The 115,343-nt window shown below is 33.3% G+C and carries 98 protein-coding genes, 1 riboswitch and 1 other annotated feature (1 of these 100 only partly in view); of the genes, 21 read left to right on the top strand and 77 right to left on the bottom strand.

Features of this window, described 5'->3' with window-relative positions; translation table 11 throughout:
- The 22 genes from hemA to MUA37_RS05740 form a co-directional block, all read right to left on the bottom strand.
- On the bottom strand, positions 1-1,301 hold the 5' portion of the coding sequence (gene hemA / locus MUA37_RS05845; RefSeq protein ID WP_002510269.1) for a glutamyl-tRNA reductase. It extends 31 nt beyond the left edge of the window; 1,301 of the gene's 1,332 nt are visible here — the first part of the coding sequence; its start codon is at positions 1,299-1,301; its stop codon lies beyond the left edge, outside the window.
- A 171-nt stretch (positions 1,302-1,472) separates the two neighbouring features.
- Entirely contained in the window at positions 1,473-2,060 is a 588-nt protein-coding gene (yihA, locus tag MUA37_RS05840; RefSeq protein ID WP_002510268.1) for a ribosome biogenesis GTP-binding protein YihA/YsxC, read from the bottom strand.
- Positions 2,061-2,247: 187 nt separating this feature from the next.
- On the bottom strand, positions 2,248-3,510 hold the full coding sequence (gene clpX, locus MUA37_RS05835) for an ATP-dependent Clp protease ATP-binding subunit ClpX (RefSeq protein ID WP_002510267.1): 1,263 nt from the start codon (positions 3,508-3,510) through the stop codon (positions 2,248-2,250).
- Positions 3,511-3,704: 194 nt separating this feature from the next.
- Positions 3,705-5,015 carry a trigger factor gene (gene tig, locus MUA37_RS05830; protein WP_142019598.1) on the bottom strand — a complete coding sequence of 437 codons (1,311 nt, stop codon included), beginning with the start codon at positions 5,013-5,015 and terminating at the stop codon, positions 3,705-3,707.
- Between the two features lie 165 nt (positions 5,016-5,180).
- Positions 5,181-6,104 carry a hypothetical protein gene (locus MUA37_RS05825; protein WP_142019597.1) on the bottom strand — a complete coding sequence of 308 codons (924 nt, stop codon included), beginning with the start codon at positions 6,102-6,104 and terminating at the stop codon, positions 5,181-5,183.
- 11 nt (positions 6,105-6,115) lie between these two features.
- Positions 6,116-6,727, bottom strand: a complete 612-nt coding sequence (locus tag MUA37_RS05820; RefSeq protein ID WP_262624892.1) for an NUDIX domain-containing protein — start codon at positions 6,725-6,727, stop codon at positions 6,116-6,118.
- 105 nt (positions 6,728-6,832) lie between these two features.
- Positions 6,833-7,189 carry a 50S ribosomal protein L20 gene (gene rplT, locus MUA37_RS05815; RefSeq protein ID WP_002510263.1) on the bottom strand — a complete coding sequence of 119 codons (357 nt, stop codon included), beginning with the start codon at positions 7,187-7,189 and terminating at the stop codon, positions 6,833-6,835.
- Between the two features lie 66 nt (positions 7,190-7,255).
- Entirely contained in the window at positions 7,256-7,456 is a 201-nt protein-coding gene (gene rpmI / locus MUA37_RS05810; RefSeq protein ID WP_002510262.1) for a 50S ribosomal protein L35, read from the bottom strand.
- A gap of 28 nt (positions 7,457-7,484) precedes the next feature.
- Positions 7,485-8,012: a translation initiation factor IF-3 gene (gene infC / locus MUA37_RS05805; protein ID WP_002510261.1), complete on the bottom strand. Its 528-nt coding sequence runs from the start codon at positions 8,010-8,012 to the stop codon at positions 7,485-7,487.
- Between the two features lie 25 nt (positions 8,013-8,037).
- Positions 8,038-8,164 (bottom strand) — a sequence feature (ribosomal protein L20 leader region).
- Between the two features lie 58 nt (positions 8,165-8,222).
- Positions 8,223-9,716, bottom strand: a complete 1,494-nt coding sequence (locus tag MUA37_RS05800) for an amino acid permease (protein WP_112369240.1) — start codon at positions 9,714-9,716, stop codon at positions 8,223-8,225.
- A 222-nt stretch (positions 9,717-9,938) separates the two neighbouring features.
- Positions 9,939-10,111, bottom strand: a riboswitch (Lysine riboswitch).
- Between the two features lie 59 nt (positions 10,112-10,170).
- On the bottom strand, positions 10,171-12,108 hold the full coding sequence (gene thrS / locus MUA37_RS05795) for a threonine--tRNA ligase (protein WP_103387825.1): 1,938 nt from the start codon (positions 12,106-12,108) through the stop codon (positions 10,171-10,173).
- Between the two features lie 328 nt (positions 12,109-12,436).
- Positions 12,437-13,357, bottom strand: a complete 921-nt coding sequence (gene dnaI / locus MUA37_RS05790; RefSeq protein ID WP_002510258.1) for a primosomal protein DnaI — start codon at positions 13,355-13,357, stop codon at positions 12,437-12,439.
- Positions 13,354-14,742 carry a replicative helicase loading/DNA remodeling protein DnaB gene (locus tag MUA37_RS05785; protein WP_002510257.1) on the bottom strand — a complete coding sequence of 463 codons (1,389 nt, stop codon included), beginning with the start codon at positions 14,740-14,742 and terminating at the stop codon, positions 13,354-13,356. The genes dnaI and MUA37_RS05785 overlap by 4 nt, the downstream gene beginning before the upstream one ends.
- Positions 14,743-15,213: a transcriptional regulator NrdR gene (gene nrdR, locus MUA37_RS05780; protein ID WP_002510256.1), complete on the bottom strand. Its 471-nt coding sequence runs from the start codon at positions 15,211-15,213 to the stop codon at positions 14,743-14,745.
- 161 nt (positions 15,214-15,374) lie between these two features.
- Positions 15,375-16,400 carry a type I glyceraldehyde-3-phosphate dehydrogenase gene (gene gap, locus MUA37_RS05775; RefSeq protein WP_103387823.1) on the bottom strand — a complete coding sequence of 342 codons (1,026 nt, stop codon included), beginning with the start codon at positions 16,398-16,400 and terminating at the stop codon, positions 15,375-15,377.
- A gap of 134 nt (positions 16,401-16,534) precedes the next feature.
- On the bottom strand, positions 16,535-17,146 hold the full coding sequence (coaE, locus tag MUA37_RS05770; RefSeq protein WP_142019593.1) for a dephospho-CoA kinase: 612 nt from the start codon (positions 17,144-17,146) through the stop codon (positions 16,535-16,537).
- Between the two features lie 16 nt (positions 17,147-17,162).
- On the bottom strand, positions 17,163-18,035 hold the full coding sequence (gene mutM / locus MUA37_RS05765) for a bifunctional DNA-formamidopyrimidine glycosylase/DNA-(apurinic or apyrimidinic site) lyase (RefSeq protein ID WP_002510253.1): 873 nt from the start codon (positions 18,033-18,035) through the stop codon (positions 17,163-17,165).
- A gap of 14 nt (positions 18,036-18,049) precedes the next feature.
- Positions 18,050-20,680 (bottom strand): DNA polymerase I, encoded by a 2,631-nt coding sequence (polA, locus tag MUA37_RS05760; protein ID WP_262624922.1) that lies wholly within the window; start codon positions 20,678-20,680, stop codon positions 18,050-18,052.
- 166 nt (positions 20,681-20,846) lie between these two features.
- A complete protein-coding gene (pnpS, locus tag MUA37_RS05755; protein ID WP_193325311.1) occupies positions 20,847-22,541 on the bottom strand; it encodes a two-component system histidine kinase PnpS in 1,695 nt (564 codons plus the stop codon).
- Positions 22,541-23,251, bottom strand: coding sequence for a response regulator transcription factor (locus tag MUA37_RS05750; RefSeq protein ID WP_002510250.1), 711 nt, complete (start codon positions 23,249-23,251; stop codon positions 22,541-22,543). The genes pnpS and MUA37_RS05750 overlap by 1 nt, the downstream gene beginning before the upstream one ends.
- A 336-nt stretch (positions 23,252-23,587) precedes the next feature.
- The gene (gene icd / locus MUA37_RS05745) at positions 23,588-24,856 is read right to left on the bottom strand and encodes an NADP-dependent isocitrate dehydrogenase (RefSeq protein WP_002510249.1); all 1,269 of its coding nucleotides are present in this window, start codon (positions 24,854-24,856) and stop codon (positions 23,588-23,590) included.
- Positions 24,857-24,897: 41 nt separating this feature from the next.
- Positions 24,898-26,016, bottom strand: a complete 1,119-nt coding sequence (locus tag MUA37_RS05740; protein WP_204171689.1) for a citrate synthase — start codon at positions 26,014-26,016, stop codon at positions 24,898-24,900.
- A gap of 351 nt (positions 26,017-26,367) precedes the next feature.
- Between MUA37_RS05740 and MUA37_RS05735 the strand changes: the two genes are divergently transcribed.
- Positions 26,368-27,729, top strand: coding sequence for an amino acid permease (locus tag MUA37_RS05735; protein ID WP_262624891.1), 1,362 nt, complete (start codon positions 26,368-26,370; stop codon positions 27,727-27,729).
- 221 nt (positions 27,730-27,950) lie between these two features.
- On the opposite strand, the gene pyk is transcribed toward MUA37_RS05735, so the two are convergent.
- The 8 genes from pyk to MUA37_RS05695 form a co-directional block, all read right to left on the bottom strand.
- Positions 27,951-29,711, bottom strand: a complete 1,761-nt coding sequence (gene pyk / locus MUA37_RS05730) for a pyruvate kinase (protein WP_002510246.1) — start codon at positions 29,709-29,711, stop codon at positions 27,951-27,953.
- Positions 29,712-29,731: 20 nt separating this feature from the next.
- Positions 29,732-30,700, bottom strand: a complete 969-nt coding sequence (gene pfkA, locus MUA37_RS05725) for a 6-phosphofructokinase (protein WP_103387820.1) — start codon at positions 30,698-30,700, stop codon at positions 29,732-29,734.
- A 324-nt stretch (positions 30,701-31,024) separates the two neighbouring features.
- Positions 31,025-31,969, bottom strand: a complete 945-nt coding sequence (locus tag MUA37_RS05720) for an acetyl-CoA carboxylase carboxyltransferase subunit alpha (protein ID WP_262624890.1) — start codon at positions 31,967-31,969, stop codon at positions 31,025-31,027.
- On the bottom strand, positions 31,962-32,828 hold the full coding sequence (gene accD / locus MUA37_RS05715) for an acetyl-CoA carboxylase, carboxyltransferase subunit beta (RefSeq protein ID WP_002510243.1): 867 nt from the start codon (positions 32,826-32,828) through the stop codon (positions 31,962-31,964). Before accD ends, MUA37_RS05720 begins: the two co-directional genes overlap by 8 nt.
- A 67-nt stretch (positions 32,829-32,895) precedes the next feature.
- The gene (locus MUA37_RS05710; protein ID WP_142019587.1) at positions 32,896-34,125 is read right to left on the bottom strand and encodes an NADP-dependent malic enzyme; all 1,230 of its coding nucleotides are present in this window, start codon (positions 34,123-34,125) and stop codon (positions 32,896-32,898) included.
- A gap of 227 nt (positions 34,126-34,352) precedes the next feature.
- Positions 34,353-37,544, bottom strand: a complete 3,192-nt coding sequence (locus MUA37_RS05705; protein ID WP_002510241.1) for a DNA polymerase III subunit alpha — start codon at positions 37,542-37,544, stop codon at positions 34,353-34,355.
- Between the two features lie 18 nt (positions 37,545-37,562).
- On the bottom strand, positions 37,563-38,498 hold the full coding sequence (locus MUA37_RS05700) for a DHH family phosphoesterase (RefSeq protein WP_002510240.1): 936 nt from the start codon (positions 38,496-38,498) through the stop codon (positions 37,563-37,565).
- A 45-nt stretch (positions 38,499-38,543) separates the two neighbouring features.
- Entirely contained in the window at positions 38,544-39,836 is a 1,293-nt protein-coding gene (locus tag MUA37_RS05695) for a DRTGG domain-containing protein (protein ID WP_002510239.1), read from the bottom strand.
- A 209-nt stretch (positions 39,837-40,045) separates the two neighbouring features.
- Between MUA37_RS05695 and MUA37_RS05690 the strand changes: the two genes are divergently transcribed.
- Positions 40,046-40,459: a universal stress protein gene (locus MUA37_RS05690; RefSeq protein ID WP_002510238.1), complete on the top strand. Its 414-nt coding sequence runs from the start codon at positions 40,046-40,048 to the stop codon at positions 40,457-40,459.
- Between the two features lie 99 nt (positions 40,460-40,558).
- Here the strand turns inward: MUA37_RS05690 and MUA37_RS05685 are convergent, their stop codons facing one another.
- Positions 40,559-41,248, bottom strand: coding sequence for a metal-dependent hydrolase (locus MUA37_RS05685; RefSeq protein ID WP_021459789.1), 690 nt, complete (start codon positions 41,246-41,248; stop codon positions 40,559-40,561).
- A gap of 202 nt (positions 41,249-41,450) precedes the next feature.
- Between MUA37_RS05685 and MUA37_RS05680 the strand changes: the two genes are divergently transcribed.
- Positions 41,451-42,503 carry a M24 family metallopeptidase gene (locus MUA37_RS05680; RefSeq protein WP_002510236.1) on the top strand — a complete coding sequence of 351 codons (1,053 nt, stop codon included), beginning with the start codon at positions 41,451-41,453 and terminating at the stop codon, positions 42,501-42,503.
- Positions 42,500-43,129: a copper homeostasis protein CutC gene (locus MUA37_RS05675; RefSeq protein ID WP_002510235.1), complete on the top strand. Its 630-nt coding sequence runs from the start codon at positions 42,500-42,502 to the stop codon at positions 43,127-43,129. The genes MUA37_RS05680 and MUA37_RS05675 overlap by 4 nt, the downstream gene beginning before the upstream one ends.
- Positions 43,130-43,180: 51 nt before the next feature.
- On the opposite strand, the gene ald is transcribed toward MUA37_RS05675, so the two are convergent.
- Complete coding sequence (gene ald / locus MUA37_RS05670) at positions 43,181-44,296, bottom strand: alanine dehydrogenase (protein WP_021459791.1); 1,116 nt, start codon at positions 44,294-44,296, stop codon at positions 43,181-43,183.
- Positions 44,297-44,439: 143 nt separating this feature from the next.
- Between ald and MUA37_RS05665 the strand changes: the two genes are divergently transcribed.
- Positions 44,440-44,943: a universal stress protein gene (locus MUA37_RS05665; RefSeq protein WP_002510233.1), complete on the top strand. Its 504-nt coding sequence runs from the start codon at positions 44,440-44,442 to the stop codon at positions 44,941-44,943.
- Positions 44,944-45,156: 213 nt separating this feature from the next.
- Positions 45,157-46,329: an esterase-like activity of phytase family protein gene (locus tag MUA37_RS05660; protein ID WP_107376784.1), complete on the top strand. Its 1,173-nt coding sequence runs from the start codon at positions 45,157-45,159 to the stop codon at positions 46,327-46,329.
- Positions 46,330-46,627: 298 nt separating this feature from the next.
- On the opposite strand, the gene MUA37_RS05655 is transcribed toward MUA37_RS05660, so the two are convergent.
- The 9 genes from MUA37_RS05655 to ezrA form a co-directional block, all read right to left on the bottom strand.
- Positions 46,628-47,827 (bottom strand): acetate kinase, encoded by a 1,200-nt coding sequence (locus MUA37_RS05655; protein WP_262615936.1) that lies wholly within the window; start codon positions 47,825-47,827, stop codon positions 46,628-46,630.
- Between the two features lie 82 nt (positions 47,828-47,909).
- Positions 47,910-48,857 (bottom strand): class I SAM-dependent methyltransferase, encoded by a 948-nt coding sequence (locus MUA37_RS05650; RefSeq protein WP_002510230.1) that lies wholly within the window; start codon positions 48,855-48,857, stop codon positions 47,910-47,912.
- A gap of 155 nt (positions 48,858-49,012) precedes the next feature.
- The gene (gene tpx, locus MUA37_RS05645; protein ID WP_002510229.1) at positions 49,013-49,507 is read right to left on the bottom strand and encodes a thiol peroxidase; all 495 of its coding nucleotides are present in this window, start codon (positions 49,505-49,507) and stop codon (positions 49,013-49,015) included.
- A 90-nt stretch (positions 49,508-49,597) separates the two neighbouring features.
- Complete coding sequence (locus MUA37_RS05640) at positions 49,598-50,170, bottom strand: RDD family protein (RefSeq protein ID WP_002510228.1); 573 nt, start codon at positions 50,168-50,170, stop codon at positions 49,598-49,600.
- Between the two features lie 13 nt (positions 50,171-50,183).
- Positions 50,184-51,173, bottom strand: a complete 990-nt coding sequence (gene sppA / locus MUA37_RS05635) for a signal peptide peptidase SppA (RefSeq protein ID WP_021459794.1) — start codon at positions 51,171-51,173, stop codon at positions 50,184-50,186.
- Positions 51,174-51,334: 161 nt separating this feature from the next.
- Positions 51,335-52,108: a sulfite exporter TauE/SafE family protein gene (locus MUA37_RS05630; protein WP_021459795.1), complete on the bottom strand. Its 774-nt coding sequence runs from the start codon at positions 52,106-52,108 to the stop codon at positions 51,335-51,337.
- Between the two features lie 42 nt (positions 52,109-52,150).
- The gene (thiI, locus tag MUA37_RS05625; protein ID WP_002510225.1) at positions 52,151-53,374 is read right to left on the bottom strand and encodes a tRNA uracil 4-sulfurtransferase ThiI; all 1,224 of its coding nucleotides are present in this window, start codon (positions 53,372-53,374) and stop codon (positions 52,151-52,153) included.
- Complete coding sequence (locus MUA37_RS05620; RefSeq protein ID WP_107399585.1) at positions 53,371-54,507, bottom strand: cysteine desulfurase family protein; 1,137 nt, start codon at positions 54,505-54,507, stop codon at positions 53,371-53,373. The genes thiI and MUA37_RS05620 overlap by 4 nt, the downstream gene beginning before the upstream one ends.
- A gap of 262 nt (positions 54,508-54,769) precedes the next feature.
- Positions 54,770-56,470: a septation ring formation regulator EzrA gene (gene ezrA / locus MUA37_RS05615; RefSeq protein WP_262624889.1), complete on the bottom strand. Its 1,701-nt coding sequence runs from the start codon at positions 56,468-56,470 to the stop codon at positions 54,770-54,772.
- Positions 56,471-56,684: 214 nt separating this feature from the next.
- Between ezrA and MUA37_RS05610 the strand changes: the two genes are divergently transcribed.
- The 3 genes from MUA37_RS05610 to MUA37_RS05600 all read left to right on the top strand — a co-directional run bounded on the left by MUA37_RS05610 (position 56,685) and on the right by MUA37_RS05600 (position 58,596).
- Positions 56,685-57,149 (top strand): GAF domain-containing protein, encoded by a 465-nt coding sequence (locus MUA37_RS05610; protein WP_002510222.1) that lies wholly within the window; start codon positions 56,685-56,687, stop codon positions 57,147-57,149.
- Positions 57,150-57,394: 245 nt separating this feature from the next.
- Positions 57,395-57,997 (top strand): 30S ribosomal protein S4, encoded by a 603-nt coding sequence (gene rpsD / locus MUA37_RS05605; protein ID WP_002510221.1) that lies wholly within the window; start codon positions 57,395-57,397, stop codon positions 57,995-57,997.
- Between the two features lie 101 nt (positions 57,998-58,098).
- Positions 58,099-58,596, top strand: coding sequence for a GNAT family N-acetyltransferase (locus MUA37_RS05600; protein WP_002510220.1), 498 nt, complete (start codon positions 58,099-58,101; stop codon positions 58,594-58,596).
- A gap of 56 nt (positions 58,597-58,652) precedes the next feature.
- Here MUA37_RS05600 and MUA37_RS05595 read toward each other — a convergent pair whose 3' ends face one another.
- Positions 58,653-59,390, bottom strand: a complete 738-nt coding sequence (locus MUA37_RS05595; RefSeq protein ID WP_021459798.1) for a glycerophosphodiester phosphodiesterase — start codon at positions 59,388-59,390, stop codon at positions 58,653-58,655.
- A gap of 81 nt (positions 59,391-59,471) precedes the next feature.
- On the opposite strand from MUA37_RS05595, the gene MUA37_RS05590 reads away from it, so the two are divergent.
- The 3 genes from MUA37_RS05590 to serA all read left to right on the top strand — a co-directional run bounded on the left by MUA37_RS05590 (position 59,472) and on the right by serA (position 62,848).
- Complete coding sequence (locus tag MUA37_RS05590) at positions 59,472-59,912, top strand: SACOL1771 family peroxiredoxin (protein WP_021459799.1); 441 nt, start codon at positions 59,472-59,474, stop codon at positions 59,910-59,912.
- A gap of 166 nt (positions 59,913-60,078) precedes the next feature.
- The gene (locus MUA37_RS05585; RefSeq protein WP_262624888.1) at positions 60,079-61,239 is read left to right on the top strand and encodes a pyridoxal-phosphate-dependent aminotransferase family protein; all 1,161 of its coding nucleotides are present in this window, start codon (positions 60,079-60,081) and stop codon (positions 61,237-61,239) included.
- Positions 61,232-62,848, top strand: coding sequence for a phosphoglycerate dehydrogenase (gene serA / locus MUA37_RS05580; protein ID WP_002510216.1), 1,617 nt, complete (start codon positions 61,232-61,234; stop codon positions 62,846-62,848). Before MUA37_RS05585 ends, serA begins: the two co-directional genes overlap by 8 nt.
- 336 nt (positions 62,849-63,184) lie before the next feature.
- Here the strand turns inward: serA and MUA37_RS05575 are convergent, their stop codons facing one another.
- The 3 genes from MUA37_RS05575 to MUA37_RS05565 form a co-directional block, all read right to left on the bottom strand.
- Positions 63,185-64,306 carry an HAD family hydrolase gene (locus tag MUA37_RS05575; RefSeq protein ID WP_262624887.1) on the bottom strand — a complete coding sequence of 374 codons (1,122 nt, stop codon included), beginning with the start codon at positions 64,304-64,306 and terminating at the stop codon, positions 63,185-63,187.
- A gap of 108 nt (positions 64,307-64,414) precedes the next feature.
- The gene (gene nagE / locus MUA37_RS05570; protein WP_002510214.1) at positions 64,415-65,890 is read right to left on the bottom strand and encodes an N-acetylglucosamine-specific PTS transporter subunit IIBC; all 1,476 of its coding nucleotides are present in this window, start codon (positions 65,888-65,890) and stop codon (positions 64,415-64,417) included.
- Positions 65,891-66,062: 172 nt separating this feature from the next.
- Positions 66,063-66,683, bottom strand: a complete 621-nt coding sequence (locus tag MUA37_RS05565; protein ID WP_262624886.1) for a lysophospholipid acyltransferase family protein — start codon at positions 66,681-66,683, stop codon at positions 66,063-66,065.
- A gap of 168 nt (positions 66,684-66,851) precedes the next feature.
- On the opposite strand from MUA37_RS05565, the gene MUA37_RS05560 reads away from it, so the two are divergent.
- Positions 66,852-68,159: a S1C family serine protease gene (locus tag MUA37_RS05560; protein ID WP_142019582.1), complete on the top strand. Its 1,308-nt coding sequence runs from the start codon at positions 66,852-66,854 to the stop codon at positions 68,157-68,159.
- A gap of 76 nt (positions 68,160-68,235) precedes the next feature.
- Here MUA37_RS05560 and tyrS read toward each other — a convergent pair whose 3' ends face one another.
- Positions 68,236-69,498 carry a tyrosine--tRNA ligase gene (gene tyrS, locus MUA37_RS05555; RefSeq protein ID WP_002510211.1) on the bottom strand — a complete coding sequence of 421 codons (1,263 nt, stop codon included), beginning with the start codon at positions 69,496-69,498 and terminating at the stop codon, positions 68,236-68,238.
- A gap of 357 nt (positions 69,499-69,855) precedes the next feature.
- On the opposite strand from tyrS, the gene MUA37_RS05550 reads away from it, so the two are divergent.
- The gene (locus MUA37_RS05550; protein ID WP_228070288.1) at positions 69,856-70,773 is read left to right on the top strand and encodes a biosynthetic peptidoglycan transglycosylase; all 918 of its coding nucleotides are present in this window, start codon (positions 69,856-69,858) and stop codon (positions 70,771-70,773) included.
- Positions 70,774-70,865: 92 nt separating this feature from the next.
- On the opposite strand, the gene MUA37_RS05545 is transcribed toward MUA37_RS05550, so the two are convergent.
- Entirely contained in the window at positions 70,866-72,530 is a 1,665-nt protein-coding gene (locus MUA37_RS05545) for a formate--tetrahydrofolate ligase (protein ID WP_107399581.1), read from the bottom strand.
- Between the two features lie 243 nt (positions 72,531-72,773).
- Complete coding sequence (gene acsA / locus MUA37_RS05540) at positions 72,774-74,483, bottom strand: acetate--CoA ligase (RefSeq protein WP_107376792.1); 1,710 nt, start codon at positions 74,481-74,483, stop codon at positions 72,774-72,776.
- Positions 74,484-74,665: 182 nt separating this feature from the next.
- Here acsA and MUA37_RS05535 point away from each other — a divergent pair, with 182 nt between their 5' ends.
- Positions 74,666-75,298: a GNAT family N-acetyltransferase gene (locus tag MUA37_RS05535; protein WP_107373993.1), complete on the top strand. Its 633-nt coding sequence runs from the start codon at positions 74,666-74,668 to the stop codon at positions 75,296-75,298.
- Between the two features lie 13 nt (positions 75,299-75,311).
- Positions 75,312-76,466, top strand: coding sequence for an acetoin utilization protein AcuC (locus MUA37_RS05530; protein ID WP_002510206.1), 1,155 nt, complete (start codon positions 75,312-75,314; stop codon positions 76,464-76,466).
- 109 nt (positions 76,467-76,575) lie between these two features.
- Here the strand turns inward: MUA37_RS05530 and ccpA are convergent, their stop codons facing one another.
- The 10 genes from ccpA to MUA37_RS05480 all read right to left on the bottom strand — a co-directional run bounded on the left by ccpA (position 76,576) and on the right by MUA37_RS05480 (position 89,094).
- Positions 76,576-77,565, bottom strand: a complete 990-nt coding sequence (gene ccpA, locus MUA37_RS05525; protein WP_142019580.1) for a catabolite control protein A — start codon at positions 77,563-77,565, stop codon at positions 76,576-76,578.
- Positions 77,566-77,833: 268 nt separating this feature from the next.
- Positions 77,834-78,925: a bifunctional 3-deoxy-7-phosphoheptulonate synthase/chorismate mutase gene (locus tag MUA37_RS05520; protein WP_103387807.1), complete on the bottom strand. Its 1,092-nt coding sequence runs from the start codon at positions 78,923-78,925 to the stop codon at positions 77,834-77,836.
- A gap of 319 nt (positions 78,926-79,244) precedes the next feature.
- Positions 79,245-80,570 (bottom strand): hypothetical protein, encoded by a 1,326-nt coding sequence (locus MUA37_RS05515; RefSeq protein ID WP_142019579.1) that lies wholly within the window; start codon positions 80,568-80,570, stop codon positions 79,245-79,247.
- 80 nt (positions 80,571-80,650) lie between these two features.
- On the bottom strand, positions 80,651-81,145 hold the full coding sequence (locus MUA37_RS05510) for a DUF948 domain-containing protein (RefSeq protein ID WP_002510202.1): 495 nt from the start codon (positions 81,143-81,145) through the stop codon (positions 80,651-80,653).
- 70 nt (positions 81,146-81,215) lie between these two features.
- On the bottom strand, positions 81,216-82,529 hold the full coding sequence (murC, locus tag MUA37_RS05505; RefSeq protein ID WP_107376794.1) for a UDP-N-acetylmuramate--L-alanine ligase: 1,314 nt from the start codon (positions 82,527-82,529) through the stop codon (positions 81,216-81,218).
- 23 nt (positions 82,530-82,552) lie between these two features.
- On the bottom strand, positions 82,553-86,107 hold the full coding sequence (locus MUA37_RS05500; protein WP_262624885.1) for a DNA translocase FtsK: 3,555 nt from the start codon (positions 86,105-86,107) through the stop codon (positions 82,553-82,555).
- A gap of 17 nt (positions 86,108-86,124) precedes the next feature.
- Positions 86,125-86,724: a YtpR family tRNA-binding protein gene (gene ytpR / locus MUA37_RS05495; protein ID WP_103387803.1), complete on the bottom strand. Its 600-nt coding sequence runs from the start codon at positions 86,722-86,724 to the stop codon at positions 86,125-86,127.
- A 12-nt stretch (positions 86,725-86,736) separates the two neighbouring features.
- On the bottom strand, positions 86,737-87,600 hold the full coding sequence (locus MUA37_RS05490; protein ID WP_142019577.1) for a DUF1444 domain-containing protein: 864 nt from the start codon (positions 87,598-87,600) through the stop codon (positions 86,737-86,739).
- A 124-nt stretch (positions 87,601-87,724) separates the two neighbouring features.
- Complete coding sequence (locus MUA37_RS05485) at positions 87,725-88,033, bottom strand: thioredoxin family protein (RefSeq protein ID WP_002510197.1); 309 nt, start codon at positions 88,031-88,033, stop codon at positions 87,725-87,727.
- A 17-nt stretch (positions 88,034-88,050) separates the two neighbouring features.
- Positions 88,051-89,094, bottom strand: a complete 1,044-nt coding sequence (locus MUA37_RS05480) for a M42 family metallopeptidase (protein WP_369946024.1) — start codon at positions 89,092-89,094, stop codon at positions 88,051-88,053.
- 112 nt (positions 89,095-89,206) lie between these two features.
- Between MUA37_RS05480 and MUA37_RS05475 the strand changes: the two genes are divergently transcribed.
- Entirely contained in the window at positions 89,207-89,524 is a 318-nt protein-coding gene (locus MUA37_RS05475) for a hypothetical protein (protein WP_021459808.1), read from the top strand.
- A gap of 316 nt (positions 89,525-89,840) precedes the next feature.
- Here the strand turns inward: MUA37_RS05475 and MUA37_RS05470 are convergent, their stop codons facing one another.
- From MUA37_RS05470 to MUA37_RS05430, 9 genes are all read right to left on the bottom strand, one after another.
- The gene (locus MUA37_RS05470; protein WP_002510194.1) at positions 89,841-90,662 is read right to left on the bottom strand and encodes a YtnP family quorum-quenching lactonase; all 822 of its coding nucleotides are present in this window, start codon (positions 90,660-90,662) and stop codon (positions 89,841-89,843) included.
- A gap of 99 nt (positions 90,663-90,761) precedes the next feature.
- Complete coding sequence (trmB, locus tag MUA37_RS05465; RefSeq protein WP_002510193.1) at positions 90,762-91,403, bottom strand: tRNA (guanosine(46)-N7)-methyltransferase TrmB; 642 nt, start codon at positions 91,401-91,403, stop codon at positions 90,762-90,764.
- 12 nt (positions 91,404-91,415) lie between these two features.
- Positions 91,416-92,207 (bottom strand): phosphotransferase family protein, encoded by a 792-nt coding sequence (locus MUA37_RS05460; RefSeq protein ID WP_002510192.1) that lies wholly within the window; start codon positions 92,205-92,207, stop codon positions 91,416-91,418.
- A 390-nt stretch (positions 92,208-92,597) separates the two neighbouring features.
- On the bottom strand, positions 92,598-93,467 hold the full coding sequence (gene dat / locus MUA37_RS05455; protein ID WP_002510191.1) for a D-amino-acid transaminase: 870 nt from the start codon (positions 93,465-93,467) through the stop codon (positions 92,598-92,600).
- Between the two features lie 2 nt (positions 93,468-93,469).
- A complete protein-coding gene (gene pepV / locus MUA37_RS05450) occupies positions 93,470-94,879 on the bottom strand; it encodes a dipeptidase PepV (RefSeq protein ID WP_262624884.1) in 1,410 nt (469 codons plus the stop codon).
- Between the two features lie 227 nt (positions 94,880-95,106).
- Positions 95,107-95,526 carry a YtxH domain-containing protein gene (locus MUA37_RS05445; protein WP_262624883.1) on the bottom strand — a complete coding sequence of 140 codons (420 nt, stop codon included), beginning with the start codon at positions 95,524-95,526 and terminating at the stop codon, positions 95,107-95,109.
- Between the two features lie 19 nt (positions 95,527-95,545).
- On the bottom strand, positions 95,546-96,244 hold the full coding sequence (locus MUA37_RS05440; protein WP_002510188.1) for a pseudouridine synthase: 699 nt from the start codon (positions 96,242-96,244) through the stop codon (positions 95,546-95,548).
- Positions 96,241-97,878, bottom strand: coding sequence for a putative polysaccharide biosynthesis protein (locus MUA37_RS05435; protein ID WP_103387800.1), 1,638 nt, complete (start codon positions 97,876-97,878; stop codon positions 96,241-96,243). The genes MUA37_RS05440 and MUA37_RS05435 overlap by 4 nt, the downstream gene beginning before the upstream one ends.
- Before the next feature lie 561 nt (positions 97,879-98,439).
- Complete coding sequence (locus tag MUA37_RS05430) at positions 98,440-99,267, bottom strand: helix-turn-helix domain-containing protein (RefSeq protein WP_002510186.1); 828 nt, start codon at positions 99,265-99,267, stop codon at positions 98,440-98,442.
- A gap of 1,501 nt (positions 99,268-100,768) precedes the next feature.
- Between MUA37_RS05430 and MUA37_RS05425 the strand changes: the two genes are divergently transcribed.
- Positions 100,769-102,028 carry a BaiN/RdsA family NAD(P)/FAD-dependent oxidoreductase gene (locus MUA37_RS05425; protein ID WP_262624882.1) on the top strand — a complete coding sequence of 420 codons (1,260 nt, stop codon included), beginning with the start codon at positions 100,769-100,771 and terminating at the stop codon, positions 102,026-102,028.
- Positions 102,029-102,077: 49 nt separating this feature from the next.
- Here MUA37_RS05425 and MUA37_RS05420 read toward each other — a convergent pair whose 3' ends face one another.
- The 3 genes from MUA37_RS05420 to MUA37_RS05410 form a co-directional block, all read right to left on the bottom strand.
- A complete protein-coding gene (locus tag MUA37_RS05420; protein ID WP_002510589.1) occupies positions 102,078-102,389 on the bottom strand; it encodes a rhodanese-like domain-containing protein in 312 nt (103 codons plus the stop codon).
- Between the two features lie 21 nt (positions 102,390-102,410).
- On the bottom strand, positions 102,411-104,828 hold the full coding sequence (leuS, locus tag MUA37_RS05415; protein WP_142019573.1) for a leucine--tRNA ligase: 2,418 nt from the start codon (positions 104,826-104,828) through the stop codon (positions 102,411-102,413).
- Positions 104,829-105,130: 302 nt separating this feature from the next.
- The gene (locus tag MUA37_RS05410) at positions 105,131-106,309 is read right to left on the bottom strand and encodes an MDR family MFS transporter (RefSeq protein WP_142019572.1); all 1,179 of its coding nucleotides are present in this window, start codon (positions 106,307-106,309) and stop codon (positions 105,131-105,133) included.
- A gap of 108 nt (positions 106,310-106,417) precedes the next feature.
- On the opposite strand from MUA37_RS05410, the gene MUA37_RS05405 reads away from it, so the two are divergent.
- Both MUA37_RS05405 and MUA37_RS05400 read left to right on the top strand, forming a co-directional pair.
- A complete protein-coding gene (locus MUA37_RS05405; protein ID WP_002510586.1) occupies positions 106,418-107,371 on the top strand; it encodes a tRNA modification radical SAM protein MnmL/YtqA in 954 nt (317 codons plus the stop codon).
- Positions 107,368-107,928: a tRNA 5-(aminomethyl)-2-thiouridylate-methyltransferase MnmM gene (locus tag MUA37_RS05400; RefSeq protein WP_002510585.1), complete on the top strand. Its 561-nt coding sequence runs from the start codon at positions 107,368-107,370 to the stop codon at positions 107,926-107,928. Before MUA37_RS05405 ends, MUA37_RS05400 begins: the two co-directional genes overlap by 4 nt.
- Before the next feature lie 40 nt (positions 107,929-107,968).
- On the opposite strand, the gene MUA37_RS05395 is transcribed toward MUA37_RS05400, so the two are convergent.
- The 3 genes from MUA37_RS05395 to MUA37_RS05385 all read right to left on the bottom strand — a co-directional run bounded on the left by MUA37_RS05395 (position 107,969) and on the right by MUA37_RS05385 (position 110,483).
- Positions 107,969-108,370 carry a transcriptional regulator, SarA/Rot family gene (locus MUA37_RS05395; protein WP_002510584.1) on the bottom strand — a complete coding sequence of 134 codons (402 nt, stop codon included), beginning with the start codon at positions 108,368-108,370 and terminating at the stop codon, positions 107,969-107,971.
- A 162-nt stretch (positions 108,371-108,532) separates the two neighbouring features.
- Complete coding sequence (locus tag MUA37_RS05390) at positions 108,533-109,483, bottom strand: L-lactate dehydrogenase (protein WP_262624881.1); 951 nt, start codon at positions 109,481-109,483, stop codon at positions 108,533-108,535.
- 175 nt (positions 109,484-109,658) lie between these two features.
- Positions 109,659-110,483, bottom strand: coding sequence for an alpha/beta fold hydrolase (locus tag MUA37_RS05385; protein ID WP_002510582.1), 825 nt, complete (start codon positions 110,481-110,483; stop codon positions 109,659-109,661).
- A 260-nt stretch (positions 110,484-110,743) separates the two neighbouring features.
- On the opposite strand from MUA37_RS05385, the gene MUA37_RS05380 reads away from it, so the two are divergent.
- The gene (locus tag MUA37_RS05380; protein WP_002510581.1) at positions 110,744-111,742 is read left to right on the top strand and encodes a proline dehydrogenase family protein; all 999 of its coding nucleotides are present in this window, start codon (positions 110,744-110,746) and stop codon (positions 111,740-111,742) included.
- A gap of 245 nt (positions 111,743-111,987) precedes the next feature.
- Here MUA37_RS05380 and ribH read toward each other — a convergent pair whose 3' ends face one another.
- From ribH to ribD, 4 genes are read right to left on the bottom strand one after another with little or no spacing between them, the layout of a single operon-like run.
- Positions 111,988-112,452, bottom strand: coding sequence for a 6,7-dimethyl-8-ribityllumazine synthase (gene ribH / locus MUA37_RS05375; protein WP_002510580.1), 465 nt, complete (start codon positions 112,450-112,452; stop codon positions 111,988-111,990).
- Between the two features lie 12 nt (positions 112,453-112,464).
- On the bottom strand, positions 112,465-113,646 hold the full coding sequence (locus tag MUA37_RS05370; RefSeq protein ID WP_002510579.1) for a bifunctional 3,4-dihydroxy-2-butanone-4-phosphate synthase/GTP cyclohydrolase II: 1,182 nt from the start codon (positions 113,644-113,646) through the stop codon (positions 112,465-112,467).
- 14 nt (positions 113,647-113,660) lie between these two features.
- The gene (gene ribE, locus MUA37_RS05365; RefSeq protein ID WP_002510578.1) at positions 113,661-114,293 is read right to left on the bottom strand and encodes a riboflavin synthase; all 633 of its coding nucleotides are present in this window, start codon (positions 114,291-114,293) and stop codon (positions 113,661-113,663) included.
- A gap of 6 nt (positions 114,294-114,299) precedes the next feature.
- Positions 114,300-115,343: a bifunctional diaminohydroxyphosphoribosylaminopyrimidine deaminase/5-amino-6-(5-phosphoribosylamino)uracil reductase RibD gene (gene ribD / locus MUA37_RS05360; protein ID WP_002510577.1), complete on the bottom strand. Its 1,044-nt coding sequence runs from the start codon at positions 115,341-115,343 to the stop codon at positions 114,300-114,302.

Here is a 115,343-nt window from a genome sequence, read left to right as displayed (position 1 = left end):
TCTGCTGATTTTCTTCTTTGCTCTTCGTAAGGATGTTCAGCTTCAATATCAAAAATGTTTTGGAATAGCTCTAATTTTTCATTACTTTTCTTATCAGTACTAATTTCTTTAGCTTGTTTAATAGGATCTTTTAACATTTGATTAATGATACTTTTAGTATGCTTAGATACCACTTTGCGTTCATGTTCAGACAATCCTGGTAATTTGCGATCAATACTATCCATTGTTTCTGATTGAATAGTCATTGCTTTCTCTCTTAAGGCACGAATCACTGGAACTACTCCTAGCATGTTAACCCAGTCATTATGATTAGTAATCTCTTGTGGTATACGTTCGGCAATTGCATCTGCAGCTAATTGACGTTCTCTGAGATTGGCATCAACTAAACCTTTTAGGTCATCCACATCATAATTAAAAACATCTGGTAACGCAGTAATATTCGGTTCAATATCTCTTGGTACAGCAATATCAATAAGCACTAATGAATCCGCTTTTCTTGGGGCTTCAATCTGTTCTAGCATTTGATTAGTAATAACATATGACTCTGCACTTGTAGAGCTAATCACAATATCTGCCGAACTTAAATGTGCAGCTAAATCTGAAATTGGTGCACTCGCAACTTGATGTTTTTCAGCTAAACGTTGTGCTTTACTTTCAGTTCTATTGAAAATTGTAATATCGCTAACATCAGCACCTATTAAATTAAGTAGTGACAATTCACTCATTTCTCCAGCACCAACGATTAGTGCTTTTTTATGAGTTAATTTTCCGAATACTTTTTTTGCTAATTCAACCGCAGCATATGACACACTTACTGCATTGTCAGCAATATCTGTTTCATTGTGTGCTTTTTTAGCAAATGTGATTGCCTGTTTAAATAAATGGTTAAATATTGTTCCTGTTGTATCTTCTTCTTGGGCTTTAAAAAACGCATCTCTTAATTGTCCTAAAATTTGTGTTTCCCCTAATACTATCGAATCTAAGCCAGAAACTACACGCATAAGATGATTCACAGCATCATCCTCGACATGTACCTCTGTCATTGTTTTAATTTCTTCTACATCAAAACCAAAAGCACGTGCTAAAAAACGTTGTATATAATAACGTCCTGTGTGAATTTGGTCGACAATAGCATACACTTCCGTACGATTACAAGTTGATAAGATTACATTTTCTAAAATAGATTTAGTTTCAAATAAATCAACATTTGCTAAACGTATGGCATCTTCTTTAAAAGCAACTTTTTCTCTTAATGCTACATCGGCAGTACGATGATTTACACTAATTGCAATAAAATGCATCTATAACGCCCTCCATACATAATCCAATAATTAAATTATAACACATCTAATTTGTGAGTTAAGTATGTTGCGCCTTTAAATTAGAAGAATTATAAAGTAAATTCAAATATTTGTCATAATTACTGCCCTAACGGCCATTATTTCATAATTTTAAGTATCTTTTAATAATGATTATAAATAAGAAGCAATAGTATTCCAAATAATTTTTTGCTTATTATTTTTCACTGCTGAATAGCTTATTATTTGATCTTCGGGTTCCATCTCTAATTTTTGTTGAATGTTATCTAAATGCTTTTGTACTTTGCCTTTGGCAATTTTGTCTTCTTTCGTAGCAATTACCAACGTTGGCAACTCGTAATATTTTAAAAAGTTATACATTAAAATATCATCTTCAGTAGGATTGTGTCGTAAATCAACAAGTTGAATTACCAGTTTCAAACTATCACGTTCAGTTATATATTGTTCTATCATTTTACCAAAAGCTTCACGTTGCTTTTTACTTACTTTAGCATAACCATACCCTGGTACATCTACAAAAACCAATTGATTATCAATATTATAAAAGTTGAGTGTTTGTGTTTTACCAGGTTGTTGTGATGTGCGTGCCATATTTTTGCGACCAATCATACTGTTAATAAATGATGATTTTCCAACATTAGAGCGTCCACTTAATGCTACTTCACTTAGTCCTGTTTCAGGATATTGCTCTGATTTTACTGCACTAATCAGTATTTCTATTTCATTTGGATTAATATTCATAATTGACCCACTTTCATCTAATTTAACCATTTAATTATAGTATAGAACATCTCAGAATGCGATGGCTTATCACAATTAATCATAACATGTTCACAAAATAAAAAAGAAGTGAGACAGGAATCAAATAAAAATCATTTGATTTCCTATTCTCACTTCTATATAACATCATCATTAGACTATATAGCGCTTATGCTGATGTTTGTTCATTATTAATTAAATTGCCTTCTTTGTCGTACAATTCAGGCTCTTTTTCTTCATTGATAGTCTCTTCAGTAATTTTAACCTTAACAACGCCGTCAGTAGATGGCACATCATACATGATGTCTATCAATGCTTCTTCAATAATAGAGCGTAAACCACGAGCACCTGTTTTACGTTCTATAGCTTTGTTACTAATCGCAGCTAATGCTTCGTCGGTAAATTCTAACTCAACATCATCCAATTCAAGCATTTTAACATATTGTTTTACTAATGCATTTTTTGGTTGAGTTAAGATATTTTTCAACGCTTCAACATCTAATGTTTCTAAGTTAGCTACAATTGGGACACGACCAATGAATTCTGGAATTAAACCATAAGCTTGTAAATCTTCTGGTCTAATTTGTTCAAGAATTGCATCTTCATCATATTTAGAAGCTTCACTACTTGCAAAGCCAATAACCTTTTCACCTAATCTACGTTTAATAACTTCATCAATACCATCGAATGCACCACCAAGTACAAACAAAATATTAGAAGTATCAATTTGGATTAATTCTTGGTTTGGATGTTTACGGCCACCTTGTGGCGGAACACTAGCAGTAGTACCTTCAAGTATTTTCAACAATGCTTGTTGAACGCCTTCACCTGACACATCTCTTGTAATCGATGTATTTTCTGATTTACGCGCGATTTTATCGATTTCATCGACATAGATAATTCCTTTTTCAGCTTTATCAATATCGAAATCTGCTGCTTGGATTAAACGTAATAAGATGTTTTCTACATCATCACCAACATACCCTGCTTCTGTTAAACTTGTTGCATCTGCAATCGCAAAAGGTACATTTAATGTTTTTGCTAAAGTTTGTGCTAATAGTGTTTTACCACTACCTGTAGGTCCGATTAAAGCAACATTACTTTTTTGTAACTCTACTTCATCTTCGTTAGGACCTAACTGTTGGATACGTTTATAGTGATTATATACAGCCACCGCTAATGATTTTTTAGCTTTTTCTTGACCAATTACATAATCATTTAATTGATCCATAATTTCTTTTGGAGTTGGTAATTCAGTTAAACCTTCTGGTTCAGCTTGAGCTAATTCTTCTTGAACTATTTCTGAACATAATTCAATACACTCATTACAAATATATACGCCACTTCCTGCAACTAATTTCTTCACTTGATCTTGATCTTTGCCACAGAAAGAACATTTTAAATTTTCTTCATCTTCATTGAACTTGAACATTCTGTTTACACCCCTATTCCCTAAAGACTATACTAGATAGCATTTTAATATGCAAACAGTTAAAACTACAAGTTATTTGCACATAATAGTGAAGCAGATACATCATAATTAATGCATCTGCTACTCAACAATTTTGTATTATACAGCTTTACATATTATACAACTAATAATCTGCTCAACTTATTAAACTTGTATTATGCTTCTTCGTCTTCTTTAGTTGGTTCTACTAATTTAGCTTCGTCAACTAGTAAGTCAATAACTTTTTGGATACGTACATCATTTTTCACGATATCTGTATTGCCAAGTGTTTGTTTAATATCTTCAACTGAAATATTAAATTGTTCACTCATTTTTTCTAATTCTTTATCGATATCTTCATCTGAAACTTCTACATTTTCAGCTTCAGCGATAGCAGTAAGTGTTAAGTTTGTTTTAACACGTTCTTCAGCATCGTCTTTCATTTGTTCTCTTAATTGAGTTTCGTCTTGGCCAGAAATTTGGAAGTAAGTTTCAAGATTTAGACCTTGTTGTTGCATACGTTGACCGAATTCTTGAACCATACGATCTAGCTCTGTATTAACCATAGCTTCTGGAATATCTACTGTTGTATTATTCGCAGCTTTGTTAATTGCTTCTTCTTTTTGAGCATTTTCAGCATCAGTTTCTTTTTGTTCAGCTAAACGTTTACGAGTGTTTTCTTTGTATTCTGCAACTGTGTTAGCTTCTGAGTCTAATTCATTTGCAATTTCATCAGTTAATTCTGGAACTTCTTTGTATTTCACTTCGTTAACTTTAGTTTTGAAAGTTGCTTCTTTACCAGCTAACTCTTCAGCATGATATTCTTCTGGGAATGTAACGGTAACGTCTTTTTCTTCTCCAGCTTTCACACCAACTAATTGTTCTTCAAATCCTGGAATAAACATTCCTGAACCAATTTCTAAGTCATAGCCGTCAGCTTGGCCACCTTCGAATTGCTCACCATCAACATAACCATCAAAATCGATGTTTACAGTATCGCCATTTTCAATAGCTGCATCTTCTTTAACAACCATTTCTGATAAATGACCTAATTGATGGTCAATTGATTCTTGAATTTCTTCTTCAGTTAATTCAGTAGATTGTTTTTCAATTTCTAGACCTTTATAGTCTCCTAATTGAACTTCTGGTTCTACAACAACTGTTGCATCGAATTTGAAGTCGCTACCTTTTTCAATTTGTGTTACATCAATTTCAGGTTGATCTACTGGTTTAATACCAGTTTCGTCAATTGCTTCACCGTATGCTTCTGGTAATAAAATATCAGCTGCATCTTGATATAAAGCTTCTACGCCAAAACGTTGTTCAAAAATTTGACGAGGTACTTTTCCTTTACGGAAACCAGGTACGTTGATTTGTTTTACTACCTTTTTAAAAGCTTGATCTAAAGCTTTGTCTAATTTTTCTGCTGGAACGGTAACTGATAATACACCTTCGTTACCTTCTTTTTTTTCCCAAGTTGCTGTCATGTATAAAAACCTCCATGATTATCCTATTTTATTTTTTCAACTACATTAGTATATCACACGTGTTGTGCCTACACAAATGTTGAACTTCGTTCTTTGCATTTTATTTTAATTATATAATTTAGCATAAATATGTTAACGGTTATTGTCTACCCGAATTCTATTAAATTACTCTAGTTGATCTAACCGTTGAATAAATTCACTTACCTCATCTATTGATTGCGGTTGTACAATACCTAACATGGATTTAAAGTAGTTTTCATATGCCTTAATCCACTGTGGAACAGAACCAATTGTTTGGATGTCAATTGGGTAGAGTAATATTGCATGATTATTCATAACATGTAATGCCTCTTCAAGTAATTGTGTACCTTCATCATCTAAACACTTTACAACTTCAGGTATTACTTGTTGTTTCATGGTTGTGTGTTCTAAGCCTGGTAAGTCTTTAGGAACTAGTGATAAATTTTGATTGAATTTGCTAATATGCACTACTTCTTCATATTGTGCAAAACGTAAATATTCTAACATTATAGAAATAACATTATTCCGAATATCAGTGTTGTTCAATAAACTGGCTACTGTATCTTTATAACAATATTGACTATTGTCTATCAATGTTAAAATAGTGTTAATTTGGTCACGTATCTCTAAAGTATCAAATTGTTGTAATTGTGAAGCTACTTGCGCATTATGTTGCTCTAATTGGCTTAGTGCATAAGACTTGAGAGGTAATAATTCCATGCGTGTTTTATGATTTTGTACTTCATCTATGATTTGGTCAATGACCTCGATGGCTTCAAAATATTGACCTAAGCCATTTAAACTTTCCACATAATATATGACTAATTCATCATAATTCGTAAAACCTTGCTTTAATAATATAATTGCTTCTTCTCTTAATTCTAAAAAATGATTCATACGATATAACATTGAACACTTCAATAATGACAATGTTTCGTCTAATTCAAAATGCTCCTCATAATTATCAAACAAAGAATACATTTCCTCTAAATCATCTTGATTATAAGCTATTTTAATATCACGAATTAATTTATCTTTTGACCGAGGAAAAGGAATGATATCAGACATGTAATCCACCTCTACTGTAATGCTTCTAAAATCAATGCACTCCAAGTTTCAAAATCATCATAATTTTCAATACTACCTTGTTCTACCCACTTGATTTTTAATGTATCCGTCTCCTTAACTTCAACATCTTTTGAATCTACGGTTATTTTAAACACGACTCCTAAATGAACTTCTCCCACTTCATTTGTATCGTCATTAATAAAACCTATGTATTGTAAATTTTGTGTTTTTTGTTCAGATAAACCAATTTCTTCTTCTAACTCACGTTGTGCATTGATACGTAAAACTTCATTTATTGATGCAGCTCCTACGATATCATTCATATGACCACCGACACCTATAGAAGATTGTCCATGCAACCGTGATTCGCCTCCACCGCTCAAGCGATCATAAACCAAAATTTGACCCTCTTCATTTTGCAACAAACAATACGATATTAACTGTTTGTACGTTGGATCTTCTTCCATATCTCTACGACGTTTCACTTCATATTGTGACAATGTCTCAAAAATTTCTGAGCCTTTTTGACCATTGTTAGACAGAAAACCATTAAATTGATTTTTTTCATTATTAAATAATATAGTTCTTGGTACTACTGTAATCATTTCATCAAACTTTGACATGATAATCTCCTTCAGATACGACTTCACAGTTATTTTATCAAAACTCTGATACATCTCAAAATAAAAAAGAGATGCAGTCATACCACATCTCTTTTTTAGTAAATATTATTTTAAAGCTTCTTTTGCTTTAGCAACTAATTCACCGAAAGCTTTATCGTCTGAAATTGCGATTTCAGATAACATTTTACGGTTCACGTCGATTTCAGCTTTTTTCAAGCCGTTCATTAATTTTGAATAACTAATGTCGTGTTGACGTGCAGCAGCGTTAATACGTGTAATCCATAATTTACGGAAATCACGTTTTCTTTGACGACGGTCACGGAATGCATATTGTCCTGATTTCATTACTTGTTGTTTAGCTACTTTGTATAACGTACGTTTTGAACCAAAGTAACCTTTTGCTAATTTGATCGTCTTTTTACGACGAGCTCTTGTTACTGTTCCACCTTTTACTCGTGGCATAATAAATTCCTCCTCAAAATTGTGTTAGATCTTTTTAATGTCAAATTTCACTCTAAAATCGCTCGATTATTTTTTATACGCTAATAATTGTTTTACACGTTTCATATCTGATTTGTGTACTAATCTAGCTTTACGTAATTGGCGTTTTTGTTTTGTATTTTTGTTTGCAAATAAGTGAGATGTGAAAGCTCTTGAACGTTTTAATTGACCTGAACCAGTTCTTTTAACACGTTTAGCAGCTCCACGGTGTGTTTTCATTTTAGGCATGATACAATTCCTCCTGTGTTTTCAAAAATTATTTTTCAGCAATTGGCGTTAACATGATAAACATTTGACGCCCTTCCATTTTAGGTCTTTGCTCAACAGTAGCAATATCTTTACATTCTTCTGCAAATTTTTCTAATTGACGTTGACCAATTTCTTTATGCGTAATTGCACGACCTCTAAAACGAATAGAAACTTTACATTTGTCGCCTTTTGATAAGAACTTACGACCATTCTTTAATTTAGTTTGAAAGTCATGTTCTTCAATAGTTGGGCTTAAACGAATTTCTTTTACATTAATCGTTTTTTGTTTCTTTTTCATTTCTTTTTCTTTTTTCTGTTGTTCGAATTTATACTTTCCGTAATCCATAATTCTTGCAACAGGTGGTTTAGCGTTAGGAGCAACTACGACTACATCTAAACCAACTCTATCAGCCATTTCAAGTGCTTCATTTTTGGCTTTAACACCAATTTGTTCACCATCTTGACCGATTAATCGTAATTCTTTTGCGCGAATCTTTTCATTAACTTGAGTCTGATCTTTAGCTATGGTTGACACCTCCAAGATTTTTACGAAATTATCCCAAGCAAAAACAGAGCGAGTATACAAGATACCCGCTCTGCTTCACACATGTCTTTGCATGTATTATTGACCTGCCAACAGCTTATTGCGTCGCTACAGGTGAGAAGCGGGAGCTTCTTCTTGGTACGTTTCGTATTCAACGTTACTAATAATACCAGTAACCACGACAATAGTCAATAGTTTTTATTATTTATTTTCAGTTGATTTCATATCAACATCTTGATTTAAGTTTACTTTATCTAATGGAATCATTTTTGTTTTATAGCGTAATTTGTGATAAATAAAGAATGCTAAAAATACTGGAATACCCATGTATGTGATGACAAAACGATTTAAATTAAAATCACCTGTTTTAATGAAATCAACATCCTGTCCAACAATAACAAGCACACATAAAACACCTGCGAATATTGGCCCAAATGGGAAGAGTTTCGCTTTATATTTTAATTTAGATTTATCATAATTTTGTTTATCAAACGCTTTTCTAAAGCGATAATGACTGACTGCTATTCCAACCCAAGCTATAAATCCAGTCATACCACTCGCTGCCACGATATATTCATAAGCATCGCCACTAATATGTTGTAATAAGAAGATAGCAATAACTATAAGTGCTGTTACTAACAATGACATGTATGGCACACCATATTTATTTGTTTTGCCAAAAATAGGAAATGCTAGCTTATCTTTACTCATAGAATATAACATACGTGTTGAAGCGTACATACCGGAATTACCGGCAGATAATACAGATGTTAATATAACTGCATTCATAAATGATGCCGCAAATGCTAACCCTGCATTTTGGAATACAAGTGTAAACGGAGAAGTCGCAACACTAGTATCGCCACCCATTAATGCATCACTGTTGTATGGAATCAACATTCCAATTACAAAAATAGCTAAAATGTAAAACAATAAAATTCTCCAAAAGACTTGTTTAATCGCTTTTGGTACTGCACGTTCAGGATTTTCTGATTCACCTGCTGTTATCCCAATTAATTCTGTTCCTTGGAATGAGAATCCAGCAACTAAAAACACACCTAAAATGGTCAACAAGCTACCGCTGAAACCATCACCTAAAATTGGTCCTTCTCCAGCTGTGAATGTTTCGAATCCTACAAATTTGCCGCCCATAATACCAACTATTGTTAACAGTCCTATGACAATAAAAATAATTACAGTTACTACTTTTATTAAAGCAAACCAATATTCACTTTCACCATATACTCTAACAGATAATGCATTAAGTCCAAAAATTATAATTAGGAATAGACAACTCCATCCCCATGCTGGCAGCCCTTGTAATGGTGACCAATATTGAACAACTTGTGCCGCGATTGTCACATCTGCTGCAACGGTAATAACCCAGTTAAACCAATAATTCCAACCTAATGCAAATCCTAAAGATGGATCTACAAAGCGAGTAGCATAGGTACTAAATGAACCTGACACTGGTAAATATGTAGCCATCTCTCCCAATGATGTCATTAAGAAGAACACCATTGCACCGATAATTGCAAATGCTAATAACGCTCCAAGTGCACCAGCATCATGAATTGCACCACCAGAAGTCATAAACAATCCAGTACCGATACAACCACCGATTGCAATCATTGAAATATGACGATCTTTAAGTCCTCTTTGTACACCGCCATTTTGATTCGTATTATTTCCCATATAAGCTTCCTTTCTGAAATGCTTAGAGGTTTACACTGATATGACTTTATAATTACTCCTTCATTACATCTAAGCTTCCTTTCTGAAATGCTTAGAGGTTTACACTGATATGACTTTATAATTACTCCTTCATTACATCCAGTTCATTCCCCATTGTAACTGTTGAATCATGTAATATAAAAAGGTTACATACCCATTTGATATGCAACCTTTTTTATCATATATATAGGTAGCACTTCACATGTGTGACAGTCCAGTTCCTTTCGATAACTGGCCCAATAAATAATACTAATGGTTATTATTTATTTCGGCATTTTTACCTTTCACTTGCTCAACAATTGTTCCATCAAACACTTGAACAGTTACTAATTAAAAACGCAACCTCTAACTCAATTTTTTTATTCATTTATTTCACTAACACTCAATATACATGATTTCTCATACTGTTTCAATACTATCTTGCTTTTTTAAGTCTGATTTCATCAATTAAGCTCCAAATGAAGTCATCACGTTCAATAGTTTCTTGATCTTGTGATCCGTATTTACGTACATTCACTTCGTTGTTCTCTACTTCTTTGTCTCCAACTACGAGTTGATATGGAATTTTTTGCATTTGTGCTTCTCTAATTTTGTAACCCATTTTTTCATTTCGATCATCAATCTCTACTCTTACACCTTGTGATTTTAGCTCATCTTGTAAGCTTCGTGCATAATCATAATGTAAGTCTACATTGACTGGAATGATTTCAACTTGCTTAGGTGCTAACCATGTTGGGAATGCGCCTTTTGTTTCTTCAGTTAGGAAAGCAACAAAGCGTTCCATTGTTGATACTACACCTCTATGAATAACTACTGGTCTATGTTGTTCACCGTCATTACCAATATATGTTAAATCAAATTTTTGTGGTAGTAAGAAGTCTAATTGTGCAGTTGATAGAGTTTCTTCTTTGCCCATTGCAGTTTGAACTTGAACGTCTAATTTAGGACCGTAGAATGCAGCTTCACCTATAGCTTCAACATAATCTAATCCTAATTCATCCACCGCTTCTTTCAACATATTTTCCGCAGTATTCCACATTTCATCATCGTCAAAATACTTTTCTTTATCGGCTGGATCTCTATAGCTTAATCTAAAGTTATAATTTTCAAAGCCGAAATCTTCATAAACTTCCATAATTAAATTTACTACTCGTTTAAATTCTTCTTTGATTTGGTCAGGTCTCACAAAGATATGTGCATCATTTAAAGTCATACCACGCACACGTTGTAAACCTGAAACCGCACCACTAGATTCATAACGATGCATTGTACCTAATTCTGCAATACGTATAGGTAATTCACGATAAGAATGCGGTTTGTTGGCATAAATCATCATATGGTGTGGACAGTTCATTGGTCTTAAAACCATTTCTTCTTGCTCATCTAATTTCATCGTTGGGAACATATCTTCTTGATAGTGGTCCCAGTGGCCAGATGTTTTATATAAGTCAACATTCGCCATCACTGGTGTATAGACATGGTCATAACCCATACTTACTTCTTTGTCGACAATATAACGTTCAATTTCACGACGAATAGTTGCGCCATTTGGTAACCATAATGGTAAACCAGCACCTACTAATGGATTGTTTGAGAAAAGTTCTAAATCCTTACCAATTCGACGATGGTCACGTTCTTTACGCTCTTCTAGCATTTGTAAATGTGCTTTTAAATCTTTTTTATCGAAAAAGGCTGTACCATAAATACGTTGCAACATTTTGTTGTTGCTGTCACCACGCCAATACGCACCAGCAGTTGATAGCAATTTGAATTCTTTAATTTTTGCTGTTGATGGTACATGTACACCACGACATAAATCAGTAAATTCACCTTGACTATATAATGTTACTGATTCATCTTCTGGAATCGCATCAATTAATTCTAGTTTATATGGATCATCTGCGAAAAACGTTTGAGCTTCTTGGCGTGAAACGACTTTACGTTCAATCGGGAAGTTTTCATTAACAATTTGTTTCATTGTTTTTTCAATTTGTTCGAAGTCATCCGAAGATATAGATTGTTCCATATCAAAATCGTAATAGAATCCACCATCTATTACAGGACCTACACCAAATTTCACATCTCCGTATAGTCGTTTAAGTGCTTGTGCCATTAAGTGAGCTGTTGAATGGCGTAGCACTTCTAACGCTTCTTCACTACCAGGTGTCACTATTTCAATGTCACCATCAGTTTCTAACGGACGCGTTAAATCCACTAATGTATTATTGAATTTACCCGCTACAGCTTTTTTTCTAAGTCCTGGACTAATTGATTGTGCGATGTCTTCAGTTGTTGTTCCTTTATCAAACGCTTTATTATTACCATCTGGAAATTGAATATTTATTTGATCCATGTTTATTTACCCTCCATTAAAAATTCAAGTTCTTAATCAAAATAAAACAATAGAAAAAGACCCCATCCCAATAAGGGACGAGGTCTTCGTGGTACCACCCTAATTCAACATATATGTCTGACAACAATATGTTAACTCTACATAAGATAACGGTCTTGAGCCGAGTGTTCATTACAAACACTATCTAGGAGGGAGTAATAACTAAATATAATAGTCATATTCTCATCAACTAATGACTTGCTGTATATTAGTGATTTAATTATCATGTCCTCATTTTGTATTATTTTGATTTAGATTTACTTACATTATACAACATTTACTGTAAATTTCAAACATCTCTATAATTCTCGCCATCTAAATAGTAAGGTGTAGCTAATGTCTTAATTCGCTCCATGATACGAGCAGCTTTTGTAAGTTCTGTACCATCACGGGTCACTGATAAATGATGTTGTAATTCTTTGAAGTTATAGTTAGAACTAAAGAACGTTGGTAACTCTTGGACCATACGATAATGTAAAATCGGTCCAATAATTTCATCACGTACCCACGGTGTAATTTCTTCAGCACCTATGTCGTCTAACATTAAAATATTAGCTTCTCGCACTTTAGCTAGCTTTGTTTCAAATGTGCCATCTTTAAAACCACTTTTCAGAGTGCGAATAAATTCAGGCAAATAAATAATAGTTGATGGTATTTTTTTCGTTTTAAGTTGGTTGGCAATTGCCCCCAAAATAAATGATTTACCTGTCCCAAATTCACCATGTAAATACATGCCCTTGATATTAGCATCTTGATTTGCAATCGCGTTACAAATATCATCTGCTGCACGTGCGACTTCTAATCGTTTACCTTTTAAATAAATATCTTTTAATTTTGCATTTAATGTATCACGTTGCATATGATGTGAAGTAATTAACTGAGCGTTGTATTTTTCTTCGTCATGTTTAACTTTACAAGGACAAGGCAAATAACGAATTTTAATATGTTGATTGTCTATATACAATTCTGGAACGTGACCTTTAACGAAGTTCGGGCAGTCGTTAAAACTATGACCATCATAGTGCTTTTGTTGGTCCTTATATTCTTGTAGCACATTTAAATCCTCATCAATCATCGCATTGGTTAATTCAGCCTGATGTTGTTCTAAAAATTGTTTAACATCATGATCATTTACTACATCATGTTTAATTTTTGCAATACGTTTAAACAACTGATTAGAGTCACCCATTATTTGATCGAAACGTTTCATTCGTCATCTTCCCCCCATCTCTCTTTTAAATGTTGTAAGAAAGCAGCTCTTTCTTGATCTTCCTCTTCATTATTATCATTATCTACCTTTTTATTATTATCATCACTTTCAGTCGATGCTTGTTGTTCTCGCTCCAACAACCATTTTGGAGTCATTTCTTTAGAAGCTAATTGGTGCTTTTTGTATCGTGATTGTGATGAGGCAACGCGTGTCTCTGGTTTAGGTTGATTTACTTTTAGTGCATGTTGATATGCTTGTTCTGCAGTACTAATTCCTAATTTTTTCCAATTTGAAGCTATCTCCAATATATATGCTTTAGGTAATTTCATATCTTCTTTTAACATAACAAATTGTAATAAGATGTTAATTACTCCAAATGACATTTTTTCTCGTTCTACCAACTCTTCCACCATTACTTTTTGTTGTGTAGTTGGTTCAGAACTAGACCAAGATGCTAACATTTCTATTGGACTCGTATTTTCTAATTGTTGTAACCAATTTTTATCATCATCATTTTGTTCTGCTGATGGTTTCGGCGCTGTAATTTGATCTTTTTGTTGTAGCGAAGGTAAATGTTGTTCATGTTCCATTAAATAATACGTGCGCGCATATTTTCTTATATCTTCGAATGATAACTGTTGTGCACTTGTAATTGACTTTAAGATAATACGTTTCATAGCTTCAGGTGTTAAACCATATAATGTAGCTAATTGAATAATTAAATGTTTAGCTTCTTGAGTTATTATTTCTTCGCTAATGAAATGTGTTTGAAGAAGGTCGTACAACGTTTCAAAATCAAAATTCACTGCCGATAAATCCAGACCTTTATATGTAGATTCTTGTGGCATTTGACTTACATCTTCTACTAAATTACCTTTAGGCAATTTGAACACATCAGTATACTTGCGTGTGATTTCTTGGAATTCAGTTAAATCTATAGCAGTAGATGTTTCAAAATCTGATTTTAGTTGATGGTAACGTTGCTTACTGACTTCATTATACAAAAAGATAGATAACATTGGATCACTGAAAAATTGACGGGCAGTAGGTGGTTGCACTAATTTATAAACAAATGATGAAGTGTTATCTTCATGTTTTACAAAGCTTTTTACTAAACCAATGCCCTCTAAAATATCCATTTGTTGTCTAAACTCTTTTAAATTAATTTTCAATTCACTCATAATAATGTAATGTGTGTTTACTTGATTAGATGTTGACTCAACAAATTGGTTTAAATAATGCAAAAGCCCAATTGCACTTGAGCCAACTAATGGCGTAAATAAACGATTTAAAATAGCTAAATTATGGTTTGTTAGCTGAAAGTCTCGTTTAACTTGAAAATCATCTTGTGGTCTCAGCCCAAATTTAGCAGATTGTAACCCCATTTATGAATCACTCCGTTTATTTTCAGATAAGATACCTTGCATAGATTGCAATAATTGATCGACATCTTTAAACTCTTTATATACTGATGCAAATCTAACATAGGAAACTTGATCTACATGCATCAATAAATTCATCACATATTCACCGATTTCTCTCGACGAAACTTCAGCTTGTCCTATATCACGTAATTGCCATTCAACACTATTTGTTATCTCTTCTAATTGTTCGTATCGCACTGGTCTTTTTTCGCACGACCGTACTAAACCATTTAAAATTTTTTCACGTAGAAACTGTTCACGTGTGCCATCTTTTTTCACCACTATAAGTGGACGTTTTTCTATATGTTCAAATGTGGTATATCTTGTACCACATTGTTCACATTCTCTTCTTCGGCGAATCGCATTTACTTCATCCGCATGTCTAGAATCAACAACACGGGAATGCGTCGCGCTACATTTCGGACATTTCATGGTACTTTCACCCTCTTTTGTAGATTACGCCTTATTATACTATAAAATAATATGATACAAAAGAATCCTTATTATTATCTAGTTTATACTAGCAAATAAAAATAAATGCCAATCCCTTCTGGGTTTGGCATTTATTTTTATCTTTATCTAATATTTACGAATTAACTTGAAACTACCTTCGAATTTTCTTTCAATGATTCACCAATTTGAGCTGCTATTTCAACGACACGATTTGAATAACCCCACTCATTGTCGTACCAAGCAATCACCTTAACTTTTTTATCACCCATTACTAAAGTGCTTTGAGTATCGATAACAGCTGAATGTGGATTTGTATTAAAATCAACTGACACTAATGGTGCATCTTCTGTAGCTAATACACCTTGCAAGTCGTTTTCTTTAAATGCTTGATTTATGTCATCTACTGTAACATCAGTTTCTAAATCAACGACCAAATCTACTAACGATACATTTTTAGTTGGTACTCTTAAAGCCATACCATGCAATTTACCATCTAATTCTGGCATTACTTCTTTTAATGCTTTGGCAGCGCCAGTTGATGTAGGTATTATGCTTTCATTACAGGAACGTGCTCTTCTTAAATCTTTATGTGGGTTATCAATATTATTTTGATCATTAGTAATTGCATGTACAGTTGTCATTAGACCATTTACAATACCAAATTTATCATTAAGTACTTTCGCCACAGGGCCAATGCAATTCGTTGTACAAGAAGCATTACTGAAAATATCATATTGTTCAATATCAAGATCGTTATTATTCACGCCTTTAACGATCATTTGAACATCTCCACCTTTTGATGGACCTGTCAATAACACCTTTTTAGCCCCAGCAGTTAAATGTGCACTTGCTTTATCACCGTGATTAAATTTACCAGTAGCTTCAATAACAATATCGATATCTAACAACTTCCATGGTAGATTTTCAGGATTACGGTCAGCAAGTAATTTAATTTCATGCTCATCTACTTTAATGCCGTGATCCGTTGGTTCTACTTTTAAATCATATGTACCATGAGTTGTATCATAATTAATTAAATGCGCTATTGTTTCAGGTGGATAGCTCGCATTAATTGCTACCACATTTAAATTTTTATTTTTCAAAGCAATTCTTAAGGCCATTCGACCTATTCTGCCCATTCCATTAATTGCAATATTCGTTGTCATAAGAAGCACTCCTCACTTATGTGTTATACTTTATGAGATTAGTATAACATAAACATCGCTAATTGAAAGCGTTTTCTAAACAAAAAATAAAAAATCACTACAGAAATAACATTTTCCCATAGTGATTTTTTAATTTATGACTCACTGCTATCTAAATAACCTTCTTCAATTAATAACTGCTCTAAATTTTGTTTAAGTTCGAGCTTAGAATCTCGATTATCTATGACCTGATCAGCCATACGTCGTTTTTTATCAATGGAAATTTGACTTAGCACACGTGCTTTAGCATCTTCTAGTGACATATCATTTCTTTCCATTAATCGATCTATTTGGATACTTTCTGATGTATAAACTAACCATACTTCATCAACAGTTTCTTGTAAGTCATTTTCATAAAGTAAAGGAATATCCATAATGACATTGTACCCTTCTGCTAAAAATTGATCTTTTTCTTCATCCATAATTGTTCTAACAATAGGATGTACAATTTCGTTGAGTTCCAATCTTTTTTCAGGGTAATTAAACACAATATCGCCAACATACTGTCTATCCATTTCCCCGTTCTCAGCAATAGCCTCATCACCAAATGCTGCTTTAACTTGGGCTAAACCTTCACTACCTTTAGCAACAGCTTTTCGAGAGGCAACATCTGCATCAACGATTTTAAAACCATGGATTTCTAATAATTCAGCTACAGTTGATTTTCCGGTTGCAATCCCACCTGTTAGTCCTATAACTTTCGGCATCTTTCTCACGCTTCCTTTATTTTTGACATGTTGGACAGAAATGACTATTTCTCGTCGCAATAACTTGGGTAGCAATCATCGAATTACACACCTTACATGTCTTTTGTTTATATACATTTAAATGTAGTTGCATTGTACCAGTATTACCATCAGCATGACGATAATCTGAAATGCTTGTTCCACCATTTTTAATACCCTCTTCAAGTACTTCTCGAACATATAAAAATAGCATTTCTCGTTCTTGATGATTTAAATCTTGAGTCTTTCTAGCTGGATGAATACCTGCACGAAATAGCGCTTCACAAGCATATATATTACCACAACCAGAGATGACACGGTGATCTAAAATCATTTGTTTAATAGGTTTATCATAATAACGTTTGTGATCAAAACACGCTAAATAATAATTTAACGCGTCATGATCAAAAGGCTCTGGCGCAATTTGTAAAAATGACGGGTACGCTTCGAAGGATGGAACATTACGTATTTCTCCAAATCGTCGAATATCCGAATAAACTAATTGTTTCCCATTACTCAATTCAAAGATTACGTGCCAATGCTTACGATAATTTTCGACTGGTATATCATCTACATGATTTACAATAAAGAATCCACCAGCCATACCTAAATGACTAATCAAAATACGCGTCGCGCCATCTTTTTCTAAATGAAATACAATGTATTTACTGCGTCGTTCGATAGCATCGATGACATAACCTTCCGTAAAGGTTTGGAACGTATCTAAAGCCATACCTTTAATAATTGTTTCACGCTGTTGCTTTTTACCTTCGATAACTTTAGATGAAAATATGACGCGGTTTATCTTTTCACCTACGACATAGGGTTGTATGCCACGTTTGACGTGTTCAACTTCTGGAAGTTCTGGCATATTATTCCTTCTTTCTATTTTGCATCATACCATGTATCACCGTAACTTGTTTCTACTAAAAGTGGTACATCAAGTGATAATGCATTATCCATAATATCTTCTATAAATTTACTAAATTCTTCTACTTCATCACGTGGTAGTTCAAATATTAATTCATCGTGAACTTGTAATAATAATGTTGCGTTAAATGTTTGATCTTGAATGGCTTGATCATAATTCACCATAGCTAATTTAATAATATCAGCTGCACTGCCTTGAATTGGTGTATTCATTGCCGTTCTTTCCGCAAAACTACGCAAGTTAAAGTTACGGCTAGTAATATCTGGAATGTAACGTCTACGATGCAATAGTGTTTCTACATATCCTTGAGCTTTAGCATCTTTTACTATATCTTGCATATATTGTTTAACTCCAGGAAAACTATCTAAATAATCATCTATAAATTGTTTTGCTTGTTTTCTAGTAATACCGAGACTTTGACTTAGACCGTAATCACTAATGCCGTACACAATACCAAAATTTACTGCTTTTGCTTGTCGGCGCATCAAACTATCAACTTCATCTGGTGAAACATCAAAAACTTTAACCGCTGTTGCAGTATGAATATCTTCATTATTTTTAAAAGCTTGAATCATACTATCATCTTGCGTGATATGCGCTAACACTCTTAATTCAATTTGTGAATAATCCGCAGACAAAATTACGTTATCTTTTGATGTAGGTCTAAACGCTTTTCTAATACGTCGCCCTTCTTCTAATCGTACTGGAATATTTTGTAAGTTTGGATCTACTGAGGACAAACGACCTGTTTGTGCTAATGTTTGATTGAATCTAGAGTGAATACGATTATCTTCGCTAATAACTTTTTGCAAGCCTTCAACATACGTCGATTGTAATTTAGATAACTGACGATACTCTAAAATATAATCTATGATAGGATGTTCACCTTGTAATTGTTCCAAGACATCAACAGCAGTTGAATAACCTGTTTTAGTTTTTTTAATGACAGGTAATTCTAATGTTTCAAATAACACAACTCCAAGTTGTTTAGGTGAGTTAATATTAAATGACTCTCCTGCCGCATCATGTATATTGGCAATAAATGTATCTAATTTCTGTTGTATTTCTATTTCCATTTCTTTTAATGCTTGTCCATCTGTGTATATACCTGTTTCTTCCATGTTACTTAAGATGCGTGCTAATGGTAATTCCATATCTTGTAATAACGCAACTTGATTAAATTCTTCTAATTGTGCTTGCATGTGTGACGTTGCTTGATAAACAGCATGTAAAATAGCTGCGACATAATCATTTAACGTTTCACTTTCTGGCACTTGGCGTTTTTTGCCTTTTCCATAAATCGATACACTTGATGGTACAAAGTGTTGATTGTAATGTGACACTACTGATTGAACATCATCTATCGCTCTTGATGGGTCAATAATATAAGATGCTAACATCGCATCGAACACAATGTTTTTAATATTTATGTCTAATCTATGGGCAGCAACGTATGTTTTTTTAGCATCGTAAACTATTTTTTTAGTTTCTTCATTTTCGAGCCATGCTACTAACTCACTGTGCTGACTTAGTGTTGTAGCATCTATCACAACATGATTTACGCCATCATACAAACCGAATTTCAAAATAGCATCTTTTAAATAATTGCTATCTTCCAATTCAAAATGAATTGTCGCCTCTGATAATTGAGAAAAATTAACTGCTGAAAAATCTGTCATTACCTCTAACTCTAATTGCTCTTCTTGGCTCTGACCGCTATCAACATCTAATTGTTCTAGTAATTGTTTAAATTCAAGTTTTTTAAACAATTCTATTTTTTCACTTTCATCTTGTTCTTGTGGCATAGCTGTATCATTCAGTGAGACTTCGAGAGGACTGTTACAATTTATCGTTGCCAGTTTCTTACTCATTAACGCATCGTCTTTACTTAGTTCCAGCTTTTCTTTTAACTTTTTACCAGAAACATCATCTATATGGTCATATAAGTTTTCGACAGTTGTAAATTGCGATAATAATTTTATCGCTGTTTTCTCACCTACACCTGCAACACCAGGAATATTATCTGATGTATCGCCCATTAAACCTTTCATATCAACAATTTGCTCAGGTGATAAACCATTATATTTCTCAGCTATAAATTCTGGAGTATAATGATCAACATCAGTTATCCCTTTTTTAGTATAATAAATTGTTACCTTATCTGTTGCCAATTGTGTTAAATCTCTATCACCAGTAACAATAATAGTTTCGAAATCTGCATCATTTGCTTCCTTACTCAACGTACCGATAATATCATCAGCTTCATAGTTGTCTAATTCATAACGTGTTATACCATATGCATCTAAAAGTTGTCTAACATAAGGAAATTGTTCACTTAATTCTGGTGGTGTTTTTTGTCTACCACCTTTATATTCTCCATAAGTTTCATGTCTGAAAGTTGTTTTACCTGCATCAAAAGCCACTAAAAAGTGTGTAGGTGCTTCATCTTTTATGATTTTCTCTAATAACATTGCAAAGCCATACACTGCATTTGTATGGATGCCAGCTTTATTTTGTAATAATGGTAATGCATAAAAAGCACGGAAGCTTAAACTATTACCATCTATTAAAATTAACTTTTTCACCATATTAACCTCCAGAACTGTTTTGATATACATTTTATCATACTCTTAATTGATACCGTACTGATTCGTTATATGAATTTATATAAAAAGCAGGAGTAAGACAGAAACCAAAGTCACAATTTGATTTCACGTTTTACTCCCACATTTTAATAACTTTCTTATTTAATTATTGCACATCAAAAAACACTACTTTAAACGTCGATCCTTCATTCAATTGACTATTCACACTAATACGTCCATTATGTGCTTCTATAATATGTTTCGTAATTGATAGTCCTAGACCTGTACCACCAGAATCTCTACTTCGTGCTTTGTCGACACGATAGAACCGCTCAAATATATGTTTTTGATCTTCTTCACTAATGCCCATACCAAAGTCTTCTACTTCTAATATACTCTTATGTCCATCTTTATAGACGCGTACTATAATATCACTATCTACTGTAGAATAGCTAATTGCATTAGATAACAAGTTTAATACTACTTGGGCAATTTTTCCTTCATTCGCATCAATTATAATATCAGGTGTAATTTCTCTGATTATATTAATGTTTTTCTGCTCGGCAATAGTATAAACATTTTCAATCGTTGTTTCTACAATGTCAGTCAAACTAATATATTCAGTTTCCAATTCAGTTTGTTGCTCAACATGTGACAAATCCAACAGATCAAAAACTAATGTTTCAATTCGATCTGATTCTTTCAAAATAATTTTCAAGAAATCATCTAATGATTGCGGATCATTTTTCGCACCGTCCAATAACGTCTCAGCAAATCCTTTAATAGAAGTAATAGGTGTTTTCAATTCGTGAGACACATTAGCTACAAATTCTCGTCGTAAATTTTCTAATTTCTTCAAATTTGTAATGTCATGTAATACGATAACCATGCCATATAAATTCTTTTTAGTCCGAGATAAAATTGGAACACACGCTGCATCGAAATATTTTTCATGCACTTGTCCTATATTTAACTTCACTTGTTCGTAAATTGGTTTTTCAACTTTAAAAGCTTCAGTAAGCAGCTCATGTATTGCTGGATCAATAAACTCTACATAACTTTTATGTTCTGCAGTTTCTTCAGGTGTAAATACCTCATAATACGTTTTATTAGCAACAACGATTTCACCATATTTATCAATCATTAAAATAGAGCTTGGAATATTTTCTACTGTAGTTTTTAAACGATTGGACTGTAATTTTTGCTTATGATTTAAACGCTGCAACTTACGTGCTAATTCATTTGTAGTAACAAATAATTCTCGCGTTTCTTTCACATTACTTTCTGGTACACGGACATGGTAATAACCATCTGCAAGCAGATTAGTAGCATACGTCACTTCATTAATTGGTCTAATATAAGTTCGATCAATACTGCGCACGACTAGAAATATAATAATTAATACAAACAAGCCAATGAGCGATATATACTTCCACAATTGAATTTGCAATTCAATAATTTCGTTATTGACGCCACTAATTAATACACGGTAATCATCCACATCACTCTTAAAAGTAAATCTTCGGTCACTATTTACTTCGTCATAAATTAAATTTGTTGGGTTGGCTTCATTTAAAATTGCTTGATTAATTTTGACGTCATCTTGATACGAAAATAATGACTTTTTACTATTCATAATTTTAATAGTCAAATTTTCGTTTTCAGCAAGTGCTTCTAATTCATGTTGTTTATCGTTTTTATACAAATGTACAAAGTGACGTGCTTTCTTTTCCATATCTCCTTCTTGTCCTACTGCAACAGTAGAATAAATCACATGAGAAATAATTGCTCCTAAAGCAATAAAACTCACAATTGTAATCGTACATAATAATAACAATAGCCGTTGGTGAAATTTAAGCATTAAACCTTAGGTCTTTCCATTTTATAACCTAAACCACGCACTGTTTTGATTAACTTTGGTTGTTTAGGGTTCTCTTCTAACTTATCTCTTAAGTGGCTAATATGTACATCTACAATTCTTGAATCTCCAGCAAATTCGTAATTCCAAACAGAATTCAACATATGCTCACGTGTAATTACTCTGCCTTGACGTTCAATTAAATATAAGAGTAATTCAAATTCTTTTGGTGTTAATTCAAGTAATTCATCATTTCGATAAACTTCAAAATATTCTGGTTTTATTCTAATAGACCCAATAATTATGTCATCCTCATCAATACCAGCCGGTTCAGCTTCGGCAATCATTGCAGAACGACGTAAGATTGCTTTCACTCTAGCAACAACTTCTCTAGGTGAAAATGGCTTTGTCATATAATCATCTGCACCGAGCTCTAAACCTAATACACGATCAAATTCATCATCTTTTGCTGTTAACATTAAAATAGGTACTAAATTTTTGTCAGTTCGTATTGATTTACACACTTCAATACCATCTTTTTTAGGTAGCATAACATCTAAGACAATTAAATCTGGATTGGTGTTGCTAACTTTTTCTAATGCTTCTTCTCCATCATATGCTACTTCTACTATGTATCCTGCTTGTTCTAAATTATATTTCAGTAACGTTACGATTGATTGTTCATCATCTACTACAAGTACTTTTTGTGACATAGTGTACCTCCATATTTATGTTTACAATTTAATTATAACTTAAAATTTAATAAAAATAACACACATTATAATATTTTTACACAAATTTTACAAAATATATGATTCGCAATATATATACAATAATCGTGATTTCCATGCAACACTCACAGTATGTGCTTTATTACTATTTTCATAATTCCCTAGAAGTAGTAGCTCAAACAATTCTTAATAATATCTTAACATTATTTTAAATTTTTTAAACTGATATGGTTATTCATCACCTAACTACATAAAGAAAGTCATTAAAAAGCCCAACTAAATAATAACTACTTAGTTGGGCTTGTAAATAAAATTATATTAATCTAAATTACTAATCAATTCATCAGCAAAAGCAGAAGTTGATACTTCTTTAGCTCCGTCCATTAAACGTGCAAAGTCGTATGTTACAACTTTAGATGCAATTGTTTTTTCAATTGAATCTGTAATCTTATCTGCTGCTTCTTGCCATCCTAAATGTTCTAACATTAATACTGCACTTAATAATTCAGATGATGGATTTACTTTATTTAAATCTGCATATTTTGGTGCTGTACCGTGTGTTGCTTCGAAAATAGCATGTCCAGTTTCATAGTTAATGTTTGCACCAGGTGCAATACCAATTCCGCCTACTTGTGCAGCTAATGCATCTGATACATAATCACCATTAAGGTTCATTGTAGCTACTACGTCATGATCTGCAGGACGTGTAAGGATTTGTTGTAAGAAAATATCAGCAATTGAATCTTTAATAATAATCTTACCAGCTTTTTCAGCTTCTTCTTGAGCAGCATTTGCTTTATCTTTACCTTCATCTTCAACGATTTGGTCATATTGTTGCCAAGTAAATACTTTATCAGCAAATTCATTATGTGCAACATCATAACCCCATTGTTTGAAAGCACCTTCTGTAAATTTCATAATATTACCTTTATGAACTAAAGTAACTGATTTACGGTTATTGTCTAAAGCATACTGAATAGCAGCTCTAACTAAACGTTCTGTACCTTCTTTTGAAACTGGTTTAACACCAAGACCTGATGTTTCTGGGAAACGAATATTAGTAGCACCCATTTCATTTTGTAAGAAATCTACAAGTTTTTTAACTTCAGGAGTACCTTCTTTAAATTCAATACCAGCATAAATATCTTCAGTATTTTCACGGAAAATAACCATATCTGTATCTTCAGGACGTTTAACAGGTGATGGTACACCTTTAAACCAACGTACTGGACGTAAACAAGTAAATAGATCTAATTCTTGACGTAATGCTACATTAAGAGAGCGAATCCCACCACCAATTGGTGTAGTTAATGGCCCTTTAATAGCAATTAAGTATTCGTTAATAGTATCTAACGTTTCTTTAGGTAACCATTCACCTGTTTCATCATAAGCTTTTTGACCAGCTAATACTTCTTTCCATTCGATTTGTTTTTCGCCATTGTATGCTTTCTCAACGGCTGCATCAATAACACGACTTGCCGCTTTCCAAATGTCTGGTCCAATACCGTCACCTATGATATATGGAATGATTGGTTGGTTAGGTACTGATAACCCGTCGTTATTTTTTACAATTTTGTCTCCTGCCATGTCAAAAAACCTCCAAATTTAGTGTGTATAATTTATTTTTATTATCGTTCTTCTATCGGTAAGTATGTTCTGTTTGTTTCTCCAATATATTGTGCACGTGGACGCATGATTCTATTATCTTGATACTGTTCAAGAATGTGTGCAATCCAGCCTGATGTTCTGCTTACCGCAAATATTGGTGTAAATAAATCATGATCGATATTTAAACTGTGGTACACTGTCGCACTATAAAAATCAACATTAGCAATTAAGTTCTTTTCTTGTTTCATTTTATCGGCGATTTTCACAGAAATATCAAACAATTCACTTTGGCCTATTTCAGAAGTGATTTTTTTACTCATTTCTTTAAGGAATTTCGCTCTTGGGTCGCCATCTTTATATACACGATGACCGAAGCCCATTATTTTTTCTTTGTTTTGAATCTTTTTATCAATATATGAATCAACATCATCCACTGATTTTACTTCAGATAACATACTCATTACACGTTCATTTGCCCCACCGTGTAATGGTCCTTTTAATGATCCTACTGCAGCAACGATACCAGAATACATATCTGATAATGATGATACAGCACATCTTGCTGTAAATGTAGAAGCATTAAATTCATGATCCGCGTGTAAAACTAACGCTTTGTTAAATGCTTCAACTTCGATATCAGTTGGAAGTTCTCCTCTTAACATGTATAGGAAATTGCCCGCATAATTTAAGTCTTCACTTGGTTTTACAGGTTCTTTTCCTTCTCGTACTCTTGCAAAAGCTGTGACTAAAGAAGCAATTTTTGCTTGAATTCGAATCGCACGCTCCATTGTTTGGCTTTCATCTTCATCTTCAGCATGCTCATCAAAATGCGCAATATATGAAACAGAAGTTCTTAAAGCTGTCATAGGATGTACATCATCAGTCGCGTACTCTTGGAAATGATTATACACTCTAGGATTTAATCTCATATATTCAAATAATTTAGATTTTAGTTCACTAAGCTCTTCTTTATTTGGTAACCTATAGTGCCATAATAAGAATACAACTTCTTCAAATTCGGCATGATTAGCTAAATCATCGATGTCATAGCCCGCATATGTTAATTGACTATCAATGATTGAACTTACTTTTGTTTCGGCAGCAAGTACCCCTTCCAAGCCTCTTTGTATGTTTGCCATATTAAAATTCCCCTTTTCTATTTCATTATGAAATGGCTTACAAACATTATTATATCCAATCAAATACAATTTGTGAATACCCATGTTTGTATACTTGAGTAATTTCATAAGAAATTAGTTTTACATACTTACATCTTCAACTTTCCACAAAATAGTAGATTGCTATATCTCCATTTTAATAGTAATTACTGTTTTCTTCAATTTTTATAGGTTTTTAAATAGTTATCATCTTTGATAACAATAAAAAATGATTTACTAAAATGTAATTGCTACATACTTATAAAAACAGTTGTATTATTCGCTTTTGAGTAGCATAATTATAAACACAAATAAACTAAGGGAGTTTAAACTATGGCACAACAACTAAATAGAGAATTAAATAGCCGACATGTCCAACTTATTGCTATCGGGGGAGCGATAGGTACAGGCTTGTTTCTTGGCGCAGGTCAAACCATAGCATTAACCGGTCCATCAATTTTATTGACTTATATTATTATTGGTTTCATGCTTTTCATGTTTATGAGAGGCTTAGGCGAAATTTTAGTTTCAAATACCGGCTTTAAATCTTTTGCTGATGTTACGAATGAATACATAGGACCTTTTGCTGGGTTCGTCACTGGATGGACATATTGGCTATGCTGGATTATTACTGGAATGGCTGAAGTTACTGCAGTTGCTCAATATGTAAGTTTCTGGTTTCCTGAAATACCGAACTGGGTGAGTGCTTTATTCTGTGTCCTTGTGTTAATGGTTTTCAACTTATTAAGCGCTCGTTTATTCGGTGAACTTGAATTTTGGTTTGCCATTATCAAAATTGTGACCATTATTGCATTAATTATTGTTGGTATAGTGATGATTGTTATGGCTTATAAAACAGAATTCGGACATGCATCGCTGACAAACCTTTATAATAACGGGATTTTCCCTAAAGGTATTAGCGGTTTTATGATGTCTTTCCAAATGGCGGTATTCTCATTTGTTGGAATAGAGTTAATTGGTGTGACTGCAGGTGAAACAAAGGATCCAACTAAAACAATACCCAAAGCGATCAACAGTGTTCCATTACGAATTTTAGTCTTTTATGTAGGAGCATTAGCTGTCATCATGTCAATTATTCCTTGGGCGCAAGTTAATCCTGAAGAAAGTCCATTCGTTAGATTATTTGCTATCCTAGGTATTCCTTTCGCAGCGGGTATTATTAATTTTGTTGTCTTAACAGCTGCAGCTTCATCTTGTAATAGTGGAATATTTTCAAATAGTCGTATGTTATTCGGTCTATCTAATCAAGAACAAGCACCACCTATTTTCACTAAGACGAATAAAAACGGTGTTCCACACATCGCAATTATTGTTTCTTCAGCGTTATTACTAATTGCAGCGTTATTGAATTATATTGTTCCAAATGCAACAACAGTATTTACTTATGTAACAACCGTTTCAACCGTACTATTTATTGTTGTATGGGCATTGATTACTATCGCTTATATTAATTATCATCGTCACAACCCAGAACAACATAAAACAGCACAATATAAATTAAAAGGTGGTAAATATATGGGCTATGCAATATTACTGTTCTTTTTCCTTGTATTTTGCCTATTATTTGTCAATGTTGATACTAGAATAGCTGTATTCTTAACACCAATTTGGTTTATCATACTTGCATTAATGTATTTACGTTACAAACGAATGCTAAATCAATCTGCAAAATAAATTATAATTTGTCCCCTATACTTAGATCTTATGTTTGGTCTAAGTATAGGGGGTTTTTGTACAGTCCCTACTTTAATTAATAAGTCTATGTACATGTGCAACAAGACAATTTTCAACATAAATATAATATTTAATAAAAAAACGACTAATCCGCATTTAAACGGATTAGTCGTTTTTCAGTATGAGCTTTCAACTCAATTTTTCTCTTAATTAATTGTTAATTATAGTACGTTTGCGTAACCTTCAAAAAGTTTACCTTGGTTCGCATCTACAGTAACAAATGCATCATCTTGAATTTCAGTAGTTGCATTGTCAACACCTACAATTGTTGGGATTCCTTTTTCTAAACCAATAATCGCACTAGGTGAAGTAATACCATTTTCTTCTGTAATTAAACCAATAGCATTCTCTATATAAGGTACTAATGTTTCATCTACAGATTTCGTTACAATGATTTTATCAGACAAATCTTTACCTTCTAAATCACTTGCACTATTAACTACCAATGTATGTCCAACTACTGAGTTTCTACCAATACCTTGACCACTTGCAATTTCATCGCCTATTAAGTGTAATTTCATCATATTAGTAGTACCTTGTTCACCAGTTGGTACACCTGCAGTAATAATAATTAAGTCACCATTATTTACGCGTTCAGTTTCAACTGCAGTAGCAACTGCATTATTTAATAATGCATCAGTTGTTTTACGTCCTTCTTTAACTACAGGATAAACGCCCCATACTAAAGCACACTGACGAGCTGTAGATCCTTTTGGAGTTACAGCAATAATGTCTGATTTAGGACGATATTTAGAAATTGTACGTGCTGTTGAACCACTTTCAGTTGCAGCAACAATTGCTTTTACATTTAAGTTTAAAGCAGTGTGTGCCACAGAAACACCGATAGCATTAACTAATGACGTTTGTACTAATTTTGTACGGTCAGAAAGTAATTTTTTGTAGTCTTGTGCTGCTTCAGCTGAAACCGCAATATTTCTCATTGTTTTAACAGCTTCTTCTGGATAAGAACCAGCTGCAGTTTCTCCAGATAACATTACTGCATCTGTACCATCATAGATAGCGTTTGCTACGTCACTAGCTTCTGCTCTTGTAGCACGTGGGTTACGTTGCATTGAATCTAACATTTGAGTTGCAGTAATAACTGGTTTACCTAATTTATTACATTTTCTAATTAAGTCTTTTTGCACCATTGGTACTGATTCAGGTGGAATTTCAACACCCATATCACCACGTGCAACCATTAAACCATCAGAAACTTCAAGAATCGCTTCGATATTATCGATACCTTCTTGGTTTTCAATTTTTGGAATAATGCTGATTGTTTCATTGTTATTATCTTCAAGTAATTTACGGATATCTAATACATCACTTGGTCGGCGCACAAAACTTGCAGCGATAAAGTCAACTTCTTGTTGGATACCGAATACAATGTCTTCTGCATCTTTGTCTGTAATACCTGGTAAATTAACTTTAACACCTGGTAAGTTAACGCCTTTTTTATTTTTAAGTTCGCCAGTGTTTAACACATCACAAACTACTTCATTTTGATCTTTATTAATTTGTTTTACCTGTAATTCAATTAAACCATCATCTAATAGAATATATGAACCTTCGTCGACATCATTAATAAGATTATCATACGTTACTGAGAATTTTTCTGGTGTACCTTCTACTTCAGTCATACTAACAATAACTTCAGTACCTTTTTCTAATTCGATGCCACCATTCTTCATGTTGTGTGTACGGATTTCAGGACCTTTTGTGTCTAATAAAATTGCTACAGTTTTACCTAAACGTTTTGATACTCTGCGAATTGAATCGATTCTAGCTTGATGCTCTGCGTGATCACCATGTGAAAAGTTCAGTCTTGCAACGTTCATTCCTGCTTTCATTAGTTTTTCTAACATCTCTTCTGATTCAGATGCTGGTCCAATAGTACAAACAATTTTTGTTTTTCTCATTGTAAATGCCTCCCAAATAGTTAAATAGATAATTCTTTTGTTAGTTCATAAATATTATAGTCAAATTGATGTTCGTCCGCTCTGAAAATCTCATCAAACGGAGTACTTCTTAGTACGTTATCTCTAATACCTACGCCTCTTGCTGTTTCTCCTTGCATAAGTAAATCAATTGCATGACCACCTAAACGTGATGCCAATACTCTATCTTGCCCAGTTGGGCTTCCACCACGTTGGATATGTCCTAATACGGAAACACGTGCATCCACATTAACATATTTAGATAATTCTTGCGCACATGCTTCACCAGTCATACAACCTTCCGCAACCATAACAATGGAATGCTTTTTACCACGTTTTATACCATGGTCGATACGTTCTGCTACTTCTTTAATATCTGTTTCAACTTCTGGCACGATAATTGTTTCTGCACCAACTGACAAACCTGCCCACAGTGCTAGATCTCCACAATCTCGTCCCATAACTTCAATAATAAATGTTCGCGCGTGACTAGATGCTGTATCACGAATTTTATCTACTGATTCAATAATTGTGTTTAACGCTGTATCAAAACCAATAGTAAAATCTGTGCCATTGATATCATTGTCAATTGTACCTGGAATTCCTACTGTTTGAATTTCAGTGCATTCCTCACTTATACGTTGTGCACCTCGGTAACTTCCGTCTCCACCAATTACTACTAGACCTTCAATACCGTGTTTACGTAAATTAGCAATACCCTTTTGACGTACTTCAGGTTCTTTAAATTCTGGACAGCGGGCTGAGTACAAGAAAGTGCCTCCGCGCTGGATTGTATCCCCGACTGAACCTAATTCTAGTTTATGAATATCATCGTTAATTAAACCTTGATAACCTTGGTAAACTCCATAAACTTCGATGTTATTATATATCGCTTTACGCACAACAGCTCTAACTGCCGCGTTCATCCCGGGTGAATCTCCACCACTTGTTAAAACCGCAATTTTTTTCATGACGACATACCTTTCTAACTTAATTTCTTACTTTAAAAATACCATAATTTCACATAAGTCGCCATTAAAATAAGGTGTATCAATCAATGTAAACGTTTTAGTTACAATACCGTTGTCCAAAACAGAAGGAAGCGTTTTAAAAACAAATATAAAATTCATTTTTAAATTAATCAAATTGACCCTTATACACTTTACCATTAATTTAAAATTTTGAAACAATAAATTTAAAATTTTTACAATTAAAGCGCTATCTTTTTAATAAAACGCTTTCTTCGCACTAAAACGCTCTATGACAGTGCATAGAGCGTTTTAGTATACAATATTCTATTCATTAAACGAACCAATATTTCTAAATTTTTCATAGCGGTCTTGCACTAAAGCTTGTTCATCTAAGTTACTTAATGCAGCTAAATGATTTTCAAATTTAGCTTTAATATTTGCTGCTTGCGTTGATACATCATGATGTGCACCACCAAGTGGTTCTGTCACAACATCATCAGCAATATTTAACTCTTGTAAATCTTTGGCAGTAATTTTCATTGTCTCTGCTGCAATTTTAGCTAAGTTGCTATCTTTCCATAATAATGCTGAAGCACCCTCTGGTGAAATAACGGAATACGTACTGTTTTCAAGCATGAGCACTCGATTAGAAATACCTAATCCTAAAGCACCTCCACTACCACCTTCACCAATGACAATTGATATAACTGGAACTGTTAATGCTGCCATTTCAACTAAATTTTTAGCAATAGATTCACTTTGACCACGTTCTTCTGCAGCTTTACCAGGATAAGCTCCTTTTGTATCGATAAAAGTTATAATTGGTCTATTGAACTTTTCTGCTTGCTTCATTAAGCGTAATGCTTTTCGATAACCTTCTGGATGAGCCATGCCAAAGTTGCGATAAATATTATCTTTTGTATCTTTCCCACGTTGTTGACCAACAATTGTTACTGCTTGCCCGTTTAAATAACCTATACCACCTATCATGGCTGGGTCATCTCTAAAATTACGATCACCATGTAACTCGATAAATGAATCAAAGATTAAAGGTATATAATCTAAAGATGTCGGGCGTTCTTGTAAACGTGCTAACTGCACACGATCCCAAGGCTTCAAATTTGTATATACTTTTTCTGTTTCTCGCTCAAGTGATGCTTCCAACATTTCGATTTCTTCAGATAAGTCGACATCGTTTTTCTCTTGCGATTCCTTTAATGAATCTATCTTATTTCTAATTTCAAAAAGTGGCTTTTCAAAATCAAGCATTCGTTTTCACCTCTTGATGCATTTTTAATATCGTGGTAAGTGTATCTTTCATTTCTTTTCGATGCACCACTTTATCTAATTGACCGTGCTCTAATAAAAATTCTGCTGTTTGGAAATCATCCGGTAATTTTTCATTAATCGTTTGTTCAATTACTCGTCTACCTGCGAATCCAATGAGTGCTTTAGGTTCTCCTATATTAATGTCACCAACAGATGCAAAACTCGCCGACACACCACCAGTTGTTGGATTAGTAATATAAGAAATGTATAACAATCCAGCTTCTGAATGACGTTTTAAGGATACACTTGTTTTACCCATTTGCATTAAAGAAATGATACCTTCTTGCATTCTTGCTCCGCCGCTTGCAGAGAACAAAATAAATGGCATACGATGTTCAGTACAATATTCAATAATTCGGCATATTTTTTCACCAACTACTGATCCCATACTGCCCATTCTAAATCTTGCGTCCATCACTGCAACGCCAAATGGCATACCATCTAATTCAGCTGTTCCGGTAACAACTGCTTCATTTAATTCTGTTTTTTGCTGGTCTTTTTGCAATTTTTCTTCATAGCTTGGAAAATCAAGCGGATTTGCAGAGGTCATACCTTTGTCAAATTCCGTAAATGTGCCTTCATCCGAAATTGCATCTATTCTTTTATATGCAGTTAGTGCAATATGATGGTCACAATTAAAACATACATTTAAATTTTCTGATAGTTCTTTTGTATACATGATTTTTTTACATTGCGGGCACTTAGTCATAATACCTGCAGGCACATCATTTTGTTTAGAATCAGATACTGTTACATACTTTTTCTTTTTACTACTTCTATTGAAAAAATCCTTAAACATTGGTAAACCTCCACTTAACCAGTGTTAATTACACTCCATTTATACTTCAATTTATGTCTACTTTGATTTAATTTAAATCCGTTAGCGACATTGTTTTGTTATATATATCGTCTGGGTCAACTTCAGTTCTAGCAACGCCAGATTCCATAGCAGCAACTGCAACTTCTCTTGCCACTGATGGCGCAACACGCTTATCAAATGGGCTAGGAATACAATAATCTGGGTTTAATTCATTTGGTTGAATTAAGTTCGCAATCGCCTCAACAGCAGCTTGCTTCATTTTTTCGTTGATATGTGTTGCTTCGACATCTAAAGCACCTCTAAATATACCTGGGAACGCTAATACATTATTAATTTGATTTGGGAAATCAGAACGGCCTGTACCTATAACTTTGGCACCAGCTGCTTTGGCATCATCAGGGTTGATTTCAGGATTTGGATTCGCCATAGCAAAAATAATAGGATCTTTTGCCATAGATTCAACCATCTCTTTAGATAATAAATCTGCTACTGATACACCAATAAAGACGTCTGCATCTTCTATTACATCTTCTAATTTACCGTCAGTTTTATCTCTATTTGTCCATTTAGCGACATATTCTTTCGTATCATTCATGCCATATGTTCTACCTTCATATATAGCACCTCTTGAATCACACATTACCATATTATGCACGCCATAAGAGTATAATAATTTTACTATTGCAATACCTGCTGCACCAGCACCATTTAATACTACTTTAATATCTGAAAGATCTTTTTCAACAATGCGTAAAGCATTAATTAATCCTGCAACTGTTACTATCGCAGTACCATGTTGGTCATCGTGAAATACTGGAATCTTCGTTTCTTTTTTTAAACGTTCTTCAATTTCAAAGCAACGTGGCGCTGAAATATCTTCTAAGTTAATACCTCCATAGTTTGGCTCTAATAACTTTACAGTGTTAATAATTTCTTCAGTATCGGTAGTATTTAAAGCAATTGGAACGCCATCTACACCAGAAAAACTTTTAAACAATACAGCTTTTCCTTCCATAACTGGAATGCTAGCTTCAGCGCCGATATCACCTAAACCTAACACTGCTGTACCATCAGTCACCACCGCTACGGTGTTACTTTTCATTGTATAATCAAATACTTTGCGTGGATCCTCGTGTATTTCTTTACAAGGTTCAGCAACACCAGGTGAATATGCTAAACTAAGTTCTTCTTTATTAGTAACTTTGACTTTAGATTTAACTTCTAATTTCCCTTTATTACGCTTGTGCATTTCTAATGCTTCATCTCTTAATGTCATGTAATATCGTCCCCTTACATTTATGTAATTTATAAAGATATTATATATATTTTTATTATACTATATACTATATTACAACTAATTACTCTTTAAAAAAACAGTTTATTTGCAAATGCTCAAATTTGGACATGCTTTAACATTACCTTTTACGTTCTTATAGCAAAAACTGATGATAACATTCCATATATCATCAGTTCACTATACCATAATTCAAGGTTGTATAAAAGCTATATAATACGGACATCATTTGGCGAAAAACTATCTATGAATGTTTCTATACTTTGTTTATCAATATAACCAAGGTTATTCATGCTTGATTGGGCTTCATTATAGTAGTTCACTGGTAGCATATTATTCGACTCATGTAATTTTAATTGTGCTTTGAGTTCGTCAATATCATACTGACCTCTTATCACGATTTGAGTAGCTTGAGCGATAACCGTTTGTTCATAGTTCACTACATCTAGCACTTCATTAACAATCAATTGTTGCTTATTGTTTCTTGTATCAAATTTACCATTGACGATAAACATTTGGTCTTCTACTAAATCAAATTCATACTTTTTAAATGTATCGGGAAACATTACACCATCAATAGTTGTAACACCATCATTTAATGTTAGAAATGCCATATTTTGACCATTTTTTGTACGTATTTTTTTAATAGTATCTACTTGAATTAAAATTGGTGATCTATTGCTCGCATTTCTCAATTTATAAATACCTAAATATTGCTTTTGCTCAAAGTATTTTTCAACTGGATGTTGCGACACATAGAAACCTAAATATTCTTTTTCATAATCACTTAATACCTTATCAGCAAGTTCTTCCGTTTCTTCATATGATGTTTTAGGTGTAAGTACATCAAAAATAAAATCGTCTTGTTCTATACTAGAAGAGCTATCAATCACATGATCAATCGTTTGTAGCAACGTCGCTCTATTTTTACCAAATTCATCAAATGCGCCTACTAATATAAGTGCTTCAAGTAGTTTGCGTGATTTAATTCTTTGCGGTATGCGTCGAGCAAAATCTATGAAGTCTTTAAAATTACCACGCTGTTTTCTTTCTTCAACAATCAACTTAACACTCTGATAACCCACGCCTTTAATAGCGCCAAGTGATAAATAAATACCTTCAGAAGTAGCTTTATAAAACCAGTGACTCAAATTAATGTGTGGTGGCTTAATGTTCAAACGTTGGTGTTTTGCTTCATCAATAATTGAGGCGGTCTTATTTTCACTGCCAATTGTATTACTTAAAATATTAGCATAAAAATAAGTAGGATAATGGGCTTTTAAATAAGTCATAATATAGGCAATTTTTGAGTAACTGACTGCGTGCGCACGAGCAAATCCATAATCTGCAAACTTTAATATTAAATCAAATATTTGTGTACTAAGTTCTTGTGGGTAACCTTTTTGCAGTGCCCCTTCGATAAAATGCTGTCTCTCATTTTCCAGTACTGCACGATTCTTTTTACTCATAGCACGTCGTAAAATGTCCGCTTCACCATAATTAAACCCAGCGAATTTACTAGCTATTTGCATAATCTGTTCCTGATATATTATAACACCATAAGTATTTTGTAATATGAGCTGTAAGTCCGGATGTAAATATTGTACCTTGGCAGGATTATGCCGACGTGAGATATATGTTGGTATTTCTTCCATTGGTCCTGGACGATATAATGATGTCACTGCAACTATATCTTCAAAATGCTCCGGTTGTAATTTTTTTAATACATTACGAATACCATCTGACTCTAGTTGGAAAATCCCTGTTGTATCCCCACTTGAAAGCAATTTAAATACAGCACTATCATTAAAAGGAAGTGCTTCAATATTAATATCAATATTTAAATCATACTTAACTTGCTTTGTAATTTGGTGAATAATAGACAAGTTTCTTAACCCTAAAAAGTCAATTTTAAGTAAACCTATACGTTCGACTTCGGTCATTGTCCATTGGGTCAATACTCCAGTATCCCCGATAGTCAAAGGTGCAAAATCATAAAGGGGTTGATCATTAATAATAATACCAGCAGCATGTGTTGAAGTATGGCGAGGTAAACCTTCTAGTTTTTTACAAATGTCAAACCATTGTTCATGTCTATGATTTCTATGGACAAATGATTTAAAATCACTATTCTGATACGCCTCATCCAATGTAATGCCTAATTTATGGGGTATTAATTTAGATACTTCATTTAATGTGACATCTTCAAAGCCCATTATTCTACCAACATCTCTAGCCACTGCCCGAGCTAATAAATGACCGAACGTAACTATACCTGCAACGTGCATTTCTCCATACTTTTCTTGAACATATTGTATAACACGTTCACGTTTAGTATCTTCAAAATCAATATCAATATCAGGCATAGTCACACGTTCAGGATTTAAAAATCGTTCGAATAATAAATTATACTTAATCGGATCAATGGTAGTAATTCCTAACAAATAACTAACTAAAGAGCCCGCTGCAGAACCACGACCTGGTCCTACTAAGACATCATTATTTTTCGCAAATTGTATCAAATCACTCACAATTAAAAAATAATCTTCAAATCCCATATTGGTAATAATGTCGTATTCATAGTGCAATCGTTCAACATAAGCGGTTTGATGTGTTAAGTCATACGCAGCTAAATTTTCTTGTAATTGTTGCAGTAAATATGCTTTAGAATCCATACCATTTGGCGTTTTAAATTTGGGCAACAATGATTGATGATACGATAGATTAGCTGTACATTGCTGGGCGATTTCTTCAGTTCTTTCTAATTGTTCAGTTGTCACATCAAGCTCAAGATGTTCAGAAGTACTAAACAAATGTGAGTGATAATTTGGCGCTTCATTTACTAAGTCTAACTTTGTATTATCACGAATTGCGTGTAAGGCACGAATAGTTGAAGCGTCTTCTTCGTTTAAGTAATTAGCACTTTGTATCCATACTGCAGGGATATCAGTAACCTGTTCACTTTGATGATCAACATAAACCATATCATGGTCAGCAAAAGCTTCCAACAACACCTGATGCTCATCGGTAATGCTTTTAAAAATAATAACTAAATCAGCTGCATATTTTTGTAGCCATTCAATTGTAGTTTCAGTTCTTTCTTTCATCTTAACAGCAGATGACAGTTTTAATAAGTCAGTTAGCCCTTGGTTATTGCGTGCTAACAATACCGTTTCCGTAGTAGTTAATCCATCAGTTAACCAAATGGTCATACCAAATATAGGTTTAATGTTTGCTTTTACACAGGCATCGTAAAATTGAGGGTACGCATACAATACATTCGTATCAGTAATTGCTAAAGCCGAATACCCTTCTTTAGTTGCCTTTGATACGGCATCGGATATTTTTAAACTCGAATTTAATAAATCATATGCCGAATGAATATTTAAATGCGCAACCATTTGATTTCACCTCTACTCCTACAGTTTTTTATTTAGCGCATTTGCCAAGTGTTCGAATGTCTCCCAACTATCTACAGATACTCCAGATGCATTGGGATGGCCGCCACCGCCAAAATCATTAGCGACATCATTAATCACAATGCCTTTCGAACGAATGCGACATCTTATTTCTTCACCTTCATCTACCGCAAACAACCAAATTTTTAAACCTTTTATATCTGCAATAGTATTAACAAATAAAGAGGCTTCATTCGGTGCAATGTCGAATGTTTCTAACACGTCACTAGTAATGATTACCTTACAAAATCCTTTATCATTCAACTGAAAATTTTGTAAGACATAACCTTGGAATGGTAATAAGCTTGGTTCTTTTTCTGCAAGTTGATTTAATTCATCATTATGATTAAATGGGAATTTCAATAATTCACTAGCAATCTCAAGCGTATGAGGCGTCGTATTATTGAATAAAAAGCGCCCCGTGTCTCCAACAATTCCAATGTATAATAGTCTTGCTACAGTCTCATCTATAATGGTTAAATCGTTAAAATGTATAATAAAATCAGTAATAATTTCACTCGTTGATGATGCTTGCTCATTAACGAAATTAATATCACCATATTGGTCAATTGCTGGATGGTGATCAATTTTGATGAGTTTTTCACCTAAACTGAAACGTGAATCACTAATGCGTGGTGAATTTGCTGTATCACATACTATAACTAGCGCACCTTCATATGTACTATCATTAATGTCATCAAATGTACCGATAAAGTCTAATGATGGCTCGCTTTCACCAACGGCATAAATTTGTTTAGTTGGAAACTTAGCTTGTAAATATCCTTTTAATCCTAACTGGGAACCATAAGCATCTGGATCTGGTCTTACATGTCGATGTATGATAACTGTTTCATATTTCTCTATTTCATTCATAATTTCGTTTTTAATTGCTTCCATATGCTATCTATTCCTTTCATTTTCAAACGTCGTAATAGTTATATATTAATCTATAATTTGGCACATAATCATTGCTTTAGCGACATTTTGAGCGCCGTTTTTCATAGTTACTTCTAATTTTGCAAAATTTCTACCCACATCTAACATATCATAATGCACGTCAATTTCAGATTCAATTTGAACAGTTTTGATATAAAAAATATTCAAGCTCTCTATCATTACTTCAATTTTTTTATACTTACGCATTTCATAACGCACAGTTTCTTCTATTATTGCAACGAATACAGCTTTACTTAACATGCCAAATTGATCAGTCAGTAAAGGTGTTGTTGTTACTTGTATAATATCATTTGAAATCGTTATATGTTTGGCAATTTGATCGTTAATGGTTTCCCCGACTTGTGGTTGTCTTCCAATTAATTGCATTGATTTTAGTACATCTTCTCTTGTTATAACACCAATAAGCTTTTTACTTATTGTCGTTACTGGTAATAATTCAATACCTTCCCAGATCATGATATGTGCACAGTTAGCGATTGTAGTTGATAATTGCACATTAATTGGGGACTTTGTCATAAATGTTGCTAGCGTATCTTCATCCTGCATATTGATGATTTCTTTGCTTGTTACAATGCCTACAAGTTTCCATTCTTCATCAATTATCGGAAATCTTGAATGTCCAGTAGCTTGCGCTTTGATTTTATATTCAGTCAATGTCATATCATCAAAAAGTACAGTAGTATCATCGATAGGTTTAACAATGTCATCTACTACTAAGATCTCTTTACGTATCATTTGGTTGTACATTGCCCTATTAATAATATTAGCAACTAAATATGAGTCATAATTTGAAGAAATAATTGGTAAATCATGCTCATCTGCATATTTAATAATGTCATTAGTAGTAGTAAAGCCGCCTGTAATTAATACAGCACTACCTCGTTTTAATGCTTCTAATTGTACATCTTTACGGTTACCTACTATAAGTAAAGTGTGGGGACTCAAATATTTCACAACATCATTTAACTCCATAGCGCCTATAGCAAATTTAGTTAACGTTTTAATTAAGCCATTTCTCCCACCTAATACTTGTCCATCTATAATTTTAACAATCTCACTAAATGTAAGTTGTTCAATTTCTTCTCTATTCTTTTTTTCAATTCTTACAGTGCCTACACGGTCAATTGTAGCTACCAATCCAATTTGACCAGCATCTTTAATCGCTCTATAGGCTGTGCCTTCAGAAACTTCTAGATCTTTAGCAATTTTACGTACAGATATTTTTTGGCCCACAGATAAAGATTCAATATATGATAAAATTTGTTCATGTTTTGTCATACTACTGCCCTCATTTATTTGATAGTTTCTTAAATATTATAACTTTTTATGCGACAAAATGCGATGCAACAAATTCATTACTTTCTATAAATATTAGTTTTACTATACTTACTTAAGTAAATAATATTAAAATTTTTTCATTAAACATTTAGATATCATTGCAAAATGCGCATATTATTGATTAAAATAGGAATGAAGGAGGGTGTAAAATGTATAAAAATATTTTACTAGGTGTGGATACAACACTTGAAAACGAAAAAGCTTTGGAGCAAGTTTCAAAAATAGCAGGTGAAGGTACTGTAGTTACAATTTTCAACGCAATCAATGAACAAGATGCACAAGCTTCTATTAAATCGGGCGTTCATTTAGACAAATTGATTGAAAAAAGAAGTAAGGGTTTAGCCAGTACACGCGAAGCTTTAGATGGTTATGGTATTAAATATGATGAAATTATTGTACGAGGAAACGCTAAAGTTGAATTAGTCAAACAAGCTAACAGTGGTAAATTCGACATTATCGTCTTAAGTAACCGTAAAGCTTCTGATAAGAAAAAAATTGTGCTTGGTAGCGTGAGCCATAAAATCGCTAAAAGAGCTGAGATACCAGTCCTAATTGTTAAGTAATTTCAAATTAGCGCTGGTATTAATAATGTATGTCTTAATATTTTTATTTACGTTCATAATAAAAAGTCTGGAACAACAATGTGTCCAGACTTTTGTTAACTAAAGTGATACTTCCTCACCCGGTTTTAATATTTGTACTTCCCCTACACTAACAGCTTCCTTGAAATCGTTCGGATCTTGTTCGATATATGGGAAAGTATCGTAGTGGATAGGTATACTAATTTGTGGTTTTATAAATTGGTTAATGGCGTAACTTGCATCATCAATCCCCATCGTAAAGTTATCGCCAATCGGTACGAAACAAATATCTACTGGGTGTCTATCAGCAATTAATTTCATATCGCTGAATAATCCTGTATCTCCTGTATGATAAATTGTTTTTCCTTCCAATTCTAAAATTGCTCCCATTGGCATACCTAAATAAACTGGAATACCATTATCATCTGTAAGACTTGAACTGTGGAATGCTTGTACAAATTTCAACGTTCCAAAATCAAAACTTACTTTTCCACCTATATTCATTGGTCGCACATTATCATAGCCTACATGAGTTGTTAAATAATCTGCTAATTCAGCTGTACCTATTACTGTTGCATTATTTTTTTGTGCGATTTCCACAGTATCACCAAAGTGATCACCATGTCCATGTGTTAAAATAATATAATCTACTTCCAAATTTGATACATCTAAATCAGACAATTCATTACCAGTAATAAAAGGATCGATTATCCCTTTTTTACCATTTGCTTCAAAATAAACTGTTGATTGTCCATGAAATGATAGTTTCATTAATAGTGCCTCCCATTTGCTATGTTTACTGTTATATATACCACATCTTTCTTTATCTATAACACTTATTCATTAAGAAATCCAAGTTTTCCACTAAAAAAGCGCATTAAATTCCAACATTAAAGTAGTTTATTTTTGAATATTAGAGTTAACTAACCTAAAATTAATATAAATGTATTTACTTACTAGGAGGCAATAACAAATGAAAACAGAGCAAATAATTACTGAAATTAAACATCAACAAGCTGATGCAGCTTGGATTACAACACCACTTAATATATTTTATTTTACGGGTTATTTAAGTGATCCACACGAACGTTTACTTGCATTATTAATCAAAGCTGATGGTACACAAGTTTTATTTTGTCCTCAACTAGAAGTTGAGGAAGTAAAAGCATCACCTTTTACAGGGGAAATTATCGGCTATTTAGATACTGAAAATGCTTTGGATAAATATCAATTCAGTGCAAATAATTTATTAGTTGAAGCGGAACACCTCACTTTGAAACGTCAACGTGAATTAACTGCGGCATTTGGAGTCCAACAATTTAATGACATTGATGCAACAGTTAAGTCCTTACGTAACATTAAATCTGCAGACGAAATTGCTACTATTCAAAAAGCATGTGAATTGGCAGATAAATGTATTGAAATTGGTGTTTCATACTTATCAGAAGGTGTAACCGAACGCCAAGTAGTTAATCATATTGAAAATGAAATCAAAGCTTATGGTGTACATGAAATGAGTTTTGATACTATGGTTCTATTTGGAGATCATGCTGCATCACCTCACGGTACACCAGGCGACCGAAAATTACAAAATAATGAATTTGTCCTATTCGACTTAGGCGTTATTTATAATAACTATTGCAGTGATATGACTCGAACGGTGAAATTTGGTACACCAAATGCTAAGGCACAAGAAATTTACGATGTTGTGTTAAAAGCTGAAACAGAAGCTATTGCAGCAATTAAACCTGGCGTGACAATTAGCGACGTTGATCACATTGCCAGAAACATTATCGCTGAAGCGGGTTACGGTGAATACTTCCCGCATCGCCTCGGCCATGGTTTAGGTTTAGAAGAACATGAATATCAAGATGTTTCTAGCAGTAATCACAATCAATTTGAAGCAGGTATGGTCATAACCATTGAACCTGGGATATACGTACCGGAAGTAGCAGGTGTACGTATAGAAGATGATATTGTAGTTACTGAAGATGGACATAAAATAATGACAGGATATGACAAATGATTAAAGAAGCAGTTGTAGAAACGATCGAAGAAGTAGAAAGCGCCATCGCAAATGGTGCGGACCGTCTTGAATTATGTGATAACTTAGCTGTCGGTGGTACTACACCTAGTTACGGTATGGTCGAAATTACCGCAGAAATCTGTAAAGCCCATAAAGTTGAACTTGCTGTTATGATTCGTCCTCGTGGTGGGGATTTTGTTTACAATTTATATGATTTTGAAATTATGCAACGTGACATTAAACACTTTAAAGCGCTTCAAGTGGACTATTTTGTCTTTGGTTGTTTAACAGTGGACCATGTGTTGAATGAATGGCAAATGAAAACGTTGCGCAATCTCTCAGCACCTATACCTGTCGTATGTCACATGGCATTTGACCTTATTCATCAACATGGTCAAATTAAAGCTTTGCATCAATTGATTGATCTTGGCTTCACTCGTTTATTAACACATGGCGGCCCTAAAGAAAGTAATCTTTTTAATAATCTCAATCACCTAGGTAAATTAGTTGTCAATTCAGGTGGCAAAATTGAAATTATGCCGGGCGGCGGTTTAACTCAAGATAATTTGCCAGAACTATTGGAAGCTTTCCCTTTTCAAGAAGTACATGGCACAAAAATTGTTTAATATAGTTTACATTAAAACAGGACGATGCTTAAGCATCGTCCTGTTTATTATTTATTTTAATTGCTCTGCAATTGATGTATAAGGTATATTTAATGATTCTCCTACACCTTTATTAGTCAATTTACCATTAACTGTATTCAAACCTAGTGATAAAGGTTCATTATCTTGTAACGCTTTTAAATATCCTTTATTGGCGATTTGAATCGCATATGGTAACGTTGCATTGTTTAGTGCAATAGTTGAAGTTCTTGGAACTGCACCCGGCATATTGGCAACAGCATAATGCACAACACCATGCTTCGTATAAGTCGGGTTATCATGAGTAGTAATTTGATCGGTTGTCTCAAAGATACCACCTTGATCTATCGCAATGTCTACTATTACTGAGCCATCTTTCATTTGTTTGATCATTGCTTCACTTACAAGGTTTGGCGCTTTTGCACCAGGGATAAGTACTGCCCCTATAACTAAATCACTTTCTTTGACTGTACTTTCGATGTTCAATGGATTTGACATAATAGTATGTACGCGTCCTCCAAATTGATCATCTAATTGCTGTAAACGTTTTGGATTAACATCTAATATGGTAACATCTGCCCCTAAACCTAAAGCTATTTTAGCAGCATTTGTACCAGCTTGCCCGCCTCCAATAATTGCAACACGGCCTTTGGCAACACCAGGTACACCACCTAATAGTATACCCATTCCTCCTTTATATTTTTGAAGAAATTCTGCGCCAATTTGTGTAGACATTCGACCTGCCACTTCACTCATTGGAGTTAATAAAGGTAATGAACGGTCAGGCATCTGCACTGTTTCATAGGCAATACTCACTACATTTTTCTCTAATAAAGCCTCTGTTAATTTTTGTTCATTAGCCAAATGTAGATATGTAAATAATATTAGACCTTCTTTGAAGAATTTAAATTCTTCTTCTAATGGTTCTTTAACTTTCATTACCATATCCACATTCCATACTTCTTGTTGTGTTTTAACAATTTGTGCCCCAGCTTCTTGGTAATCAACATCTTCAAAATAAGAACCATATCCTGCAGCTGTTTCTACCAAAACAGTATGCCCTTGCTCGACCAAAGCGTGTACCCCACTTGGTGATAAACTTACTCTGTTTTCATTATTTTTAATCTCTTTTGGAATACCAATATTCATTCCATCCACCTCCATAAACATCGTAACGCGAAAGCAATGAAAGCGCAATCACAAAATTTACATATTTGTAGATAGTTAAATTGTACAAATATTCTGTTAATAATGGTATAATAAAATTAATTAAAAGTAAGGAGGTAATTGCGATGCTAACATATAAAAATATTTTAATCGCAGTTGACGGATCACATGAAGCAGAATGGGCTTTTAACAAAGCTGTAGATGTTGCAAAACGTAATGATGCACAATTAACAGTGGTAAATGTAATTGATTCTAGAACTTACTCATCTTATGAAGTATACGATGCACAATTCACTGAGAAATCTAAAAATTTCTCTGAAGATTTACTAAATGGTTATAAAGAAGTGGCAGCAAATGCAGGTGTTAAAGATGTTGTTACTCGCTTAGAATTTGGTTCTCCAAAAGCAATTATTCCTAAAAAATTAGCCACTGATGTTGGCGCTGATTTAATTATGTGTGGTACTTCTGGTCTTAATGCTGTAGAAAGATTTATTGTAGGTTCTGTATCAGAAGCTATTGTACGTCACTCACCATGTGATGTTCTAGTTGTTCGTACTGAAGAACTTCCAGAAGACTTCCAACCACAAGTTGCTACAGAAAAATTAAGATCACACTATAGTGCTCGCTAATCAGATAACGTGAAGCACGAAATTAAAAATACTTTATTAGTATAATATTTGATGAGAGATAGCATACCATAATATATGTATGCTATCTCTTTAAATACATAAAAGTTTAATCTCCATACCCACCCATTTACAAAAAATATAGCTCTAATTTAAACTCAATTCATATCTAACCTTTATCCTTAATATAGCATTTTAAAAAGGAGAAGATGACTCATGAACAAGCTTAAACAAACTGGCATCACATGCATAATTGCATTTAGTTTAACTACTTTCACCACTCTACATACAAACAATACTGACGCTGCCAACAATCAGTCAGACAAGCCTAAAACTGTAAATAATATCAAACTCATCGACAGCGAAACCATTCCACACAATACAAAATATAAAAATACTGTTGTCGGTGGATTGTCGGGAATTAGTTACAATCCTCAGAATAATAAGTGGTTACTTATTAGTGATGATCGTTCAGAACATAGTCCCTCTCGTTATTACGAAGCCAACATTAATTACAATCAACAAGGTTTTAACAACATTAACTTCAAAGACGTCAACACATTAAAACAACCAAATGGTTCAACTTATACTAATAAAAAGCAATATGATAAATCTTCAAAGAATATTGTGGCAGATCCAGAATCAATACGCTTCGATCCACTGAGCAACCATCTATGGTACACGAGTGAAGGTGATCGAACTCTAGGTTTAAACCCATTTATTCGCCAAGCTACATCTAACGGCACATTTATATCAGAATTACCTATACATAAACCGTTTAAAATGTCTGCCAATGACAAGCAAGGCTTTCGCAATAATATGGCACTAGAAGGCAGTACATTTTCTGCTGACGGTCAATCTTATTGGACTGCTATGGAAGGCCCATTATTACAAGATGATACTGTACCTACAATTAATTCTGGGTCAACTTCACGTATTACGCAGTATGATAGACAAGGTAATGTGTTAGCAGAATATGCTTATCCACTTGATGCCATACCTGAAAAACCAGGCAAAAATAAAGACGCCAATAACGGAATTACAGAAATTTTAGCAATTAATGATCACGAATTTTTAGCACTAGAACGTGCCAGCGTTCAAGCAGAAGATAATTCCTATACTAACCATGTTAAAGTCTATAAATATAGTACAGAGAATGCCACAAATATTAAAAATATGTCATCTTTAAAAAATCACAAAGTTCAACCATTAAAAAAGCAATTAGTGACTTCTCTCAATAAAACTGATCTTAAGCATATAGATAATATTGAAGGTATTACATTCGGCAAAAAGTTGCCAAATGGTCATGACACACTTGTTCTTGTTGCAGATAATAACTTTAACAAAGAACAACAAACACAAATTATTGCTTTTGAAGTATTGCCATAAAATAGACAATATACTTACTATAACTAGCATTTATTTTGTTATGTTGTACATCAATGTAAAAAAGTGTCATAGTCGTAAAATAGCATTGACTATAAAAGATAATTGTCCCGATTTTGTAAGGTGCTGACGCCCGTGGACTAGTATGAGTGAGAGACTACAGGCTCGAACCATACCCCAGGCAAGCATGCACGGTCAAAATCGAATACTTTTAAATATAAAGAGGACTAATCCTTATTAAAGATTAGCCCTCTTTTTTGAGTATAGGGAGTTATATCCCTATCTCTTTTAATTATTTTTATTAATCAACATTACCAAATTCAATAACATCACGTGCAATCATTACTTCTTCGTTCGTTGGAATAACAATTACTTTAACTGGTGAATGTGGATAGTTTATAAATCCTTCTTCGCCATGGATAGATTCATTTTTCTTAGCATCCCAATAAACACCCATAAATTCTAATCCTTCAAGTACTTTAGCGCGTACTGGATCAGAGTTCTCACCGACACCTGCAGTGAAGACGATAACATCAACGCCATGCATACGTGTAGCATAAGAACCAATATATTTGTGAATACGTGACGCAAAGACATCTAATGCAAGTTGCGCACGTTCTTTATTTTCTTTACTGTCTTCTATAATATCTCTTAAATCACTTGATGTACCTGAGATACCTAGTAAACCAGATTCTTTATTTAATGTATTTAATACTTCTTCTGCTGTTTTGCTTGTTTTTTCCATTAAAAATGGTATTAATGCTGGATCAATATTACCTGAACGTGTGCCCATTGTTACACCTGCTAAAGGTGTGAAGCCCATTGATGTATCAACAGATTCTCCTCCATCAATTGCTGCTATAGATGCACCATTACCAATATGACAAGAAATAATACGTAATTCTTCTATTGGCTTACCTAAGATTTCAGCTGCACGTTGAGAAACATATTTATGACTTGTTCCATGGAAACCATACTTACGGATTCCATAATCTTCATAATATTGATAAGGCAAACTATACAGATATGATTTTTCTGGCATCGTTTGATGGAATGAAGTATCAAACACTGCTACGTGTGGAATTTCAGGTAATAATTTACGGAAAGCACGAATCCCCATTAAGTTTGCAGGGTTGTGTAGTGGTGCTAATTCACTTAATGCTTCTATTTGTGATTCAACTTCATCCGTAACATATACTGATGTTGGGAACGTCTCGCCACCATGTACAACACGGTGTCCAGTTCCTTGTATATCATAAATACTATCAATAATACCGTGATGTTTAAAACTATCTAACATAATATTTACTGCATCTTCATGGTTTGCAATATCCGTTACTTCTTTAATTTTCTCGCCATTTACTTCTATAGTAAAGACTGAGTCTTTTAATCCTATTCTTTCGATTAAACCTTTAGTAATTATTTTTTCTTCAGGCATTTCAATAAGTTGAAATTTCAAAGATGAACTACCAGCGTTAATCGCCAAAATTAATTTTGACATAAGCTTTGGCCTCCATTTTCAATATAAGTTTATCCTTATCTATTTAACCATTAATACAGTTTAAATTCAAGAGTAATACAGTTTAAATTTCTGGGTGATTCTCTGTCATCCAAGTATTTAAGTCAGCTAAAAACCCTTGGAATTGCTGTGGATTTTTAAAGTCAGGAATATTTGCTAGCAAGACTTCTACAGGTTTTGTTACATTCACTTCTTTTTTCTGCACAATTAATATAGATTTTCTAGCTTTTTCATTTTTAAATAACGTTGCGGGTAAATTTAAAAATGCTTGCATTTCGGTTTCTGTAGCAATATAGTTTTGTAACTGTTTTACATTATCCCCTTCGAACAGATTACTTGGCACAATTAAAAATGCATAGCCTGATGGTTTTAATGCTGTAATCGCTTGTTCTATTAATAAATGATGAGAATAACTATGGCCTTCTTCAAACCCTAAACTCATTTCATGACTACGTTCATCAACAGGATAATAACCTATTGGTAAATCTCCAATTATGACATCCGCTTCTTCAAATGCTAGTGGCATTATGGCATCTTGTGGATATACATCAAAAGGAATCTCTAAAAAGTTTGCTAAATGTACGCTCACTCTTGATAGTACTGGGTCAACTTCTACTAAGTGATGCATGAGTGTAACATCAGTCATTACTTCATGTACTGAAGCACTTAAATGGCCTGCGCCACTAGCAATATCAGCAATATGCAATTCTGTTTGATTGGCCATAAATTGTTTCACTAAAAAACCTAATATTAAGCCTATTGAATCTGGTGTAATTTGATGATTTGCTTGAATTTCTTCATTTTGCAAAAGACTTAAATATGCAAATTGAAATGCTTTTCTTCTATCTTGTAAAGTCGCTTGCTCTAATAATTCTCGCTCATTTTTATATACATGCTCCATTGCTAGACCCAAGTTTTCAATAAAACTTTGCCCATTCTCTTCATTGAAAGCTTTTGCTTTTTCATCTAGCGTTTGGAATAAACGTTCCATAACTGTTTTTTCTTGAGTCATGATAATAATCCTTTCTAAAAAAACTGTTCATAATTTTTTTCAATAAGATACATTTTTATCTTAAATCACCAAATTATTATGAACAGTTTCATTTACAATGTCAACGATACTGTTTGTAGTATGATGACATTACCAATATATTTATTTTACTAAAATTAAATACTTCTATATGCTTCTAAGGCTTTTTCAAAATCTGGGAAATCAGTGCCTTCTGATACTATTTCTGTATATATTACTTTATCATTTTTATCTAAAACAAAAACTGAACGTGCTAATAAACGTAAACCTTCCATAACAACACCATAGTTTTTACCAAATGATAAATCTTTATGGTCACTTAGTGTAATAACATTATCTAAACCATTTGAAGCGCACCATCTTTTTTGTGCAAATGGTAAGTCTGCTGAGATAGTTAACACAACGCCGTCTTCTTGACTTGCTTCTTCATTAAATTTACGTGTTTGTTGATCGCACACGCCAGTATCAATTGATGGTACAACACTTATTAATTTCTTTTGACCTTCATATGTTGATAATGTAACTTCAGCCGTTGAATTATCTAACACTGTAAAGTCTGGTGCTTCTTGTCCTTCTTTAACTTGTTCGCCTAGTAATGTCACTGGCTCTTGTTTAAAAGTTATTTGTGTCATTGTTGACCCTCCTAAATATATGTTTCCATAGAAATTATAACGGTTTAGCTGTTAGAAATAAAATATTACATCTTAGCAAAATCACTATATTTACTTTTTGTAATATAAATATGCATATTTATTACGTATAACAACAGTATCTGCAAAGTAATCGTGTATTCCTTTATGCTTCACTGTGAACAAGGTAACTAAATAAGGTAAGTTACCGAAAGTACCACTAATGATGCGACCTATCCATTCACGAAATAGCACATCTTTCCATGTTAACGCTAATCTATCATCACGTTCTACCCGAATATTACAAATCATTTTACCCAACGTTTGTCTGAAGAATTTCGTCATTAATACAAAGTATAAATAAAATATTAAGGCGTCCAATAAATGAGCTACACTAAAATAATCAATCCATAATTTCTGTTTATCAATTTGTGTAAAGGCAAATATAGGTTTTAATAATAAACTATGAATACCAAATAAGATAAGTAAATCAATTATAAAGCTGACAAAACGTATGCCAAATCCCGCATATATCACCTTCATTATTTGTTTATGCACTAAATCATCAGTCATTGGTGTATTGTCATTGTTTTCATTATTCATAGTTGGGCGAGCTGTTGTTTCATCCTCATTATATTGTCTGTTGTAGTTTGAGTCGTCATTCATCATTACTTATCACCTACCCTTCATACAAGTACATTGGACGAGCATCTGTATTATTCGTAAATATAGCTTTAACATCTTCGAGTTGATTACTTAATTGTGATGCTGCTGTCTTAGCACTATATAAAGAACCAAAGACACCTGACTGTCCATTATATTTAAATACTTCTGCATCTTTAGCTTTGATATCCTTTTTCAATGCTTTAATCGTTTCATCTTCGTACGCTATGTCGTCAATCAAACCATTTTTTTCTGCTTGTTGTGCACTATATAAACGTCCATCTGCAAGTTTACGGACTTTCTCCTCTGACATGTTTCTACCGTCTTTTACTATATTGACAAAACGATCGAAACTATCATCTAACATGGATTGCATAATATCTTTCTCTTCGTCCGTCATCTCACGAGAACCACTCATAATATCTTTGTGTGCACCTGATTTAATAACATTTTCTTTAATGCCTAAATTCTCTTGTAACTCAGAATAATCAATATTAGACATTATAACACCTATAGATCCCGTCATCGTTTGAGGTCCAGCATATATTTTGTCAGCTGGTGCCGAGATATAGTAGCCCCCTGAAGCAGCCATACTTTCCATATGTACGTATACCTTTTTACCACTTTGCTTTAGTTGTTGAATTTTTTTATAAATTTCATCACTAGGATATGTGCCACCACCCGGTGTATTCACAGTTAATAATACACCTTTAACCGTATTATCCTCTTTTACTGAATCTAGCTCTTTTAAAAACAAATCATGATTATAGCCCTCTTCACCAGAAAACAGGCCACCACCTGAACCTTCCATAATTTGACCATTCAATGTTAAATGAGCAATACGTTTAGCACTATCACCTTCTGATTCTACTTCTTCAGACATTAAGTTCATGTCTGCTGAATCAGATACAAATGATCCAACTACAGCTGCTATTGAGCTCATCACAATACCGCCTATAACGATAACTGCTGCTAAAATTATCGCAACTATTCTTTTTTTGGACATCTTCCACACTCCATTCCATTTAAAATTTATTGCTATAAATACTTTCTTGTTATCAATACTATAATAAATAAAACACAAAAAATAGAGGTAGTGTTAAATTTACAGTATTTGCCAGATAGAATAATGTAAATTTATACTACAACCTCTATATTACTTGATTGTTATAAAATATTTTGAAAATAGTCATAAGCACTTTTCACAATTAAAATAGCAGTGACACTAACAAATAACACCTTAACATACCCAACACCTTTTTTAATCGCAAACATAGCACCAATATAAGAACCAACAATCATACTAGCTGCCATGATAAAACCATAAAAATAATCTACATGACCTAAGCTAATAAATAATACTAACGCACCTAAATTAGAACCAAAATTTAATACTTTAGCATTGCCAGCTGCGCTTAAAAAATCAAAACCAAACATCAATAATACAAATAGCATAAACGAGCCAGTTCCGCCACCTAAAAAGCCATCATAAAAACCGATTAAACTCATAAAGGCTGTAAATATAATCGCTTTCGGCACTGTTAATTTACTATACGTGCGTATACTACCCCAATCTTTTTTTATCAAAGTATAAATCATAACTATTGTTAAAACTACAATCACAATAGGCTTCAATAATTCAGCAGGCAAAAATGTAGCGAGGCTAGCGCCAATAATCGAAAAGATAAAAACAAATGGAAATAGCTTTGCAACTACTGCCAAATCTACTTTACCTGAACGCAAAAATCTAAAAGCACTTGTTGCTGAACCAAAAACACTCGCTAATTTATTCGTTCCTAAAGCAACAGCTGGAGGCATACCAATTGCTAATAAAGCTGGAATTGATATTAAACCTCCTCCCCCAACTACTGCGTCAATAAATGCCGCTAAAAATCCTAATAAAATAATTATCAGTATAAGTGATATATCCCATTCCACCATTGTTTTAACCCCTTTATATCTAGTCGTATTTCAGTGTATTATTTAAAACAATTCATCTGCTAATTCACTCGTAGCTTTATCTTTTTCACTTTGATAATCTTTAGTAATTGTCAACGTTTCAATATTATCAACAGCGCGATCTATCATATCAGTGAAATCATATGCACTTTCATAATTCACAACTTTTTCTAAATCCGGTTCGGTAATTGGATTTTTGGGTGTGAAAATAGTACAGCAATCTTCAAATGGTTGAATTGAAATATCAAATGTACCGATTGTTTTAGCTTTTGTTACAATTTCTTCTTTATCTAATGTTAATAATGGTCTTAGTATCGGAGTAGAAGTTACATGGTTGATAGCATACATACTTTTTAGCGTCTGACTTGCCACTTGTCCTAGATTTTCACCATTAACAATAGCATGCGCTCCAATTTTATGCGCTAATTTATCCCCAACTTGCATCATCATTCTACGTGTTGATGTCATTGTATAGCGTTCATTTACTACTTTATTTACTTGTTTTTGTAATTCCGTAAATGGCACGATATGCAATTTAATTGGACCAACATGTTGTGACAAAATACGCGTTAATTCAATAACTTTTTCTTTTGCTTTTTCACTCGTGAATGGTGGACTATGAAAATGAATAGCTTCGATAGTTACGCCACGGCGCATAACTTCCATTCCTGCAACAGGTGAATCAATCCCACCAGATAACATAAGTAGCGTTTTACCACCTGTTCCAACTGGCAAACCACCTGCACCATATATTGTACGATCATAAACATATACTGCATCTAATCGCACTTCTACTTTAATAACATGATCAGGATTTTTAACATTTACTACAACCTGTTCATTATTTTTAAGTACAGCTCCGCCTACTTCCTTTTGTAATTGATACGTATCATACGGAAATTGTTTATCCGAACGTTTTACGTCAATTTTAAATGTTTCACCGGCATTATAACTTTGGGCAAATTGAATCGCTTGCGCATTAATAGCTTCTATTGTTTTATCTATTTTCAGTACTGGACTTATTGAATGGATGCCAAACACATGGCTCAATCGTTCCATAATTTCTTCTATCTCAGCATTGTCATCTAATTCAATATACATTCTATCTCTATTTGCTTTGACTTTATAACCCTGTAACGGCATTAAGGCACGTTTCACATTACTGCGTAATTGACTTACAAATACTTTGCGGTTGGCACCCTTTAACGTTAACTCACCATACCTTACTAAAATATGATCGTATATCATTTTAACAACTCCTTAATTTCTTCATACACTTTTATAAATTGCGCTTTAAAATCTTCAATATCTTCAACTGTCGTATGACTGCCTAATGAAAGACGGATACTACCTTCAATCCGTTTTTCAGTTATTCCCATAGCTAATAATACTTCATTTAAGCTCGCTTTTTTGGACGAACATGCACTCGTCGTCGACAGCATAACATCATACTTGGAAAAGGCATTAACCAATACTTCTCCTTTAACTCCCGGGAAAGCAATATTAATTATGTGAGGAGAACTACCTTCCGGAGAATTCAAATAAACACCTTGAAACTCTTCTATAAATGAAATCAATTGTGTTTTTAATGTTTGTAGCATATTAAATGTCGATGCTTGATTTAATACAGCTGATTTCATTGCTTTTACTATGGCAATATTCGTTGGTAGATTGACTGTACCACTACGAATACCGAATTCTTGTCCGCCACCATACATTATTGGAGCGAGTTGATGTATATTTCTAACAAATAGTACTCCTTGGCCTTTCAAACCATTAAATTTATGACCACTCAGGCTCATACTATCTACTTGATTAAAATATAATGGTATTTTACCAATTGCTTGCACTGCATCAACATGAAAATGTGCCTTTGGATACTGTGACACTATTTCTGCAATTTCTGGGATGGGTTGTATTTGTCCCATGATATTATTTACGTGCATACATGTAACCAAACCAACCCTATCAGACATCATTGAAGCTAAATGGTTTACATCTACTTGCCCTTCAGCAGTAATGTTTACATACTTCACACAAAAACCTTCGTCTGCTAAAGCTCTGACAACTTCTAATACTGATGGATGTTCAAGTACTGAGGTAATAATTTCTGGAGCAAACGCTTTTTTCTTACGTGCAATACCTTGTAATGCAATATTATTTGATTCTGTCGCACCACTAGTAAACAACACTTCAAAAGCATTATTTAACTGCAATAACTCCTTTATTTCACGTTTCGTTTGTTGTAATAGTTGTTCTGCTTGTAATCCTGCTTTATGAGGACTATTAGGGTTAAAATATAAGCTTTGATTCACCTTCACAAATGTATCTAACACATCTTGGTTAGGTTTAGTAGTCGCCGCGTTATCTAGGTAAATCATTTTGACACTCCTTTAGTTTCCTTCATATTTCATATACATGTTAGATATATCAATGACTTAATTATTAATAGTGCATTTCGTATTATAATCTACTAAAGCATTATACTATTTTTTGACAAAAATGAAAGATGAGAGTAAGAATGACCTCAAATAATTTTAATTTGAGGTCATATCTCACTCTCACCTTAGTTCTATACAATATCAAATAGCATATTTTTTGGCGGTTTTACAACTAAATTGTTAGCTAATGTTTAACTAACGATTAAACACTTTCTTTAGTAACATTATCTTCAATTTGTTGTGTAATTCCCGGCTCAACACTTTCTAGTGCTTGCTCAGCAATTTCGATTGAGCGTTTATATCTATTGTTTTTAAATAAACGTTCTGCTTCATTTAAGCTTTTATCAACGTTAGAATAATCTTTTCTATAACGATTACCATATTGAATAAGTCTTTCTGCATATACTGCGTTTACGAGCACATCAGTAGCTTCATCTTCAAATTTGTTCATTTGTAATACTACTTTAGACACTTTGTCTTTCAAGTGTTTGACGTGAATTGGTCGTGATTCAAATTTATCATTTACTTCACGAACTTCATTGTCAATTTCATTTTTCATAATAATGAAGCGTTCTGGTACACTTGGCAAGTTGGAAGCTAATAATTTTCTATAAACTTCTTCTTTTTTGCTTTGTATACGAAGGATATTATCTTCTGCTTCCGCTTCATCTTCTCGTAGTTGAATTAAATGATTTTGTAGTTTCTCTTGTTTGTCATTAATAACAGTTACGTGTTCTTCAATATATTTCAAATTGTCTTCAACTTCACTATATCGAACTGCTGATTTTGAAGTTTCACGTAAAATATCATCATATACTGTAATTAAATTTTGGATTTCATTTTCAAATTGTCTTATGTTTTGAACATCACTTTCATTGATATAGTAGTTTTCACGCACATAATCAATTTCAGTTTGAATCGTATAGTTCATATCTTTCGCTCTGAATAAATTATCAGTAATCGTTTCTTTTGTTTCTTCAACTGTATTTTTTGCTTTCACTTCATGTTCAATCAAATCATACATTTCATCTAAACGATCGTTAATACTGATTAATTTTTCATTAGCTTCATCTAGCTCTAAACGACTAATCATTGGCTCAACAAAACTTAATTCCGTTTTCAACGTTTGTAAAGAACTATCGATTTTAACATGATCTAAATCATAACCTTCAACTTTTAAATCTCTACAACCATATTTCAAATCTTGGAATTGTCCCGGTAATTCTTTTTGTGCTTCACGAATTAAATCAGGAATTTCTGACATATCCTTTTTCAAGAAGTTCATATCTTCATGTAATGTATTGATATGTTGATATGCTTGGTTATAATTACCTTCTTCTTTCATCGTCTCATACGTTTGCATTTCAGGTTCAAACGACTCGATTTCATTTTCTAAAGGTGTTGCAGCCTCGCCAAATTGATGTCTATTCGCAAGTACATCTCGATTCATTTCACGATAATCATTCTTGCATTCTTCATACAATTTATCACTTTTCTTATGTATGTTTACAATTTCATCTACTTGCGTATTAGTTTTTTCATAATTTTGCTCATATTGATCCATTAACTCATGTGCCTCATCAATTTCTGATTGAGCTTGAGCAAATTTAAATTTGCCAAGTAAGCCTTCAGCATTATGAATTTTCTCATCTACTGGTGCGAGGTATTGGTTATTACTTTGTTGTGATGATGCCTTTAAGTCGTCATATGTACTTTTTGTTTCACCTGTTAATTTTAAATCTGATAGTTTTGATAAACTCTCATTATAAGGTAATTGCTCTACTTTTAATTTTCGTTCTTCAGCTTTTTCAATGATGTGGCTTTTATTTGAACGCATATAGAATAATACACCGATTATTATCAGTATAATGACAATAATTGCTAAAATAATATATAGTGCCATATATTTTCTCCTCCTATTTTATCATTTCAATTATAACGTAATTTGGTTTGACATTAAAATAGAAATCAGTTAAATTTGCAGATTAATTTTACATTTTTCAACTTACCTACCAAAAAACACATTATTCCAAGTTCAAGCACTTGAATCTTTTAATTACTTACTATACCATTTGTCATTATATTATTCACAATATTTGAAGCGAGGTTTATAAAATATGGTAGAAATAAAACAAACAAATTACAATATGGCTCAAAAACAACTTAAATCGTTAATTGAAGATGAGCATAACTTAATTGCTATCTTAAGCAATGCCTCTGCATTAATCAATGATAATTTAGATCAAGTCAATTGGGTAGGTTTTTACTTAATGGAGCAAGGTGAATTGATTTTAGGACCATTTCAAGGCCATCCGGCATGTGTACATATAGCGGTTGGAAGTGGTGTTTGTGGTACAGCCGTTGCTGAAAATCAAACACAAGTAGTAGCAGATGTAAATGCCTTCCCAGGTCATATTGCCTGTGATGCAAACAGTAAATCTGAAATCGTTGTACCTATACATCAAAACGGGAAAGTTATTGGTGTGCTTGATATAGATGCACCAATTCATAATCGTTTTACTGCTGATGATAAAATCGGACTTGAAGAAATGGTTAAAATTATAGAAGAACAACTAAACTAATCAATTACTTTCAATTTCTGAGAAGAAAGTATTGACACTTCGTAATATGATGTTACAATGAACTTTGTGTGAATAAACGAAAGTAGCAGTTACATATTAGTTGGCTCTATGTTATTCCCAACGAGGACGTGTCGCGTAACCAGCGCTATGAGGTGAAGACACATAAAATAATATATCCAAATAAGCATGTAACACTCTTTTTTGTTTTTTCATAACTACAAAAAAGAAAAAGGAGGAGTCTTATTATGGCTCGATTCAGAGGTTCAAACTGGAAAAAATCTCGTCGTTTAGGTATCTCTTTAAGTGGTACTGGTAAAGAATTAGAAAAACGTCCTTACGCACCAGGACAACATGGTCCTAACCAACGTAAAAAATTATCAGAATATGGTTTACAATTACGTGAGAAACAAAAATTACGTTACTTATATGGCATGACTGAAAGACAATTCCGTAATACTTTCGAAATTGCTGGTAACCAACACGGTGTACACGGTGAAAACTTCATGCAATTATTAGCAGCTCGTTTAGATGCTGTTGTTTATAGCTTAGGTTTAGCTCGTACTCGTCGTCAAGCACGTCAATTAGTTAACCACGGTCACGTTGAAGTAGATGGCAAACGTGTTGACATCCCTTCATACACTTTAAAACCTGGTCAAGAAATTTCAATTCGTGAAAAATCTCAAAAATTAGATATTATCGCTGAATCTGTAGAAATTAATAACTTCGTACCAGATTATTTAGAATTCGACGCTGATAACTTACAAGGTAAATTTGTTCGTATCCCTGAGCGTAGTGAATTACCAGCTGAAATCAATGAACAACTTATCGTTGAGTACTACTCAAGATAATAGCTTTATTGTTACTAAACCAAGAAGATCTCTTAGTAGACTTCTTGGTTTTTTTTACTTTATTTCCAATTTTATATAAAATATAGGAAAGGAGTGGGAAAATGATTATCCGAGCATTAGAAGCTACTGATTTAAAATTTGTCCATCATTTAAACAATGAATATTCTATTATGTCTTATTGGTTTGAAGAACCCTATCAATCTTTAAGTGAATTACAATCTTTGTATCAAAAACATATTTTAGATGAATCCGAACGTCGTTTCATTATCGAAGAAGATTCTAAACGCATCGGGGTTGTCGAACTTGTAGAAATTAACTTTATACATCGTACATGCGAGATTCAAATCATAGTAGATCCACAATACAATGGTAAAGGTTATGCAAAATCCGCGTTTAAGATGGCTATTGATTATGCATTTTTAGTATTAAACTTAAACAAAATATATTTATTCGTTGATACTACCAATGATAAAGCGGTACATATCTATAGCAGTCAAAATTTTGAAATTGAAGGTACTTTAAAAGAACATTTTTATACTCGCGGTCAATATAGTGACTGTTACGTTATGGGGTTACTTAAACGAAATTGGTTACACTAGAATAATAATGATGTAACTAACATTAATATCACAAAAATATGCTATTCAATATCAAATTACTCGATATTGAATAGCATATTTGGTGCGTCAGAAATAATACCGTCAACACCTGCAGTTAATAGTTGGTCTTTAGTTGTTAAGTCATTCACAGTGTATGGAGCAACTAAAAGCTTATGTGCTTGTGCTTGTTGCACAAATTCTGCAGTTGCCAACTTAAAGTCTGGGTTTGCAAAAGTAGCATATTCGGCCAGTGCCTTGAAGTCAGGTTTTTGATACCAGTATCTTTTTCTGCTTAACAACACACCTAATTGATGTCCTATTGTAAGTGAGGCAATATACTTCATACTTTTTTTATCGAAAGACTGAATTACTACATCTTCTGTAGCTATTTTGTGTTCTGTTAACATTGATATTAACAAATCCTCTATGCCGGGATATTGTTTAGGCTTTTTCACTTCAATAAGTAACTTTTGATTATATTGCACAACCATATCTAAAACTTCCGTCAACGTTGGAATAGTTAAACCTGCAAATTCCTCACCTTTCCAACTTCCAAAATCATACTTTTTTAATTCCGCTAATGTATAATCTTGTATTCGACCACTACCATTAGAAGTACGATCAATTGTATCATCATGGATCACAACCAACTCATTGTCTTTCGTTTTATGTACATCTATTTCTAAAAAATCGATATTTAATTGCAACGCTGCTTCAATGCCTTTTAAAGTGTTTTCAGGATAAGTTGCCGCCAAACCACGATGGGCAATTACTAAACATTCATTAGAACCCATGTTTCAAGTCACTCCTCTTTCTTTCTATTCATTTATCGCCTACACTAAAAATATCATATCTTTTATGGAGGTAACATCAATATGGTTAAACATGATTTTAAAGTCACTACTACTTGGGAAGGCGGAAGAGAATCAGTTGGTAATACTGAGGGAGATGTCATCAATGCCCCTATCTCTATTCCAGCTGGATTAGGTGGTAATGGTACAGGTACTAATCCTGACGAATTACTAGTTTCTGCAGCTTCATCTTGTTATATCATTTCTTTGGCTGCTGTATTAGAACGTTCCGGTTTTCATCAAATCGCCATAACTCAAGAATCAATAGGCACTGCCATTTTCGATCAAGGAAAATTCAAAATGGATACAATTACACATTATCCTATTATTGATATTGATGATTCAGAAAAAGAAATGTTGAACAACAAATTATCGAAATTACTAAAGATTGCAGACAATAATTGTATGATTTCAAACTCAATACGAGGGAACGTTGCTGTGAAAATAGAATGTTCCGTCAAATAAAATAAAAAAATATTTTTAATTTCACAAACGTGTAAACCATCACAATGTAACCCCTTTCAAAGCCTCTTTTTTAGGGGTTCTTTTCTATTAATGTTCACTTTTGCACTTTTATATTGTCTGAAAATTTGCTAAACTTGAAAAATCTTGAGTATTGGGGGAATTTGAAATGAAACAATATCATCCATTGTTACTAACACCAGGTCCTACACCTGTACCTGATGAAATACTACATGCAACACAAGAACCAATGGTCGGTCACCGATCAAGCGATTTCGAAGCAATTGCACAAGAAGCATTTCAAGCAATCAAACCTGTTTTTGGCACAGAGAACGAAGTGATGATTTTAACATCAAGCGGAACGAGTTCATTAGAGGCAAGTATGTTAAATATTGCTAATCCTGATGATCACATCGTTATTATTGTTTCTGGTGCATTTGGCAACCGCTTTAAACAAATTGCCGAAACATATTACCAAAACGTACATATCTTTGATGTTGAATGGGGACAAGCTGTTGATGTTCCTGCATTCATCGATTTCATAACAGAACTAAACGTCGATATTACTGCTGTTTATTGTCAATACTGTGAAACATCTACCGCGGTATTACATCCAGTCCGTGAACTGGGCGCAGCACTTAAATCATTTGACGAGAACATTTATTACATTGTTGATGGTGTCAGTTGTATTGGTGCTGTTGATGCTAATATTGCTCGTGACAATATCGACGTCTTAATATCAGGTAGTCAAAAAGCCATAATGTTACCTCCGGGACTAGCATTTGTTGCATATAATAACAGAGCAAAACAACGATTCAGTGAAGTGACAACACCTAGATTTTATTTAGACTTTAATAAGTATTTGAATTCTTTGGCCGACAACTCCACACCTTTCACACCTAATGTTGCATTATTCAGAGGCGTTAACGCATATGCACAACTTGTTGAACAAGAAGGCTTTGATAATGTAATTGCTCGTCATTATGGCATTAGAGACGGTTTAAGAAGTGCGCTTAAGGCATTAGATTTAGACTTACTAGTAGAAGATCAATATGCTTCCCCTACTGTCACAGCTTTTGTACCACAAGGCAAAGATGAATTAGCATATATTAAAAATGAATTGAAATCTCGTTTCTCAATTACTATTGCAGGCGGACAAGGCCATTTAAAAGGACAAATATTACGTATCGGTCACATGGGTAAAATTTCACCTTTCGATATTTTACAAGTTGTCTCTGCATTAGAAATTATCATTTCTGAATATAGAAATACATCATTAATTGGTAAAGCATTAACACAATATATGGAGGTAGTAAAAGCATATGTATAAAATTTTAGTATCTGATCCAATCTCACCAGAAGGTTTAGCTAGTTTACATGAACACTCTAATTTTGATTTAACTACTGCAACAGATTTAACTGAAGCACAGTTAATAGATGAAATTGGAAATTATGAAGCTTTAATTGTACGTAGTCAGACTCAAGTCAATGCACAAGTAATTGAAGCTGCCAAAAATTTAAAAGTTATTGCACGTGCAGGTGTCGGTGTAGATAACATAGATATTGATGCTGCAACAAAAAATGGGATTATTGTAATCAATGCTCCTGATGGTAATACTATCTCAGCTACTGAACATTCCATGGCAATGATTTTATCAATGGCTAGAAATATCCCTCAAGCTCATAAATCATTGCAAGAAGGTAAATGGGATCGTAAAGCGTATCGCGGTACAGAATTATACACAAAAACTTTAGGTGTTATAGGTGCTGGTAGAATAGGAATAGGTGTGGCCAAACGTGCTCAAAGCTTTGGTATGAAAATTTTAGCTTTTGATCCATACTTATCTGAAGAAAAAGCTAAAGAGTTAGAAGTTACGCGTGCTTCTGTTGATGAAATAGCCGAACAAGCCGATTTTGTTACGGTGCATACTCCACTTACGCCTAAAACAAAAGGTATCGTTGGTAAAGCATTCTTTGATAAAGCTAAGCCGAATTTACAAATTATCAATGTTGCTCGTGGTGGTATCATTGATGAAGCAGCTTTATTAGATGCACTAAATAATGATCAAATTCAAAGTGCAGCACTAGACGTATTTGAAACAGAACCTGCTACAGAGTCACCTTTCGCAAATCATGATAAAGTTATTGTTACACCTCATTTAGGTGCTTCAACAGTCGAAGCGCAAGAAAAAGTTGCAGTATCAGTAGCTAATGAAATTATTGATATTTTTGAAAATGGTAATGTCTTACATGCTGTAAATGCACCACGCATGACATTTGATGAAACACATGAAGAAGTAAAACCATTTATTGAATTAAGTAAATTAACTGGAGAAGTTGGTATTCAATTATTAGATAAAGCTCCACGTGAATTACACATTAAATATGAAGGTGATATAGCTTTAGATGATACTAGTTTAATCACGCGTACTTTAGTAAGTTCAGTATTAAGTCAAGACTTAGCAGAACGTGTTAACTTAATCAATGCTCTTGTTTTATTAAATGAACAAGGTGTCTCATATAATATAGAAAAAAATACCAAACGTCATGGCTTTAGTAACTATATAGAATTAACTTTAACTAATAATGATACTCAAATAAAAATTGGTGCCACAGTGTTAAATGGTTATGGCCCACGCATAGTTAGAATTAACGACTATCCTGTCGACTTTAAACCTGAAAAAAATCAATTAATTGTTAATCACACAGACCGTCCAGGTATTGTCGGTAAAACTGGTCAAATTCTAGGTGAATATGGCATAAATATTGCTTCAATGCATTTAGGCCGTACAAACCAAGGTGGAAATGCTTTAATGATTTTATCAGTAGACCATCCAGTCAATGAAGAAATAATTAATGATTTATACCAAATTGAAGGATTTAATTTAATCCGTAATGTACAATTAGATTTGCAACACAGCACTAATTATTCTATTTAATCATTATATTTCGGTAATCAAAAAACTATTTAAATAAGTTATTCCACTAAAAAGACTGTGACATAAATACGCATTCTCAAAATAAGAGGACTAATCCTTAATCTGGATTGGTCCTCTTTATATTTGAATGCTAAAGATTTAGACTTTGCATACTTGTCTGATGTATAGTTCCAGACTGTAGACCCTTACATTTACTATTCCCCTGGGCGACAGCACATTACAAAATCAGTATACTTTTGAAAGTAAAATAAGACCCTTCATATAATTAATGAAGGGTCATTTTTCTTGAGTTTATATTCACACTATCACTATAAAGTTCGTACTTATATTTACACTTTATAATAAAATATTTCTAACTTCACCTACATGGTTAATAATATAATCCGCTTCATAAGCTTCTAACTCTTCACGTGCATTTTGGCCTTTCAACCCTGTAAGTGGCCCAATAAATGTCGCGCCAATTTTTTTAGCACTCAGTAAATCTGCCAAGGAATCCCCTACTATATAAACATCATCTTTATTTACGCGATTCTCTTGATTAGAAGCATAATGTTGATATTTAGATTGATCGTTACCTTCTAGTGTTGCTAAATAACTAAATGGATTGGGTTTACCTAATGGTTTTAATTCTGGATATAAATCTTCTGCGATTAGTACTTCACTCGCAGTTACAATATGTTCATCATCAAATAATTCCTTTATGTGAATTGTTTCAAAGGGAACGATAGTTTCAGTGCGTGGACGTCCTGTAGCAATTGCAATTTGATAGCCCGCCGTTTTTAAATCCTCTAATAATGTTTTAATCTCATCGAGAGGGCGTAAAACGACTTCATTATAAATATACCCTTGCTTGTAGTCCGTACGATTAGTTTTTTGTTCAACTTCAGCAAATAACTTATAACCGAGATACCATTCTTGATAGACTTCTTGTGCTAATGTCCAAAACGCACTTTTTAATTCAAATAAAGCAGTTTTAGACGTATGTAAAGTAGTAGCAGCATGTTCTATTAATGCTTGATAAATAAAATCTTTTCCTGGTTGCACTTTATCTAAAAATGCGAGTGGTGCTGAATAATCTAGTGTGACGTCAGAAACAGCAGAACCAATACTTTGTAATGTAGTTTGGTTAAATTTTTGGTCATCTAGAACTTCTGCTAATTGTATACTTGTTAACTGTTTGCAGACATCAATAAAATGTAATGCAGTTACAACAAAAAGCATATCCCAATTTGAATTAAGTCCTAATGATTTCAACTTTTCTAGAATCTTGTCGTTATCAAATATTTCACTTCTTATGTCTTGAATATCATCGTCAGTTAATGTCTTAAAATCAACTGATGGATCAAGACCTAAAAACGCGTCACCCATTAATATTTCATATACAGTTAACGCTGAAACATCAAAGCACCTTTCTTCACTTAGAAAGACGCCATCAACATCAAACAATACTGATTTCATCTTACTCACTCTCCTAATTCAGAAAATTCTGATACCACACAATTTTACTATTTTATACATAGAAGAGCAAATGAATTTAATCATTTGCTCTTCTTTATATTATGCTATTTATTGTTCCATCTTCATTTCAATTTCATCTGCGACTTGCTGCACATGAGTACCGATAATGACTTGTACATTATGCTTTCCACTTTTTGTAACACCTACTGCACCTGCAGCTTTAATTTTAGATTCATCAAGTACATCATTATCATTTAGTTCCATACGTAAACGTGTTGCACAGTTTGTTAAAGAAGTAATATTTTCTTTACCACCAAGTCCTTCAATTATTTGTATAGCTGTTTGACTATATTTACGGTCATTTGAGTTTGTGTTTTCATCTGCTTGCTTTGCATCTGTTTCACTCGTTGGATCTGCTAAAAGATTATCTCCTCTACCAGGTGTATTAAGTTTCAATACTTTAATTGCTACTCTAAAGACAACATAATAAATAACAAAAAATACAATACCTTGTACTAACAACATCCATGGTTGATTAGCATTCGGATTAATTAACGATAAAACATAGTCTATTAATCCTGCACTAAAGGTGAAGCCGGCAGTCCATTGGAATAATGCTGCAATAAATAATGACAGTCCTGTTAAAAAGGCATGTATAACAAATAATATCGGAGCAACAAACATAAATGAAAATTCAATTGGTTCTGTCACACCTACAAAAAACGCTGATATGGCCCCTGCGAACATCAAGCCATACACACGCTTTTTCTGCTTACTTTCAGCAGTATGGTACATAGCTAATGCAGCGGCAGGCACACCGAACATCATAACTGGGAAGAAACCAGCCATATATCGTCCTGTTTCACCTTTTACTGCACCTTCACCCGTTTGGAACTTAGCCATATCATTGATACCTGCTAGATCAAACCAAAATACTGAATTTAAAGCATGATGTAGTCCTGTAGGTATTAATAATCTATTAAAGAAGCCGTAAATAAATGCACCAGTAGGACCAAAGCCCATAATCCACATACCAAATGCTACGATTGCATTATAAATATATGGCCATGCAAACAACAACACTACAGCTAAAATAATACTAAAGAAAGCTGTCATAATTGGCACCAAACGTTTACCACTAAAGAACGATAAAGCTGTAGGTAATTCTGTTTGGCTAAATTTATTATAAGCATATGCTGCAACTAGTCCTACAATTAATCCTATAAAAACATTCGCATTATTCATTTGCTCAAACGCTTTATCAACGCCCGTTTCTTTAACACCTAATAATGGTGCCAATTTGGCAGGACTTAATACGACTGTCGTTAAAAAGAAACCTACGACAGCTGCTAAAGCTACTGCTCCATCATTTTTCTTAGCCATTCCTAATGCTACACCGACCGCAAATAAAATACCCAATTGTTCAAGTATCGTCGACCCTGCATTCGTAAAAAATGTGGCAACATGTGGTAAGATGCCAATTGCCGCTAGCGCATTCCCTATACCTGTTATTATTGCAGCTGCCGGTAACACAGCAACAGGTAACATTAACGACCTACCTAAACGCTGGAAGAAATTGTACATAAAATCCCCTCATTCCTCTATAATTATCTTTTCCCCAAAAAAGACCACGTGTACAAATTTAACACGTGGTCATGATGCATTTAATACATAATTGTACATTTTCATAATAACACAATTAAATTCAAAATCGCACCATCTTCATAATTTTAATTTTATTAATGAAAATTATAACTTACTTTTGGTTTACATATTCATTTAATTTATTTTGTAATTGTCTTGTTCTATTTTCTAATTCTTTTGTTAAATATTCTAATTTTTCATTACGTTTCATTGATTTAGGTAAATTTTTCGTTTCAATAGGTTCACCAAATTTAATATATGCTGTATCCGTAATCAGCCCTTTAATTTCTTTAGGTCCAACATAGGCAGCTGGTAAAATAGGTGCTCCACCCATCATAGCAATTGTCACTGCACCTCGCTTTAAGGGAGCGTCTTCAGTAAACTCGGCACGTTGGCCTGTTGGAAAAATACCTACTGTTTTATTTTCTTTTAATAGTTTAATCGGTCGTTTTAACGTACTTGGTCCTGGATTTTCTCTATCTACAGGAAATGCATTTAGTGATTTTAAAAACTTTCCAAACCATTTATTTATAAATAATTCTTTTTTTGCCATATAATGAATTTGATTTGGGTAAATAGACATACCTAACATAATTACTTCATTATAGCTTTCATGCGTACAAGTGACTACATATCTATGTAATTGTGGTATATGTTCTTTACCTTGTACAACAAGTGATTTACTAACTTTTACTATAATCCAATATAAAATTGAACTAATAAATTTATACATGCTTTCACCTACTCTTTTTGCCTTATACTTCCTTATAGATTCTATCACTTAGTTATGTTTCAAACAAGAAAATATCTAAATCAGTCTAAAGTACGATAGCAATATACTAGAAAAAAAGCGATAAACCTTTCATAATATAGTTATAGTGTATGATTCAGGAGGTAAAATATGTCAGATTTTTATAACAGTCATGAGCAAAATAATAATAATCAAACTAATTCATCAGCAGAACATAATAACTATAATTATCAACAAATACAGCCAAGAAAACCAAAATTCCCATGGTTCAAAACAATTATAGTAGCATTAATCGCTGGTGTTTTAGGCGCTTTATTAGTCCTTGGTATTGGAAAGATTTTTAATGGGACAATTACTAATCATGATGGTGCAACTGTAGAAGAAACATCTAACAGTAAAGGTGGCAATACCTTAGATGGTAAAAGCGATAAATATAATTCTGTTAATCAAATGATTAATAATGTGTCGCCAGCAATCGTAGGTGTAATCAATATGCAGAAAGCACAAAACCTCAATGATTTGTTACAAGGTAAATCATCTAAATCACAAGAAGCTGGTGTAGGTTCTGGGGTTATTTATCAAAAAAGTAATGGTTCTGCATATATAGTAACTAATAATCACGTTATTGATGGTGCCAGTGATATCAAAGTCCAACTACATAATTCCAAACAAGTTAATGCGAAATTAGTAGGTAAAGATGCACTTACAGATATCGCAGTGTTAAAAATCAATGACACTGAAGGCACAAAAGCAATAAAATTCGCTAATTCCTCAAAAGTAAAAACAGGTGATAGTGTATTCGCAATGGGTAACCCACTTGGCCTAGAATTTGCTAATTCGGTTACGTCAGGTATCATTTCTGCAAGCGAACGCACAATTGATACACAAACTTCTGCTGGTAATAACAAAGTAAATGTACTACAAACAGACGCCGCTATTAATCCAGGTAATTCAGGTGGTGCCTTAGTCGATATCAACGGTAATCTTGTAGGAATTAACTCAATGAAGATTGCTAGCGAACAAGTTGAAGGTATTGGCTTTGCTATACCAAGTAATGAAGTCAAAGTAACAATTAAAGAGTTAGTCGAAAAAGGAGAAGTTGAACGCCCATCAATTGGTATTGGCTTGCTCAATTTAAGTGATATTCCAGAAGAATACAAAAAAGAATTAGAAACCAATCGTAAAGATGGTGTCTATGTTGCAAAAGTCGATGGAGATAACGGTCTAAAAGAAGGCGATATTATTACTAAAATCGATGATCAAGACGTCAAAGAAGATACTGATTTAAAATCTTACTTATATCAACATAAAAAACCTGGAGACGAAGTAACAATTACCATCGAACGTAAAGGTAAGACACAAACTGTAGATATTACATTAAAAGAACTTAACACTTCTAAAGATTCTTCAAAAGAGTCCAATTCAAGTCAAAGTGACGACAGTAGTTTAATGCCATAAATATAAACAGGCTCAAACCTATATATAGGTTTGAGCCTTATTTAATGTCTATAAAATAATATGTTAGAGAGAAATTTTATTTGTAATTTACCATAAAGTATTTCTTTTTGCCTCGACGAATAATAGTGAATTCATTATCAATTTTATCTGCTGCTGTAAATGTATATCCTACATCTTGTTGACGTTCCCCATTTATATAAATGGCACCATTCGTAACATCTTCACGAGCTTGACGTTTTGAAGATGAAATACCACTTTCTACAATAGCTTCTACGATATTTGTTGTATCATGGCTCAATGTTACTTGTGGCACATCTTTAAAGCCTTCTTTTAATTCTTGTGATGATAAAGCTTTTAAATCGCCACTGAATAATGCTTGTGAAATACGAATGGCATCATTTAATGCATCTTCACCGTGAATAAATGCTGTCACATTTTCAGCTAAGGCTTTTTGTGCTTCTCTTAAATGCGGTGCTTCTTGCAATGATTGCTCCAGACGTTCGATTTCAGAGTGCTCTAAAAATGTAAAGTATTTTAAGAACTTAATGACATCATCATCTGAAGTATTGATCCAAAATTGGTAAAACTCGTAAGGACTTGTTTTAGCTGAGTCTAACCAAATAGCTCCTCCTTCAGATTTACCAAACTTTTTACCATCAGATTTAACAACTAATGGAATTGTTAAACCATATGCTTCTGTTTGACCATACATACGTCTCATTAATTCGATACCACTAGTTATATTGCCCCATTGATCAGATCCCCCTACTTGCACTTTACAGTTGTAAGTTTGATTTAAATGACCAAAATCAATGGCTTGTAATATAGTATATGTGAATTCGGTAAATGATATACCATTTTCTAAGCGTGATTGAATTGAATCTTTTGCTAACATATAATTGACGCCGACATGTTTACCGTAGTCTCTTAAAAAGTCGATTAAAGAAATCTTTCCTAACCAATCTTTGTTATTTACGAGTTGCGCACCTTTTTCTGTCTCAAATTCAAATAATTTGTGCATTTGTTGTGCAATGCCAGCAACGTTTTGCTCCACCTGTTCTTCTGTTTGTAAAACACGTTCTTCGGATTTACCTGACGGGTCTCCAATCATTCCAGTACCACCACCAAGTAAAACTATTGGTCGATGACCATGATTTTGGAAACGGCGTAACGTTAAAAATGGTAATAAATGACCAATGTGTAGACTATCAGCCGTTGGGTCAGCGCCACAATATAATGATACTTGCTCTTTATTTAATAACGCTTCTAAATTTGATTCATCAGTCTGTTGGTATATTAGACCTCGCCATTGTAAATCTTCAATTAATGCATTTGCCATGATAAACCCTCCTATTAATATCTTATTATTTTTGAATTAAGTTTTATAACCAAAAAAATACGCCCTTACGAAATGTAAGGGCGCATATGCACGGTACCACCAAACTTTAAGTCCATCAACTTTATTAATGATACGTTCATTAACTCAAACGTTGGATTATGTTTGTAAACAAGCAAGGTGTATTCACTCAATAACAAACGATAGTTCACAGCGACCACTATCTCTCTGAAGATTATTAATCAGCTACTTCTCCTTTAATCCAAAAATAATATCGAATTGAATCTTATTATAAGTAACTCAATTTTAAAAGTCAATAATATTCTATGTTATAATGTATACAATATAAGGAGGTAGCTAATGAAACAGAGTCACATAGATCATAAAGTAAATACACATAATGATCATGTTCATAAAATGGAACAGTTCGAAAAACTTTATAAAAAACTCAAGTATTTGTTTATAGGTACTTTTATTATCATGGCTTCAATTTCAATCATTTTATTAGCTGCCTCAGTCATTTATTTTGATCATATTACCAAAGAAGCATCACATATGACGGACCATGAATTAAAAACACAATTACTTGATTTTCCTGGTAGTGAAGCACTAGATTTTAAGAATGATTCTGTGTTAGCTGCATATAATAATACAACTAATACTTTGATCGTTGGCCCAGCTCATGTCAATGAAAATGTCATTAAAGCATTAACATCATCAGAAGATAGTTTATATTTTAAACATAATGGTATTTTACCTAAAGCATTATTACGTGCGGTGGGTCAAGATATTTTCAATACAGAAATATCATCTGGTGGAAGTACCATTACCCAACAATTAGTAAAAAATCAAATCTTATCCAATCAAAAAACTTACAATAGAAAAGCGAATGAGTTAGTACTGGCAATGCGCACAGAACAACTATTAAGTAAACAAGAAATCTTGTATACCTATCTTAATATCGTTCCATTTGGCAGAGATAGCCACGGTGCTAATATAACTGGTATAGCGTCTGCGTCTTTTAGTTTATTTGGTAAATCTTCAAATAATTTAACTGTGGCAGAATCAGCTTACATTGTAGGTTTGTTACAAAGTCCATACTTATACACTCCCTATCAAGAAAATGGCCAGTTAAAGTCGAATGACGAATTACAGATAGGTTTAGATCGTCAACACTATGTGTTAAAACGAATGCTTGTTGAAGACAAAATTTCAAAAGCAACGTTTAATAAAGCAGAACAAGAGAATTTAAAACAGAAATTACAAAGCTGTGAATAAGAATTAAAGTAAAAGGTAGAACTGAACCTACATTCTGTAGTGTTCAGTTCTACCTTTATTATGAATAACATATAACAAGTTATAGCTTATCGTTAGAATAAGCCTTGGGCATGTCCATCGTCTGTAACATCCATATTTAATGCTGCTGGTTTTTTAGGTAAACCTGGCATAGTCATAATTGCACCAGTTAGTGCAACAACAAATCCAGCACCAGTTTTGGCTTCTAATTCACGAATCGTAATTTCAAAGTCAGATGGTGCACCTAATTGTGTTTGATCATCTGTAAATGAATATTGTGTTTTTGCCATACAAATTGGATAATTATCCCAACCATTATCTTTAAATGATTGTAATTGTTTTTGGGCTTTAGATGTAAATGTCACTTTACTACCACCATAAATTTCTTTCACAATTGTTTCAACTTTTTCTTCTAATGGTAAGTCTAAATCATACAAATGTTTAAATGATTGAGGCTCTTCGATAACCTCTAAGACATTTTGTGCTAAGTCAATTCCACCTTGACCGCCTTTTTCCCATACCTCTGTTAATGATAAGCGTACGCCTTTCTCTTTCGCCCAGTTAATAACAAACTCTGTTTCAGCTTCGGTATCATGAACAAATGCATTTAATGCAATAACAGGTTCCAGACCATATTTTTTCACATTATCTACATGTCGTTCTAAATTGACAATACCGTCTTGAAGCGCTGATACATTTTCATTTTTCAACTGATCTTTAGCTACACCACCATGCATTTTTAACGCTCTTATTGTAGCTACTACTACTACTGCTGACGGTTCGAAACCTGCTTCGCGTGCTTTAATATCGATAAATTTCTCTGCACCTAAGTCTGAACCAAATCCAGCTTCAGTTACTACAATATCCGCTAAATCTCGAGCTGTTTCTGTTGCTAAGATTGAATTACATCCATGTGCAATATTAGCAAATGGTCCACCATGTACAAGTGCTGGTGTACCTTCAATTGTTTGTACTAAGTTTGGTTTAATGGCATCTTTAAGAATCATAGCTAAGGCACCTTCAACTTTTAAATCAGCTACTGATACAGGTTTACGGTCTTTAGTATAGCCTATTGTAATTTTGCTAATTTTTTCTTTAAGATCCTTAATGCCAGTCGCTAAACATAATATTGCCATAATTTCAGATGCAACAGTTATATTAAAGCCATCTTCACGTGGTACACCTTGTGTTGGTCCACCTAGACCGACGATAATTTGACGTAGTGCTCGATCATTCATGTCTAAGACACGTTTCCATTCGATTCTACGTTGGTCAATATCTAATTCATTTCCCTGATGGATATGATTGTCTATAAATGCAGATAATGCATTATTTGCTGTTGTAATTGCGTGAAAATCACCATTAAAGTGTAAGTTAATATCTTCCATAGGTAAGACTTGAGCATATCCGCCGCCAGTAGCGCCACCCTTAATACCAAATGTTGGACCTAACGCTGGCTCTCTTAATGCCACCATTACATTCTTTTTCAATTGGTTAAATGCATCTGATAGACCAACAGTCACTGTTGATTTACCTTCTCCTGCAGGTGTTGGGCTCATCGCTGTAACTAGTACAACTTTGCCTTTGTCTTTTTTATCAATCTTGTTAATATCAACTTTCGCTTTGTAATGACCATATTGCTCTAAAGCGTCAGCAGGTATACCTGCCTTTTCAGCAATATCACCAATTGGTTTTAATGTTGATTGATTTGCAATTTCTAAATCAGATAAATGTGCCAACTAAATTCGCCCCTTGTAATAAATTAATTCGATGGTATCACAAATGAGTATCATCTAAAAAGTTCTTCCATATTTATATTAACGAACTTAAGCAATATTGTCGACAATTTAAGATAGCGCTTACATTAATTTTCTTTTTATCACCTAATGTACAACATGACAAAAGACTAGAACAGCAATGCCATTCTAGTCTTTTTTATTAAAAATAATTGCCACTTTTTTATTTAAAAAGCGATGTCAATTTTAATCTTCCATTGTGCTTAAATCACCAGCTGGTAAATCTAATTCCCAAGCTTTTAATACACGTCTCATAATTTTACCAGAACGTGTTTTTGGTAATTTATCTTTAAATTCAATTTCTCTAGGCGCCGCATGTGCTGCTAATCCTTCTTTGACAAATACGCGAATATCTTCTTTTAGTTCATCTGAAGGTTCTTGACCTGGAATTAATGCAACAAATGCTTTAATAATTTCGCCTCTTACAGGATCAGGTTTGCCGATTACACCAGCTTCTGCTACAGCTTCATGTTCTACTAATTTTGATTCAACTTCAAATGGTCCGACACGTTCACCTGCTGTCATAATTACATCATCAACACGACCTTGGAACCAAAAGTAACCATCTTCATCCATATAAGCTGAGTCACCAGATACATACCAATCTCCAATGAAATAAGATTCATATTTTTCCGGATTCTTCCAGACAGCCGTCATCATTGATGGCCAGCCTTTTTTAATCGCTAAATTTCCCATTCTGTTCACAGGCAATTCATTACCTTGATCATCAATAATAGATGCTTCAATTCCTGGCAATGGTTTTCCCATAGAACCTAATTTAATATCCATTGATGGGTAATTTACAATCATATGGCCACCTGTTTCAGTCATCCACCATGTATCTAATACACGTTTACCAAATACATCATATGCCCATTTAATAACTTCAGGGTTTAATGGTTCACCGACTGATAAAATAGTTTTTAGCGATGATAAATCGTATTTTTTAATAACATCATCACCAGCACTCATTAACATACGCAATGCTGTTGGTGCGGTATACCAAATTGTGACATTAAATTCATCAATCATGTTATACCATGCTTCAGGAGAAAAACGTCCCCCTGCAATACAGTTTGTAACACCATTTAGCCATGGACTAAAGATACCATAAGATGTACCCGTCACCCAGCCAGGGTCAGCTGTACACCAATATACATCATCTTCTTGCATATCTAATACGTATTTACCTGAAATATAATGTACTAGCATAGCTCTTTGTACGTGTAACACGCCTTTAGGCTGACCAGTTGAACCAGATGTGTAGTGTAAAATAAGACCATCATCTAAGTTTAACCACTCTGTTTCTATTTGATCACTTGCTACTTTTAATTCCTTATTAAAGTCAACATAACCATTTTCTACTTCTTCATCCACAACAATAATAGTTTCAAGATTAGGTAACTTTTCTTGCGGGATTCTAGGTAACAACGCATTCGTGGTTACAATTACTTTGGCATCACTATTATCTAAACGATCAGCCACTGCCTTTTCCATAAATGCTTCGAATAATGGACCAACAATGGCACCTAATTTTAAAATACCAAACAATGCAAAGTATAACTCAGGTGTTCTAGGCATAAAGATAAACACTCTGTCCCCTTTTTCTACATTAGCTTTATCTTTAAGCACATTAGCTGCCTTATTTACATTTGATTTCATTTCGTTAAAAGTATAACTTTCTTTTCTCTTATCGTCCTTATAATGTAGAGCAATTTTGTCGCCCTTGCCATTATCAACATGGCGGTCTATACATTCATGCGCCATATTTACTTTACCAGAGTCATACCAAGAAAACTCTTTTTCAACATCTTTCCAGTCAAAATTGTTGTACACTTTGTCATAGTCTGTAAGGTTAAAGTTTCCTTGATCCCCTTTATATACTTCTACTTTCATTGTAAATCCCCCTCTAAATGAAATCGCTTTCTAATACTGTAGTGTAATTATATCTAATATAGACACAATTTTCAAAAATATCTGACATAAAAATAATTACTGTGTTAATTTATGTTATTTTCAATTATAATCAATATAAATAATGCCTTAAATCTATTTTAAGTTTGAAGGTGGAGTGAGTTATGGAACACAAAAAAACTTATATCTCAAAACAGTACTCAATTGATGATGTTGAATATATCATTGAAGGTCCTGTCTCGAAAGCACAACTGGATTTAATGAGTTTTGACCAAGGTTTAACTGCTTTCCGATATTCAGATGAACAATTTGAAGCTATCAAGGAAATAAGCACACTAGATGAAGGCCGCATCTTTATCTTAAAGCAGCAGTCACATATTATTGGTTATGTCACTTTTCACTATCCAGATCCATTGGAACGTTGGTCTACAGGGGAGCTAGAATATTTAATCGAATTAGGGGCGATTGAAATTAGTTTACCTTATCGCAAACTGCATTTAGGTAAGGAGCTTATTCAAACTAGTCTTGCGAGCGATGAAATTGAAGATTATATCATACTCACAACAGAATATTATTGGCACTGGGATTTGAAAAATTCTGGTCTCGATGTATACGAGTACAAAAAACTCATGCAAAAATTGATGGGATACGGGAACTTAGAAATTTTCGCAACAGATGATCCTGAAATTACTAGTCATCCAGCTAACTGCTTAATGGCAAGAATTGGCAGTAGAATTACTATCGATCAATTACAAGCTTTTGATGACATACGTTTTATGAATCGCTTTTTCTTTTAAAGGGGAGAATTTTATGATTACTGAAAACAAAACGGGATATGTGTATGCACATGAATTATTACAATATCGTTTTAAAAATGACCATCCATTCAATCAAATGCGTTTAAAATTAACAACAGAATTACTCGTTGATTTAAACGCATTACATAACCATCATCTTATACAACCGAGACTTGCATCAGACGAAGAAATTGCCCTAATACATAGTTATGATTATATACAAGCTATGCACCATGCATCACATGGTATTTTAAGCGATGTTGAAGCCCGAAAATATGGTTTAGATGGTGAAGATACTATGCAGTTTAAGCATATGCATCAACACAGTGCTCGTATTGTGGGAGGAGCTTTGAATTTAGCTGATGCAATTATGACTAATAAAGTTACTAATGGATGCCATTTAGGTGGAGGCTTACATCATGCTCTGCCTGGTAGAGCAAATGGATTTTGTGTATATAACGATGTGGCAATTACTATTGCTCATCTAATACAAAAATATAATAGTAGAGTATTATGTATCGATACAGATGCGCATCACGGAGACGGTACACAATGGAGTTTTTATACGAATGATCATGTGTTAAATTATTCAATACATGAAACTGGTAAATTTCTCTTTCCGGGTTCTGGACACTATACAGAACGAGGTAGTGAACAAGGATTCGGCTACACCGTTAATTTGCCTTTAGAACCATTTACGGAAAACGATTCATACTTAGAATCTTTTAAACAAACGATTGAACCGGTAATTAAAACATTTAAACCTGATATTATTATTAGCGTCCATGGGGTCGATATTCATTATTTAGACCCACTGACACATATGAGTTGTACACTTGATGCGCTATATGAAATCCCATACTATATTAAAATGCTAGCGGATAAGTATACAGATGGGAAAGTACTGATGTTTGGTGGCGGAGGATATAATATATGGAAAGTTGTACCTCTTGCTTGGTCACACGTATTTTTAGCACTTATTGGTGAGCCAAAACAACAAGGTCCTTTACCACAAAAATGGCTTACTAAATGGCAACAATATGCACCCTGTTCCTTACCAAAAACTTGGTCCGATGAATGTACAGATTATCCTTATATTCCTAGAACAAAAGAAATATCAGCACTAAATACGAAACATGCAAAACAAGTAGCTTCATGGTTTGAATAACAATTAAAGTATAATTTGACTCAAGACCGTCATTTACAATGCTTTGAATTCTACTTATATATAATAAAAAAGCTGTCACATGTTGAATGTGTCAGCTTTTTATAGTGTCTTATTTTGTTGTACCACGATATTCAATTCTATGAGGTAAAATAACATTCGGTTCTTCGATTTCTTCCTCATTCATGTATTTTGTAAGCAATCTCATGCCTACTGCACCAATATCATATAATGGTTGAATTACACTTGATAATTGTGGTCTTACCATTTCCACTAGACGTGTGTTATTAAAACTAACTATTTGCAAGTCATCAGGAATACTCACACCTTTGTCTTGTGCACTGTGCACTAAACCAATGGCTTGTTCATCACTGATTGATAGAATTGCATCTGGTTTTGTTTTATTTAATGCTTCAAAAGCACGTACCCCATCTTTATACGTTTCATTACCATTAAAGATGTTGTCTTCATTTAAATTTAATTGGTGTTTTGCCAATACTGTTTTTAAACCAGCTAATACGTCATCTTGTGCTTTTTTAGAATAATTACCACCAACAAAAGCGAATTCTTTTGCACCATTTAAAATTAACTGCTCTGTAATTTCTTGTGCAGCTGTTTCAAAATCAATATTAACTGAAGCGATACCTGCATCTTTACCGTTTGTACCTGAAACTACAACCGGCACAGACGACTTAGTAATTAAATCTTTAATTTCTTCAGAGATAGTACCTCCTAAGAAAATAATTCCATCTACTTGCTTACTTAATAAATTATTAAAGATTTCTTTTTCTTTGACTGGATCATTGTCAGAATTTGAAATAATTGAATGATATTTGTACATTGTCGCAATATCTTCTAATCCACGTGCAAGTTGCGAATAATAAACGTTAGAAATATCTGGTATGATTACTCCTACTGTTGTTGTTCGTTTACTTGCTAAACCTCGTGCTACTGCATTCGGTCTATAGTTTAATTTCTTGATTACTTCGTTAACTTTATCTCGCGTTTCTGGTTTCACGTTTTGGTTGCCATTCACAACACGTGATACTGTTGCCATTGATACTCTAGCCTCACGCGCTACGTCATAAATTGTAACAGTCATAGTTTCCTCCTTGTAAGCGGTTTATTTGTCATTATAACCCGTTTTCATTACATTTTCAAAGTTTATCATATTTTATTGTCTAGGAAAATAATTTTGTTTCAATGTCACAATTATGTCATATATCACAACCGTAGCGAGCTATGTTATTGCTTTAAAAATCATAAAAAACCTCTTATGTTCACTACTATAGATATCGATATCCCATGGATAATACAATATCTAATTTCTGTAGTTAAAAACACAAGAGGTTTTTATCATATAACTATTATTATTTTATTTTTTTGCTATTGTACATTTGTGCTAAAGGATTTATTTCATTGTAGAACTTATCAAATTCGTTTAAATCCATTTGTTGTCCACTATCACTTAATGCTACAGATGGATCTGGATGTACTTCAGCCATAATACCGTCAGCGCCTACTGCTAAACCAGCTTTTGCTGTTGGTAACATAATATCTTTACGTCCAGTACTGTGTGTAACATCAACCATGACTGGTAAATGTGTACCTTGTTTTAAGATTGGTACTGCTGAAATATCTAAAGTATTACGTGTAGCTTTTTCATAAGTACGAATACCGCGTTCACATAAAATGATATTATTATTACCTTGTGAAGCAATGTATTCTGCTGCATAAATGAATTCTTCAATTGTTGCAGATAAACCACGTTTTAATAATACTGGTTTGTTAGAACGTCCTGCTTCTTTTAATAATTCAAAGTTTTGCATGTTACGTGCACCAATTTGGAATACGTCTAAGTATTCATCAGCTACTTCAAAGTCTGCTGGATTAACGATTTCACTAACAACGTTTAAGTTGTATTTATCTTTAGTATTTTTTAATATTTTTAAGCCTTCAACACCCAATCCTTGGAAATCATATGGAGATGTACGTGGTTTGAATGCACCACCACGAATAAATTTTTCACCTTTGGCATGTAAATCAGCAGCAACTGCATCTACTTGTTCTTGAGACTCTACAGAACATGGGCCAAACACGAATGATTTATTGCCATCACCAATTATGCCACCGTTATCAAATTGTACAATTGTATCTTCAGGTTTTAATTTTCTAGACACATATAAATGTTTTTCATTTTCTGATTTTTGTAAATCGGTAGAGGCTTTAAAAATTTCTTTGAATAATTGCTTAATGACATTATCATTAAACGGTCCCTCATTTTTATCTAAAAGAATGTTGATCATTTCTTTTTCACGTTGTGGATCATAAACCGTAGTACCTTGTTTACTTTTTTCTTCTCCAATTTGTTGTGCTAATTCGCCTCTTTTAGATAATAATTTTAAAATTTCATCATTAATTTCAACTATTTCATCTCTGTACGCTTGTAATTTATCCGTCATTTTATTCACCTCTATGAAGATTTTAAAAACTTATATTTTATTCTGCTTTAAAGCGATAAAATATTTGTTAAAAGTAATTCTAACAATAACTGACGTTAAGTTCAAGTCATGAATGTAAATTTATCTTGTTTAAAATAGAATAACTCTAATACTAACTGAATTTTCTGTCATTTGCTAGGGTAAATTTCACACTATTCTAAAATTAAAGTTAATTAAAAATTAAACAGGATAGAAATCAAGACGTTAGTTTGACTTCTATCCTGCGCTTAACATATGTGACTAGTTTTAACTTTAAACAATTAATTTTTTATTTTAAGTTTTACTTGTCGAAGGTTCTTTTTTCAATTTTACTTTTAGCTTTTTCTTCACTTGTTCTTTGTGAAGTTCTATTTTTTTTATAGTTCACTGTTGAAGTTGAATCTTCTGTGTTTTGATCATTAGTTAAATTATTCGTAGCTTTATCATGAACAATGTGACCATTTTCAAATGATACTGATTCATGAGTTTGCGTAACTCTCTTTTCAGCTGATGGCTGTTCAGTTGAAGTTGATTGCTCTGAAGTTGATTTGTTTTCTGTATGTGCTTTCTCATTCTCACTAGTACTTGCAACTGCTCCACCAGCTAATACAGTACCTCCTGTCACTGCGCCTGCAATGTTCGCATTGTCTTTATCACTTTGCTTAGTAACAAGGTTAGGTACAGTGTTAAATTTTTGAGTAGTTTGGGGTGCTTCTGGTTCAAGCAAGTTAGCTGTGTTTTGTGCGCGTGTGTCGTCGTTTTGTAAAGCATGGTTTTTATTCTGTGCAGCTTGTGCTAAACCTTCAGCAGTTACTTTGTTAGAAGTATCTTTAGTATTTTGTTCTTCTGCTGATGCTTCTTCTGATGAGCTAGCATTAGCCTCATCATTATTTGTAGCCGCTGCACCCGTTGCCGCTGCTGCACCCGCTCCAGCTACACCTGCAGCTCCAACTGCTGCTTTACCATTTTGGGAACCATTTTCATTTGATTGCCCAGGTTCCGCTAAATTATTTTCTGAAGCCTCTTCTTTAATTGCTTCTTGTTGTGCTGCTCTTTCTTTTTGAGTAGGCTCTACATCATTACTAGATGAAGTGCTTTGCTCTGTGTCAGCATTATTGTTTTCGTCTTGTGCAAAAGATGCTGCTCCTGCTGCTCCTGTTACTGCACCTACGCCAGCTGCACCAGCAACACCTGCTGTATTACTCTTATTCGCATCGTCATTATCTGTTTGATCTGACGTATTATTCTCTAATGATGTATCTGCTTCTTGAGCTTTTGGAGACGTATTTGCTAAATCATGAGACGCAGACTCTTGTTGGATAGCGACTTTTTGTGCATCACGCTCAGATTGACTCACAGTAGATTTAATATTATTTACTTCTGTGTCTGCTTGTTGTTTAGCATTTTGGGATTGTGACGTAATACTGGATTTAAAATCACTAGTTGTTTCTTTTTTAGTGTTTTTAGATTTAGATTTAGTAGTAACTAGGCCGACTGCTGTACCAATTACTGCTCCAACAACAAAACCATAGACAAAATTATTTCTTTCTTCATTATTGTTATACTCTTCAGGAACTTCATAACTTTCTAAGTTTTTTTCATAGTTATCACGATTATAATACGCCATAATATTTGCCTCCTATAGCAAATGCACTTAAATAAAGTAACAACCCCATTTAAGTGCATTTGTGTAAGTATATTTATTAATTATTTATTATCTACACGTGTAGTATAGCTATGATTTGTGTCACCAGCTACACTGCTCGTTTTGTAGTTTGCACTTTCTCTACGACCTCTTCTATTTTGCCATTTGTCAGCAATTTCCATTGCCACATTTGACCATTGTACAACTTGAGAAATTTTGTCTTCATTTTGAGAAATATTGTGCGTAATTGAATTAGTCACGCGGTCAACTGAACCGTTTAATGTTTGTACTGAATCACCAATACCTTTAACAGCATCAACCACTGAATTCAATCGATCAGATTTACCTTGAATATCTTCAGTTAAGCGGTTTGCTTTATGAAGTAAATCTGTTGATTCACGTGTAATACCTTGAATTTGTCCTTCAACACCATCAAGAGTTTTAGCTACGTGATCTAAATTTTTCTTCACTGAAATTAAAACCACAACGATTCCAATAACTAAGATAAGAAAAGCTATCGCTGCAATAATCCCAGCAATGGGTAAAATCCATTCCATTAAAAACGCCTCCTAATAAACATATGTTGTTATTTTATTTAAATACCCAACTCATTTTAACATAAACATACTAAAATTCGTTAACAACGCCAAGATTATCCATATATGCACGTTGAACTTTTTGAATATCACCTGCACCCATGAATAAAATAACTGCATCGCTATGTTTTTCTAATATGTCTACACTTTCTTCATCTATCAGTGTAGCACCATTTATTCTTTGAAGTAAATCTTGAATTGTTAAATTTCCAGTATTTTCTCTAATTGAGCCAAAGATTTCACATAAATACGTGTGGTCTGCTTTATTTAAACAATCTGCAAATTCTTCAAGAAAGGCTTTTGTTCTACTAAATGTATGTGGTTGAAATACAGCAATAACCTCTTTGTTCGGGTATTTTTTTCTTGCTGTTTCAATCGTAGCACTAATTTCTCTTGGATGATGTGCATAATCATCGACTAACACTTGATTGGCTACTTTAGTTTCATTAAAACGACGTTTAACGCCACCAAATGTTTCTAATGCTTCTTTAATATTGTCGACATTAAGAGATTCTAAATAGCTTATAGTAATTACTGCTAAGCTATTTAAAATATTATGGTCGCCATATTGTGGTGATAAGAATGTGTCATAGTACGTGTTATTGATATACACATCAAATGTAGTGCCATTTTCATTGAATTGTACATTAGCTGCATATACATCATCATCTTGTGAAAAACCATAATAATAAACAGGTACATCTGCTTTAATATTACGTAAATGTTCATCATCACCCCAAGCGATGATTGCTTTTTTGACATTGCGAGACATTTCTTGGAATGCATCAAAAACATCATTGATGTCTTTGAAATAGTCTGGATGATCAAAATCAATGTTAGTCATAATAGCATAATCTGGATGATAACTTAAAAAGTGTCTTCGGTATTCACACGCTTCAAAAGCAAAATATTCACTAGCTGGTATACCTAAACCAGTACCATCACCAATTAAAAATGACGTTTTTTTATCGCCGTTCATTACATGTGATAATAATCCAGTAGTTGACGTTTTACCATGAGCTCCTGTTACTGCTACAGAAGTATACTGATTAATGACATGCCCTAAAAAGTCATGGTAACGAATTACTTCTAAATTTAAATCATGCGCTTTTGTAACTTCTTCATGTGTATCTGGAAAGGCATTGCCTTGAATTACTACCATATCTTTCTTGATATTATTGGCATCAAACGGAAGTATTTTTATACCTTTATTTTTTAATGCAACCTCTGTAAAAACATAACTTTCGATATCAGAACCTTGTACTTCATGGCCAAGATCATGCATGATTTGTGCTAGTGAACTCATACCAGCGCCTTTTATACCGACAAAATGATAATGTGTCATACGAACACTCCCTTTTATATATATTAAATTTCATTTAAATCAGTTTCTGTTAAATAAACATCTCTAGGTTTAGAACCATTAGCTTCTGATATATAACCAAGTTGTTCTAATTGGTCAACTATTCGAGCGGCACGATTATAACCTATTTGGAAATGTCTTTGTATTAATGATGTTGAAATATGGCCTTCTTGCACCATAAATTGACATACATCATCAAATAAATCATCTTGTGGTGGACTTTCTGTTTTTTTCAATAATTCTTTTTCTTCAAATAAATATTCTGGTGGACGTTGTTGTTTAATATAATCTACAACATCATCGATTTCTTCGTCTGAAACAAAGCTACCTTGTACTCGGATAGGTTTATTCATACCGCTACCAAGATACAACATGTCGCCGTAGCCTAATAATCTCTCAGCACCACCGCTATCAAGAATAGTTCTTGAATCAACGCTTGAAGATACCATAAAGGCAATTCTTGTCGGTATATTCGCTTTAATTAAACCTGTAATTACGTTAACTGATGGTCGCTGTGTTGCTACTAACATATGAATACCACAAGCACGTGCTTTTTGAGCAATACGCGCTATAGATTGTTCTACATCTTGTGGTGCCATCATCATTAAATCGGCTAACTCATCAATAACTATAACAATTTTAGGTAACCTATCTTCATATGCTGCTTTCTTGTTAAAAGCAGTAATGTTTCTAACGTGATATTGTGCAAATAATTTATATCTGCGCTCCATCTCTTCAACAGCCCATTTAAGACTTTGTGTTGCTGCTTTGACATCGGTAATAACTGGCGACACTAAATGAGGTAAATCATTATATGGTGCTAATTCTACCATTTTTGGATCAATTAAGAGTAATTTTAGCTCTTCCGGATGATTTTTATATAAAAGTGATAACAATATGCTATTTATGCATACCGATTTTCCTGAACCAGTTGCCCCTGCAATTAGCGCATGTGGTGTTTTAGCTATATCCATTAATAATGGTTGATTATTAATTCTGTAACCCATAGCTACAGTTAATTTTGATTCGGCATCATTAAACTGCTCACTGTCAATTATTGATTTTATATTCACTTTAGTTGGAGATTGGTTTGGTACTTCAATTCCAACCAAGCTGGTACCCGGAATTGGTGCTTCAATTCGAATATCTTTAGCTGCAAGTGCCATTTTAATATCATCTTGTAATGCTGTAATTCTAGAAACCTTGACTCCTTTTTCAACAGAAAGTTCAAAACGAGTTACACTTGGTCCTTCAGTAACAGTTTGTACTTCGGCAGGTACGTTAAAGTAGTAAAAAGCATCGTTTAATTCTTGCTTTTTCTCCTCGATCCATGCATCATCTACTTCTTGTTCCTCTGGTGATTCTAGTAAAGCCACATCAGGTAATTTTACGCTTGGCCCTCTACGAATTGTACGTGTTGCTTGTGGTTGCTCTTTACTTTCATGTTGTTCTGTATCTTGTGTCGTTTCAGTTACATCATTTTGTTGAGTGCTATGCTCTATTGTTTGGTCATGTGTTGCACCCTGCTTAGTATGATGTTCACTCGTCGAATCTACCGCACTTGCAATATTATTTGTTTCATTTGTAACTGTGGCACTATCTGAATTTTCCTTCGTCTGATTAGATTGGTCAGATGTAGGTTTAAGTTCAGGTACATTTACTGATTTTGAAGAAGTTGTTGTACTAGTACTTACTTTTTTTGCTTTATTAGCATCCATCATACGTTTTTTATCAGAAGGTGTCATAACTACATTAAATGGTTTACTACCTTTAGCAATAGGACGTTTTACTGTAGATTGCGATTGCTGAACAGTTTTCGTTTGTTGTTCCGCCTTTTCATCCACATTGTTTTCTATTGCTGTGTTACTAGCCGTATTTTGTGCTTCAGATGAATTATTGTGTACTGAATCATCTGTTTCGGCATCTTCTTCTGTATTTAACGTAGCAGCTTCATACTGTACATTTTCCTGATTAATTGTCGTGTCCTCATCGTTAACGTGTTCAGTAGCATCATTCGAGTCTAAATCATTATGTTGATTTTCATTAAATTCTGTAGTTGCATCATCGTGATCGTCAGAGCTATCTTCAACATTTGTAGTTACATTAGCTGTAGCAGCGTCTTCTGACAATTCTTCTTGTTCATTTTCATTAATGGCTTCCGTTGTTTCTTCAACTTCCGCTTCTTCATTTAGAATATCTTGGTCAAAATTTTGCTTATGTGATGTTTCTTCGAGGTCATTCGTAGACGCTTCCGATATTTCTCTATAAGTTGCATCTGCTATTGCTTCATCAGCTGCTGATTGCTCTACTGAATCTTCATATGTACTTTCTGTAGTACTTGGTTCTATAGTAGATGCTTGTTGTTCTGTATCTTCAATAGACGTTTGGTCATCATCTACATATTGTACATCACTAATATTATCTAAATTTACTTCTTCATACATAAAGTTTTCTGATTCAGTAATATCAGTAGCGCTACTCTCATTATCAAATGCATGCTCTGTGTCTCGTTGATGCTGTTGTTCGGTATTTGATTGGTCTTTTGACAAATCATCACTATCTACTTCATCTAGCGAACTTTCTCCAACATATTGTTGTGCTTGTTTGGCATACATTTCATCGATAGCTTTTTGGATATTATCTTTAGGACTATCTTCATGTGATTGGCGTTTTTGTTGTAAAGCTTTTTTAAATTGTTTCTTTTGTAAAACTTTACGTTCTCTTTCACGTCGAATCTCTTCGACGATTTGTGATGCATAAAAGTTTTCAATATTAACAGTGTTATCCTTTTTCACTTGCTTTTGCTCAGCTGTGTTTTGTTGGTCTTGGCGCTTATTACCTTTTCTAAGCAAATCATCATTGGAATAACTTTCATTTTCTTTAACATTGTTTTCAATTGAAGTTTGATGTTGCGCAGAATCTGACTGCTTCACTTCATGAGCATTCATCATTGTTTGGTTTGAATTTGATAACTCATTTGTATCTGTATCAGATGTTAGTTCTTTATTTGTGATAACACCATTTTCTAATTTGTGTCTCTTTTGAGTACCAAAAATTGCCGAAGGTACTTCACTCGCTTTAAAATCGCTTTTATGATAATGCCGTTTTTCTGAAGATGGTGTTGAATATTGTGCTCTCAAGACCTCTGTTTGAATACGAATTCTCTTATTATTTTGCTTATTATCTGGTCTTTCTACTTGCTTATATGAATGAGTCGTTGATGTTGATTCTGGTTGTCTATCAATATTTTGTTCATAGGCAGAATTTCTGTGTCTTCGAGAACGCTGTCTCCCATCATTTGTAACTTCATTAAATTGTTGCTCATTAGAAGATGACTTGTGCTCATTGCTAGTTGAATGATTGGCGTCGGTATCTTCTATACCACTCATTGGAAACCTAAATTTACCTCTAGGTCGCTCGTATACATCATTATTTTGAGGAAGTAATGAGTCTTTATCATTTTGATTTTGTTTGGCTTTGTGACGACGTTGATTTCTTTTAGCTAAATAATCGTCTTGTGAGTCGTTCTCTTCACCAAATAATTTATCGAACCAGCTCATACGCTCATCCTCCTTTTTTATTCTTCAAAAAATGCTTGTCCAACCGTATAACTATCATCTAACACCATGATACCTTTTTCGGCTGGCGCGTTCGGTAAGTCTAATTCTTTCATTGAGCACACCATTCCACTAGAAGCTACTCCACGCAGTTCCGCATCTTTTATTACCATTCCGCTAGGCATAACCGCACCAACTTTTGCAATCACTACTTTTTGACCTGCTTCTACGTTTGGTGCTCCGCACACAATTTGTAATTTTTCAGTAGCTACATCTACAGTTAATACACTCAATTTGTCCGCATCAGGATGTTTATCTTTACTTTCAACGTAACCTACAACGAATTTTGGAGACAAGTCCGCGTTCAACTGTTGAGTGAACCCTGCCTCAACAATAGCGTTTTGTAACGCATCGATAATAGATTCAGTCAATTTAACATGACCATTATCTGTAATTGTTACTTTATCTGCTATTTTGAAAACATTGTATCCTACTACTTTATTATCCGCAGTAATTTCTACAACATTCCCCTTTGTTTCATAAGAGAACGGCCCTTCATGTGGCTCGATTTGTAAAAATGCTACATCTCCAACTTTTTCTTTATTGTAAAAAAGGTTCATACTTAAAACTCCTTATTTTTTATCTTTATTTTCATATTGCTTTCTTGTTGCTTCTAATCTTTGAATAACGTTTGGATCACGTTTTTGTTTATTATTTTTACCCAAAATGAATATTGGTTCAAAGTGACCACTTTCGTAACCGAAGGATAATGAAGTAATTGGCACTAGTCCTTTAGTAAAAAACTCCATAGTTAAATGGGCCATTACATCATAACCCGTTTTGTTTCTTATATCTGCGACAATCAACACATCCTGATGTGGAATTGCTACTAGCATTTCGCCTTCACATTGTTTTTCAAATTCATTTAAAAATGAAGTGTTTAAAATTCTACTAGCATCATAACCATCATTGGAATTAATAAAGTAAAATAAATTACCTTTTACTTCATCTGTTGTATATTTGTTTTCTAATTTTCGGACATTAAATAATGCCATTTCTTTTAATTGTTGTTTAGATATATTTAGTTGTTGAAACAGTTTTTCATCTATTAAGCGATATGATTTTCCCAAATCAACTGCATAATAAATATAAGTTTCAGCTGTATGCTCATCTATCACAAATGGTACGCCATCTTTGTTTTCTTTTGCAAAACTTGGTGCACGTAACACCGGCATAACATTAACTTGCTCTAAATCTGCTAATGAGTCATCCTTCATTTGGCCGATTGCTTCTTCAACATAATAAACGATTTCATCTACAATTTTTTCTTGTTGTTGTTTGTATTTTGCAACAATCGCGTTCAATTTAATTGTTACGCCTTTTCCATTATCAACTCTATATATACGTAACGTTTCATCGTCACGATTAAAACTAAATTTTACATCTAATTGCTTTAAACGTTCTTTTAATTTATCTCTCATTTGAAAGACATTCATTGATTAACACTCCTATATTCGTGCCTTTATACAGTTTACAATAAATATACCCTTTAGAACAGAAAAAATATACGTTCAAAGGGTATAGTTTTATCATTTTACAATACTCGTTCTCACTATCTATTTATAGTGAAGCAATAAAGTCATCAATTTGTTCAATTGATTTACGTTCTTTTCCAATATAACTACCCAATAATTCACCGTCGTTATAAACTAAAAAACTTGGAATACCCATAATACCATGGTCAACACAAATATCCATAAATTGATCTCTATCAACAGAAATAAAATTAAAATCATTATATTTTTCTTCTAACTGTGGCAAATCAGGTTCGATGACTTTGCAATCAGGACACCAATCTGCGGTAAATAAAAATACAGTTTTGGCTTGTTTTAATTCTTCAAATTGTTTTTCACTTTCTAAACTTTTCATGTTTATATGCTCCTTAATTAACTATATTGTAAATGTTCGATTTGTGAACTAGTCAAATCCTTAATTGAAGTAAATAACAACGCTCTGGCAGCTGTATAATCTCGAATATCAAATACAGCATTGGTACTATGAATGTAACGTGCACAAACACCGATAACAGCAGTTGGTACACCTTGGTTAGCTTTATGAATTTCTCCTCCATCTGTGCCACCGGGTGAAATGTAATATTGATGTTTAATATTATGTTCTTGAGCTTTATTTAATAAAAAATCTCTAAATGTAGGTTTGAGAATCATAGTACCATCTTTAATACGAATTAGAGTCCCCTCCCCTAGTTCGCCTGAAAGGTTTTGTTTACCTTTCATATCGTTAGCTGGTGAGCAATCGACGACAAAAGCTACATCTGGCTCAATTAATTCAGCTGCTGATCTTGCACCACGTAATCCAACTTCTTCTTGAACATTTGCGCCAACATATAAATCCACATCTAACTCCATATCTTGTACTAATTCTAATAACTCTATGCCAATAAGACAACCATAACGATTATCCCATGCTTTACTCACAAAACGATGTTCAGATAATTGTGTAAATGGCGTTTCTGGTACGATAGTATCACCAATTTCTATCCCTCTTGACGATACTTGCTCAGAATTTTCACAACCAATATCTAGCAGCAAGTCTTCAATTTTAGGGGCACCTTCATTACCAGTGCGAAAATGTTTCGGTATATTTGCAACAATGCCTAATATTTCTTCACCATTTCGTGTTTTAACTTTTAAACGTTGGCCTTGCCAAATGTCATTAGCTATTCCGCCTAGATTAGTAAATTGGAGTAAACCGTTTGAAGTAATATTGGTAATCATAAAACCAACTTCATCCATATGTGCTGCAACCATCACTCTTTTGGCATCAGCTGATTTTGAACGTTTCACACCGTATATTGCTCCCATGCGATCTTGTACAAATTCGTCGACAAATGGTGCCATCTCTTCTTTAAGATAATTTCGTACATCACTTTCAAATCCTGGAGCACCGTGTAACTCCGTTAATATTTTCATTCGTTCTAAAGTCTTATTTTGATCTAAATTCAAGTTTACTCACTCCTTAATAGTTATTATATCATCATCATTATGGTAAACTAATAATATGAATTCGTTGGGGGTAGATGATATGATGTTTAACAAAAAAAATTGGTGTATTATTGCAGCAATATCATTTATTGTAAGTATTGGGATGTTTTATTTAATTAAACGACTCTATAATAAGCGCACTGTAAATCCAGATAAAATACTTAGTGAAGTAAAAACGTATTTCATGCACGTTGCTGGTTCATATATTGTTCAGCAACCATTACAGTATAATAAAGCTGGTCATGAATATATTGTTTATCAAGGTGGTATCACTACAATTAAAAATGATACATGTACATATTATGATTTTTATGCAGATGCACGTACTGGTGAAATTTTAGATATAATTGAGAATTAAATAACATCAAAGAGGCTGGGACAATATAGATTGTCCTAGTCTTTTTTCATATGGGCAGTAGCTGACTGCATTGAAAATGCGCTTTAAACCAAGCTTGTTTCAACGCTAGTCATCCTTGCCGGGGTAGGACGACGAAATCTTTTTTTCAAAATCAGATTTCTGTCCCACTTCATGTTTTAGTCGAAACTTTTTTCATATGGGCAGTAGCTGACTGCATTGAAAATGCGCTTCAAACCAAGCTTGTTTCAACGCTAGTCATCCTTGCCGGGGTGGGACGACGAAATCTTTTTTCAAAATCAGATTTCTGTCCCACTCCCTATTTTCTCGATACAGAATCGACAATATTCTTTTTGTTATCATATTTTACCGCGAAGTAATTTTCATCATGATAAAATAAAAACCAATAATTTTGATGAATAAAATACGGAAATAAGCGCTCTTTTTCTCTAATAGACTGCATAGGATAGTCATCATAAGCTGTCACCCAAAGTGGATTCGTATGTGCCGTCGTTGGGAAAATATCTCCTAAATGCACCGCTTTTTCCCCTTCACTTTCTATAATTATAATGGAATGTCCAAAACTATGACCTCCAGTATGTTGCATACGTATGCCTGGACATATTGCTATTTCTCCATCAAACAAAATAAGTTGGTCTTTAAATGTTCCATTATTCTTTTCCCAGTAGGTTGATTTACTTCTAATATTTGGACTTTGAAATTCATGCCATTCATCTTGTTGTATATAATGTACAGCATTACTAAAAATTGCATTTCCTGCATTGTCAGTTAAACCAGAAGCGTGATCAAAATGCATATGAGTCATCAAGACGATATCGATATCTGTCAGTTGTAAATTCAATTTGTTCAATTCTACTTCGATTTGACTTTCATAATCCACACCAAAATTACGTCGCTCTTTTTCCGTCAATTTACTATTTCCGATACCCGTATCTATTAAAATATGTTGATTATTTGTTTGAATTAAAATTGGATGCGTAGGTAAGGCAATTTGATTTTTATCATTTACATTATAACGTTTTGTCCATAATGCTTTTGGTACAACACCAAACATTGCGCCACCATCGATATTAGTAATGCCTCCATTGAGTTGATGAATCGTAAATTGTCCTAATTGCATAATATTCCTCCTTGATATGGAACTCTTATTATCATTATAAACATTTTACAAATAAATATAAATTTTCACAAAAAAACGTTGCTCAGTATATGAACAACGTTAGTTTGAATGAAATTGTGCTTCCATGCGATAAATTCTCGAACCTTTATCCGAAAATTTTCTTTCATATTCTGTTTCAATATTATCTTCATCGTCTTCTTGATGAAGATTTAAATTTATTTTTGTAAAATACATACCGAATTGCGACATACTTTCAAGACTATAAGCAAACAAGCCTCTATTATCAGTTTTGAAATGAATTGCGCCATCATCTTTTAAGATTTCTTTATACAACTTTAAAAATGATGCATATGTTAATCTGCGCTTTGTATGTCTACGCTTTGGCCACGGATCTGAGAAATTCAAATAAATTCGTGATACCTCATTTGGCATGAAATATTCGGTTAGCTCACCCGCTTCGTTACATATTAGCTTGATGTTAGTTAAATTGTGTTCTAAAACTTTATCTAAAACTTTGACCATGACATTTTTTTCTCGTTCTATAGAGATAAAATTAATGTCAGGATTTTGTATAGCTAATGTTGTAATAAATTGCCCCATGCCAGATCCAATTTCGATATGAATGGGTGCATCATTATCGAACCACGCTTGCATTTTACCATTATGCGTACCATCAACATCTACAATACTTGGGTGAGATTTCAAATAATCTTCTGCCCAAGGTTTATATCGCATTCTCATTACTTATACTCCTTAAATAAATGCATTATTCGTCATAACTTCATTTAAAAATTTCAACCACGTATTCATATCTTTATAACGCTTTTGTTCTTCGTACCATTGTACCATACCGATTGATTGAATGACTGTATACCACTTCATTCGCTTCTGCAATTCGATAGTGTCATTCGCACCATAAATATTTAGCCACTCTGACCATTGTTGCTCAGGAACGTAGTTATATAGGAGCATACCTATGTCAATCGCAGGGTCGGCAATCATAGCACCTTCCCAATCAACTAAATAAAGTTCATCCCGATCTGACAATAACCAATTATTGTGATTTACATCGCCGTGAACAACAGTAAAAAACCGAGAATCTAGTATTGGTAAATGCTCTTCTAAATACGTTAACGCTTTTCGTACAACATGATGTGTTAGAACTTCTCGAGATAATGAGGCATTGATTTTGCGTAACATAATTGTAGGAGTTATAGGTTCCATTTCCATACGCTTCAACATATTAAGTAGCGTTTTAGAATTATGAATTTTCTTCAATAGCTGTGCAACTCTTTTTTGATGCATTTCCTTGAATGACAATTCACGACCATTTTTCCAATGCTGAGCTGTTACCACTTCACCAGTTTCAATGCGTTTCGTCCAAACTAGTTTAGGCACAATACCTTCTGCAGATAATGCAGCTATAAAAGGATTCGAATTACGCTTTAAAAATAATTTTTGGCCATCTTGTTCAGCCATATATGCTTCACCTGAAGCACCGCCTGCAGAATCTAGCGTCCACCCTAATTGATAAAATTGCTCCACCACGTTCACCTCACTTTCAATAGAAAATGGCTCTAGAAAGTTATTTTCAAGAGCCATATATAACAATTGTTAACAAAAAATGTACGAAACCTCGTAATTAAACGTAATTATTTACGTATTTGTCCCATTACGTTTTAAGTTCATACTATGTACTTATTAGCTTTTTTATATAATCGTCCACGTCTCTCTTGCTAATAAGAATATCGTTTCTGTTTTATGAAATTGCTTGTTCAATTTCAAGACTCATAAAAGATTTTATAATGTTTGGGTATTTATTTCAACCAAAAATGAGAAACAAAAAGTCACTTTTTACTTCCTATGTAAGATATGATTCATAAAATAGCGTCAGTTGAAATTATACCACATTTCAACTGACATAAATATGTTAAATTATCTTTCAGCTTCTAAAGGAACTGCACTTTCATTCTCAATATAATGTGTAAAACCTTCTTGTAATTTTCGTGTAATTGGGCCAACTTTACCGTTTCCAATAGCTTCACCATTTAAATTAACAACTGGCATAACCTCAATTGAAGTACTTGAAACAATAACTTCATCCGCATTTTTCAAGAAATCTACGGTAAATGCTTCCTCTTTAAAAGGAATATTATTTTGTTCAGCAATTTCTTTAATTACTTGTCTTGTAATACCATTCAAAATCAAATTATTAATTGGATGCGTATAAATTGCACCGTCTTTTATAGCGTATGCATTACTAGATGATCCTTCAGTAACTTGTTCGCCTCGGTGTTGAATCGCTTCTTGTGCATTATATTTAACTGCGTATTCTTTAGCCAAAACATTACCTAATAAATTCAAACTTTTAATATCACAACGTAACCAACGAATATCTTCAGTTGTAATTGCATTAATACCTTCATCTAAGGATTTATATGGTCGGTCATAACTTTTTGTGAATCCCATAATATTTGCTTTTACAGAAGGTGTCGGAAAGGCATGATCACGAGGAGCAGCACCACGTGTCACTTGTATGTACACGCCACCATTAATAATTTTGTTTGCGACAATTAATTCTTGTACTAAATCAATAAGACCGTTAACTGTGTAGTTAAGTTCTAAACCAATTTCTTTGGCACTTCTTAATAAACGTTCAAAATGTGGTTTCGCAGTAAATAATTTATTATTATACACACGTACATATTCATAAATACCGTCTCCAAAAGTATACCCTCTGTCGTTATATGGTACGTTTGCGTCATGTTCTTCAACTAACTGTTCATTAATTAAAACTTTAGTCATAGTTATCCCTCCACACATAATTTATATAATGCCTCTAAGTAAATACTAGTTGCATCAAGTAATTGCTTTTTAGTCATATATTCATTTTTTTGGTGCATTAAGTCTTCAGTGTCTTTGAACATAGCACCAAATGCTACGCCTTTATCTAAGTTGCGCGCATAAGTGCCACCACCAATAACATATGGTTCACTATGATCACCTGTTTGGTTTCTATAAGTTTCCACTAAACTTTGCACAAATGGGTCATTTTTATCTACATAATGCGGTGACTGATTTTTACCTAATTCGATATCAAATCCAAGTGCATTAATTTCTTCTTCAAAACGTGTCAGTGCTTTAGTAAATTCAAACCCTTCAGGATAACGAAAATTAATACCGAAACTACCACCTTCTTGGTTATTATAATTAATAACACCAATATTAGTAGTGACGTCTCCCATCACATCCGTATGGAATTTCATACCCATTTTTTCTCCAAAGTCTGATTTAAACAAATAGCGTTCGCTAAATGCTACAAAGTTAGATGCTGTTTTATCTAATTTTAAGTTTGCTAAAAAGTTTAATAAATATAACCCTGCATTCGTACCTTTTGATGGATCCATACCATGAACTGCTTTACCAAAAACTTTTAATTCTAAAACACCACTATCAACTGTGCTTGTACCATCTAGTTGATTTTGTTGTAAGTAATTTTCAAAGTTTTGAATGACATCAGTCATATTTTCTTTCACTAAAACTTTGGCAATTGCCTCATCTGGTACCATATTATATCGCTGACCTGATACAAAGCTATACAATTCATAATCAGGTTCATCAATGTCTTCAGCTTTTGCTGTTTGGATGACATCAAACGTACTTATACCTTTTTCACCGTGTATCGCTGGAAACTCTGCATCAGGTGCAAATCCTAATGTTGGCATTTCTTCTGTTTCAAAATAACGATCAGTACATTTCCAATCAGATTCTTCGTCGGTTCCAATAATGATATGTATACGTTTTTTCCAGTCAACGTTCATTTCATTTAAAATTTTAACTGCATAATAAGCAGCAATTGTTGGTCCTTTATCGTCTAATGTGCCACGTGCTATTATTTTATCGCTCGTTACAACTGGATCAAAAGGATCTGTGTCCCAGCCATCACCAGCTGGAACGACATCAACGTGACATAAGATGCCAAACACATCTTCGCCAGCACCTGCTTCTATTCTTCCAGCAATATGATCAACATCATGTGTCCCAAAACCATCACGTTCAGCAATTTCATACATATAATCTAATGCCTTGCGTGGCCCAGGGCCAACAGGATATGCATCTGATGCTTTACTATCATCTCTAACACTCTCTATTGCTAATAAGCCTTTTAAATCATCAATAATTTGTGATTCATAAGCTAGAACTTTGTCTTTCCACATTTACGATCCACTTCTTTCTTAAATACTAGTTTAAAATATATTTTACATGATGTTACACATAAACTACAGCGAGATGACAATATTATTTTGATTTTTTTACTGTAACATTAATACAAAAACAGTTGAGTCTTGTTATAGCAAGTAATATCGCAACTGTTATATTTTAATTAATATATTAGAAAAACCTAACTCATTTATACGTGAGTTAGGCTTTTAGTTAATAACTGTTATTTTTCATCGTTGTCAAATTTATTTTTGTTGTTTTTTAATTCTTCTTCAGTGACAACTCTTAAGTTGTTAGATGGATCAGCTGCACCTTCATCCGTGAAACGAGCTTCATCAATTTGATCTTCATCTGAAGATTTTACATTTTTAAAACGATTTTTTTGGTCATTGATATAGCCTTTAGGATCTTGTTTCACTTTGTTGACATATCCTTTAGGGTCTTGTTTTACTTCATTAACAGTTTCACCTGCTTTACTGCTAATTTGACTTGCTATATCTTTAGCATTTTGTTTGTAAGATTCTGGGTTTGACTTATATTTGTCGTATTCACCTTTCAACTTATCTCTATTTTCTTTTTTAGAAAGTACGACAGCTGCTGCTGTGCCCCCAATACCTACAACTGCTTTTAATAATCTTGACATAAAATTACACCTTCTTTAATTATTTTATTCCTAATTGTTCAAAATCTTGCTCTTTTAAATGACGATATTCGCCGACAGCTAACTGTTCATCAAGTTGTAAATCTCCTATTGAGATTCTCTTTAACGCAAGTACTTCATTGTTTATAGCATGAAACATGCGCTTAACTTGATGATACCTTCCTTCGGTAATAGTTACAAATGATTTCCTTTCTTCTTGTGCTTTTACCAAAGTAGCAGGCTTAGCTAATCCATCATGTAACTCAATACCCGTTTTAAATAATTCTATATCATTATTTGTAATACTTTTTTCTGATAAGACTTCATAAGTTTTGGACACATGTTTATTAGGACTCATTAACTGGTGGCTAAAATCACCATCGTTTGTAATAAGAAGTAGACCTTCAGTATCTTTATCTAATCTTCCTACTGGAAAAATATGAAAATCTTTATAGTCTTTAAATAAATCTATTACAGTTTGATGTTGATTATCTTCAGTAGCGCACACATAACCTTGTGGTTTATTTAACATCAAATAAAGCTTGTCAATATAAACAATATGGTTATTATCAACAGCAATGTAGTCTTCTAACGCATTGACATTCGTTTTTGCTGACTTTTCAACAGTACCATTCAATGTCACTCTACCTTTTTTCAATAATTGTTTAACTTCAGTACGTGTTCCGACACCCATATTAGCTAAAAATTTATCTATTCTCATTTAATCACACCTAGTTTACGACGTATTTTATTTGGTATTTCACCTAAAAATTGGTCTGCTAAATGTGTTTTCATCGTAATTATGCCATAAACTAAAATACCTACTATTACACCTACTACAACTATTATCAATGCTCCCATTTTACTTTCTGGAGAAACTATAAATTGTAAAATGAAGTAAGTTAATTCAACAGCTAACATCATGATAAAACCGAATAAAAAGATTTTTGCAAAATGTAACCAAGTTTCACTGAAGTTGAATTTCGCATATTTTTTAAGAATTACAAAGTTACAAATATTAGCAAAAAGCAACGCGATCGCTGTACTTAAAATAGCACCTGATGTATGGAACATATATATTAGCGGTGTATTTAATACAATCTTAATCACTACAGCAGCTAGAATGACAAATACCGTAAGTTTTTGCTTATCAATACCTTGTAACATTGATGCTGTAACACTTAATAATGCTATTAATATTGCTACAGGTGCATAGTAGAAGAGTAAGTGGCTACCTTCAACATTGTAACTATAAAAGACATTATATAACGGCAATGCTAATGCCATAATACCTAGACTAGCTGGCACCGTAATGTACATTAAAACACCTAATGACGTTCTGATTTGTCTATGCATATTGTCTAATTGTCCAGTAGCATATGTTTTCGTAATAAATGGTATTAAGCTGACAGCAAAACCAGATGCTAGTGACGTAGGAATCATAACTATTTTATTTGTCGTCATATTTAACATAGTAAAGAATTGGTCATGTAATTCTTGTGGTACGCCTGCCAAACCTAAGGCATTGTTATGTGTAAATTGGTCGACTATATTAAATAATGGAAAATTCAAACTAACAATAACAAATGGAATACTGTACGAAATTATTTCTTTGTACATTTTGCCATAAGATACCGTGATACCCGTATCATCAGTGGCTACCATTTTCTCAATATTTGGTTTACGTTTACGCCAGTAATACCATAGCGTAAAGATACCCATAATGGCACCAATTGCTGCAGCAAAAGTTGCCACACCATTTGCAAGTAATACTGAACCATTCATAATGTTTAACACTACATAACTACCAATTAGAATAAATAATATTCTCGCAATTTGTTCTGTTACTTCTGACACTGCAGTAGGCCCCATAGACTTATAGCCTTGGAACACACCACGCCATGTAGCTAATAATGGAATAAAGATAACTACAACACTAATTATTCTTATAATCCAAGTGATATCAGCAACAGACCAACCACCTGAGTCTTTTGAATCTTGTGCTAATGTGATAGAAGCAATTGTCGGTGCTAAAAAGTATAGTACGGCAAAACCTACTATTCCAGTTACGGTCATCACTATAAAACTGGATTTATACAATTTTTGACTGACTTTATATGCACCTAACGCATTATATTTTGATACATATTTTGAAGCTGCTAACGGAACACCTGCAGTTGCTACAGCAATTGCAATATTATAAGGTGCGTAAGCATAGTTAAATGGCGCAAGGTTTTCTTCTCCTCCAACTATTGCATAGAATGGAATGATAAAAAGGACACCTAAAACTTTAGTAATTAAAATACTTAATGTTATGAGAAAGGTCCCTCGAACCAATTCTTTACTTTCACTCATTTATATCTTCCTATCTCAATTTAATTTTAAAATCATAACTTCAATGATAACGTTATACACACTTTTTTTCAAAGTTATACATATATAAAAATAACACAGATAAATATATAAGTGTTCATTACTTTGACTAGTTATAACTATTTTTTAAAAGCGTGTTTACAAATTCAACTTTCCCTTATGTTGCAATTCATACAAACGTTTGATGTTATATTGAAAAATCTATATTATCATGTTTTTAAACATAAAATAAGTCATATTATGTAGTAATACAAACATATTAATAATAAGGAAATATAAATATGAAAAAGGAGTGGGACAGAAAGATTTCGTCGTCGCACCCCGGCAGAGATGACTAGCATTGTAAAAGATTGATTTGAAGTGTATTTTCAATACAGTCAGCTCTTATCAATGTGAAATGAGACTAGGACAAATTAATATTATCCTAGCCTCCTAAATTTATATGAATAATGCATGTTTTATTAGCGATAATTTTAACAACATAATAAAATCAGCAGTTATGTATTATTATGATAATATCTTAATGAAGAAATTACCACGACATTAAGATTGTATAGCATTATCAATCTTTTGAGATAATTGCTTGAGGTAATCAAAATTCAACTTAAAGTCATAGCTTTCTTTAACATCAGGCGTTTTATAATCTTCCAAAAATTGTTCCGGTGATTTCATAAATACACTTTTAAAATTTTTTGAGAATGTAGAATATGATTTATAACCATAATTTCTCCACAAATCTTTAGTTGTATCCATTGTTAACATTTCTACGGCTAAGCGATAAATTTTAACTTTAATAATGTACTTAGTGATAGAAATATTCATTTCTTCAGAAAAAACACGCGATAAGTAACTCGGATTAACATAAAAAACCTTAGAAATTTTAGATAATGTTATATTTTCTTTGTGATGTTCAAAAATATATTTCAAAATCGTTTTGATCAAATTATTATTAATCCCTAAGTTATCTTGTGAATAGTATTGCGCAGCCCTAATATAGTTAATAAGTTTAACTACATTAATATCGGCATTAAAGAAATCCTCTTCATACAAATAAATAACTGTGTCTAAAAATTGTTTCTTTATTGCTAAATCTAATTGTTGACTTTCGACATCCAACTGCCTCATTTTATACAACGAAAAACGGTTAAAACTAAATTTATTAATGCTTATTTCCATCACAATGCCAGTAGTAACTAAAAGTTTCGGAGAGGTATAAGGCTCAATAATCAAAAATTCATTCTCTTCAAAATGTTCAACTGAAATTTTATCATGTAGTTCTGCCTTACCTGATAATATATATATCACTTTAACTTCATCTAAATTTTCATTAATTTCAACATTTTTTTCATGAATTTTATAGCTATAATCCATAATATCCCTCTTTTATTTTTAAAATTTCTATAAATATATTCAACTAATTAATAAGCTCTTAATATTAAAGTACAATTTAAATTATTTAATATTATAACTTCTAATACTATGTAATAACAGTAAATTTCTAATAAATATATATAAATATTATCTTACTGTATCGATTGCTTAACTGTTCAATCTCTTTGCCAGTAATTGTGTTTATATACATTAAATCTACCTCAAAAAAATTAATAAATCATTAAGATTTATATATATGTTGTCAAACTCACTTTATAAATATAATATTAGAATAATTTTATATAATATTACTAGGCAATTTCACTACTTAGTAAATATTCAGCTTCAAAAAGTAAAAAATTTAAAACGAATTTAACTTCATTAAATTAATTACACATAATCATTCAATACACTCATTGTGATTATTTCGATTCATCGCTCTTTTTTTACTTTAATTAATCTATTTTTTTTCTGCTTTTTTAAATTAGCTACATTAGCGATTAATATTTGATAATATAAAGAAAGTTCTCCAATAGCGAAATATAATACATTTTGCGAAATAACTATATTTAATGACTGAAAGCCACCTATAACTAGGTGGCTTTGTTGTGTTGCTATTAATAATATACGGTTAACTTAAAATAAAAATGCCCTATTTAAAGGACTATAACAATGTTTATAAGAAACTCCTTCAGAGATAGCAATCATTTCATATTAATCTTTTTATCAATTGCTTTATTTAACATAATAAACAGCAACAGTGTTGAATTTATATAATATTGGCAGTGCTTTGGGCCGATTCCTGCGGGAATCGCACTCGCCGAAGACTACAGGCTGAGACAGTGCCCGCTGAAAGCGTGCACAACAAAACTGCCAACAAAGTCAGAAGATTTGTTGATAGTCTCTTATTATATTGTCAGTAAATAGACTTTAGATATTAGTCCTCCTAAGGTCTTTTCTATAATATTGGCAGTGACTTGGGCCGACTCCTGCGGGAATCGCACTCGCCGAAGACTACAGGCTGAAGCAGTGCCCGCTGAAAGCGTGCACAACAAAACTGCCAACAAAGTAAAAACTTTGCCGACAGTTTGAAAGACACTATTTAAAGGCCTTTTTATTATGTTAGAAATTGGTCAAAACATAATTAGACAATTAGAAAAATATGTAATGATATAATCACCTATCATTACGTTATAACAGTACGACACTTTAATATAAATGTATATAGCATACAATTACTGTGTAAAATAAATCAATACTTAAGTAAAATTAAACTTAAATTAGTAAAGTACGTAAACCATTGTAACAATTATTATCTTCTAAATATAATTCTATTAGTTCATTTAACATATAAAATAATAAGAAATCAAAATTCATTGTGTTTAACATAGCTAAGTTTATATACCTAATTGCTGACAAAGCAAGTAAACATTATTAGTTCACTAGCTTCCAAACATATATTGCTTTAAAATAAACGTATATTCTAATTGGAGGCTAACTAATGTATCAAACAATAATTATAGGCGGTGGCCCTAGTGGCTTAATGGCAGCTGCTGCAGCTAGCCAAAACCATGACAAAGTACTATTAATAGAAAAAAAGAAAGGGTTGGGTCGAAAATTAAAAATTTCTGGTGGTGGCCGTTGTAATGTTACAAATAGACTGCCCTACGAAGAAATAATTAAAAACATTCCCGGCAACGGAAAGTTTTTATATAGTCCCTTTTCAATTTTTGATAATGAATCGATTATCGAATTTTTTGAAAGTCGTGGCGTCAAATTAAAAGAAGAAGATCATGGACGTATGTTCCCAGTATCTAATAAAGCACAAGATGTTGTTGATACACTCGTTAATACATTACATCGCAATAATGTTGAAATTCTAGAGGAAAGTGTTGTTACAGAAATTACAAAAAATGCTAATGATCTATTTACAGTTCAACTTAATGACAACAAATCATTTACGAGTCATACAGTTATTATTGCTACTGGCGGGACAAGCGTACCTCTAACAGGGTCTACAGGCGATGGTTACAAATTTGCCAAAGCATTAGGTCATCAAATTACAACACTGTTCCCAACCGAAGTACCAATAACGTCACCTGAGCCATTTATTAAAAGTAAACAGCTAAAAGGTTTAAGTTTAAAAAATGTAGGCTTAAGCGTGTTAAAAAAGAATGGTAAGCAACGTATTACGCATCAAATGGATATGATTTTTACTCACTTTGGTGTAAGCGGACCAGCAGCATTACGTTGTAGTCAGTTTGTCTATAAAGAACAACAAAATCAAAAGAAAACTGATGTTGCTATGGAACTTGATGTTTTTCCTAATTTGTCAATTAACGCAGTAACAGAAAAAATACAATCACTATTAGCTGATGAACCTGATAAACAGATAAAAAATAGTTTACATGGAATTATTGAAGAACGCTATTTGTTATTTATGTTGGAACAAGCAGAAATTCCATCTGATATTACCGCTCATCACCTTTCCAATAAACAACTGCTGACATTAGCAAATTTATTTAAAGGGTTCACGTTTACCGTAAACGGCACACTTCCTATAGATAAAGCCTTTGTGACAGGTGGTGGTGTTTCATTAAAAGAAATACACCCGAAATCTATGATGTCCAAATTGAATTCAGGTTTATTCTTGTGTGGTGAAGTGTTAGATATTCATGGTTATACAGGTGGTTATAATATCACGAGTGCATTAGTTACTGGCCATGTTGCCGGTTCAAATGCTGCCCAATTTAACATATAAATGTAAAAAGCTTTTGACCGTCTTAAAAACGATCAAAAGCTTTTTTAACTTAAATACTATTAATTTCTAGACCATCTGAACCCCAAGCATTCATACCGCCTTCAACATTCACCGCATGAACACCATTTTCTTCTAGATATTGAGTAACTCTTTCACTTCTTGGACCTGCTTTACAAATAATATAATAAGTGTCATGGTCATTGAAATAATTTAAATTCTCTGGAATTTGATTCATTGGAATTGTTTTAGCATTTGGTATAATACCCATTGCCGTTTCTTCATCAGTTCTAACATCAACTATATGAACTGGATTTGAATCAATAATCTTACTCTTTAATTCTTCAATAGTTATAGTTTCCATTATTAAAAACTCCAATCTATATTATTTAGCTACAATATTCACTAATTTTTGAGGAACTGCGATAACTTTTTTAATATCTTTGCCTTCAACTTCAGCTTTAATTTGAGCATTATCAAAAGCAAGAGCTTCCATTTGTTCCTTCGAAGTATCTTTAGGAATATTTAACTTCGCACGTACTTTGCCATTAACTTGAACAACAATTTCAACTTCATCATCGATAAGTAGTGATTCATCAAAATTTGGCCATGGCTGATAAGTAATTGTTTCATTATATCCAAGTTTCGACCATAATTCTTCACCAATATGTGGTGTAATCGGCGCTAACATTTTTACAAACCCTTCAATATAAGGACGATATAATTCATCAGCTTTATAACAATCATTAATGAACACCATTAATTGACTAATTGCTGTATTAAAGTTTAATGAGTTGAAGTCTTCCGTAACTTTTTTAACCGTTTGATGATAACTTTTATCTAACGATTTATCATTTGTATCGACAATTTTTGTTGTTAAAGTACCATCTTCGTTAACTAATAAGCGCCAAACACGGTCAAGGAAACGACGAGAACCATCTAAACCATTTTCACTCCAAGCAATTGCAGCATCTAATGGACCCATAAACATTTCATATAAACGTAATGTATCGGCACCATGACTGTGTACAATATCATCTGGATTAATGACGTTACCTTTAGATTTACTCATTTTTTCGTTACCTTCACCTAAAATCATACCTTGGTTATATAATTTTTGGAAAGGTTCTTTAGTTGGTACGACTCCTAAATCATACAGTACTTTATGCCAAAATCTTGCATATAATAAGTGTAACACTGCATGTTCAACACCGCCAATATATAAATCTACTGGTAACCAATGTTTTAATTTTTCAGGATCTGCTAGCATTTTATCATTATGTGGATCAATATATCGTAAATAATACCAACAGCTACCAGCCCATTGTGGCATAGTATTTGTTTCTCGACGGCCTTTCATACCTGTTTCTGTATCTACAACATTAACAAATTCATCTATATTTGCTAATGGTGATTCACCAGTTCCAGATGGTTTAATTTCATCCGTCTCAGGTAATAATACTGGTAATTCTTCTTCTGGCACTGTTGACATTGAGCCATCTTCCCAATGAATTACTGGAATTGGTTCACCCCAATATCTCTGACGACTGAACAACCAATCTCTCAACTTATAGTTGATTTTTCTTTCGCCAGCTTGTTGTCTTTCTAGTAATTCAATTGCTTTTTCAATTGCCTCTTTATTGTATAAACCATTTAGCTCACCAGAATTCACGTGTGGGCCGTCACCTGTGTAGGCTTCTTTTTCAAGATTACCGCCCTCAATTACTTCTTTAATTGGTAAATTAAACGTTTGTGCAAATTCATAGTCACGTTGGTCACCACTTGGTACTGCCATTACAGCACCAGTACCGTAAGTAGACAATACATAATCTGCAATCCACACAGGAATCTGTTCACCTGACAATGGATTAACAGCAAAGGCACCTGTAAATTCACCAGATTTTTCTTTAGATAAACCTGTACGTTCCAAATCAGATTTTTTAGCTGCTTCATTTTGATAAGCCGTTACAGCATCTATTCTATCTTCTGTCGTAATTTTATTAACTAATTCATGTTCTGGACTTAAAACTAAGAAAGATGCTCCAAATGTTGTATCCGGACGTGTAGTAAATACTTCAATATTGTCATTGAAGCCCTCCACGTCAAAACGAATTGATGCCCCTTCTGAACGACCAATCCAATTACGCTGCATGTCTTTAATTGATTCTGGCCAATCTAAGTCTTCTAAATCTTCTAATAAACGATCAGCATATTCAGTAATTTTCAATACCCATTGCTTCATTGGTCGTCTATAGACTGGATGTCCACCTCTTTCTGATACACCGTCTATAACTTCTTCATTTGATAACACTGTACCTAATGCTGGACACCAATTTACTGCAACTTCATCAACATATGCTAAACCTTTATTGTATAGTTGAATAAATATCCATTGTGTCCATTTGTAATATTCAGGATCAGTGGTATTAATCTCTCTATCCCAATCATAACTGAAGCCTAATTCTTTAATTTGACGTTTAAATGTATCTACATTGTGTTGTGTAAACTCTCTAGGGTTGTTACCTGTATCTAATGCATATTGTTCCGCTGGAAGACCAAAAGCATCCCATCCCATTGGATGCAATACATTGTATCCTTCCATACGTTTGTAGCGAGAAATAATATCAGTTGCAGTATAGCCTTCTGGATGACCAACATGTAAACCTGCTCCTGAAGGGTACGGGAACATATCTAAAGCATAAAATTTCTTTTGACCTAAATTATCACTAGCCTTAAATGTTTTATGCTCTTCCCAATATTGCTGCCACTTTCTTTCAATCTCGTTATGATTGTAATTCACCATGTTTCCTCCTATTCAATAAAAAAACACCTCAAACTATGCTTAATTTTCAAGGGACGACGTTAGCCGCGTTACCACCCTCATTCACTTTCGTGCACTCATTTCATTAAGTAGTTAGAGATGTTATTAATCCATTATTTATTACGTTGGTAAGTTCACTCATCACTTTACACTAGTTCACACCATCCTAGCTCTCTGTAGAAAAGTTAGATAAGTTACTACTCCGATACATTACTAATGATATTTGAAATTGGGTTGATTTTCAAGTGGAAAAATCAACAGTCACTCGCATTATAGAAATAATATTAGTCATTTTTTACATATTTAGCATCCGCTTTTCCAAACAGATAGACAAATCCAAGCGCAATAAATAACAATGCCATCATGGCTAAAAACATAATTTGCATATTAAAAGTATCTACAATAACGCCTCCAAAGACTGGCCCTATTGCTTTCCCTATAGTTGATGCTGAATTTACATACCCTTGATAAGCGCCCTCTTTACCTGTCGGAGCTAATTTGTGTGCAATAGCGGGAACTGCAGGCCATACAAACATTTCACCTAGACTTAATATCACCATACCAATCATGAAAATAGAAAATTGCTGTGCAAAACTTGTTACAAAAAAGGAAAGGATAAAAATCGCTATACCGATATATATTTGATATTTTAAATTGCCTTTTAACAATCGTATAATTGGTAAAATTAAAGGTTGAGCAACGAGTATCAAAATACCATTAACTGTCCACAACAAACTATATTGTCCCATTGAAATATTAATTTGTTGCGTAAATGACGCAATAGTACTTTCCCATTGAATATATGCAATCCAGCAAATACTAAACATGGCGCAAATAAGTAGTAAAGATAATAATTGTGGTCGATTTTCTTTTGCAAATAACGTTAGACTGTCATTAGGTTTAACTTTTACTTCAAGGTTAATATTAAAATTAAAAATCGCAACAATAGCAAATAAGATATACATGCATAAGTTTGCAATAAATATATAATTAAAACTTAACTCAGCAACAAATCCGCCTAGTGCAGCTCCCAATGCTACACCTATGTTTTGCGCTAAATAAATAGCGTTGAAAGTCTGACGTCCACCGTTTGGCCAAACAGCACCAGCCATAGCATAAATTGCTGGAATGATTAGTCCACCTCCGAAACCTAGCAACACTAACCATACAGCGTACCATGGCCAACCATGAAACAGGTTTAATAGAGTTGTACTAAACAAACAAATAGCTGTGCCTAATAATATAGTTTTATAGCCTCCTAGCTTGTCAAAAAGCGTACCGCCAAGTAAATTACCGGCAACCATACCCATGGAGTTAATCAATAATACCAAACCAGCTACAGTTAAACTTTTGTTTAATTCTTCATTCATATAAATCGTATTTAATGGCCATAAAAAACTTGAGCCTGTTATATTTAATGCCATACCAATAACGAGCCACCACACTGATTTAGGCATATTCATACATAAAGCCCCTCTCTAATTATAAAAATCTACTCATACAGTAAACAATATAACACTAAAATATGTTAAAATCTTTAACTAGAATGATTTTAGAAAGGAAAATGTAAAATGGGTAATTATTTCCCTTATGCCTTTGAAGACAAAAGATATCATACATGGAACTATCATTTAAAAAATAAATTTGGACAAAAGATTTTTAAAATTGCGATAGACGGCGGTTTTGATTGTCCTAACAGAGACGGCACAGTAGCATATGGAGGCTGTACATTTTGTTCAGCAGCAGGCAGTGGTGATTTTGCTGGAAATAGAGTTGATCCAATCGAAGTACAATTTAAAGAGATTAAAGATAAAATGCACGAAAAATGGCATGAAGGTCAATATATTGCATATTTTCAAGCTTTTACCAATACCCATGCACCTGTCGAAGTTTTACGTGAGAAATACGAAACAGCATTAAAAGAAGAAGGTGTCGTTGGTTTATCAATCGGTACTAGACCAGATTGTTTACCTGATGACGTGGTAGAATATTTAGCTGAGCTCAATGAACGAACTTATTTATGGGTTGAACTCGGTTTACAAACTGTACACCAAGAAACATCTGATTTAATAAATCGTGCACACGATATGCAAACATATTATGAAGGTGTTGCAAAATTGAGACGTCATAATATCAATGTATGTACACATATCATAAACGGTTTACCAGGTGAAAATTATAATATGATGATGGAAACAGCCAAAGAAGTTGCACAAATGGATGTTCAAGGAATTAAAATTCACTTACTACATTTATTAAAAGGTACTCCTATGGTTAAGCAATATGAAAAAGGCATGTTGGAATTCATGTCTCAAGAAGATTATACAAATTTAGTTTGTGATCAGTTAGAAATTATTCCTAAAGAGATGATCGTACATCGCATCACTGGAGATGGCCCAATTGATTTAATGGTTGGACCAATGTGGAGCGTAAATAAATGGGAAGTATTAAATGAAATCGACAATGAATTAGCACGTAGAAACTCATACCAAGGTAAATATTTTGAAAAAGTGACACAATCATGAAACTAGAAAGAATATTACCTTTTGCTAAAACATTATTAGAATCGCATGTCACACCTCAAAGCATTGTCATTGATGCAACTTGTGGCAATGGTAATGACACTCTATTTTTAGCTAACTTAGTGCCTCAAGGTCATGTCTATGGCTTTGATATTCAAGAACAAGCACTGGCAGCTACTAGTGCTAAAACAGAAAATTATCATAATGTTACGCTAATAAAGGATAGTCATGCCAATGCGTCAAAACATCTTACATCCAAACATAACGGTACAATTGACGCAGCGATATTTAACTTAGGTTACTTACCAAATGGCGACAAGTCAATAGTGACTAAGCCGTCATCTACAATAGAAGCTATTAATTCAATTTTTAATATGTTAGCCACTGAAGGCATCATAATTTTGGTTATTTATTCTGGTCATGAAGAAGGCGCTGTCGAAAAAGATGCGCTTATGAAATATTTACATGATTTTGATCAACAGCAAGCACATATCTTACAATATCAATTTATAAATCAACAAAATAACCCACCTTTTATATGTGCCATTGAAAAAAGATAATAAAAAGCCTCAGAACATTGTTCTGAGGTTTTTTATTGCTCTAAACATTTAAGATAGATTTTAAACTAGACTGTAAACTAGTTTCTTTAGCTGCAATTTCATCTTTAATGAAATCTAAAAGAGCTTCCCTTTTCTCTTTTAAATCTTCATTGAAATGAATAATAACTGTACGTTCATCATTTTGTGGTCTTTCTTTCAAAATCCACTTTTTTTCGACTAAATCATTATACGTACGTGTACGTTTATATGATTTAATATGAACGAAATCATCCATTTCTTTAAGTGTCATTGAGCCTTCTTTCCATAAAGTAAGCAATATTAAGACTTCTTCTTTAGACATCTTATATTCCTTCTTTATACTGTCAAAGATTGCTTCAACATCGTTTAAAAGTTGATTTAGGCTTAAAATGCCTTCAACCTTATTCTGAAGCGCCTTTCCCATAATAATAACCCCCAATAAAAATAATAATAAAACATGAAAAAATTAATTTTATTAATTTTAGTAAGTATTCTTTTTTGAGAACAACATTCACTGGATGAATATTACATTTTTTAATAAAATTAATCTTATACACATTTTAAATTCAATCAAAGAAATATGCAATTAAGTTAGCTTTATTTTTGACTGCATTTCTTTTAAAATTTCAGTTGATTCATTAAATAATAATTTTTCCTCGTCATTTAATGGCATTGCTATCACATTTACTGCCCCATTTCTATTTAATATCGTTGGGACACCAATATAGACATCTTGTTGATTATATTCACCTTCTAAATAACTAGACGTAGTTAGCACAATATTTTGATTTTTTAAAATGGCTTGAGTAATATGCACCAATGCTTGAGCAATACCATAATAAGTTGCGCCTTTAGCTTGGATAATCTCATATGCTGCATCTCGTGTATTACGAAATATCGTGTCAATCAATTGTTTATGTTGTGAATTATTATTTAATATTTCAAGTACAGGTTGACCTGCGATATTTGCCTGTGACCATACGGCAAGTTCAGAATCTCCATGTTCCCCTATGATGTTAGCATCTATACTCGCTGGAGCAACATCTACATATTTTGAAATCTGGTGTTTTAATCTAGCAGTATCTAATACTGTACCAGAACCAATCACTTGGTTTTTTGGTAATCCAGAAGTTTTATATGCAACATAACTTAAAATATCAACTGGATTTGAAGCTATCAAAAAAATCCCATTAAATTGATACTTCATTATTGTAGAAACAATCGACTTTATTATTTTAGCATTTTTTTCTACTAAGTCTAGTCTAGTTTCTCCTGATTTTTGAGCTGCACCTGCTGTAATTACAATAATATCAGCATCTGCACAATCTTTATAATCACCTTTTTTTATATTTACTGTTGTTGAACTATAAGGAGCCGCATGGTTTAAATCTGCAACGTCTCCAGTTACCTTTGTCTCATCTAAATCAATAATCGTTAAGTCATCTGCTATACCTTGTACTACCATAGCAAACGCATAACTAGAACCGACAGCACCATTTCCAACTAACACTACTTTATTTCCATGTTTAACATTCATAACCATCTCTCCTATACAGTAAGATAATGTGATTTTTTTCACAATTAAACTATATCAAACCGATCACAAACTTTCAATATTTTTGTGATTATTTTCACATATATTAATAAAAAAACGATTTAATCTATATTCAATATAAATTAAACCGCTTTGACATAACTTTATATTTTAATGTTTACGATACATTATTTTCATCGTTAACGATAAAACCCATAGTACTCGCACTATTGTTTAAAAACGATAAAATATAACGCATGACTTCATCTCTTTCTGGCTCATTATGAATTTCATGATAAAATCCTGGCCAAACTTTATAATATAACTCGTTTGTTTTAACTTTATCTTTCAGCATTTCCGTGACTTTAATATCACTTATTTTATCTTCACTGGCAGACATAACTAGTGTAGGTATAGGATCAATATCTTGCAAATGCTGCACAGTTTCTTTCATTACTTCGACAATCTGTTTATACCAATTATAACTCACTTTACTTAACATCAATTGATCTTCTTTAGTTTCTTGTATAACTTCTTCGTTTCTAGTTAAGTCTTCAATTTCTATACCCATATTAAAGCGAGTATCTTTAACTAATCTTCCAATATTAGAAATTACTTTATCTTTTCTAACTTTATTGTTCTTTTTGAATTCCAATAATGGTGAAATTAACATTAACCCTTCTACAGGTACCTCTACTTTTTCTAATAGATTTAAAACAATTAATCCTCCAAGACCAACGCCTAAAATGTATGTAGGTATTTTATATTCATTAGCAATCCTAATCCAATCTAAAATATGTTCATGATAGACATCAAAACTTTCAATTTGACCTTTATTTGATCTCGCAGTTTGACCTTGACCAGGTAAATCGCCCATTATAACGTGATATCCATTTCGGCGAAGCATAGTGATTAAATAAGCATATCTACCTGTGTGTTCTAACATATTATGTGCAATAACAACTACACCTTTTGCTTCATTCTCTGTTTCCCACTTCCACATGTCAATACTTCCCCTTCTCAATAGAATTCATTATATTAATTGTATCAAATACTGCTATAAAATTTCCATTTTAATGTGTATCATCTTCAACTTTACACCTATAAAATAGAAAAATAGCACCAACATTTTTATTGTTACTTAATTTTGTGTATTAAGTAAATAATTTTGTATAAAATCAACTTGTAAACGATTTCTTCCCTAATAAATTCATGATACACTTAAATAGAACTAAATATAATTGTGAGAATGGAGGAATACATATGCCAATCATTAAAAATTTTTTCATTGCTTTATCAAACAACAAGGCCTTAAACAACACTGCTAAAAAACTAGGACCCATGTTTGGTGCTAATAAAGTTGTTGCAGGCAACACCATTCCAGCTTTGGTAGAAACCATTTCCCGACTAAATGAAAAAGGTATCGTCGTGACTGTTGATAACCTCGGAGAATATGTCTCTACTGAAGGAGAGGCAATCATGGCTAAAGACCAAATCTTAGAAGTCATGTATGCCATTAATAATTATAATTTAGATGCACATATGTCTATAAAAATCAGTCAATTAGGAGCTGAATTTGACTTAGATTTAGCTTATCGCAATTTAAGAGAAATTTTGCTAAAAGCTAATGAATTTAAAAATATGCACATAAATATCGATACTGAGAAGTATGATTCTCTACTCGATGTTATTCAAACAGTTGACCGTTTAAAAGGTGAATTTAAAAATTTAGGTACTGTAATTCAAGCATATTTATTTAAAGCAGAAGCTTTAATAGATAAATACCCTGAGCTGCGTTTACGCTTAGTTAAAGGCGCATATAAAGAAAATGAATTCATCGCATATCAAACAAAAGATGAAATTGATCGAAATTATATAAATATTATTGAAAAACGCCTTCTTAATTGTAATCACGTTACATCAATAGCAACGCATGATGATCAAATAATAAATCATGTTAAACAATTTACTAAAGACAATAACATAGATAAAGAACAATTTGAATTTCAAATGCTATATGGTTTTCGTACAGAATTAGCTGAAGAAATCGCTAAACAAGGCTATAATTTCTGTATTTATGTCCCATATGGTGATGATTGGTTTAGTTACTTTATGCGTAGATTAGCAGAACGACCACAAAACTTAGTTTTAGCTTATAAGGAGTTCACTTCTCCTAAAATGCTTAAAAAACTAGGCATTATCGCTGGTGCTACTGTAGCTGTTGGTTCGCTATTAAGTATCATCACTAAAAAGGCAAAATAATTTTTGCCACTGACGCTAAAGGTGTTAGAATATTAATATTATCGACGAATTTATTAACGTCAATTTCTATTTTAATACGATAGAAATTGACGTTTTCTTTTACTGTAAGCACTAAGTTATATATTTTGTGACGAAATTTTACGGTAATATTTTAATATAAAAAAGGCGAATCCATTGTCATATGAATTCGTCCTTTTCATTCGAGAATTGGTTGTTGATAACCCAAACTCTTAATAATTTATAAATTATGCATCTATAGATTTTAATAAATTAGCCATTTCAATTGCACTGATAGCCGCTTCAGAACCTTTATTTCCAGCTTTAGTACCGGCTCTTTCTACTGCTTGTTCGATATTATCTGTTGTTAACACACCAAAAATAACTGGCGTATTTGTTACATCATTAGCTCTTGAAATACCTTTTGAAACTTCATTACAGACATAATCATAATGTGATGTTGAGCCTTTAATAACACAACCTAATGTAATAACTGCATCATATTTCTCTTTTTCAGCTAACTTTTTAGCAACTAATGGGATTTCAAACGCACCTGGTACATATGCTACGTCAATATTATCAGCATTTACTTCATGTCTGATTAATGTGTCTTTAGCACCTTCTAATAAACGTCCAGTGATAAAGTCATTAAATCTACTCACTACAATTGCTACATTTAAATCCGTGCCTATTAATTTACCTTCAAAATTCATAATTAAATCCTCCTATATTAAGTGACCCATTTTTTCTTTTTTTGTAACCATATAACTATGGTTGTGTTCGTTTTCTGGTACAATGATTTCTACGCGTCGTGCAATGTTCACGCCATAATCTTCTAAACCAGCAAATTTTGTTGGGTTATTACTCAACAAATTCACATTTTCTATACCAAAATATTTTAAAATTGCTGCCGCATCTTTATATTCTCTTAAATCATCTTCAAAACCTAATGCTCGATTAGCTGTTACAGTATCATAACCTTGTTCAATGAGCTCATAAGCTTTTAATTTATTAATCAATCCAATGCCACGACCTTCTTGCGGTAAATATAAAATCACACCCCCGTGCTCATTAATATATTTCATTGATTCTGCCAACTGTTCACCACAGTCACAACGTTGACTATGAAAAATATCACCAGTCATACAAGAAGAATGAATACGCACATTTTCAGTTTTTCGAGGCTCACCTTTGATGATTGCTACAATTTCATCTCTTGAACTAGCAGTTGTGAAACCTATCATATCAAAATCACCATATTCAGTAGGCATTTGTACTTTAGCACGTGCTTCAATATGTGATTCAGTATGTTTTCGATATTCAACTAAATCTGCTATAGAAATCATTACTAATTGGTGTTGCTCACGAAAGGCTTCTAAAGAATCACCTTTAGCCATAGAACCGTCGTCATTCATTATTTCACAAATTAACGCTGCAGGTTTGGCACCTGTTAATCGTGCTAGATCAACCGATGCTTCTGTATGTCCTGTACGTACCAAAACGCCATCATCTTTCGCAATTAGTGGAAAGAGATGTCCAGGTCTATTAAATGTTGCGGACGTTGTAGATGTAGCAATAAGTGCTCTTGCAGTTAACATTCTTTCGGCTGCGCTAATACCCGTTGTTGTATCGACATGATCGATACTAACTGTAAATTGCGTGCCATAGACATCCGAATTATCAGAAACCATCGGATGTAATTTTAATTTTTCAGCGATATCTGAACTTACAGGCGCACAGATCAATCCTCTTCCATGTTTCGCCATGAAGTTTACTGTGTTATCTTGCATCCATTCAGTTACAGCTACAAGATCACCTTCATTTTCTCTATCTTCATCATCTACTACAATAATACTTTTACCGAGCTTCAGTGCTTCTAATGCTTCTTCAATTCGATTTAATTGCATAGTATGCCCCTCCTTTAAAAACCGAAAGCTTTTAATTTATCTGCAGTTAAAGTTGTTGATTGCTTACCAACTATTTTATGCACATACTTGAATAGCATATCAGTCTCCAAATGCACATAATCACCAACTCGTTTATCATTCAAGATCGTTGATTTTCTTGTTTCAGGGATTAAATGAATATCGAATTCTTTGTCACCCAGTTTGAAAACTGTCAAACTTACACCATCAACAGCGATTGAACCCTGCTGTACCATCTCATCAAGTATGTGACTCGGTGGCTTGATTGACACTATTTTTGAATTATCAGACGTTTGTATGCGTGTAATTGTCGCTACTTCGTCAACATGTCCTAAGACAAAATGTCCACCAAAACGACCCTGTCCACTCATCGCACGTTCTAAGTTTACTTCCTTACCTTGTTTCAGTTGATTTAAATACGTCTTTGCTTCTGTACCTTCAATTACTTGAACAGTAAAACCGTGGTTAGTAAAGTCAGTAACTGTCAAACATGCACCATTTACACTAATGGAATCTCCAATGTGCATATCTTCAAGGATAGTTTGACATGTGATAGTTAATTCAACTACAGCATTACTACTTTGACTACGTTCGATTGTACCGACTTCTTCAACAATTCCAGTAAACATCTTTGCTCACTTCTTTCGCAGTTCTAATTTGATATTTTGCTCAAGCAACTCAGAATTAACAATTTCAAAATTCGGAATATCTGATAATTCAAGAACATTATCTGTTTGATAAAATTGATACTTACCAGAACCACCTATAATTTTCGGGGCATAATATAAGATGAGTTCATTTACCAAGCTAGATTGGAGAAACTCAGACGTCACGGTCGGACCAGCTTCTACTAGCAATTTACCAATACCTCTTTGATATAAATCACTTAAAATATTATTTAAGGAACAATCATCGAGAACTATTACTTCTACATTAGATGTTTGTGAACACAATTTATTATTTTCTGTATAAATCCATACTTTAGATTGTGGATCTGTAAAAATATCTAACCCCATATCAATCGTACCTGATTTAGATAAAATAACTTTAATAGGATTTTTACCATTCTCAATACGTGTAGTGTATTGTGGATTATCATGTTCAATAGTATTTCTACCTGTCAGTACCGCATCATGTCGATGTCTCAAATTAAAAACATCTTGCTTAACCTGTTTGTTAGTAATCCACTTACTTTGTGCGCTATCCGTAGCTTGCTTACCATCTAAACTACAAGACACCTTTACAGTTACTTCAGGAAGTTGTTCATTTTTAGCTGTAAAAAAATCTTTATATAAATTTTCTGCATCTTCTTGAAAGCGATAGTCCACATCAATACCTGCATTAGTTAAAATTTCATCACAATTTGAGGTTAATGTAGTATCTTTCATCGCATAAACAACTTTAGTAATTCCATATTCTATAATTTTATTAACACATGGCGGTGTAGTGCCAAAGTGAGTACATGGTTCTAATGACACATAAATCGTTGCATCTTTGGCTAGGTCTTTGGCCATTTCCAAAGCTTGAACTTCAGCATGTTTATCACCATGTTGCAAATGTGCGCCTAAGCCAACAATTCGACCATCACGTACAACTACGGCTCCTACAGGTGGATTGACTCCTGTTTGACCTTGTACCATGTGTGCTAAATTTATTGCATAATTTAAAAATTGACTCAA

This window comes from Staphylococcus arlettae (genome assembly GCF_025560845.1).
Classification (GTDB): domain Bacteria; phylum Bacillota; class Bacilli; order Staphylococcales; family Staphylococcaceae; genus Staphylococcus; species Staphylococcus arlettae.
This window is presented reverse-complemented; position numbering and strand designations above follow the sequence as displayed.

Excerpts from the sequence above, each read along its gene's own strand:
- MUA37_RS05560 (WP_142019582.1), top strand. The coding sequence starts at position 66,852 with ATGTCAGATTTTTATAACAGTCATGAGCAAAATAATAATAATCAAACT.
- MUA37_RS05470 (WP_002510194.1), bottom strand. The coding sequence starts at position 90,662 with ATGCAATTAGGACAATTTACGATTCATCAACTCAATGGAGGCATTACT.
- MUA37_RS05430 (WP_002510186.1), bottom strand. The coding sequence starts at position 99,267 with ATGGATTATAGCTATAAAATTCATGAAAAAAATGTTGAAATTAATGAA.
- MUA37_RS05500 (WP_262624885.1), bottom strand. The coding sequence starts at position 86,107 with ATGAGCTGGTTCGATAAATTATTTGGTGAAGAGAACGACTCACAAGAC.
- trmB (WP_002510193.1), bottom strand. The coding sequence starts at position 91,403 with ATGAGAATGCGATATAAACCTTGGGCAGAAGATTATTTGAAATCTCAC.
- MUA37_RS05370 (WP_002510579.1), bottom strand. The coding sequence starts at position 113,646 with ATGCAATTAAATCGAATTGAAGAAGCATTAGAAGCACTGAAGCTCGGT.
- MUA37_RS05820 (WP_262624892.1), bottom strand. The coding sequence starts at position 6,727 with ATGTCAAAGTTTGATGAAATGATTACAGTAGTACCAAGAACTATATTA.
- MUA37_RS05825 (WP_142019597.1), bottom strand. The coding sequence starts at position 6,104 with ATGTCTGATATCATTCCTTTTCCTCGGTCAAAAGATAAATTAATTCGT.
- MUA37_RS05705 (WP_002510241.1), bottom strand. The coding sequence starts at position 37,544 with ATGGTTGCGCATTTAAATATTCATTCGGCATATGATTTATTAAATTCG.
- MUA37_RS05390 (WP_262624881.1), bottom strand. The coding sequence starts at position 109,483 with ATGAATGTTAAACATGGAAATAAAGTAGTGTTAGTTGGAAATGGTGCT.
- ribH (WP_002510580.1), bottom strand. The coding sequence starts at position 112,452 with ATGAATTTTGAAGGTAAATTAATAGGCACGGATTTAAATGTAGCAATT.
- icd (WP_002510249.1), bottom strand. The coding sequence starts at position 24,856 with ATGGCAGGAGACAAAATTGTAAAAAATAACGACGGGTTATCAGTACCT.
- MUA37_RS05720 (WP_262624890.1), bottom strand. The coding sequence starts at position 31,969 with ATGCTTGATTTTGAAAAGCCACTTTTTGAAATTAGAAATAAGATAGAT.
- ald (WP_021459791.1), bottom strand. The coding sequence starts at position 44,296 with ATGAATATTGGTATTCCAAAAGAGATTAAAAATAATGAAAACAGAGTA.
- MUA37_RS05630 (WP_021459795.1), bottom strand. The coding sequence starts at position 52,108 with ATGGTGGAATGGGATATATCACTTATACTGATAATTATTTTATTAGGA.
- MUA37_RS05530 (WP_002510206.1), top strand. The coding sequence starts at position 75,312 with ATGATTACTGAAAACAAAACGGGATATGTGTATGCACATGAATTATTA.
- tig (WP_142019598.1), bottom strand. The coding sequence starts at position 5,015 with ATGACAGCAACTTGGGAAAAAAAAGAAGGTAACGAAGGTGTATTATCA.
- clpX (WP_002510267.1), bottom strand. The coding sequence starts at position 3,510 with ATGTTCAAGTTCAATGAAGATGAAGAAAATTTAAAATGTTCTTTCTGT.
- MUA37_RS05380 (WP_002510581.1), top strand. The coding sequence starts at position 110,744 with ATGCCAATCATTAAAAATTTTTTCATTGCTTTATCAAACAACAAGGCC.
- ytpR (WP_103387803.1), bottom strand. The coding sequence starts at position 86,724 with ATGAACCTTTTTTACAATAAAGAAAAAGTTGGAGATGTAGCATTTTTA.
- yihA (WP_002510268.1), bottom strand. The coding sequence starts at position 2,060 with ATGAATATTAATCCAAATGAAATAGAAATACTGATTAGTGCAGTAAAA.
- MUA37_RS05425 (WP_262624882.1), top strand. The coding sequence starts at position 100,769 with ATGTATCAAACAATAATTATAGGCGGTGGCCCTAGTGGCTTAATGGCA.
- MUA37_RS05590 (WP_021459799.1), top strand. The coding sequence starts at position 59,472 with ATGGTTAAACATGATTTTAAAGTCACTACTACTTGGGAAGGCGGAAGA.
- ccpA (WP_142019580.1), bottom strand. The coding sequence starts at position 77,565 with ATGACTGTTACAATTTATGACGTAGCGCGTGAGGCTAGAGTATCAATG.
- nagE (WP_002510214.1), bottom strand. The coding sequence starts at position 65,890 with ATGTACAATTTCTTCCAGCGTTTAGGTAGGTCGTTAATGTTACCTGTT.
- MUA37_RS05735 (WP_262624891.1), top strand. The coding sequence starts at position 26,368 with ATGGCACAACAACTAAATAGAGAATTAAATAGCCGACATGTCCAACTT.
- dat (WP_002510191.1), bottom strand. The coding sequence starts at position 93,467 with ATGACTAAAGTTTTAATTAATGAACAGTTAGTTGAAGAACATGACGCA.
- MUA37_RS05660 (WP_107376784.1), top strand. The coding sequence starts at position 45,157 with ATGAACAAGCTTAAACAAACTGGCATCACATGCATAATTGCATTTAGT.
- murC (WP_107376794.1), bottom strand. The coding sequence starts at position 82,529 with ATGACACATTATCATTTTGTCGGTATAAAAGGCGCTGGTATGAGTTCA.
- MUA37_RS05610 (WP_002510222.1), top strand. The coding sequence starts at position 56,685 with ATGGTAGAAATAAAACAAACAAATTACAATATGGCTCAAAAACAACTT.
- MUA37_RS05750 (WP_002510250.1), bottom strand. The coding sequence starts at position 23,251 with ATGTCACAAAAAGTACTTGTAGTAGATGATGAACAATCAATCGTAACG.
- dnaI (WP_002510258.1), bottom strand. The coding sequence starts at position 13,357 with ATGAAACGTTTCGATCAAATAATGGGTGACTCTAATCAGTTGTTTAAA.
- MUA37_RS05600 (WP_002510220.1), top strand. The coding sequence starts at position 58,099 with ATGATTATCCGAGCATTAGAAGCTACTGATTTAAAATTTGTCCATCAT.
- MUA37_RS05400 (WP_002510585.1), top strand. The coding sequence starts at position 107,368 with ATGAAACTAGAAAGAATATTACCTTTTGCTAAAACATTATTAGAATCG.
- rpmI (WP_002510262.1), bottom strand. The coding sequence starts at position 7,456 with ATGCCTAAAATGAAAACACACCGTGGAGCTGCTAAACGTGTTAAAAGA.
- MUA37_RS05585 (WP_262624888.1), top strand. The coding sequence starts at position 60,079 with ATGAAACAATATCATCCATTGTTACTAACACCAGGTCCTACACCTGTA.
- MUA37_RS05565 (WP_262624886.1), bottom strand. The coding sequence starts at position 66,683 with ATGTATAAATTTATTAGTTCAATTTTATATTGGATTATAGTAAAAGTT.
- leuS (WP_142019573.1), bottom strand. The coding sequence starts at position 104,828 with ATGGTGAATTACAATCATAACGAGATTGAAAGAAAGTGGCAGCAATAT.
- MUA37_RS05510 (WP_002510202.1), bottom strand. The coding sequence starts at position 81,145 with ATGGAATGGATTTTACCCATTGCTGGGATTATTGCAGCGATAGCTTTT.
- MUA37_RS05520 (WP_103387807.1), bottom strand. The coding sequence starts at position 78,925 with ATGACGGATAAATTACAAGCGTACAGAGATGAAATAGTTGAAATTAAT.
- rpsD (WP_002510221.1), top strand. The coding sequence starts at position 57,395 with ATGGCTCGATTCAGAGGTTCAAACTGGAAAAAATCTCGTCGTTTAGGT.
- MUA37_RS05595 (WP_021459798.1), bottom strand. The coding sequence starts at position 59,390 with ATGGGTTCTAATGAATGTTTAGTAATTGCCCATCGTGGTTTGGCGGCA.
- MUA37_RS05675 (WP_002510235.1), top strand. The coding sequence starts at position 42,500 with ATGATTAAAGAAGCAGTTGTAGAAACGATCGAAGAAGTAGAAAGCGCC.
- thrS (WP_103387825.1), bottom strand. The coding sequence starts at position 12,108 with ATGGATCAAATAAATATTCAATTTCCAGATGGTAATAATAAAGCGTTT.
- MUA37_RS05640 (WP_002510228.1), bottom strand. The coding sequence starts at position 50,170 with ATGAATGACGACTCAAACTACAACAGACAATATAATGAGGATGAAACA.
- MUA37_RS05650 (WP_002510230.1), bottom strand. The coding sequence starts at position 48,857 with ATGACTCAAGAAAAAACAGTTATGGAACGTTTATTCCAAACGCTAGAT.
- tyrS (WP_002510211.1), bottom strand. The coding sequence starts at position 69,498 with ATGGCAAATGCATTAATTGAAGATTTACAATGGCGAGGTCTAATATAC.
- MUA37_RS05785 (WP_002510257.1), bottom strand. The coding sequence starts at position 14,742 with ATGGGGTTACAATCTGCTAAATTTGGGCTGAGACCACAAGATGATTTT.
- MUA37_RS05515 (WP_142019579.1), bottom strand. The coding sequence starts at position 80,570 with ATGGCGTATTATAATCGTGATAACTATGAAAAAAACTTAGAAAGTTAT.
- rplT (WP_002510263.1), bottom strand. The coding sequence starts at position 7,189 with ATGCCACGAGTAAAAGGTGGAACAGTAACAAGAGCTCGTCGTAAAAAG.
- MUA37_RS05485 (WP_002510197.1), bottom strand. The coding sequence starts at position 88,033 with ATGAAAAGTTTAGAAAGTGAAAAACAATTTGAAGAATTAAAACAAGCC.
- acsA (WP_107376792.1), bottom strand. The coding sequence starts at position 74,483 with ATGAAAGTAGAAGTATATAAAGGGGATCAAGGAAACTTTAACCTTACA.
- MUA37_RS05475 (WP_021459808.1), top strand. The coding sequence starts at position 89,207 with ATGATGTTTAACAAAAAAAATTGGTGTATTATTGCAGCAATATCATTT.
- nrdR (WP_002510256.1), bottom strand. The coding sequence starts at position 15,213 with ATGAAATGTCCGAAATGTAGCGCGACGCATTCCCGTGTTGTTGATTCT.
- MUA37_RS05655 (WP_262615936.1), bottom strand. The coding sequence starts at position 47,827 with ATGTCAAAATTAATTTTGGCGATTAACGCTGGTAGTTCATCTTTGAAA.
- MUA37_RS05420 (WP_002510589.1), bottom strand. The coding sequence starts at position 102,389 with ATGGAAACTATAACTATTGAAGAATTAAAGAGTAAGATTATTGATTCA.
- pepV (WP_262624884.1), bottom strand. The coding sequence starts at position 94,879 with ATGTGGAAAGACAAAGTTCTAGCTTATGAATCACAAATTATTGATGAT.
- ezrA (WP_262624889.1), bottom strand. The coding sequence starts at position 56,470 with ATGGCACTATATATTATTTTAGCAATTATTGTCATTATACTGATAATA.
- MUA37_RS05480 (WP_369946024.1), bottom strand. The coding sequence starts at position 89,094 with ATGAAAATATTAACGGAGTTACACGGTGCTCCAGGATTTGAAAGTGAT.
- MUA37_RS05405 (WP_002510586.1), top strand. The coding sequence starts at position 106,418 with ATGGGTAATTATTTCCCTTATGCCTTTGAAGACAAAAGATATCATACA.
- MUA37_RS05550 (WP_228070288.1), top strand. The coding sequence starts at position 69,856 with ATGAAACAGAGTCACATAGATCATAAAGTAAATACACATAATGATCAT.
- accD (WP_002510243.1), bottom strand. The coding sequence starts at position 32,828 with ATGTTTAAGGATTTTTTCAATAGAAGTAGTAAAAAGAAAAAGTATGTA.
- MUA37_RS05685 (WP_021459789.1), bottom strand. The coding sequence starts at position 41,248 with ATGAAACTATCATTTCATGGACAATCAACAGTTTATTTTGAAGCAAAT.
- MUA37_RS05620 (WP_107399585.1), bottom strand. The coding sequence starts at position 54,507 with ATGATTTACCTAGATAACGCGGCGACTACTAAACCTAACCAAGATGTG.
- MUA37_RS05800 (WP_112369240.1), bottom strand. The coding sequence starts at position 9,716 with ATGGGAAATAATACGAATCAAAATGGCGGTGTACAAAGAGGACTTAAA.
- sppA (WP_021459794.1), bottom strand. The coding sequence starts at position 51,173 with ATGTCCAAAAAAAGAATAGTTGCGATAATTTTAGCAGCAGTTATCGTT.
- MUA37_RS05690 (WP_002510238.1), top strand. The coding sequence starts at position 40,046 with ATGTATAAAAATATTTTACTAGGTGTGGATACAACACTTGAAAACGAA.
- pnpS (WP_193325311.1), bottom strand. The coding sequence starts at position 22,541 with ATGCTTAAATTTCACCAACGGCTATTGTTATTATTATGTACGATTACA.
- MUA37_RS05700 (WP_002510240.1), bottom strand. The coding sequence starts at position 38,498 with ATGGAAGCAATTAAAAACGAAATTATGAATGAAATAGAGAAATATGAA.
- MUA37_RS05440 (WP_002510188.1), bottom strand. The coding sequence starts at position 96,244 with ATGAGAATAGATAAATTTTTAGCTAATATGGGTGTCGGAACACGTACT.
- gap (WP_103387823.1), bottom strand. The coding sequence starts at position 16,400 with ATGACAACGAATATTGCAATTAATGGAATGGGCAGAATAGGTCGAATG.
- MUA37_RS05680 (WP_002510236.1), top strand. The coding sequence starts at position 41,451 with ATGAAAACAGAGCAAATAATTACTGAAATTAAACATCAACAAGCTGAT.
- pyk (WP_002510246.1), bottom strand. The coding sequence starts at position 29,711 with ATGAGAAAAACAAAAATTGTTTGTACTATTGGACCAGCATCTGAATCA.
- MUA37_RS05385 (WP_002510582.1), bottom strand. The coding sequence starts at position 110,483 with ATGTGGAAGTGGGAAACAGAGAATGAAGCAAAAGGTGTAGTTGTTATT.
- MUA37_RS05445 (WP_262624883.1), bottom strand. The coding sequence starts at position 95,526 with ATGTCAAGATTATTAAAAGCAGTTGTAGGTATTGGGGGCACAGCAGCA.
- MUA37_RS05490 (WP_142019577.1), bottom strand. The coding sequence starts at position 87,600 with ATGAATGTCTTTCAAATGAGAGATAAATTAAAAGAACGTTTAAAGCAA.
- serA (WP_002510216.1), top strand. The coding sequence starts at position 61,232 with ATGTATAAAATTTTAGTATCTGATCCAATCTCACCAGAAGGTTTAGCT.
- pfkA (WP_103387820.1), bottom strand. The coding sequence starts at position 30,700 with ATGAAAAAAATTGCGGTTTTAACAAGTGGTGGAGATTCACCCGGGATG.
- MUA37_RS05710 (WP_142019587.1), bottom strand. The coding sequence starts at position 34,125 with ATGACATTAAGAGATGAAGCATTAGAAATGCACAAGCGTAATAAAGGG.
- thiI (WP_002510225.1), bottom strand. The coding sequence starts at position 53,374 with ATGATATACGATCATATTTTAGTAAGGTATGGTGAGTTAACGTTAAAG.
- coaE (WP_142019593.1), bottom strand. The coding sequence starts at position 17,146 with ATGCCGAAAGTTATAGGACTAACAGGTGGGATTGCAACCGGAAAATCA.
- MUA37_RS05395 (WP_002510584.1), bottom strand. The coding sequence starts at position 108,370 with ATGGGAAAGGCGCTTCAGAATAAGGTTGAAGGCATTTTAAGCCTAAAT.
- MUA37_RS05740 (WP_204171689.1), bottom strand. The coding sequence starts at position 26,016 with ATGGCAAACATACAAAGAGGCTTGGAAGGGGTACTTGCTGCCGAAACA.
- MUA37_RS05665 (WP_002510233.1), top strand. The coding sequence starts at position 44,440 with ATGCTAACATATAAAAATATTTTAATCGCAGTTGACGGATCACATGAA.
- mutM (WP_002510253.1), bottom strand. The coding sequence starts at position 18,035 with ATGCCAGAACTTCCAGAAGTTGAACACGTCAAACGTGGCATACAACCC.
- MUA37_RS05410 (WP_142019572.1), bottom strand. The coding sequence starts at position 106,309 with ATGAATATGCCTAAATCAGTGTGGTGGCTCGTTATTGGTATGGCATTA.
- tpx (WP_002510229.1), bottom strand. The coding sequence starts at position 49,507 with ATGACACAAATAACTTTTAAACAAGAGCCAGTGACATTACTAGGCGAA.
- MUA37_RS05575 (WP_262624887.1), bottom strand. The coding sequence starts at position 64,306 with ATGAAATCAGTATTGTTTGATGTTGATGGCGTCTTTCTAAGTGAAGAA.
- ribE (WP_002510578.1), bottom strand. The coding sequence starts at position 114,293 with ATGTTTACTGGAATTGTTGAAGAAGTCGGTACAATCGAACGTAGTCAA.
- MUA37_RS05435 (WP_103387800.1), bottom strand. The coding sequence starts at position 97,878 with ATGAGTGAAAGTAAAGAATTGGTTCGAGGGACCTTTCTCATAACATTA.
- MUA37_RS05535 (WP_107373993.1), top strand. The coding sequence starts at position 74,666 with ATGGAACACAAAAAAACTTATATCTCAAAACAGTACTCAATTGATGAT.
- MUA37_RS05695 (WP_002510239.1), bottom strand. The coding sequence starts at position 39,836 with ATGACAAAACATGAACAAATTTTATCATATATTGAATCTTTATCTGTG.